Origin of the sequence: Chitinophaga sp. CF118, from assembly GCF_900112615.1 — a bacterium.
Taxonomy (GTDB): domain Bacteria; phylum Bacteroidota; class Bacteroidia; order Chitinophagales; family Chitinophagaceae; genus Chitinophaga.
The window spans coordinates 346,029-461,371 of the sequence record NZ_FOMK01000003.1 but is presented as its reverse complement, the minus strand read 5'-3'; the positions used below and the strand labels follow the sequence as shown (position 1 = coordinate 461,371).

The 115,343-nt window shown below is 41.4% G+C and carries 89 protein-coding genes and 2 tRNA genes (1 of these 91 only partly in view); 37 read left to right on the top strand and 54 right to left on the bottom strand.

What is annotated here, in order from left to right; translation table 11 throughout:
* The 7 genes from BM176_RS14200 to BM176_RS14170 form a co-directional block, all read right to left on the bottom strand.
* Window positions 1–159: the 5' portion of a MarR family winged helix-turn-helix transcriptional regulator gene (locus BM176_RS14200; protein WP_090104060.1), read on the bottom strand. The gene continues 309 nt to the left of window position 1, outside the view; the window shows 159 of its 468 coding nt (coding positions 1–159); it begins with the start codon at window positions 157–159; the stop codon falls past the left edge of the window.
* Between the two features lie 416 nt (window positions 160–575).
* The gene (locus BM176_RS14195) at window positions 576–1,409 is read right to left on the bottom strand and encodes a hypothetical protein (RefSeq protein WP_090104059.1); all 834 of its coding nucleotides are present in this window, start codon (window positions 1,407–1,409) and stop codon (window positions 576–578) included.
* A 176-nt stretch (window positions 1,410–1,585) separates the two neighbouring features.
* Window positions 1,586–2,068 (bottom strand): cupin domain-containing protein, encoded by a 483-nt coding sequence (locus tag BM176_RS14190; RefSeq protein WP_218162208.1) that lies wholly within the window; start codon window positions 2,066–2,068, stop codon window positions 1,586–1,588.
* Between the two features lie 8 nt (window positions 2,069–2,076).
* Window positions 2,077–3,747 (bottom strand): carboxymuconolactone decarboxylase family protein, encoded by a 1,671-nt coding sequence (locus BM176_RS14185; RefSeq protein ID WP_090104057.1) that lies wholly within the window; start codon window positions 3,745–3,747, stop codon window positions 2,077–2,079.
* Between the two features lie 102 nt (window positions 3,748–3,849).
* A complete protein-coding gene (locus BM176_RS14180; RefSeq protein WP_218162207.1) occupies window positions 3,850–4,971 on the bottom strand; it encodes an alpha/beta hydrolase in 1,122 nt (373 codons plus the stop codon).
* A gap of 36 nt (window positions 4,972–5,007) precedes the next feature.
* Window positions 5,008–5,466: a nuclear transport factor 2 family protein gene (locus BM176_RS14175; RefSeq protein WP_090104053.1), complete on the bottom strand. Its 459-nt coding sequence runs from the start codon at window positions 5,464–5,466 to the stop codon at window positions 5,008–5,010.
* Window positions 5,467–5,532: 66 nt separating this feature from the next.
* Window positions 5,533–6,384 (bottom strand): aldo/keto reductase, encoded by an 852-nt coding sequence (locus BM176_RS14170; RefSeq protein WP_090104051.1) that lies wholly within the window; start codon window positions 6,382–6,384, stop codon window positions 5,533–5,535.
* 254 nt (window positions 6,385–6,638) lie between these two features.
* Here BM176_RS14170 and BM176_RS14165 point away from each other — a divergent pair, with 254 nt between their 5' ends.
* Together BM176_RS14165 and BM176_RS14160 are read left to right on the top strand one after the other, a co-directional pair.
* Entirely contained in the window at window positions 6,639–7,535 is an 897-nt protein-coding gene (locus tag BM176_RS14165) for a helix-turn-helix domain-containing protein (protein ID WP_090104048.1), read from the top strand.
* Between the two features lie 186 nt (window positions 7,536–7,721).
* Complete coding sequence (locus BM176_RS14160; protein WP_143097803.1) at window positions 7,722–8,354, top strand: class I SAM-dependent methyltransferase; 633 nt, start codon at window positions 7,722–7,724, stop codon at window positions 8,352–8,354.
* A 135-nt stretch (window positions 8,355–8,489) separates the two neighbouring features.
* Here BM176_RS14160 and BM176_RS14155 read toward each other — a convergent pair whose 3' ends face one another.
* The gene (locus tag BM176_RS14155; RefSeq protein WP_090104044.1) at window positions 8,490–8,831 is read right to left on the bottom strand and encodes a winged helix-turn-helix transcriptional regulator; all 342 of its coding nucleotides are present in this window, start codon (window positions 8,829–8,831) and stop codon (window positions 8,490–8,492) included.
* Window positions 8,832–8,906: 75 nt separating this feature from the next.
* Here BM176_RS14155 and BM176_RS14150 point away from each other — a divergent pair, with 75 nt between their 5' ends.
* On the top strand, window positions 8,907–9,773 hold the full coding sequence (locus BM176_RS14150) for an SDR family NAD(P)-dependent oxidoreductase (RefSeq protein WP_090104043.1): 867 nt from the start codon (window positions 8,907–8,909) through the stop codon (window positions 9,771–9,773).
* Between the two features lie 92 nt (window positions 9,774–9,865).
* Here the strand turns inward: BM176_RS14150 and BM176_RS14145 are convergent.
* Window positions 9,866–9,938 (bottom strand) — tRNA-Lys (locus BM176_RS14145).
* A 219-nt stretch (window positions 9,939–10,157) separates the two neighbouring features.
* On the opposite strand from BM176_RS14145, the gene BM176_RS14140 reads away from it, so the two are divergent.
* The 4 genes from BM176_RS14140 (at window position 10,158) to BM176_RS14125 (ending at window position 15,291) form a co-directional block, all read left to right on the top strand.
* Window positions 10,158–10,355 carry a hypothetical protein gene (locus BM176_RS14140; protein WP_143097802.1) on the top strand — a complete coding sequence of 66 codons (198 nt, stop codon included), beginning with the start codon at window positions 10,158–10,160 and terminating at the stop codon, window positions 10,353–10,355.
* 214 nt (window positions 10,356–10,569) lie between these two features.
* A complete protein-coding gene (locus tag BM176_RS14135; protein ID WP_090104039.1) occupies window positions 10,570–11,397 on the top strand; it encodes an SAM hydrolase/SAM-dependent halogenase family protein in 828 nt (275 codons plus the stop codon).
* Window positions 11,398–11,600: 203 nt separating this feature from the next.
* The gene (locus BM176_RS14130; protein WP_090104037.1) at window positions 11,601–14,804 is read left to right on the top strand and encodes a glycosyltransferase family 117 protein; all 3,204 of its coding nucleotides are present in this window, start codon (window positions 11,601–11,603) and stop codon (window positions 14,802–14,804) included.
* 64 nt (window positions 14,805–14,868) lie between these two features.
* Window positions 14,869–15,291, top strand: a complete 423-nt coding sequence (locus BM176_RS14125) for a hypothetical protein (RefSeq protein WP_090104035.1) — start codon at window positions 14,869–14,871, stop codon at window positions 15,289–15,291.
* A gap of 85 nt (window positions 15,292–15,376) precedes the next feature.
* Here the strand turns inward: BM176_RS14125 and BM176_RS14120 are convergent, their stop codons facing one another.
* Window positions 15,377–16,216, bottom strand: coding sequence for a sugar phosphate isomerase/epimerase family protein (locus BM176_RS14120; protein ID WP_090104033.1), 840 nt, complete (start codon window positions 16,214–16,216; stop codon window positions 15,377–15,379).
* 249 nt (window positions 16,217–16,465) lie between these two features.
* Here BM176_RS14120 and BM176_RS14115 point away from each other — a divergent pair, with 249 nt between their 5' ends.
* The 3 genes from BM176_RS14115 (at window position 16,466) to BM176_RS14105 (ending at window position 20,568) form a co-directional block, all read left to right on the top strand.
* Entirely contained in the window at window positions 16,466–17,560 is a 1,095-nt protein-coding gene (locus tag BM176_RS14115) for a vWA domain-containing protein (protein WP_090104031.1), read from the top strand.
* A gap of 116 nt (window positions 17,561–17,676) precedes the next feature.
* Window positions 17,677–19,173 carry a sigma 54-interacting transcriptional regulator gene (locus BM176_RS14110; RefSeq protein ID WP_090104029.1) on the top strand — a complete coding sequence of 499 codons (1,497 nt, stop codon included), beginning with the start codon at window positions 17,677–17,679 and terminating at the stop codon, window positions 19,171–19,173.
* A 96-nt stretch (window positions 19,174–19,269) separates the two neighbouring features.
* Window positions 19,270–20,568 carry a Gfo/Idh/MocA family protein gene (locus tag BM176_RS14105; RefSeq protein ID WP_090104027.1) on the top strand — a complete coding sequence of 433 codons (1,299 nt, stop codon included), beginning with the start codon at window positions 19,270–19,272 and terminating at the stop codon, window positions 20,566–20,568.
* A 553-nt stretch (window positions 20,569–21,121) separates the two neighbouring features.
* Here BM176_RS14105 and BM176_RS14100 read toward each other — a convergent pair.
* Complete coding sequence (locus BM176_RS14100; protein WP_090104025.1) at window positions 21,122–21,622, bottom strand: GNAT family N-acetyltransferase; 501 nt, start codon at window positions 21,620–21,622, stop codon at window positions 21,122–21,124.
* Between the two features lie 308 nt (window positions 21,623–21,930).
* Here BM176_RS14100 and BM176_RS14095 point away from each other — a divergent pair, with 308 nt between their 5' ends.
* Window positions 21,931–22,926 carry a 2-hydroxyacid dehydrogenase gene (locus BM176_RS14095; RefSeq protein WP_090104911.1) on the top strand — a complete coding sequence of 332 codons (996 nt, stop codon included), beginning with the start codon at window positions 21,931–21,933 and terminating at the stop codon, window positions 22,924–22,926.
* Window positions 22,927–23,015: 89 nt separating this feature from the next.
* On the opposite strand, the gene BM176_RS14090 is transcribed toward BM176_RS14095, so the two are convergent.
* Window positions 23,016–23,086 (bottom strand) — tRNA-Cys (locus BM176_RS14090).
* A gap of 88 nt (window positions 23,087–23,174) precedes the next feature.
* Here BM176_RS14090 and BM176_RS14085 point away from each other — a divergent pair.
* From BM176_RS14085 to BM176_RS14070, 4 genes are all read left to right on the top strand, one after another.
* Entirely contained in the window at window positions 23,175–24,053 is an 879-nt protein-coding gene (locus BM176_RS14085; protein ID WP_090104023.1) for a nucleoside phosphorylase, read from the top strand.
* A gap of 251 nt (window positions 24,054–24,304) precedes the next feature.
* Complete coding sequence (gene dapF / locus BM176_RS14080) at window positions 24,305–25,093, top strand: diaminopimelate epimerase (protein WP_090104021.1); 789 nt, start codon at window positions 24,305–24,307, stop codon at window positions 25,091–25,093.
* A 47-nt stretch (window positions 25,094–25,140) separates the two neighbouring features.
* On the top strand, window positions 25,141–26,079 hold the full coding sequence (locus BM176_RS14075) for a magnesium transporter CorA family protein (protein ID WP_090104019.1): 939 nt from the start codon (window positions 25,141–25,143) through the stop codon (window positions 26,077–26,079).
* 17 nt (window positions 26,080–26,096) lie between these two features.
* Entirely contained in the window at window positions 26,097–26,543 is a 447-nt protein-coding gene (locus BM176_RS14070) for an NUDIX domain-containing protein (RefSeq protein WP_090104017.1), read from the top strand.
* A 49-nt stretch (window positions 26,544–26,592) separates the two neighbouring features.
* Here BM176_RS14070 and BM176_RS14065 read toward each other — a convergent pair whose 3' ends face one another.
* Window positions 26,593–27,375: a queuosine precursor transporter gene (locus tag BM176_RS14065; RefSeq protein WP_090104015.1), complete on the bottom strand. Its 783-nt coding sequence runs from the start codon at window positions 27,373–27,375 to the stop codon at window positions 26,593–26,595.
* 357 nt (window positions 27,376–27,732) lie between these two features.
* Between BM176_RS14065 and BM176_RS14055 the strand changes: the two genes are divergently transcribed.
* Together BM176_RS14055 and BM176_RS14050 are read left to right on the top strand one after the other, a co-directional pair.
* On the top strand, window positions 27,733–28,662 hold the full coding sequence (locus tag BM176_RS14055; RefSeq protein ID WP_090104011.1) for a glycosyltransferase family 2 protein: 930 nt from the start codon (window positions 27,733–27,735) through the stop codon (window positions 28,660–28,662).
* A 58-nt stretch (window positions 28,663–28,720) separates the two neighbouring features.
* Window positions 28,721–31,201: a YfhO family protein gene (locus BM176_RS14050; RefSeq protein WP_090104009.1), complete on the top strand. Its 2,481-nt coding sequence runs from the start codon at window positions 28,721–28,723 to the stop codon at window positions 31,199–31,201.
* A gap of 74 nt (window positions 31,202–31,275) precedes the next feature.
* Here the strand turns inward: BM176_RS14050 and BM176_RS14045 are convergent, their stop codons facing one another.
* Together BM176_RS14045 and BM176_RS14040 are read right to left on the bottom strand one after the other, a co-directional pair.
* A complete protein-coding gene (locus BM176_RS14045; RefSeq protein WP_090104007.1) occupies window positions 31,276–32,280 on the bottom strand; it encodes a glycosyltransferase family 2 protein in 1,005 nt (334 codons plus the stop codon).
* Window positions 32,281–32,291: 11 nt separating this feature from the next.
* Window positions 32,292–33,242, bottom strand: a complete 951-nt coding sequence (locus BM176_RS14040) for a glycosyltransferase family 2 protein (protein ID WP_090104005.1) — start codon at window positions 33,240–33,242, stop codon at window positions 32,292–32,294.
* Window positions 33,243–33,334: 92 nt separating this feature from the next.
* Here BM176_RS14040 and BM176_RS14035 point away from each other — a divergent pair, with 92 nt between their 5' ends.
* On the top strand, window positions 33,335–34,825 hold the full coding sequence (locus BM176_RS14035; RefSeq protein ID WP_090104003.1) for an oligosaccharide flippase family protein: 1,491 nt from the start codon (window positions 33,335–33,337) through the stop codon (window positions 34,823–34,825).
* Here BM176_RS14035 and BM176_RS14030 read toward each other — a convergent pair.
* The 3 genes from BM176_RS14030 to BM176_RS14020 are packed head-to-tail and all read right to left on the bottom strand — an operon-like array spanning window position 34,809 to window position 37,128.
* Window positions 34,809–35,696: a glycosyltransferase gene (locus tag BM176_RS14030; RefSeq protein WP_090104001.1), complete on the bottom strand. Its 888-nt coding sequence runs from the start codon at window positions 35,694–35,696 to the stop codon at window positions 34,809–34,811. The genes BM176_RS14035 and BM176_RS14030 overlap by 17 nt on opposite strands.
* Complete coding sequence (locus BM176_RS14025; protein WP_090104000.1) at window positions 35,693–36,457, bottom strand: FkbM family methyltransferase; 765 nt, start codon at window positions 36,455–36,457, stop codon at window positions 35,693–35,695. The genes BM176_RS14030 and BM176_RS14025 overlap by 4 nt, the downstream gene beginning before the upstream one ends.
* A gap of 47 nt (window positions 36,458–36,504) precedes the next feature.
* A complete protein-coding gene (locus tag BM176_RS14020) occupies window positions 36,505–37,128 on the bottom strand; it encodes a C40 family peptidase (protein ID WP_090103998.1) in 624 nt (207 codons plus the stop codon).
* Between the two features lie 160 nt (window positions 37,129–37,288).
* Here BM176_RS14020 and dnaE point away from each other — a divergent pair, with 160 nt between their 5' ends.
* A complete protein-coding gene (dnaE, locus tag BM176_RS14015; protein WP_090103996.1) occupies window positions 37,289–40,924 on the top strand; it encodes a DNA polymerase III subunit alpha in 3,636 nt (1,211 codons plus the stop codon).
* Between the two features lie 132 nt (window positions 40,925–41,056).
* Window positions 41,057–41,374 (top strand): thioredoxin, encoded by a 318-nt coding sequence (trxA, locus tag BM176_RS14010; protein ID WP_090103994.1) that lies wholly within the window; start codon window positions 41,057–41,059, stop codon window positions 41,372–41,374.
* Window positions 41,375–41,468: 94 nt separating this feature from the next.
* Here trxA and BM176_RS14005 read toward each other — a convergent pair whose 3' ends face one another.
* Window positions 41,469–44,147, bottom strand: a complete 2,679-nt coding sequence (locus tag BM176_RS14005) for a gliding motility-associated C-terminal domain-containing protein (protein ID WP_090103992.1) — start codon at window positions 44,145–44,147, stop codon at window positions 41,469–41,471.
* A gap of 280 nt (window positions 44,148–44,427) precedes the next feature.
* Here BM176_RS14005 and BM176_RS14000 point away from each other — a divergent pair, with 280 nt between their 5' ends.
* The 5 genes from BM176_RS14000 (at window position 44,428) to BM176_RS13980 (ending at window position 50,367) form a co-directional block, all read left to right on the top strand.
* Entirely contained in the window at window positions 44,428–46,566 is a 2,139-nt protein-coding gene (locus BM176_RS14000; protein ID WP_090103990.1) for a M43 family zinc metalloprotease, read from the top strand.
* Window positions 46,563–47,741, top strand: coding sequence for an aminofutalosine synthase MqnE (mqnE, locus tag BM176_RS13995; RefSeq protein WP_090103988.1), 1,179 nt, complete (start codon window positions 46,563–46,565; stop codon window positions 47,739–47,741). The genes BM176_RS14000 and mqnE overlap by 4 nt, the downstream gene beginning before the upstream one ends.
* Window positions 47,742–47,757: 16 nt before the next feature.
* Window positions 47,758–48,294 carry a DUF192 domain-containing protein gene (locus BM176_RS13990; RefSeq protein WP_090103987.1) on the top strand — a complete coding sequence of 179 codons (537 nt, stop codon included), beginning with the start codon at window positions 47,758–47,760 and terminating at the stop codon, window positions 48,292–48,294.
* A gap of 312 nt (window positions 48,295–48,606) precedes the next feature.
* A complete protein-coding gene (locus BM176_RS13985; RefSeq protein WP_090103985.1) occupies window positions 48,607–48,882 on the top strand; it encodes an RNA recognition motif domain-containing protein in 276 nt (91 codons plus the stop codon).
* A 54-nt stretch (window positions 48,883–48,936) separates the two neighbouring features.
* The gene (locus BM176_RS13980; RefSeq protein WP_090103983.1) at window positions 48,937–50,367 is read left to right on the top strand and encodes a sigma-54-dependent transcriptional regulator; all 1,431 of its coding nucleotides are present in this window, start codon (window positions 48,937–48,939) and stop codon (window positions 50,365–50,367) included.
* A gap of 31 nt (window positions 50,368–50,398) precedes the next feature.
* Here the strand turns inward: BM176_RS13980 and BM176_RS13975 are convergent, their stop codons facing one another.
* Window positions 50,399–52,675, bottom strand: a complete 2,277-nt coding sequence (locus BM176_RS13975; RefSeq protein WP_090103981.1) for a DUF7133 domain-containing protein — start codon at window positions 52,673–52,675, stop codon at window positions 50,399–50,401.
* Between the two features lie 132 nt (window positions 52,676–52,807).
* Between BM176_RS13975 and BM176_RS13970 the strand changes: the two genes are divergently transcribed.
* Window positions 52,808–54,070 carry a NupC/NupG family nucleoside CNT transporter gene (locus BM176_RS13970; RefSeq protein WP_090103979.1) on the top strand — a complete coding sequence of 421 codons (1,263 nt, stop codon included), beginning with the start codon at window positions 52,808–52,810 and terminating at the stop codon, window positions 54,068–54,070.
* A gap of 116 nt (window positions 54,071–54,186) precedes the next feature.
* On the opposite strand, the gene BM176_RS13965 is transcribed toward BM176_RS13970, so the two are convergent.
* Together BM176_RS13965 and smc are read right to left on the bottom strand one after the other, a co-directional pair.
* A complete protein-coding gene (locus BM176_RS13965) occupies window positions 54,187–54,582 on the bottom strand; it encodes a DUF4259 domain-containing protein (RefSeq protein WP_090103977.1) in 396 nt (131 codons plus the stop codon).
* 41 nt (window positions 54,583–54,623) lie between these two features.
* On the bottom strand, window positions 54,624–58,154 hold the full coding sequence (gene smc / locus BM176_RS13960; protein ID WP_090103974.1) for a chromosome segregation protein SMC: 3,531 nt from the start codon (window positions 58,152–58,154) through the stop codon (window positions 54,624–54,626).
* A gap of 311 nt (window positions 58,155–58,465) precedes the next feature.
* Here smc and BM176_RS13955 point away from each other — a divergent pair, with 311 nt between their 5' ends.
* A complete protein-coding gene (locus tag BM176_RS13955; protein WP_090103972.1) occupies window positions 58,466–60,694 on the top strand; it encodes an FUSC family protein in 2,229 nt (742 codons plus the stop codon).
* An 839-nt stretch (window positions 60,695–61,533) separates the two neighbouring features.
* Here the strand turns inward: BM176_RS13955 and bshC are convergent.
* From bshC to BM176_RS13930, 5 genes are all read right to left on the bottom strand, one after another.
* A complete protein-coding gene (bshC, locus tag BM176_RS13950) occupies window positions 61,534–63,129 on the bottom strand; it encodes a bacillithiol biosynthesis cysteine-adding enzyme BshC (protein ID WP_090103971.1) in 1,596 nt (531 codons plus the stop codon).
* A gap of 275 nt (window positions 63,130–63,404) precedes the next feature.
* Window positions 63,405–66,908 (bottom strand): hypothetical protein, encoded by a 3,504-nt coding sequence (locus BM176_RS13945; RefSeq protein ID WP_090103969.1) that lies wholly within the window; start codon window positions 66,906–66,908, stop codon window positions 63,405–63,407.
* Between the two features lie 32 nt (window positions 66,909–66,940).
* Window positions 66,941–68,539, bottom strand: coding sequence for a hypothetical protein (locus BM176_RS13940; RefSeq protein ID WP_090103967.1), 1,599 nt, complete (start codon window positions 68,537–68,539; stop codon window positions 66,941–66,943).
* 310 nt (window positions 68,540–68,849) lie between these two features.
* Window positions 68,850–70,121: a glucose-1-phosphate adenylyltransferase gene (locus tag BM176_RS13935; RefSeq protein WP_090103965.1), complete on the bottom strand. Its 1,272-nt coding sequence runs from the start codon at window positions 70,119–70,121 to the stop codon at window positions 68,850–68,852.
* A 27-nt stretch (window positions 70,122–70,148) separates the two neighbouring features.
* Complete coding sequence (locus BM176_RS13930) at window positions 70,149–71,561, bottom strand: glycogen synthase (RefSeq protein ID WP_090103963.1); 1,413 nt, start codon at window positions 71,559–71,561, stop codon at window positions 70,149–70,151.
* A 302-nt stretch (window positions 71,562–71,863) separates the two neighbouring features.
* Here BM176_RS13930 and BM176_RS13925 point away from each other — a divergent pair, with 302 nt between their 5' ends.
* The 4 genes from BM176_RS13925 to BM176_RS13910 all read left to right on the top strand — a co-directional run bounded on the left by BM176_RS13925 (window position 71,864) and on the right by BM176_RS13910 (window position 77,353).
* Window positions 71,864–72,766 carry a DUF72 domain-containing protein gene (locus BM176_RS13925; RefSeq protein ID WP_090103962.1) on the top strand — a complete coding sequence of 301 codons (903 nt, stop codon included), beginning with the start codon at window positions 71,864–71,866 and terminating at the stop codon, window positions 72,764–72,766.
* Between the two features lie 62 nt (window positions 72,767–72,828).
* Window positions 72,829–75,759: an FAD-binding and (Fe-S)-binding domain-containing protein gene (locus BM176_RS13920; protein ID WP_090103960.1), complete on the top strand. Its 2,931-nt coding sequence runs from the start codon at window positions 72,829–72,831 to the stop codon at window positions 75,757–75,759.
* Window positions 75,760–76,046: 287 nt separating this feature from the next.
* Window positions 76,047–76,553: a hypothetical protein gene (locus tag BM176_RS13915; protein WP_090103958.1), complete on the top strand. Its 507-nt coding sequence runs from the start codon at window positions 76,047–76,049 to the stop codon at window positions 76,551–76,553.
* A gap of 272 nt (window positions 76,554–76,825) precedes the next feature.
* A complete protein-coding gene (locus BM176_RS13910; protein ID WP_143097801.1) occupies window positions 76,826–77,353 on the top strand; it encodes a hypothetical protein in 528 nt (175 codons plus the stop codon).
* A 97-nt stretch (window positions 77,354–77,450) separates the two neighbouring features.
* Here the strand turns inward: BM176_RS13910 and BM176_RS13905 are convergent, their stop codons facing one another.
* Window positions 77,451–78,329, bottom strand: coding sequence for an inositol oxygenase family protein (locus tag BM176_RS13905; RefSeq protein WP_090103955.1), 879 nt, complete (start codon window positions 78,327–78,329; stop codon window positions 77,451–77,453).
* An 82-nt stretch (window positions 78,330–78,411) separates the two neighbouring features.
* Window positions 78,412–80,043 carry a sodium/sugar symporter gene (locus tag BM176_RS13900; RefSeq protein WP_090103953.1) on the bottom strand — a complete coding sequence of 544 codons (1,632 nt, stop codon included), beginning with the start codon at window positions 80,041–80,043 and terminating at the stop codon, window positions 78,412–78,414.
* Window positions 80,044–80,160: 117 nt separating this feature from the next.
* Here BM176_RS13900 and BM176_RS13895 point away from each other — a divergent pair, with 117 nt between their 5' ends.
* A complete protein-coding gene (locus BM176_RS13895; RefSeq protein ID WP_090103951.1) occupies window positions 80,161–81,207 on the top strand; it encodes a hypothetical protein in 1,047 nt (348 codons plus the stop codon).
* Between the two features lie 72 nt (window positions 81,208–81,279).
* On the opposite strand, the gene BM176_RS13890 is transcribed toward BM176_RS13895, so the two are convergent.
* Both BM176_RS13890 and idi read right to left on the bottom strand, forming a co-directional pair.
* Window positions 81,280–82,248: a (-)-gamma-cadinene synthase gene (locus BM176_RS13890; RefSeq protein WP_090103949.1), complete on the bottom strand. Its 969-nt coding sequence runs from the start codon at window positions 82,246–82,248 to the stop codon at window positions 81,280–81,282.
* 79 nt (window positions 82,249–82,327) lie between these two features.
* A complete protein-coding gene (gene idi, locus BM176_RS13885; protein WP_090103947.1) occupies window positions 82,328–82,843 on the bottom strand; it encodes an isopentenyl-diphosphate Delta-isomerase in 516 nt (171 codons plus the stop codon).
* A 311-nt stretch (window positions 82,844–83,154) separates the two neighbouring features.
* Here idi and BM176_RS13880 point away from each other — a divergent pair, with 311 nt between their 5' ends.
* The 5 genes from BM176_RS13880 (at window position 83,155) to BM176_RS13860 (ending at window position 87,679) form a co-directional block, all read left to right on the top strand.
* Window positions 83,155–83,634: a GAF domain-containing protein gene (locus BM176_RS13880; protein WP_090103945.1), complete on the top strand. Its 480-nt coding sequence runs from the start codon at window positions 83,155–83,157 to the stop codon at window positions 83,632–83,634.
* 22 nt (window positions 83,635–83,656) lie between these two features.
* Window positions 83,657–84,421 carry a tyrosine-protein phosphatase gene (locus tag BM176_RS13875; RefSeq protein WP_090103943.1) on the top strand — a complete coding sequence of 255 codons (765 nt, stop codon included), beginning with the start codon at window positions 83,657–83,659 and terminating at the stop codon, window positions 84,419–84,421.
* A 31-nt stretch (window positions 84,422–84,452) separates the two neighbouring features.
* Window positions 84,453–85,772 carry a nucleotide sugar dehydrogenase gene (locus BM176_RS13870; RefSeq protein ID WP_090103941.1) on the top strand — a complete coding sequence of 440 codons (1,320 nt, stop codon included), beginning with the start codon at window positions 84,453–84,455 and terminating at the stop codon, window positions 85,770–85,772.
* Window positions 85,773–85,833: 61 nt separating this feature from the next.
* Window positions 85,834–86,679 carry a hypothetical protein gene (locus BM176_RS13865; protein WP_090103932.1) on the top strand — a complete coding sequence of 282 codons (846 nt, stop codon included), beginning with the start codon at window positions 85,834–85,836 and terminating at the stop codon, window positions 86,677–86,679.
* 316 nt (window positions 86,680–86,995) lie between these two features.
* Window positions 86,996–87,679: a response regulator transcription factor gene (locus BM176_RS13860; protein WP_090103930.1), complete on the top strand. Its 684-nt coding sequence runs from the start codon at window positions 86,996–86,998 to the stop codon at window positions 87,677–87,679.
* Between the two features lie 244 nt (window positions 87,680–87,923).
* Here the strand turns inward: BM176_RS13860 and BM176_RS13855 are convergent, their stop codons facing one another.
* The 23 genes from BM176_RS13855 to BM176_RS13745 all read right to left on the bottom strand — a co-directional run bounded on the left by BM176_RS13855 (window position 87,924) and on the right by BM176_RS13745 (window position 114,778).
* On the bottom strand, window positions 87,924–88,628 hold the full coding sequence (locus BM176_RS13855; RefSeq protein ID WP_090103928.1) for an acetyltransferase: 705 nt from the start codon (window positions 88,626–88,628) through the stop codon (window positions 87,924–87,926).
* Between the two features lie 243 nt (window positions 88,629–88,871).
* Complete coding sequence (locus tag BM176_RS13850) at window positions 88,872–90,323, bottom strand: T9SS type B sorting domain-containing protein (RefSeq protein WP_177230401.1); 1,452 nt, start codon at window positions 90,321–90,323, stop codon at window positions 88,872–88,874.
* 350 nt (window positions 90,324–90,673) lie between these two features.
* Window positions 90,674–91,318 (bottom strand): methyltransferase domain-containing protein, encoded by a 645-nt coding sequence (locus BM176_RS13845; RefSeq protein WP_090103923.1) that lies wholly within the window; start codon window positions 91,316–91,318, stop codon window positions 90,674–90,676.
* Window positions 91,319–91,390: 72 nt separating this feature from the next.
* Window positions 91,391–92,518, bottom strand: a complete 1,128-nt coding sequence (locus BM176_RS13840) for a DegT/DnrJ/EryC1/StrS family aminotransferase (RefSeq protein WP_090103921.1) — start codon at window positions 92,516–92,518, stop codon at window positions 91,391–91,393.
* 15 nt (window positions 92,519–92,533) lie between these two features.
* The gene (locus tag BM176_RS13835; RefSeq protein WP_255373511.1) at window positions 92,534–93,133 is read right to left on the bottom strand and encodes an acetyltransferase; all 600 of its coding nucleotides are present in this window, start codon (window positions 93,131–93,133) and stop codon (window positions 92,534–92,536) included.
* A 3-nt stretch (window positions 93,134–93,136) separates the two neighbouring features.
* A complete protein-coding gene (locus BM176_RS13830; RefSeq protein ID WP_090103917.1) occupies window positions 93,137–93,763 on the bottom strand; it encodes a sugar transferase in 627 nt (208 codons plus the stop codon).
* Window positions 93,747–94,952, bottom strand: coding sequence for a glycosyltransferase family 4 protein (locus tag BM176_RS13825; protein ID WP_090103915.1), 1,206 nt, complete (start codon window positions 94,950–94,952; stop codon window positions 93,747–93,749). Before BM176_RS13825 ends, BM176_RS13830 begins: the two co-directional genes overlap by 17 nt.
* 15 nt (window positions 94,953–94,967) lie before the next feature.
* Window positions 94,968–96,809, bottom strand: a complete 1,842-nt coding sequence (locus tag BM176_RS13820; RefSeq protein WP_090103913.1) for a right-handed parallel beta-helix repeat-containing protein — start codon at window positions 96,807–96,809, stop codon at window positions 94,968–94,970.
* Between the two features lie 39 nt (window positions 96,810–96,848).
* Entirely contained in the window at window positions 96,849–98,264 is a 1,416-nt protein-coding gene (locus BM176_RS13815; RefSeq protein ID WP_090103912.1) for a phenylacetate--CoA ligase family protein, read from the bottom strand.
* Complete coding sequence (locus BM176_RS13810) at window positions 98,206–99,519, bottom strand: O-antigen ligase family protein (RefSeq protein ID WP_090103910.1); 1,314 nt, start codon at window positions 99,517–99,519, stop codon at window positions 98,206–98,208. The genes BM176_RS13815 and BM176_RS13810 overlap by 59 nt, the downstream gene beginning before the upstream one ends.
* Before the next feature lie 15 nt (window positions 99,520–99,534).
* Window positions 99,535–100,827 carry a glycosyltransferase family protein gene (locus tag BM176_RS13805; protein WP_090103908.1) on the bottom strand — a complete coding sequence of 431 codons (1,293 nt, stop codon included), beginning with the start codon at window positions 100,825–100,827 and terminating at the stop codon, window positions 99,535–99,537.
* Window positions 100,796–101,422: an acyltransferase gene (locus tag BM176_RS33060; protein WP_090103906.1), complete on the bottom strand. Its 627-nt coding sequence runs from the start codon at window positions 101,420–101,422 to the stop codon at window positions 100,796–100,798. The genes BM176_RS13805 and BM176_RS33060 overlap by 32 nt, the downstream gene beginning before the upstream one ends.
* A gap of 3 nt (window positions 101,423–101,425) precedes the next feature.
* Window positions 101,426–102,493, bottom strand: a complete 1,068-nt coding sequence (wecB, locus tag BM176_RS13795; RefSeq protein ID WP_090103904.1) for a non-hydrolyzing UDP-N-acetylglucosamine 2-epimerase — start codon at window positions 102,491–102,493, stop codon at window positions 101,426–101,428.
* A gap of 44 nt (window positions 102,494–102,537) precedes the next feature.
* Window positions 102,538–103,131: an acyltransferase gene (locus tag BM176_RS13790; protein WP_090103902.1), complete on the bottom strand. Its 594-nt coding sequence runs from the start codon at window positions 103,129–103,131 to the stop codon at window positions 102,538–102,540.
* A 7-nt stretch (window positions 103,132–103,138) separates the two neighbouring features.
* Complete coding sequence (locus BM176_RS13785; protein ID WP_090103900.1) at window positions 103,139–104,506, bottom strand: lipopolysaccharide biosynthesis protein; 1,368 nt, start codon at window positions 104,504–104,506, stop codon at window positions 103,139–103,141.
* On the bottom strand, window positions 104,506–105,537 hold the full coding sequence (locus BM176_RS13780; RefSeq protein WP_177230400.1) for a Gfo/Idh/MocA family protein: 1,032 nt from the start codon (window positions 105,535–105,537) through the stop codon (window positions 104,506–104,508). The genes BM176_RS13785 and BM176_RS13780 overlap by 1 nt, the downstream gene beginning before the upstream one ends.
* Window positions 105,534–106,124, bottom strand: a complete 591-nt coding sequence (locus BM176_RS13775; protein ID WP_090103898.1) for an acyltransferase — start codon at window positions 106,122–106,124, stop codon at window positions 105,534–105,536. The genes BM176_RS13780 and BM176_RS13775 overlap by 4 nt, the downstream gene beginning before the upstream one ends.
* Window positions 106,121–107,251: a DegT/DnrJ/EryC1/StrS family aminotransferase gene (locus BM176_RS13770; protein ID WP_090103896.1), complete on the bottom strand. Its 1,131-nt coding sequence runs from the start codon at window positions 107,249–107,251 to the stop codon at window positions 106,121–106,123. Before BM176_RS13770 ends, BM176_RS13775 begins: the two co-directional genes overlap by 4 nt.
* Complete coding sequence (locus BM176_RS13765) at window positions 107,248–108,234, bottom strand: SDR family oxidoreductase (protein WP_090103894.1); 987 nt, start codon at window positions 108,232–108,234, stop codon at window positions 107,248–107,250. Before BM176_RS13765 ends, BM176_RS13770 begins: the two co-directional genes overlap by 4 nt.
* Before the next feature lie 42 nt (window positions 108,235–108,276).
* The gene (locus BM176_RS13760; RefSeq protein WP_090103892.1) at window positions 108,277–109,569 is read right to left on the bottom strand and encodes a nucleotide sugar dehydrogenase; all 1,293 of its coding nucleotides are present in this window, start codon (window positions 109,567–109,569) and stop codon (window positions 108,277–108,279) included.
* Between the two features lie 8 nt (window positions 109,570–109,577).
* Window positions 109,578–111,992 (bottom strand): GumC family protein, encoded by a 2,415-nt coding sequence (locus BM176_RS13755; RefSeq protein WP_090103890.1) that lies wholly within the window; start codon window positions 111,990–111,992, stop codon window positions 109,578–109,580.
* 15 nt (window positions 111,993–112,007) lie between these two features.
* Window positions 112,008–112,850, bottom strand: a complete 843-nt coding sequence (locus BM176_RS13750) for a polysaccharide biosynthesis/export family protein (protein ID WP_255373510.1) — start codon at window positions 112,848–112,850, stop codon at window positions 112,008–112,010.
* A gap of 65 nt (window positions 112,851–112,915) precedes the next feature.
* Window positions 112,916–114,778, bottom strand: a complete 1,863-nt coding sequence (locus BM176_RS13745; RefSeq protein ID WP_255373509.1) for a polysaccharide biosynthesis protein — start codon at window positions 114,776–114,778, stop codon at window positions 112,916–112,918.
* Window positions 114,779–115,343: the final 565 nt, after the last annotated feature.

Genomic DNA, 115,343 nt, shown 5'->3' with positions numbered 1-115,343 from the left:
TTCTCCTTTCTCAATAAGTAAGCCTAAATACTTGTGATCAGTACCTGAAAGTCCGGCTTTTCTTGCAATTGCTTCATGCATCAGTATTGAACTATCAGAATACTGTTTGCTCGTAGTTCTGAAATTCTGAAGCTGCTGACTGTTTACGGCTTTAGTCATATACCAAATATCTTATTTAATAAATATCTTAGCAACAAAGATATTATAATTTTACAGTTTTCCTAATTAATGATTGCGATTGGCTTTTCATTTTAAATTAACGGAGGAGATACATTGAGTTTTAATCCGGGAGTCATAGATGAGGGTTGTATCTTAATGATTTATCAGTCGGAGTACTATGATAGTACTTGTAAGGGTGGAGATAAGGTGGACTTTTAGCAGATTGGGGTTGGGAAAGTGTTATTTATAATAAAAAGCTTCCTAAAGTCACTTTTTCGAGGGGGGAGATACTGATTACAGGCAGCAACCCGGATTAAAATACGGACAAATGTTGTTATGAGACATAGCAATGCCAGCGGAAGGCAGGTTCCACGGTGTAAGTGTCTTATTTTTTATTGTGGTAAATCTATCTTATGCTATCCTTCCGGCAGCGAGCTGAAGGCAACAGGCAGCATAATACCGGAACACCTGGCAGGTTGGATGTATGATGGAATGATCTTGAGTTTGGGAGCTTTGTTACGGTATTTTATTGCTGTACGCAGTTCCACTGGTGGTAGTACAGCAATAATATCCAGTGCAGATCCTTTTCTGTTCCGGCATAGATGCAGCTGACCATTCACCTCATAACAAGAATGTATTTCCAGCATAATGAGGGTAAGATCTTTTCTATCGGGATTTAATGTAAGCGTAGGTAGGATCTGTTTTTCCCCGCATCTGATCACTACCGTTTCGCTTGCCAGCTGACGGCTTGTTTGCTGTGCGAAATTGACTGACAGTGCTATCGCTTTTATTATGATATGGGTTGCTTTGTTATTGCTGATGACGGTTTCCGGGAATGAAATGCCGATATCTCCATTATTATTATTAATAATAGGGTTGCCTGCTAAAAGGTGCTCAATACCGGTATGACTGTTAAACCGAAACCCACGTAAAGATTGCATATTAGCGGCTACCGGCACACGCAGACCGGCTTTGTGACTGTCATCGGCACGAACTACCTCACCTAATGTTTTATTCAGGCGGTTAGTCAATGAACTATCGTAACAATGCAGCAGGTATTCACTCAGTGCATGGCGAATAAGCTTACCGGCTTTACTGGCGGTTCCAAAATCCCTTGCAGCTCTTTTGGTAGCAGACGTTTGCCTCACGATAGCGGGAGCGCTGCGCAATAAATATTCTTTTTTATTCCGGTAACCGATCACATTTCCCAATTTACCGGTGAATTTGAGCAGGCTTTCCTGTCTGGCCATGATACTATATTTTGAGTAATCTTAAATTACTAAAAATCTGTGATTCTGACAAAATCAGGAGACTAGATCCAGAGCCAAACCATTAAATCCTTACAAATTCAATCTCCAGCAACGAATGATAAAAAGGGAATCTATTATCACCCATTGCCATGATAAAGGTCAGTATTCCGGCAGTTTTAATGGGGTCCATTATTATATTCGGCATCTGTGACAGGTACTAACCATACCACTGAGCCCTTTTCTGTGTTTGGGCCAATAGCGATATGACTAACACCACTATCTGAACTTGCGCCATGCCAGTGAACTGTATTAGGCGAACATGTTATAACATCACCTTTGCGAATTATGCGCTTTGGCTTGTCTTTTTCCTGATAATAGCCTTTACCGCTTGTTATCAGTAATATTTGTCCCCCTGGATGCGAATGCCAATTACTTCTTGCCCCGGGCTGAAAGGTGACATTTCCAATCTGAGTATCATAGATGGTATCAGACTCCACCAGCATTTGTAAATAGGCCGTGCCGGTGAAATATTTACTAATAAGCCTATCTCCTTTCGGAAATATGACCTTAGAATTCTCACCACGTTCACCTTCTAAATTATTGCAAGAATAGAGAGCAGTGGTCATCAGTAAGAATATTGCTCCAATAAGCCGGTTCATGATTACTTCTATTTAAGATATTGTCTAAAGAACTCAGTCATTTTGTTAACCGCTTGAGATACGTATCCAGGTTTGTCGTACATATCAATGTGGGAAGCTCCAACGACCTCAAACAGCTGTTTAGGCTCAGCGGCTCTTGCAAAAGCATCATCACTGAAATAGCGTGAATCAGCTTCTTTACCAACGATCAGCAACAAGGGACGTGGAGAAATTAATTCAACGTGATCAATAGCTGAGAAATTCATGAGCTTGTCGAGGCTGGTAAACACATATTTATTCTGAGAATTAGGGTGCTGTCCCCGCGGAGTCCTGTAGTATTCATAACCCTCCTTATACATACCTGTTGCACCCGCTGGAATTTCCCCGGGCGAATTGAAAACATAATTAGTGTACTTAACCGGTTCTCCATTGGCTTCTTTCGTACGCTGTTTTCCCACCTCATCCAAACGCTGTTGAATTTGCGACTTTAAAACACCTGCAAGACCTTCCCGGCGAAGTTGTCCCAGATCGACCATACTTATAGTTGCCACCGCTTTTAATCGATGTTCTGTCTCTGCCGCTTTGATAGCAAACCCACCGCCTGCACAAATTCCCAGGACACCAATACTATTCTCATCGACTGACGGGTGTGTACTCAAATAGTCAGTTGCTGCGCGAAAGTCTTCCACACGTACCGCCGGATCTTCCAGGAACCTCGGCTCACCACCACTTTCCCCCTGGTAGGAAGCATCAAACGCCAAAGTAATAAATCCCTGTTCGGCAAGTTTCTGCGCATATATACCAGCCGTCTGTTCTTTTACACCACCTGCAGGGTGGCCGATCAGAATAGCAGGATATTTCTTGCCTTTCTCAAAATCCCCGGGAAAAAACAAGTTCCCCACAACAGCTATATTACGATTCGGAAAAGTAACCTTCCTGACAGTAACACCATTTGCTGTTGCTATCGCCCGATTATCTTGCGATTTAAACATATCGTCCAAATATCCCGATACCATATTACCCTGTTGCCAGCCAACTTTTGTTGCGATAATAAAAGCAATAGCCCGTAACTGTAGCTCGCTAAGTCCGACGTTTCTGCCCACGTTCAGGTGTGATCTCAATTGGCCTTCAACACCACTAATACTTGCCAGCGCGGAAATGGTCGCAATCTCACGGTTTTCATAATCCAGAATATCCCTGCTAAACACATCAGCAAAAAGATGTTCCTTCAAAAAAGTATCAATGACCGGAACGAATTTTTGTGCTGAACCCGTTGCCGTTGAGCCTGTTAATTTAGTCTGCACAGCTTTACCATACTCAAACTTTGAAGGTTTAAAACTAGCGGGCGATGATTCTTTTCCATCAGCATCATTTATACCTTTCTCTTTACGCTCTTTAACAACTCCTTCCAGCGTGTTGATAGCATTCAGGCTACGTGGAAATCCGGCATAGGCATATAACTGAATCAGTACCTCTTTAATCTCATTGACGCTCAATCCCGCATCCAGTCCACTAATTAACGCCGTTTTTAAATATGCCTGCTCGCCATTAGCAGTAAATGCCGCAATGGATACAATGCTCTCCTGTTTTGCAGTAAACGCTTTGCCGCTGCTGTCTTGTTGTTGCCCATACGCCATAGCACAAATATTACCAGTAGCAATCAGTAACATCGTAATCAATTTTCTATTGAATAATTTCATCTACAAATCATTTTAGTTCTCAACGATTTTATCACTTCAGTTTCTACTTCAACAGTTCAATCTCCCATTATCACCAATAGCTTGCCGTAGTTTAACAAGTACTTAGTCAAGCCCCTTATCTTTTAAAAACTTCGACAGCAGATCTGCGATTTGAACATTATTCAAATCAGAAAATGGAAAATGAGTGTTGCCGTGTATGCCTATTTCCGGAAGATGAACGAGGATAACATCACCACCATGCCTGTTCACTACATCCCTCCATTTCCTGGCCACTTCCAGAAATGCACGCCATTGCTCCTGACCAGGATTGGTACTTGGGCTGCTGGGTATATTGTCACCATAATATATCGCTATAGGTATCTTTGTGAGTTTTTGAAACTCTGACATTGGAATAGTTGGCGGTTTAATGGTACGCCCTCCCAGCACAATAGAATCTGGTGTTTCCCCTTCAGGGAAAACAAAATCACCCCCCGGCTCATAAGATACTATGGCTTTAATGTTAGCATTCTTTAACGCGGTACGCCAGCCTAAACCTCCGCTTTGGGAGTGGGTAACCAAAATGCCAGGCCCGATCTTATCGAACAGCGCCGATACCGCATTTGTATTCACATCAACATTGTATGGCCCGGTGTTAGGCGCGCCCTGGCGGAAAAACTGATTTAAGGCCTCCGGGTCTTTAGAGAATTGCACACCGGGATAAAAGTCGGGCCATACCCCAAACCGGAAGATGCCAAACCACAACTGATCATCCGGTGCAGGCACCAGATTTACAGGCTCTGTACTCCGGCCACCATGCCCGCGCCGGGGCTGGTCGATCAGGTAAACCGGAAACCTGCGCCGCAGGAATATCGTCTGGAATCCTTCCCGTCCGTCAGGCGTCGTTTCCCAGGTCCTGGTAAACTGTCCGTGACCATGCCAGAATACCAGCGGCAGTTTTCTCGGGTTCACTGGAACCTGATAAAATACATAGGCGTGATCTCCATGTAAAGTCTGTCCCTCTGTAGGTGGATTAACCGGTTGGTAAGCGCCATGTTTAACCGGATCAAAAGTACCCGGTTTGGTGATCACTGTTCCTCCCGCCGCAAAGCTGCCTTGCTGCTGAATCATCAGCGCCCCCCCTCCTGCAATCTGCTTCTGTGTAGCACAGCCGCTAATGATTCCCGAGGCAGCAATCAGCAGCCCGAGAATGTTCATCCTTAGGTTGGTTTTCTCTGTTCTATACATATCTGGCGTTTTAGAGTATTCCTTCCGGTAACAAGGCTATTGACTGAGTAACCGGGTGAAAGAAAGCGATCCTAAGGACCATTTGTCACCTTGCCACACATACACCTCCGTAACCTGGAAAGGGTTGATTACCTCATTACCACCAACAATTGCTGTTAAACGAATTCTGTTCAGCAGGATAGCCGTATTCTCAATGAACCGCACTGAAGTTTCCAGAATTTCCGCATGCTTGTATTGGATGCCCCCACTTTTGATGGTACCCATTTCCTGTTCTTTATTCATGGTCCCGCCCATATGAACAAAGACAGCCTTTTCATTAAAAAGTGCATCAAGAGAATCTGTTTGCCGGTCAGCCATCCATTGCCACTTTGTTTTAGACAGGTCAATGATCTCTTGTTCCGAATGCTGACTGGCAACAGCGGATTTCTTTGTTTGTGCGCTCAACAGCTGAACACTCATGATCAATAAAAACAGTCCGATAATAGGTACTCTCATAATTGTATTTTAGGTTTTTAGCATTTTGAATTCATTTGCTGATCTTAATTGTTCTTATTTACAGGATTAATTCCCAAGCTTTCTTTCACCCAGCCATTTCACCATTGCCGGGTCGCGGTGATCAAAGAAACTGCTCGTTTTTGTATCAAGCGTTTTAATTGCTTCCATATCTTCAGTGGTCAGCTCAAAATCAAAAATGTTAAAGTTCTCTTCCATGCGTTCCATGCGTACCGATTTGGGGATAGCCACCACACCACGTTGCGTAAGCCAGCGAAGGATCACCTGGGCAATAGATTTTTTGTATTTGCTGCCAATAGCGAGCAGTATCTTGTTTAAAAAAATGTCGTTCTTCCCTTCAGCAAATGGCCCCCATGATTCAATCTGCACCTTATTCTCTGACAAGAACTGCTGTGCCTCCAATTGCTGATGGAAGGGATGTGTCTCAATCTGGTTTACAGCCGGAACAATATCATTGTGAATGATCAGGTCAATCAGCCTATCGGGCTGGAAATTGCTTACTCCAATTGCCCTTACTTTCCCTTCCCTATATAGATCTTCCATTGCCCGCCATTCACCATACACGTCACCAAAGGGCTGATGTATGAGGTATAAATCAAGATAATTCAATTGTAGTTTTTTCAATGATGCTTCAAAAGCCGCTTTGGTACCTTCATAACCATTTGACTGTATCCAGAGCTTAGTGGTAATAAACAATTCTTCTCTTGCAATGCCACTGCGTTTAATCGCTTTACCCACCGCTTCCTCATTCATGTAAGAGGCAGCAGTGTCTATCAAACGATAGCCCGTTCCAATTGCATCCAATACACTTCTTTCACAATCTGCCAGATCAGTTACCTGGAACACACCAAATCCCAAAATGGGCATTTCAACTCCGTTGTTTAATTTAACTGTTTGCATATCTCTCTTAACGTTTTAAAAATCCTTGTACTTTCAGCTATCCAGCAAACTGGTTTATCTCTCCCTTTCTCATGCCAGAGCCGAGTCTGCCGTTGGCCAATAACGATGTTTGAGTTATTTTCACAAAAGTAGAACTGCAAATGAGCGCATTGGTAGACAGATTCCTGCTTTTACTACCACTATTACCGAATGATCGGCGAGTTAACCTAAGCGCTACTATTATGCTTAAATTTGAATGAGCAAACGCGATTGTTATGGATAAGGTATATAACTTTAAGTCTATTAATGAATACAATGCATTCAATAACCATGAGACCATGCATCCCCTGGTAAGCGTGATCGATTTTTCGAAGGCAAAGGAAAGAACAGGGGCTAAAATGAACTTTGAGCTTTACTGTATTTTTTTAAAAGATGTAAAGTGTGGCGATTTAAAATATGGCCGTCAGTATTATGACTACCAGGAAGGCACACTGGTTTTTATTTCACCCGGACAGGTAATTGACGTAGAAAATAAGGTGGACTACTACCAACCCTTAGGACATGGTCTGGTATTTCATCCCGATATGCTCCTGGGAACTTCACTCGCAAAGAGTATAGCAGAACACAATTTTTTCAGCTACCATACAAATGAAGCCTTGCACCTCTCTGGCAAAGAGCGTCAACTCGTGCTTGATCTTTTCGAAAAGATTGAAACGGAATTGCAACAATCCGTTGATAAGCACAGTAAGAAGGTGATTGCATCCAGCATCGAGTTACTCTTGAACTACTGCGATCGCTTTTACGACCGTCAATTCATTACCAGAGACACAGTAAATAAAGGTGTATTGGAGAAATTCGAAGAATTATTAAATGGTTACTTTACTTCCGAGAAGCCATATTCTATTGGACTGCCAAGTGTGGCTTATTGTGCCGAGGAACTACATTTTTCAGCAAAATATTTTGGTGATCTGATCAAGAAAGAAACAGGGAAATCTGCTCAGGAATACATTCAGAACAAGATCATTGACGTTGCAAAAAATAAGATTTTTGGCAGCGATAAAACAGTGAATGAAATTGCCTATGAGTTGGGGTTCAAGTATCCTCAGCATTTTACCCGCCTGTTTAAAAAGCGTGTTGGTTATACGCCCAATGAGTTCAGATTGCACAATTAGACAGATCCGTTTGTAAGCTTTATAACAAAAAGACCCTGGTAGTTAACCAAGGTCTTTTTGTTATAAATACAGTTTACATTTTAAAATACAATAACTACCTTTGTATAACTGGTAATGTAATTGGTTTTATGCACGTTGCAATATCCAGATAAAATTAGCATTGAGCAGTTAAAACACTTCATGATTATGGATAAAACAAATGCCTGGAACAGAATTCCATTAGAAGATTATGAGCGACATATGCAACATGAGGGTGTGGCTCAAGCACAGTTGTTGAATCATCTGACCAATAAATACCTACAAAAACATAATCCTGAAAGTCCTTTGTTTTTAGGTGTAAGTGGCGGGAATGGATTGGAGCATATTGATATAAACAAGACGAAAATAGTTTACGGTATAGACGTAAACAAATCCTATCTCGAAGAAGCCCAAAAAAGGTTTGGAGAAAAAATCAAACAGTTGGTGCTTGTAAATGCAGATATTTCAACTTCAAAAGAATCTTTCCTAAAAGCGGATTTTGTTTGGGCTGCTTTGATTTTCGAGTATATTGACATTCAAAAAGGTTTTGAATTCATTGCTAATAACATTGGTGAATCTTCTAAGTTGATAATAACAATACAATCTAACAATGGAAACCAATCTGTAAGTCGAACAGAAGTTGAATCAATTAAATATGTGAAGGAGATTTTTAAAATTGTGGACAAAGATAATTTACAAACCAACGCATCAAAGTTTGGGTTTGAATTGATTGGTTCGGAAGAAAACATACTACCAAATGGTAAATCCTTGCTTACCTATGAATTTGAAAGAAAAAAATAATATGCCGGAAAACTAACAGGTTTGGTATACGTATCGTTTTTTTCACGCAGGATTAACCACAAAAGAAATAGCGGCAGCCGGGAATACATTGTTTTCGCCACTGCATTTATACTACCGGATAGGAATGAACGAGTATTATTTTTCCGAAATTTTCCGACGGTGATTTTGGCCCCATTTGATCATTTCATCAACCAGGGGCTTTAGGCTTTTACAGTAAGGAGACACTGTGTATTCCACTGTTTTCGGCGATGCTTCATAAATCGTCCTTATCACCAGTTTGTTTTGCTCCAGATCTTTTAACTCCCTCGACAATACACGGGTGGTGATAGGTGGCACGCTACGCTGTATGTCCCGGAAGCGGTAACAACCCTGGTTCATCGCGATCAATATCGGCAATTTCCACTTACCGCTAATGACAAACAGCGTATCCTGAACGTATTTTATTTTCTGGTCAATTGTCAGTTCTTTATCCTTCATATTGGTATCCTATAGGTTACTGGTATCAAATGTATCATCAATTAACAAATAACTTTGTAGAAAATTGGATGACATATGAACGATAAAATTGTATTAATTACAGGAGCAACAGGTGGAATTGGCAAGGCGGCGGCCATTGCATTGGCAAAATGGGGGTTTACAGTGGTGATACACGGACGCAACCGGCAAAAAACAGAGCAGGTTTGCGAGGAAATAAAAGCCGCAACGGGTAATAACAAAATAGACATGATTGTGGCCAATCTGTTTTCATTAAAAGACGTGCGGAGCATGGCCAATACCTTTAAACAAAAGTATAAACGCCTGGATGTTCTTATTAACAACGCCGGAGGAATTATGGGAAAAGATAGGGAAATAACGACGGATGGAGTTGAAAAGACAATAGCAATAAATCTATTGGCACCCTTTCTTTTGACAGAGCTGTTATTGGACATACTGAAGAACAGTTCTGATGGCCGCATCATCAATGTTTCATCCAATTCGCACAAGTTGAATGCAAAACCAGACTTTGACGACTTATCATTGAAAAAAGGATATAACCCATTAAGGGCTTACGGAAATTCCAAACTGTTTTTGATATGGATTACCCAACACCTCAGCCAAGTATTAAATCAGCAAGGGATCAAAAACATAACTGTAAACACTCTTCATCCCGGAGCAGTGGCAACAAACTTTGGTGTTGAAAGTAATCTTGGTGCTGTGCTCAATTTTATTGTAAAACTGACAAGGCCATTATTCAAAACGCCGGAGCAAGGCGCGGACACAATTGTTTATTTAGCCACATCGAGCGAAGTAAGCAATTGCAGCGGAAAGTATTTTGTGAACAGAAAGCAGGCAAGCATAGCAGAGAAGTACTATTCTGAAAAAAATGAAAAAGCCGTTTGGGAATATTGTAAGGAAAATACGAAAGCGTTCACAAATTAAATGATTTGGATATCGCAATTATGGGATCAAACATACACAACTACACATAAATGAAAAAAAGCCGCGAGTAATCGCGACTTTTTTGTTTGGTGTGATCCCGCTGGGACTCGGACCCAGGACCCATACATTAAAAGTGTATTGCTCTACCAACTGAGCTACGGAATCATTCGCTTCTCTATCAAAGCGGGTGCAAAAATAGTAATTATTTTATTTACTCCAAGTTTTTAGAAACTTTTTTTCAAACAACTTTATAAATACTTGTATCCCCCTCCCATTTTTGTGATGTTATTCTGCCTCCAGGGTTTCCCAGGAACATTGCTGATTGAGAATTTACATACAGGCATTAACGTAATATGTGTATGTCCGGGTTTCACTACATCCAGTATGCGCAATACAGCTCTCAGCGAGCAGAAAAAACACTGCCGGACGAAAACTATAACACAGGAAATATTGAAAACCATTGTTAAACGGGAACGTATTTTAGTGCTAACAGGCCAGGGTAAGCTGGCTGTGCGGCCTGGGATTACAGATGGTTTAGTCTATAATCCCTTCAAAAAAGAACCGGAATCCCCCCTGAAATAATTCTTATTACCGGACGCAGAATGCTTCATAAAGTGTTCTGCATTCGGGTTTTATACGTAACGTATTAGCCATCAGCTACTTTATAGTTATTCACATCTGAACAATTATTTCCCTGCCAGCACGCGGCAGCATGCAGATTTTATCTTTCTTTGCAATAATATTTAAAGCAAATCCCCAATGGCATTCTTTTTGGGTATTAGGAATTTATCTTTGCATGTCCATTATTACACTAACATCTGACATAGGATTACAGGATTACCTGGTAGGCGCTATCAAAGGGCAGCTGTGGCAACACTGTCCCGGAGCGCAGGTAATGGACATCACCCATCAGATCTCTCCTTTCAACCTGCCACAGGCAACATACATCTGCAAAGGAGCATTTGCATACTTTCCTCCCAAAGCGTTCCATATAGTGCTAATCAATCTCTTTGACCGTAAAGCAGACTATGTGTTGCTTGCAGAACATAATGGGCAATATATTGCCTGTGCTGATAACGGATTGACCACCATGATCGCCGACGGAATGCCTTTAAGGGTGGTAAAGCTGCCATTGGACAAACAATATCCCAAAGATACCTTCAGCATCATTAAACGTTTTGCACAGGCCTATCAGGAGTTGCAAAAGGGGAAAGACCTGGCTGAACTGGGAGCGCCTGCCACTGACTATATCGTTAAAAACAACCTGCAGCCTATGACCGGCCAGGATTATATTGACGGTCAGATCATCCACATAGACAATTTTGAGAACGTAGTAGTAAACATTACCCGGAAACAATTTGACGAACAACGTCAGAACAGGCCATTCTCTATCTACTTCCGCAGGGATGAGGTAATCACCCAGATCGTGGATACCTATGCTGATGTGCCGGAAGGACATAAACTGGCACTGTTTAACGCGGCCGGTTATCTCGAAATAGCCATTAATAAAGGAAATGCGGCCGGCCTTTTTGGTTTGCAGGGCTTTGACCGTGATCAGTTGACCAGCAGTTCTGGCTATCAGCAACTCTCCTTTTACCAGACAGTCCGGGTCATCTTTGGCTAAGAACTTCTACAGATTGCCAAAAAATGGCCTTATACACCCTTATATGATCGACGGAAAGTAAATACAACTGACTGACCTCCAAAGCATTTACAAAATCTCTTAAAAAGAAGAAAAATAACTTATTAAAGAAAAAGTTAAAACTGTTATCCTTAATTATCATAATTTGCCACTTTTTCTATTTTTGTCGGACCTAAAACATCTCTATGAATTTTAAAAGGACCAACAACATTGTGGGTTGGGTTATTTGTATCATCGCCTGCACTGTCTATCTGATGACTATGGAGGCTACCGGCAGCTTGTGGGACTGCGGCGAATTCATTTCCAGTGCCTACAAAGTGCAGGTACCCCACCCACCGGGAGCGCCCTTGTTCGTGCTGTTGGGTAGGTTGTTTACTATGTTCCTTGAGCCATCACAGGCTGCATTAGGCGTTAACGCTATGTCTGCCCTGGCCAGTGGTTTTACTATTCTATTCCTTTTCTGGACCATCACTCACTTTGCCCGTCGCCTGATGGTAAAGAACGGTGAACCCATCTCCGGCGAGAAAATGATCGCTATTATGGGTTCCGGGGTTGTTGGTGCATTGGCTTACACTTTCTCCGATTCATTCTGGTTCTCCGCTGTAGAAGGTGAGGTATACGCTATGTCCTCCTTCTTCACTGCTATTGTGTTCTGGGCCATCCTTAAATGGGAACATGAGGCTGATGAGCCTTATGCAGACCGCTGGATCGTTTTCATCGCATTTATGATGGGACTTTCTATCGGGGTGCACTTACTGAACCTGCTTACCATACCAGCGATGGTAATGGTCTATTATTTCAGACGTTACAAAGTAACTCCAATGGGTACCTTCTGGGCCTTCCTGGTAGGTTGTGGTGTTACAGGAGCGATACAAAAGTTCATTATCCAGGATACTATCAGGTCTTCCGGTTATATGGACGTATTCTTCAAAAATTCCCTGGGCATGCCTTTCTTCACTGGTTTTGCCTTCTACTTTATAGTGCTGGTAGCTCTGCTGCTCTACGGATTGAAAAATCAGAAGTTCAGTATCTATGCTCCTTTGATTCTCGTTGCTTCCGTTATCATTATTCCGGCATTCAATGATGGTGGTGGTGCCGTATTCATGAAATTAATACTGGCCGCTATTGTACTGTTCGTTCCTTACGTATTACGCCTTTTCGGTGTAAAACTAAATACAACCAGTGCCGCCCATTTCACCAAACTTACTATCTACTGCGTACTCTTCCTGTTACTCGGTTACTCAACATACATTACCACCATGGTGAGGTCTACAGCCAATCCTTCCGTGGATATGTACAATGTAGACAACCCGATTTCCCTTGTTGGTTACCTGGGTCGTGAGCAATATGGTGATTTCCCGCTTATTTATGGTCAGGTGTTCACTGCACATCCTACCGAATACAAAGAAGGTGGCAATGTATATGCCCGTGGTAAAGATAAATATGAGGTAGCAGGTAAGAAACAGGAACCAGTATACGCTGCTGAGGATAAAATGTTATTCCCCCGCGTTTGGGATGGTAGTAACGATCAGGGGCATGCCGACTACTACCGTAACTTCCTCGGATTACAACAGGGTGAAAAACCTTCTTTTGTAGATAACATTAAATTCTTTGTAGGGTACCAGGTAAACTTCATGTATTTCCGCTACTTCATGTGGAACTTTTCCGGAAAACAGAATGATACCCAGGGATATGGTAACGTGCGTGATGGTAACTGGATCACTGGTATCAATTTCATTGATAATATCATTTATGGCGACCAGTCAGCAATGCCTGATAGCTTAAAAAATAACAAAGCGCATAACAAACTCTTCCTGCTGCCTTTCATTTTAGGTATCATCGGTTTGTTATACCACTACAAATATCATCGCAGAGATACACTGGTAGCTGGTCTGCTGTTTTTCTTCACTGGTTTTGCCATCGTCCTGTATCTTAACCAGGCAGGTAACCAGCCACGTGAACGTGACTACGCCTATGTAGGTTCCTTCTATGCTTATGCAATATGGATTGGCCTTGGTGTACTGGCAGTATTCGAATTCATCAAAAAGAAAACGAAACTGTCTGTAGCAGCTCCTATAGCAACATTGGTATGTCTGTTAGCCGTACCGGTACTGATGGGCTTCCAGGAATGGGATGACCATGACCGTTCTACCAAAACAGTTGCCCGCGATGTTGCCAGAGATTACCTGGAATCATGTGCGCCGAATGCGATCCTCTTTACTGTAGGTGATAACGATACTTACCCGCTGTGGTATGCGCAGGAAGTGGAAAATATCCGTCCTGATATACGTGTAATCAACCTTAGTTTACTGGGAGTAGACTGGTACATTGATCAGCAACGTCAGATGGTAAACCAGAGTCCTGGCGTGCCTATGAGCTGGACACCCGATAAATACCGTGGTGAAACCCGTAATTACATCCGCTTCTATGATGCAGGAACTTTCCCTCAGGATAAGTTCTATAACCTGAAAGAAGTAATGGATTTCATGGGAACAGACGATCCTCGTGCCAAGCTGACTACTCAGGATGGTGATACACAGAACTATTTGCCAGCGCAGAAACTGTTCATACCTGTTGACATAGCTGAAGTTATTAAGAGTGGCGCGGTGGACATTCACGACAGTGCAAGAATTTTACCACAACTGCCTTTCCAGATCAACAAGCAATACCTGTTAAAGAATGATCTGGCAGTATATGATATCATTACTGCAAACAACTGGAAACGTCCTATCTACTTTACCAGCCCTACAGACCTTGGTATCAACGACTATCTGCGTATGGATGGTCTTACTTACCACCTGGTACCGCTGAAAAAAGAAGAAAGTAACGATCCGATGGGGGCTGAGAAAAATGTGAACGTTCCATTTATGTACCAGAACCTTATGGGTAAGTTTACATTCGGTGGTGCTAACGTAAATGGCACCTACTTTGACGAACCTAACCGTAAGCTGCTGCAATATGTAAGAAACGCTTACACCCGTTTGGGTACCGCACTGGCTATTGATGGCAAGAAAGATTCAGCACTGGCCGTTCTTAATAAAGCGGATAAGAACCTGCTGGAAAACACCTTCCCTTATGCAATGACCACTCCGGGACAAATGTATAACTACAGCTCTATGCAGACTGTATACGCATACTACCTGGCAGGTGATAAGAAAAAGGCTGATGAGATTGCACAAAAAATCATCAAGGATTGTAACCAGCAGTTGATGTACTACCGTCAGCTGCCTTCATCTAAGCTCACCAGCGATCTACAACGCGACGGGCAAACGGCTGAACAGTTCATTTCCTTGCTGGGACGTATGAAAGCTGATTTCAATGATTCAACACATAATGCTATCCAGGATCAGACACCTGTGATTAGTACCGTAGATGATACTACTAAATAAAAAACTACAGTAATACAAAAAGTCCCGGTTATTTAATTAGCCGGGACTTTTTTATATTTATACTATGAAACCTTTTATAATTGCCTGCTTGTTCTTATACGGCTGTTCATCTCCAGAAATTCAGCTATCCCAACAGGAAAAAGCTTTTGCGGATTCACTGAAAGAAGAATATGAATGTGAGGTAGAAATGAAACACGATAATGATGCTATCGGTGGAAATAAAACAAATGGCACTTTATCGCTGACATTGAAAAACATCAAAGGGCTGAATGTTTGTAAAAAAGATAGTGCTGAATTAAAGGAATTTTCCCGGGAAATAGTAGGAACACTGATTCCTGTACTCTCTCACAAATCAAATTACGCTTCCGTTGTACTGGAGTTTTATAAATCTGAGAATCCTGGTAAGAATGAACGGATGATATGCGACAGGTTTATCATTGTCAGTACCAGAGATACCAGTAAGGCTTCGGTGGAGCTTTGGTATTAGCAGGAATTATCAGATTGCATTTATACTATAAGCCATAAAAAAACTCCTGCTTTCGCAGGAGTTTTTTTTATTGAAAATCAAGTTCTTACAATTTATTCACCTGTGCCCACCAGTACTTCACACATTCTTTCACCTCTGGTACGCTATTGTCCCAATGGTACTCATATTCTACGGAGAACATGCCTTTGAACTGCTGTGCTTTTAACTCAGCCAGTACACCTGCCATATTCGATACACCATTTCCCCATACCACATCATGTGCTTCAGGAGATTTTTCATTCAGATCTTTGAAGTGTGAATGTAATACATGGCCTTTCAGCATTTTAATACATTCAACAGGATCCAGTCCTGAGCGAACCCAATGACCTATATCTGCGCAGGAGCCCATTAGTTTACTACGTCCTTTAATAGCTACCAGTACGCTATCCGGATGCCAGTAGTGACTTGGTTTTGGATGATCGTGGATAGCTACCTTGATCTGGTATTTATCGCATAATTTAGATACGATATCCCAATGTTCGCGTTTAGGCTCTGCAGTGATTACCTGGATGCCCATTGCTTTCGCAAATGTGAATACCTCTATCCACTCTTTTTCATCAGCAGGTGATAATACACCATAAGCTACCAGTTGCTTGTTCTTCTGCTTAAAAAGCGCCTTTACCTTTGCCTGCTTTGCAGCATCCATTTTCCATTCAAAAACACCTTCCAGACCACCACCTAATTTCTGGCCATTATAACATTCTACATAATGAACGCCAACGCTATCCATTTTATCCAGTGCTTCAGCCAGTGTGAACCTGTTAAAAGTATATGCCTGTGCTCCCAGTTTCCAGCCCAGCTTGTCTGCTTTTCCCTGTGCAAAACCTAACGTGGAGACCATCATTGTGCCGGCTAACAACAATGCTTTACTCATGTTTTTAATCATCTGCTATAATTTTTTATTGATAATCTGAAAAGACCATTGCGAAAAATAACAGGTTTCCACGAAGAATGCAAATAAGATGTGATAACCGGAAATTATATAGATAATAATGATATAACATCCGGAATAGGGTCATAAAATCTCACTATAACAATAACTATCAATACTTTATATCTACTGGTTATCCGTATAAAACACCATTGATCACGGGCACTAGTGCATCCCAACTAAATTCATTAATTTAGAACTATTATGAGAGGCATACATTTTTCCAAATTTGAACCCGAGGAGCAAGGAAAATCGCCATTTGAGAAGCTACTGGACGTGTTTACTCAATTGCTTACCTACACCAGCGGCGACGTTAGCGAAGCCCTGCAGTGGCTCACCGAACTCGACAAAGAGTACCAACTTACAGATAAAGATTACGGGATCGGGGATTTTATACAGGAACTTAAAGAAAAAGGATATCTCAAGGAAAACGAAGAAAACGGTACTGTCCAGATTACCGGTAAAACAGAACAGGATATCCGCAAAAGAGCACTGGAAGAAATCTTCGGTAAACTTAAAAAGACCAACGTCGGTAATCACAACATCCGTAAATCCGGACAGGGGGATGAATTGAACGCTGATACCCGTCCGTACCAGTTTGGCGACGCACTGGAACAGATAGATATGACGGCATCTATCCGGAATGCGCAGATCAATCACGGTGTGGAAAGCTTTTCGATTAGTCAGGATGACCTGGAGATCCAGGAAACGGACTTTAAAACACAAACGTCCACAGCCCTGATGATTGATATTTCCCACTCTATGATCCTGTATGGTGAAGATAGGATCACGCCTGCCAAAAAAGTGGCTATGGCGCTGAGTGAACTGATTACCACCCGCTATCCCAAGGATACGCTGGACATCATCGTATTTGGTAACGACGCCTGGCAGATAGAAATCAAAGATCTTCCCTATCTGCAGGTAGGACCTTACCACACCAATACCGTAGCGGGACTGGAGCTGGCAATGGATATCCTTCGCCGGCGACGCAATCCCAACAAACAGATCTTTATGATTACAGACGGTAAACCTACCTGCCTGAAAATCGGTAAAGATTATTACAAGAACAGCTTTGGCCTGGATCGCAAGATCCTGAACCGTACACTGAACCTGGCGGCTCAATGCAAAAAGCTGAAAATACCCATCACTACTTTTATGGTAGCTACAGATCCGTGGTTACAGAAGTTTGTAACGGAATTCACAGAAACAAACAACGGAAAAGCGTTCTTTTCCGGTCTTGATAAACTGGGTCAATTCCTCTTCTTCGATTTCGAGAACGGGAAAAGAAAAACAGTGTGACCGTCGGGATGCTATATAACACCATCCGGCTCTGTCTGGAGCCTCATGTTTGTAGCAACATAAAATATCATCAACAAACCGCTCCATCAAAGAGCGCAAATCCTGCTAATTAGAATATGAATAACATAAGAACGTTAGGCGAACTAAAGAAAAGTGGCTACAAACCCAAATCAGTAAAAGAAGAAATCAGGCATAACCTGGTACAAAAACTACAGAAAAAAGAGAATGCTTTTCCTGGGATCATCGGCTATGAAGATACCGTTATTCCCGATACAGAAAGAGCACTCCTCTCCCGTCATAACATTCTGTTCCTTGGGCTTCGCGGACAAGCTAAAACGCGTATGGCCCGCCAGATGATCACTTTACTGGATGAATTTATTCCTATCGTGGAAGGCTCTGAAGTGAATGATAATCCTTTTGCTCCGCTGTCACGTTACGCGCGTGATATCGTGGCTGAAATGGGTGATAAGACTCCCATTGCCTGGATTCCAAGAGAAGCCCGCTACGGAGAGAAACTGGCTACTCCGGATGTATCCGTGGCTGACCTGGTAGGTGATATCGATCCTATCAAAGCGGCGAACCTGAAGCTCAACTACGCTGATGAAAGAGTGATCCACTTTGGTATCATTCCCCGTTCCAACCGCGGTATTTTCGTGATCAACGAATTACCCGATCTACAGGCCCGCATCCAGGTATCCCTCTTCAACATCCTGCAGGAAGGTGATATCCAGATACGTGGTTTCAAAGTGCGGATGCCGCTGGACATCCTGTTTATATTCACCGCTAATCCGGAAGACTATACAAACCGCGGCTCCATCGTAACACCACTTAAAGACCGTATCGAAAGTCAGATCATCACCCACTACCCAAAGAACGTGGAAAACTCCCTGCTCATTACCGAACAGGAAGCAAATGTGCATGCTGAACAACAGCATATCCACATCAGTGATATGATCAAACGCCTCATAGAACAGGTGGCTTTTGAAGCACGCAGCAGTGAGTATGTAGATAAAAAGAGCGGTGTATCTGCCCGTCTCACCATCGCTGCATATGAGAATGCCGTGAGTGCAGGCGAACGCAGAGCTATCATCAACAAAGAAAAAGATACACATGTACGGATTGCCGATCTCCAGGGTATCATTCCTGCTATTACCGGTAAAATAGAACTGGTATACGAAGGAGAACAGGAAGGGCCGCTACAAGTGGCTGTGAATCTGCTGGATAAAGCCGTACGCAGCGTATTCACCCAGTATTTCCCGAATCCGGATTCCTTTAAGAAACGTAAACAGGTTGCCAACACAGAGAATCCATACCGCACCGTTATCCAATGGTTTGATAAAGGAAATGCTGTACAACTATTGCAGGATGTGAGTGATAAACAGTACGAAACTTCACTGAAAAAAGTAGAAGGACTGAAAGATATAGTGAAAGCAAAGTTCCCTGCTGCGGCCAACAAAGAGCAATTACTGCTGATGGAATTTGTGCTGCACGGTCTTGCCTCCTACTCCCTGATCAGCAAGAAAGTAGTGGAAAACGAAACCCGTTTCAGTGACCTGCTGGGTACAATGATAAACTTCGGTACCGGCACAGAAGAAGAAAACGAAGAATTTTAGTATAAAGAGGCCTAACCCGGAAAGTAACATCAGGATCTTATCTAACTGTAGCTTTCCGGGTTTCACCCTTCCACAATCATTGAAAATTACCCACGTATGAACAATTCCAGACGAAATTTTATCCGTTCTGCATCCACTATTATGGCAGGCGCAGGACTGATTTCCGCATTCCCATCTTCTCTTAGGGCTATGGCTGCCAGTGACCGTATAAATGTAGCCGCCATCGGCATCAACGGTATGGGATGGGCAGATCTCAATGCTATTCTAAAAAATCCGTACGCACAGTGTGTAGCGCTTTGCGATGTGGATAAGAATGTATTGGATAAAAAAGTAGCAGAGCTCACCCAGAGAGGCTACAAGGTGAAGGCTTACAGCGATTACCGCAAACTGCTGGAGGATAAGGATATTGATGCTGTGATCATTGGTACACCCGATCATTGGCATTGCCTGCAGATGACCGATGCTGTTGCTGCCGGTAAAGATGTATATGTGGAAAAACCATGTGGTAATTCCATCGCTGAAATAAATGCGATGGTAGCCGCCCAGGAACGCACGAAACGTGTTGTACAGGTAGGCCAGTGGCAACGCAGTCAGCAACACTTTAAGGATGCCGTTGCTTTTGTGCATTCCGGTAAACTTGGGCAGGTACGCCTTGTAAAAGCCTGGGCTTATATGGGCTGGATGCACTCCATTCCCAAACAACCGGATGGTACGCCTCCTCCCGGTGTTGATTACAAATCCTGGCTTGGCCCTTCAGAGACAAGACCCTTTAATCCAAATCGCTTTCACTTCAACTTCCGCTGGTACTGGGATTACGCTGGCGGCCTGATGACCGACTGGGGTGTTCACTTGCTGGACTATGCCCTGTTAGGCATGAAAGCACAGGACCCTAAGTCCGTGATGGCAGCAGGCGGCAAGTTTGCCTTCCCCGATGATGCAGAAGAAACACCTGATACACTAACTACTGTTTATCAATTTGACAATTTTAATATCCAGTGGGAACATGCTATTGGTATTGATGGTGGTCCGTATGGCCGTGATCATGGTATTGCATTTATTGGGAATAATGGTACGCTGGTACTGGACCGTGGAGGATGGGAAGTAATTCCTGAAAAGGGAAAAATGGAGGCTGTCCCCAGACAAAAATCAGTAGATAACGGACTGGATCTGCATGCTGTGAACTTCCTGGAAGTAATCAAATCCCGCAAACTGGAAGATCTGCATACTCCAATTCAGGCAGGTGCACATGTAGCAACAATAGCACAGTTGGGCAACATTGCTTATAAGACAGGTAGAAAGCTAAACTGGGATGCTGAGAAAGGACACTTTGATGATAAGCAAGCAAATAAACTCCTGTCAGCACAATATCATAATGGGTATTCTTTACCTAAATAAAGATGCTATATGTATGTTAAAATGTAATACTAATTTAAGGTAATTGTTATACTATTTGAATAAATGATGTATTTCTGTGAAAGTAAAGCCTAAGTGCTTTGAACACTTAGGCTTGGGTTCTACAGGAACAAATCCCACAGAGCCTTAAGTTTTAGAGCTAAACTTACCAAATCGATAAGACCATCAAGGATTACTTTAAACCTTGATGGTTTTTTCATTTTACTCATTGCCTGATGCCGGCTGTTTTGTCAAACGCTTCCATCCTCGGGATGAGAGGCGTTTTTTTATATTCTATTAGTTTTAAGTGCGTTTATTCATTTCAGGTAGTAGCGGGCATAGCACTTTAATCGCTGCTATTTTGATAAATAAAACAGGCACATAATGTAAAGACTAACGCAGGGATTCGAAAGCAGAAGTAGGAGGTTAAGAAACATGATATTCTTGTCATAGCGGATTTACAAAGGATGTTGGGTCCATCCTACACTACAGAATATCAATATTTGTAAATGCCGTCCGCGGACGACGCTATAACAAAATATTAAATTAACGCTTCTTACAAAGCTGGTTCAGGCTTTTCTTCCTGCAACATCATTGACAGATATACTGCATCGCTGATGGGGTTATTGTAATACGCTGCAATAGGCTGAAATCCTAGTCTTGTATACAAATCGATAGCGGGAGTCATATGAGCCAGTGTATCCAGCAGCATACGTTTATAACCCAGTTCACGGCCTGCTTTAACAGCTCTGGAAGCCAGTGCCCTGCCTACTCCATGTCCTTTAAAGGCATCCTTTACGAATAACCGTTTCATTTCACAGGTAGAATTTTCAAAATGACGAACTGCCACACAACCGGCAGGTAATCCATCTACTCTGGCAAGGAATAATACACCTTCAGGTGCTACATAAGCCGGCTCCGGCAAACTAATTAACTCTTCTTCGAAACCCTGGAAGCTGAGATCTACGCTCAGCCAGTTGGCATACTCACGGAAAAGCGCTTTTACCTGATTTAATGCAGCTACATCACTCTTTGTTACTTCAACAATTTCCAACATACACTTCTTATTTAAGTCTAAAAAATACAAAAGCCTCCTGAGAGCATCAGAAGGCTTAATTCTACTTAACGTTATTGTCCAAAATCACTTACTGTAAACGATATAATTTACTCAATTAATTCATTGTCAGCACCTCATACAAGCACACATACGCCTTACTGCTCACCCTCCTAAGAAAATGGGAGGGTAACAAATATAATGAAATATCTTCAAAAAAGAAAGATCATCTTTATATTATTTCTAATTCTTAACAAGGACATAATAACAGCATGATTATTGTGCCCCTGACGGGATCATATTTTTTTGCAATGAAAGTATTTATTACAAGAGTAATACCCGACGCAGGACTGCAATTACTGCAGAATGCCGGTATCACTGTCACTCAATGGACAGAAAAAAGAGACCTTACGCCAACAGAACTGATCGATGCCTGCAAACAGCATGATGCGCTGCTTAGCTCAGGTGCCAATAACATCGATGCAAATTTTCTAAACGAATGCAAACACCTGAAAGTGATTGCACTGCTTTCCGTAGGGTACGATAATGTAGATGTGAAAGCAGCTACACAACTTAATATCCCCATCGGCAATACACCGGGTGTATTAAGCGGAGCCACAGCAGATACAGCCTTCCTGCTGATGCTTGCAGCTTCAAGAAAAGCTTTTTATGTACATAAGAAGATACTGAAAGGAGAATGGAAATTCTTTGATCCTACTACAGATCTGGGTATTGAACTGAATGGAAAAACACTCGGTATTTTCGGACTGGGAAAGATAGGATTTGAACTGGCAAAGAAATGTATGGGTGCTTATAATATGAAAGTGATTTATCACAATCGCGGTAATAACGAAGAAGCTGAAGAGAAATTAAATGCCATAAAAGTTTCTTTTGATGAACTGCTGCAACAAAGTGATGTTTTGTCAGTACACACCGCTTTAACGCCTGAAACAAAAGGGATCTTTAATACCACTGCTTTCAGTAAAATGAAACCTTCCGCTATTTTCATCAATACTGCTAGAGGATCCATTCACAATGAAGAAGATCTGAAAAAAGCACTAGAAGCAGGAACCATTTGGGGAGCTGGTTTGGATGTAACCAATCCTGAACCAATGGCAAAGGATAATCCACTACTGGACATGCCTAACGTGGCCATTCTTCCGCATATTGGATCTGCTACAGTGGATACAAGAAATGCGATGTCGGTAATTGCTGCAAAGAACACCATTGCAGGATTGGCTGGTTTGAGATTACCGCATATTGTAAATCCGGAAATATACCAGGACTGGTCAAAGATTTCCTGTTAAAAATACTGTATGGTGGAGACAAAACAATGTAAATCAATCGGATTTCTGTAAAATAAAATAAGGATTACAAAATTGTAATCCTTATTCCGAGGTTTCGAGCGGATTCGAACCGCTGTAAAAGGTTTTGCAGACCTCTGCCTAGCCACTCGGCCACGAAACCATTTTTGTTTCCCACCAATTTTGTGGGACTGCAAAAGTAGTAAATTTTCGATATTTGCCAAATCTATTTCATCATTTACTTGTTTACAATGAGTCAACGTATTCCCGAATCCGAAATGATATTGAATAGTCGAGGTGCTGTTTACCATCTCGATGTCAGACCAGAAGAGCTTGCAGACACTATTATTACGGTAGGAGACCCAGACCGTGTACCGGAAGTCAGTAAACATTTTAACCGGCTGGAAAGCACACACCAGCACCGGGAATTTGTAACGCATACTGGGTACATTGGTAAAAAGAGGGTTAGTGTAGTTTCTACCGGTATCGGTACAGACAATATTGATATTGTGCTGAATGAGCTGGATGCTCTAGTAAATATCGATTTTACCAGCCGTACCATTAAACCGGCACTCACCCGGTTACAGATCATCCGCCTGGGCACCTCCGGTGCGCTACAGGAGCATGTACCTGTAGATGGCTTCGTAGTATCCTCTCACGGCCTTGGCCTGGATAACCTGATGCCCTGGTACCTCTTCGAAAACACCTCCGATGAGAAATCACTGCTGGCAGCCTTCCGTGAACAGGTCCGCTTACTACCTGGTACTGCCAGTCCTTCGCTATTCAGTGCTGCACAAAACCTGGCTACACAATTTACCAATGGCTTTCACACAGGCATCACTGTTACCTGCCCGGGATTTTATGCGCCACAGGGCCGTGCGCTGAGAGGGCCACTCTCCCACCCCTTGTTACTGGAACAACTCACTGGATTTCATCACGATACGCACTATATCTCCAATTTTGAAATGGAAACATCCGGTATTTACGGATTAGGCCGTGTTTTAGGACATGAATGCCTGTCAATCAGTGCGATAGTAGCAAACAGAGTACGGCAGGAATTCAGCAAAGATGGGGCAAAAGCAGTAGACAACCTCATCAGGACATCATTGGAAATCATAGAAAAATTATAAACTTATCCTGATTAGAATATCTCGCCCGGGCGGGATATTCTAATCCTTCTCCTGAGATCTACGATTCTACATCAATTCAGTGCATTTATTATTTCCAAGGGATTGAAATCCGATAGAGATTCGTTCATCCTACGTTCATCCTACGTTTAAAAACGAAGGATGAACGTAGGATGAATGAATCTCTATCCTATCTCTACCTTATCTCTACCCTTCCTCCTCTATATATCAATAAATTCTTACTTTTGCGCATTATGTCAGCAATTCACTTTTACAAATACCAGGGTACCGGCAACGATTTTGTGATCATGGACAACCGGAACGGCGCTTATAATAACCTTACGGAAGAGCAGGTACACCACCTGTGCGATCGCCGCTTTGGTATTGGTGCTGATGGATTGATGCTACTGAACAACCAGGAGGGCTACGACTTTGGTATGAAGTACTACAACGCAGACGGACGGGAAAGCAGCATGTGTGGCAATGGTGGCCGCTGCCTGGTAGCTTTTGCCCGCAAAATGGGCCTCAAACAGGAACTCCTCCGCTTCCTGGCCGTTGATGGTCCTCATGAAGCCTCCATGAAAGGCGAAGACTGGGTGAACCTGAAAATGCAGGATGTAGACGGTGTGGAAATAGGCTCTCTTTACTATTATCTCAATACCGGCTCCCCTCACTTCGTGAAATTCACTGATGATGTGCAGGCGCTGGATGTTTATACACAAGGTCGCGAGATCCGCTATAACGATCGTTTTGCTAAAGAAGGTACTAATGTGAACTTTGTCCAGAACATGGATAAAGGCATTTTCGTACGGACTTATGAGCGTGGTGTGGAAGATGAAACTTACTCCTGCGGTACCGGCGTTACAGCTGCTGCATTAATGACAGCCCAGGAAGAAAAAGAATATGTAGTGCCCGTACAAACCCTGGGAGGCTCGCTGGAAGTACGTTTTACAAAAACCGGTGAACGATCTTACAGCAACATTTGGCTCTGCGGCCCTGCTACCCTGGTCTATGAAGGAGATATCAATGCGGCTGTTAAATAAAGATTAATAGCCGGCTTCGATCATTAATTATTCTACCTTTGCGGCCGATGATTCAATATTTCAAAAACATAGACGCACGTACAGTAGAAATTACAAGCCCTGAAAATGGCGCCTGGGTGAATATTACCCCTCCGCTGAAACAATCAGAGTTCGAACAACTGTCTGAAGAACTGGAAATCCCGCTGGACTTCCTGACGGACTCTATGGATATTGATGAGAAATCACGTTATGAGCTGGAAGATAATGTCAAGCTCATCGTCATCAAAACACCCACAGAAAATAATTCTATCAACGAAAGCGATGCGTATTACATTACCATCCCTATCGTTATCATCCTCACACATAATCAGATTTTAACAGTCAACTCGTTTGATAATGCGGCTATCAACCGTTTCCTGAATACCTTCCATAACCGCCATCCCGAAAAGCGGAATATGATGGTATTGAAGATTTTCGAGAAGGTAACCATGAACTTCCTGGATTATCTGAAAGAAATCAACCAGCGCAGGAATATGCTGGAACAAAAACTATATGCCAGCAACAGGAATGAAGAACTCCTGTATATTATGCGGATCCAGAAAAGCCTGGTGTATTTCCTTACTGCCCTCCGCAGTAATGAACTATTGCTGATGAAGCTCGAACGTACTAATTTCCTGGGACTGAATGAAGATGAGAAAGAGTTTCTGCATGACCTGATCGTTGATACATCGCAGGCATTGGAAATGGCCAATATTTATACAAACATCCTCAGCAGTACCATGGATGCCTTTGCCAGCATCATTTCCAATAACCTGAACCTGGTGATGAAACGCCTCACCTCCATTACCATAGTACTTACCTTTCCTGTACTGGTGGCCAGTGTATACGGGATGAACGTAGAAATTCCCTTTGCCCATTCTGCGCATGCCTTTTATATACCGGTGATCCTCTCCATCGTTATTTCTGTGATTATGAGCTGGTACTTCATGAAAAAGAAATGGTTCTAACGTTCAAATTGTAATGTATGTTTAATGTTCGCGTGTATGGTATAATGATGAATGAGCAGAAACAAGTGCTTGTAAGTGATGAATACATCCGTGGAGGATATTATACCAAATTTCCCGGCGGTGGGCTGGAATTCGGGGAAGGTACACTGGAATGCGTGATACGGGAATGGCAGGAAGAACTAAACCAGCAAATAGAAGTAGTAGAACATCTTTATACAACCGATTTCTTCCAGATCTCTGCTTTCGACAATCATACACAGATCATCTCAATCTATTACCTGGTAAAACCGGTTTCGCCTTTTACCGCACCAATACTCGCGGCACCATTTGACTTCACCATTCCTGAAGGGGTTACTGAAGTAGAAGGAGTACGCTGGATTAGTTGGGAAGACTTTTCCTCAGCTACTGTTACTTTACCAATAGATAAAGTAGTGGCCGATCTGGTGAAAGTAAAATATGTATAGGTCAGATGCCTCTGATTCTTCGAAGCATCTGACTATAGAAAATAAAATATCATTCCAATTCCTTACCCATTGCTGCCGCCTTCATCTTCGCAGTTGTCTCTGCCCCCAGGTAACGTTCTATGCGATGTTCAATAAAATAGATCAACGGTGTTAATAATATGGCTACAGTAAATTTGTATATATAGTTCACCAGGCAAATTGCCAGAACCAGTTGCCAGCTCCAGTCTTTCCCTATCTTAAATGCTATAAACAATACGATAAAGCTGTCTACCAGTTGAGATACAATTGTAGATCCTGTAGCACGCAGCCATACATATTTTTCTCCGGTAACTTTCTTGATCCGGTGAAATATTGTCACATCCACGATCTGACTCACCAGGAAGGCTGTAATACTACCAATGATGATCCACATTCCCTGTCCGAAAATACCATTGAACGCACTCTGCATATCTGGCACTCCATCCTGAACACCAGTGCCTAACCAGAACTCAGCTGCCGGTACATGGATAGATACATAAAACATCACAAAAGCATAGGCGATAAGGCTGACAGCGATATAAGAAATACGCCTTACTGCCTTTGGGCCATAATATTCATTCACAATGTCTGTCAATACAAATTCCAGCGGCCATAACAGCACTCCACAGGTGAGGCTAAAGGATAACCCACTCTGTCCGAAGAAGGTAAATGTGTGTACCGGCAGGCCCAGGAGCTTCTCAAGTGAAAAGATTTTCCCACCAATGCATTCAGCTATTAATGCATTGGCTACAAAGAAGCTGCAGAAAAAAAGAAATAATTTGGTTGGGCGGTCTTTAAGTATATTGTTGATCATCAGAATAGAAAGAAAAATTGTGACAGTAAGATAATAAGATTTATTATAAATAAATACGGGGGCAGTTCCTTCCAGATCTTTTTTTGCCGGATCAGCATGACAGTGGCTATTATAAGCGTTATTATATTCAAAGGAAAGGCAACCATCATCCCCAGCGGAATAATGCTTTTTATGATCGATTCAAACCCCTTGCTCATATTTATGTAACGGGAGAACTGCACCAGCAAAAAACACAGGTTGCAGATAAAAGCCAGCTTTAAAAGGAATCGTAACCTGCCCATATTGAAATTTCGGATAAATTACAGTTATTTTGCTTTCCTTGATCAGAATCACAAATAAAAATACCCGGAGAGACACATGCAGATAGTTATATCAATCGTCATTTGTTCATATAACAGGGAGGCCTATATTATACAGGCAATAGATAGCCTGTACAAACAGGATGTTGACAAACAGCGGTATGAAGTGATCGTCGTGGATAATAATAGTCAGGATGATACTGCTTCCAAAGTGAAGGATTACATTGCTTCCCATCCGGATATGCAGCTGTATTACCACCTGGAAAAACGTCAGGGGGCTTCCTATGCACGTAATACAGGTGCGGATTTGTCCCACGGACAACTGATCTGTTGTATGGACGATGATGCGGTAGCAATGCCCGGATACCTGACCAATATTATCAGTTTTTTTGAACAGCACCCGGATGCGACTGGCCTCGGTGGCAGGATCATTCCCCGTTATATTCCGTCAGAACCCAAGTGGATGTCGCACTACGTGTCTTCCCTGGTGGGCAATTTCGATTACAGTCCGGTTACAAAACCATTCGACAACGGTCGTTATCCGTTGGAATCCAATATGATAGTGCGCAGGGAAAACTTCTTTGCAGTAGGAGGATTCAATACCAGCCTGCCCGGAGTAAAAGGTACCCTTCGTATTGGTGGAGAAGGAAAAGAATTCTTTTACAAGCTGATCTCCAAAGGAGGAATCATCTATTATGATCCCGAAGTGATTGTACATCACGTTGTGGAAGTAAAGAAACTGACATCCGAATATATGTACAGAGTAGCTTCTGGTATAGGCAGAGGGGAAAAAGTACGGATGCAGACAGCAGGCCCCGGAGCAGTGTATAAGAAGGGATTGGAATATCTTTTTAAGCTGGGCGCTTCTGTGCTGATAGGCAGCTGGTATCTCTTACAGGGTAAACCGGCTAAATCATGGCCTGTGATCCAATTCCGTATAGATGTACTGAAAGGATTTATGGAGCCGGTGCATCTGCCATCAAACTGATAATATATAGGGTATAATATATTATCTTTATTCACTTATTAACTCAAGCGTCACGCATATGAAACCTGATTGGTTTAAAAAACTGCTGCCTCACATAATAGCAATAGGCGTTCTGCTTTTGCTGGCGGTACTCTATTGCAAGCCTGTACTGGATGGTAAAGTGCTTAGTCAAAACGATAACATTCAGTGGCAGGCAATGGCCAAACAATCGCTTGACTATAAGGCCACTCATGGGCACACTCCATTATGGACTAACAGAATGTTTGGCGGGATGCCGGCTTACCAGATAGCACTGGAATCCAATGCTCCTTTTAACATTGCCACTTTTAACAGTCTTTTCACACTCTGGTTGCCTAAGCCGATCCACTTCCTGTTCCTGGCCGCTCTGGGCTTCTACTTCCTGAGCTATGTACTTAGAGTGCGTTCCTGGATTGGGGTATTGGGTGCCATCGCTTACGCATATTCTACTTACGATCCGGTGATCATAGGTGCAGGACATGATACCAAAATGATGGCCATAGCATATCTGCCGGCTGTACTGGCGGGCATCCTGTTACTGGTGCAAAAGAAATACCTGCAGGGCCTTGCTGTGACCACCCTTTTTATGTCACTGCTTATTGCCATGAACCACCTCCAGGTAACTTATTACTTCTTTTTACTGCTGGCGATTCTGGGAATTGTGTTTGCGGTTGTCTCCATTCGTAGTAAAGATTTCAAACACCTTATACTCACAGGCGCGCTGGTGGTAGTCGCGCTGATGATCAGTGTTGGGGTAAATACCATGAACCTCTGGACTACCTACGAATATTCCAAGGAAACAATCCGTGGTGGTAAATCTGAACTGACACAGAATGCAGCCGCTACCAAGGGCAGCGGATTGGATAAAGAATATGCTTTCCGCTGGAGCTATGGGGTCTTTGAATCTTTCACCTTTATGGTACCTAACCTGTATGGTGGTAGCTCTCAGGGGCCACTGACAGAAGGTTCTGAAACATATAAAACGCTGAAAGGATTACAGGTACCAGATCAACAGGCAGCACAAATGATAAAAGCCTGGCCACTCTACTGGGGCGATCAGCCCGGTACTTCCGGACCGGTATACCTTGGTATCATCACCTGTTTGCTGGCAATACTGGGATTTCTACTCATTGAATCATGGCATAAATGGTGGCTGCTGGCTATTACCATATTGGCGCTCCTGATGTCATGGGGTAGCAATCTTTCCTGGTTTAACTATACCCTGTTCGATTATCTTCCTTTCTATAATAAGTTCAGGGCTCCTTCCATGATCCTGATTATTCCTCAGCTCACGTTTGCCATTTTCGCGGTATTGGCATTACAAAAGCTGGTAGAAAATAATAATAATAAACAGGCCCTCTATAAACCGCTGAAACAGGCGGGTATGATCACTGGTGGTATCCTGGTGCTATTGCTGCTGCTGTCTGCCACACTCTCCTATTCCAATGCAGGAGATGCAGCCATGCAATCCCAGTTTGCGCAGATGGCTGGCGGAAATACTACCGTGGCAGATTCTCTGATGCATGCGCTGCATGCCGACCGGGCTTCCATTTACCGTAACGATGTGCTCCGTGCTATTGCGCTGGCAGCAATCGCCTACTTCCTGATGTTCTATTACCTGAAGGGTAAAATAAAGATGCAATGGCTGGCCGGTGCGATTGTGGTATTAATGCTATTCGACCTGCTACAGGTAGATACACGTTACCTGAACAGCGACAGCTATGTGGAACAACTGAAATATAACCAGGAATTTTCACCGTCTGCCGTAGATCAGCAGATCATGCAGGATAAGGATCCTTACTTCAGGGTATTTAATCTTACCCGTCAGGATCCATTCAGTGATGCAATGACATCCTACTACCATAATTCCGTAGGAGGATATCATGCTGCAAAACTCACGCTATATCAGGATATCATCGAACATCAGCTGAGCCGTAATAATCTCCATGTACTGAACATGCTGAACGCACGGTATGTAATAGTTCCGGGACAGCAGGGACAGCCTGTTGTACAGCGTAATCCTGAGGCACTCGGTAATGCCTGGTTTGTTAAAAATATCCAGTGGGTACCAAATGCTGATGCTGAAATGAAAGCACTGGACGAATTAAATACACGCGATACAGTAGTGATAGACCAGCGTTATAAATCTTTAGTGAAAGGCGAACCTGTATTTGACAGTGCAGCTTCTATAAAACTGTTGAAGAATGATGTGGATGTAATATCCTATACATCTTTGTCTAAAACACCACAGTTTGCCGTATTCTCTGAAGTATACTATAAAGAAGGCTGGAAAGCATACATTGACGGTCAGCCAGCAGATTATTCCCGTGTGAATTATGTACTCCGTGGGATGTCCGTTCCTGCCGGCAATCATACGATTGAATTCAGATTTGAACCTAAATCTTATTTCCTGGGTGAGAAGATCTCATTCGGAAGTACATTACTGGTATTAGTATTACTCATTCTTTCTGCTGTAACAGCATTCTTAAATAGCAGGAAAAAAGAACCGGTTAAAGCGTAAGTTCTTCTAAAAACATAAAATAAAAACCCGGCTCTGAAATCGAGAGCCGGGTTTTTATTTTATGTTTTTAGAAACTATAGTACTTTATAAAAATGTGGTTTGTTCCGTATTATGGTAGGCGTTAACCACCATAACATTGCAACGTTCTTTGCCAGTACGCCAACCTTTTGAATATGTCTGAAAGGATTGCGCAATCGTATCAGACCTTCAATGATACTCCCAAAGAAAAATACTGGTACAGCGAAAGTATAATTCAGCAAAAGCACAAAATACCATCCTACTCCAAACTGCTTACGTACACGTAAATGATTCGATAACATCATCTGTAACCCTTTGCGGTCGAACAATCCGTAGTATCCTTTTTCTGCTGAATCAAATGCCTCCCCGGTTGTTTCTCCCTGAAGGTGAATCACGTTGATATCCCCGTAAATAGCGAGTATTCCCAGTTTTTTAATCCGGCTGCACCACTCCACCTCTTCTGCAAACAGGAAAAAATCTTCATCCATATAACCAGCCTTTTCAAGTGTACTGCGTTTCACCATCAGGAAAGCGCCGCTGATCCAGTCTACTTCATGTACAGCCTTCGCTTCCTGCACGTTGGGCACCTTTGTATTCAGGCGATAGCCTACCCAGCGTAATAATCCACCCCAGTAAGGTAATGGCAGCAGGTGATTGAGTCCTCCTTTCATGAAATAGTTGCCGGAGATCTGCGGAGTAAGGTCTGGATTCAGCAGCTGTACGCCGCAAGCAACATGTCCGCTGGCAGCAAACCGCTGTACAGAGCGGTCAAGAGCCCTGTCAAGGATCAGGGTATCGGGGTTCAGTAATAACAACAGATCGCCTTTAGCAAGACGCATACCCGCATTATTAGCGCGGGAAAAACCGCTGTTATAGCCCATATCCAGCGCCGTGATAGAGGGATGTGCCTGTACAATCTGTTGCAGGCTGCCGGCCGCAGACTGATTATCTACTACAATGATTTCATAGCTGATGTCCTTAGTTTCCCTTAAAACGGAATCAATGCAATCTATGATAAGCTGATGGCTGTTATAGTTGACGATGATAATGGATAATTGCATAGTTTACCTGGTTATGACTGTTTGCTGGCAAACAGGAAAGAGATAGTCATCAATAATTTAGAGAAGGCACCTATCCGCAACAAACCCGCAGGGAATAACTGTTGCCATCTGATCACATAAGCCGTAACAGCGGGTACTGTACCATTAAAGCCAGCCTCCCGGATATCAGATAACTTCGTGATTTGCATGTTGCGCAGCAGTCGCCAGAAAAAATCATATACGAAGATGCTGTTGAAATGACCGCCGCCTGTTTTTTCCAGCAGATAAAAGTATTCCGGGATATATACTTCCCGTTTATTATGTACTTCTTCTGTGATTTGTTCTTTACCCATCCCCACATAACACAATGGTTCATTTATATAAGTGAAGCCGGGATGTGCCTTTAGCAGGCGGATATAAAAGTCTACATCAACGGTCCATCTCACTTTCTCATCGTACCGGTAAGCGGGTTTATTCCGATGAATTACCACACTTGGTGGCCCTACGAGGTTATCCTGCAATACATTCACCGGATTTTTGCCAAAAGCCTTTCGGAACCAGGAGGGGGAAGTCATCAGCCTGGTTTCTCCTGAACTGATGTAATAATTATAATAGGCTGAATATGCAAAATCATGCAATGGATGCTCGTCCAGTGCCTGGCATAACCGGGCCAGTGAATCGGGCTGTGCGAACCAGTCATCATCATGCATAATCTTTATATATTCCCCTTTTGCAAGGTCCAGCGCAGTATTCCAGTTGCCCGGCATTCCCCTGGCAGGCACATTCCTGTAATATCGTATGGGCAGTTTTGTGGTATATTGCTGTACTAGGGCCTCTACGCTGTTATCCGGACTATCATCAGTAATTACGATTTCAAAAGCGGTAAAAGTTTGTATCACCAGCGAGTCCAGCAGGCGTTGCAGGTAATCTACCTGCTTATAGGCAGGTATGCATACGGAAACTTTGATATTCTCCTGGTTCATAGTTTTACTTCACATTTAACAGCAGAGCGCAAGATAAAATAATCCGAAAATATGAATACCTTTAATTTTTAAACCCAGCGGCGGCTATAGATATGAGTTCCATCAGGAAAAAAGGTATTATCACAACGATCATCATTTACTTCGGGTTTCTGTTAGGAGCGATAAATATCTTTCTTTATTTCAAATTCTTCCGGACAGATTACGTAGGTCTTACACGTGTGCTGATTGATATTGCAATGTTGTTAAGTAGCTTCACAATGCTGGGTACCAATTTTGTTGTAACAAAATTCTACCCTTACTATCGCCACTTCCATAAAGAGAACAAAAGTGACCTGCTTACAATTGCGTTTTTCTTCTCCGGCCTTGCCTGTTTGCTGCTATTGGCAGTATCCCCTTTAATAGAGCCGCTGATTGTCAGGAAATTTATAGTGAAAGCGCCTTTATTGATTAATTACTTTTACCTGGTTTACCCCCTCACCTTTTTCCTTGTATTTTTCCAGATACTGGAAGCGCATGCATGGAATTTAAATAAAGCAGTACTGCCCAACTTTCTGAAAGAGGTATTGTTCCGTTTTTTCAATACGATACTTATTATCCTTTTTATAACAAAACTCGTTTCTTTCCATACGTATGCCGTGCTCTTTAGCTGGCAGTATGCAGGCATATTCGCCGTTCTGCTGGTGTACCTGCTGTATGTTAAGCAACTCAATATGTCCTTTAACATCAGCACTCTCACGAGAAGGCTATGGAATAAGATGTTACCTTATACTCTTTTCATCCTAGCCGGTAGTGTGATTACTATACTCAGTACCACCATTGATGGTATTATCATATCCAGTTTTAGCGGACTGGATTATGCAGCGGTATTCATGATTGCTCAATATATAGCTTCTATTATTGTGGTTCCATACCGCACAGCAGCAAGTATATCCAGCCCTGTTATTGCCCAGGCATGGAAAGTCAAGGATATGGCGAAACTGGATAGTGTATACCGGAAAACCTCACTGAATCTGTTGATAGCCGGGGCTTTTATCTTTACAGCCATCTGGATCAATTACGATGATGTATTCAAACTGATAAAGCCGGACCCTATCTATTACTTAGGGAAGCCGGTTGTTTTTGCTCTGGGCATTTATCAGGTTATTGAATTGGGAACAGGCATGAACAGTGCCATTATCATCAATTCACGCAGATGGAAATTTGAGTTGTATTCCAATATGGTTCTGCTCATATGTACATTGCCCATCACCTATTTCCTGATTAAATATTTCGGTATGATTGGCGCAGCATATGCCACCCTTTTATCCCGTACCATCTTTAACGGTTTACGTTATGCCTTCCTCTGGAAAGTATATAACCTGCAGCCTTTTACGTGGAAAACCCTGGTGGCAATAGTGATCCCAGTAGTTGTTTATTTCCTGGTCTATTATACCATCAACTTATCAAACCCGCTATTGAACATCGTGGTGCGCAGCATATTTTTCGTAGTATTATATGCTTTCCTGTTATTACAATTAAAGGTTTCTGAAGATGTACGGCAGGTATATGGCACTATCGTAAAAAGAGTTAAGAACCTTTTATAGCGCGACGTAACCTTACTTTCAACCGTTTGTAGAAGTTAAAATAAAATGGGAGGATCTCTTTTAAACCGGATGCACCGGCAGCACGGCACCACAGTTTCTTGTTTTTAAAGGAAATCTTTTCAATGCTTAAGCGACGCAACCAGGCACGAATCACAGCTGATTCCCATTGCGGAGATATAACGCCGTCTACACTACAGGGTAGTGTTACCTTATTTACATTTTCGTGGAAATTGATAGCACCCAGCACCCACTCATCACCAAAATTACCTTTCGAAAAATGCGATACATCCACATCGTATACCACTGATACTTTGTAGAAAGATGAAACCCGCAGACTGATATCCAGATCATAAAAATGGAATCCATTCAACCTTTCACTGTTAAAGGGATGTTTTTGCCATACCTGTTTTCGCATGCATAACCATACACCATCCAACGTTTTTACCTGTACGGATTTCCCTTCCATTCCTTCCGGGCGCATATAAAACTGTCTGTCTTTTCCATTCTTTTTACGCTGATAAATATTACAGCAGTCAGCCTCCTGCAGCCCCGTATACCAGCCGGAAAGTGTTTTACTTTTATAACGGCTGCCGGCCAGGCCAATCAATGCCAGTTGCTCATCTTCATTAAAATGAGCGATTACCCGTGTGCCCCAGTCGTTCGTAAGGAAGGCCACATCATCATGTACAAAGCAGCAAATATCATATACGGCTCTTTGCGCCCCTGCATTATTTCCCGCACACATTCCGCCCAGTGCTTTCGCATTATCTATTACGATTAGTTCATGTGGCACCCCAATGGTGGCAGTGATATTCCGGGTTACATCTGCAGCACGGGCAGCATTTGCAGAGCAGATAATAACAGATATCATAATGAGGTATCTGCTTTTTTACAGAAAATATTCAGCTGAACTTCCCATGTATTTTCCATTTTCATGTGCATGAAAGGTAGAGGAGCCCAATCATTTGCCGGTTTAATATAATAATCCAGTTTGCAATCACGGAAAATGGATAATAAGGTTTGTAGTTTTTCAGGATCATTTGCCCGTCCGTGAAATTCCACGAACATATTTTTCACATTGTGAAGACGGTCTTTACAATCCAGCAGTACATCAATCTCCGCTCCTTCGATATCCATTTTCAGCATATCTACAGGTTGATCGAGATAATCGTATAAACGCGCACTAGGCGTTTTTACAGCAGTAGTTACACTTTCATTGATATGGCTGGACATATCTCCAGTTTGCTCAAAGCTGACACCGTTATTATGGATCCAAACAGCTTTCTGTACAAGAGTAATGTCTTTAAACTGGCTGGCATTCTCCTTTAACAGGTCAAAACTCTCCTGATCCGGTTCAAAGGCAACAATCCGGCTGGATGGGAATAATTGTTTAAAAAAAATAACACTCATTCCTATATGTGCTCCACAATCTAAAATAAGTGGTGTTGCAGAAGATGAAGGAAAGGTGTAGATCCCATCCCTGTATATTTCCCGATATGCATGTAATACTTCTTCCCCTTTCCTGAATGTTACAGTACTGTTATGCAGTTTTACACGTTTGATTTTCAGTTGATCTCCACTCCGGTTGATGAGTTTCAGCTTCCAGAAAAGCAATTTATTTTTCAATGACATGATAATAATTATCTGATTTATAGCGCGCTAATGTACAAACTTCAGGCCTATTCTACTCTACCTCCCCCGGCATAATACTTTTTCCAGTAAGGTTCATTCAGATCGCTGATCATTACACCTGAACTGGTAGAAGCATGTACAAACCTGTCATTGGTAAGGTAAACGCCAACATGGGATACGTTATTCTGATTAATTTTGAAGAAAACGAGATCCCCTTCCCTCATCTGGTAGTCGTTGAGTTTCTTAGCCTTTTGATATAATTGGGAGGAAGTTCCCGAAGAAGAAGCCCTGAATACGGTAGTAAGTAATGTATTACTGAAAGCAGAACAGTCTATACCGTCTTTGTTTTTTCCACCAAGCCGGTAAGGTGTACCGTACCAGTCTTCAATAAAACCATACAATTGCATGTTCGTTACCTTTTCTACAGGTACATCCAGCAGCTGTGCATATTTGAATTGCCACAATTGTGCGCTTTCGACTGTAGTACCGGTTGATGTAACTTTCAGTTTCACAGTGGGAGCTTTGAAAGCTGTGGAAGTGGTGAAACCTTCCAGGAACTGCCCCTGACTGTTGCTACGAGCAGTATTGCTGGTTTTTTTAAGAGAAGAACAAGCACTTGCCATAAGCCCACACATGATTATCATCAGCCATAAATGTTCTTTTCTTGCCATAATCCCTGCTTGTTAAAAAAATTTGAGCCAAGGTACTAAAAATAATCGTTTTTCTTAATATCAGGATTACATCTCAGGGTTACCCTACGTTTTGCACTATTGTGGATAATTTACAATCCTTCGATTTTTATCCTTGCTCTAAATATCGGACTTTTGCGAAATGGTATTCTCTCACTTACACGTTCATACTCAATACTCCCTGCTGGATGGTGCGGCAGACATTAAATCCCTGTACAAGAAAGCGATGTCCAGCAATCAGCCGGCTCTTGCTATCACAGATCACGGAAACATGTTCGGCGTATTCCAGTTTGTGGCAGAAGCCTACAATAATAAATTGAACCCGGAAGATCCCAAGGATAAGCGATTGAAAGTGAAGCCGATTGTAGGCTGTGAATTCTATGTGGTAGAGAACCGTTTTAAACGTGCCTTTACACGTGAAGAAAAGGATATCCGTAATCACCAGGTATTGCTGGCAAAGAACGACAAAGGATATCGTAATCTTATCAAATTATGTTCCCTGGGTTATATGGAAGGGCTGTATGGTAAATATCCCCGTATTGATAAAGAACTGATTGTTCAATATCATGAAGGGCTGATAGCTACTACGTGCTGCCTGGGAGCCTCTGTGCCGAGAACTATCCTGAAAAAAGGAGAAGAGGCCGGTGAAGAAGAGTTCAAATGGTGGCTGGATATTTTTGGAGAGGATTACTACGTTGAAATGCAGCGTCACGGAATTCCCGAACAGGAAAAAGTAAATGAATCACTGCTGAAATTTGCCACCAAACATAATGTGAAAATCATCGCCTCCAACGACTCCCATTATGTTGATCAGGCTGATGCCAATGCGCACGATATTCTTCTTTGTATTAATACCGGTGAGAAAAAGAGCACTCCTACCAACAAGGATTTTTCTGACGATGATGTGGCTGTGAAAAACAGACGTTTTGCCTTCTATAACGACCAGTTCTATTTCAAGACAACGGAAGAGATGAGCAAACTGTTCAGTGACCTGCCACAGGCCATTGATAATACCAATGAGATCGTGGATAAGGTGGAACTGCTGGATCTCAAAAGAGACATTCTGCTGCCCAACTTCCCGATTCCTGCAGGTTTCTTCACACAGGATCAGTATCTGCGTCACATCACCATGGAAGGTGCCCGTAAACGTTACGATCCATTAACACCGGAAGCAGAGGAAAGAATAAACTTCGAACTGGACGTTATCGAAAAGATGGGATTTGCCGGTTACTTCCTCATTGTATCAGACTTTATCAAGGCAGGGCGTGACCTCGGCGTATTCATAGGTCCTGGCCGTGGATCTGCAGCAGGTTCTGCTGTGGCCTACTGTATCGGTATCACCAATATAGATCCTATTAAATACAACCTGCTGTTTGAGCGTTTCCTGAATCCGGAACGTAAAAGTATGCCGGATATAGATACAGACTTTGATGATGAAGGCCGGCAGAAAGTAATTGACTACGTTGTACAGAAATATGGCAAGAACCAGGTAGCACAGATCATTACCTATGGTACCATGGCGGCCAAAATGAGTATCAAGGATGTGGCCCGTGTAATGGACCTGCCATTGATAGAATCCAATATCCTCGCCAAGATGGTACCGGACAAACCGGGTATCCAGCTTGCCCGCCTCTTCAACGCACCGTTGGATGGTGATAAAAGCCTTGTGGAAAAAGAAGGTTTGGGGCCGGAAGATATGGAGAATGTGAAAAAGCTAAGGGAACTGATCAAGGGAGATGATCTCCAGGCAGAAGTACTGCGTGAAGCCTGTGTATTGGAAGGTTCTGTGCGTAATACCGGGATCCACGCGGCGGGAATTATCATTGCGCCGCAGGATCTCTACGACCTGATTCCTGTATCCACCGCCAAAGATTCCGACCTTCTGGTTACCCAGTTTGAAGGAAGTATCATTGAAAGTGCCGGCGTTATCAAAATGGACTTCCTGGGTCTTAAGACCCTCACCATTATCAAAGGAGCGCTGGAACTGATAAAAATGAATCACGGGATAGAAATCGTGATTGATGATATCCCACTGGATGATGCTAAAACATATGAATTGTATCAGAAAGGCGAAACGAACGCTACGTTCCAGTTCGAGTCGCCCGGAATGCAGAAATACCTGCGTGAACTGAAACCGGACAGGTTCGATGACCTCATCGCCATGAACGCCTTGTACCGCCCGGGTCCGATAGAGTACATACCACTGTTTATCAAACGTAAACTCGGACTGGAAGAAACAGTGTACGACCTGCCGGAATTGGAGGAATACCTCAACGATACCTACGGGATTACTGTATATCAGGAACAGCTGATGTTGCTGAGTCAGAAACTCGCCAACTTCTCCAAAGGAGATGCCGACGTACTGCGTAAAGCGATGGGTAAGAAACAGAAGGCGGTGATGGATAAAATGAAGAAACAATTCATGGAAGGTTGTGCCGCCAATGGGCATGACCTGAAAATCTGTGATAAGATCTGGACCGACTGGGAGGCATTCGCATCCTATGCCTTCAACAAATCCCACTCCACCTGTTATGCATTCGTAGCATACCAGACCGGTTATCTGAAAGCCCACTACCCTGCAGAATATATGGCGTCAGTACTGAACTGCGCCAGCAATATAGAAAAAATCACCTTCTTCATGGAGGAAGCTAAAAGGATGGGAATCGACGTATTACCACCTGATGTAAACGAGTCTTTCAAAGGCTTTGCGGTGAATAAACAAGGACAGATCCGTTTTGGTATGGCCGGTTTAAAAGGTGTGGGTGAAAACGCGGTAGATAACATCCTGGAAGAAAGAAAGAACGGCCCTTACCAGAACATCTTTGAGATGATCAAAAGGGTAAATCAACGTGCTGTTAATAAGAAATCGCTGGAGGCCCTGGCTATGTCAGGAGCATTTGACTGCTTCCCGGCTCTTCACCGTGCCCAATACTTCTACAAACCGGAAAATGATGTGACCACCGGCCTGGACAAGATCGTAAAATTTGGTAACCAGGTATCTGCAGGCTCCAGTTCAGTAGGCAGCCTGTTTGGCGCAGATGATTTACCGGATGTGGAACCACCTAAGATCCCACCTTGTGATCCGTGGCCGCTGATCCTGAAGCTGAACAATGAAAGAGAGGTGACCGGGATTTACATTTCGGGACATCCACTGGATGATTACCGTTTTGAGAGCCGGTTCTATAATATGAATACCGTGCAGGACCTGGTGGAATACAATGCCGACTTGTCAACTCCAGGTAATGCCCGTGCGGGAAGAGAAAGGAATTTCCGGTTGGCTGTATACGTTACCGGTGCCCAGGAAAGGATATCCCGGAACAACCGCCAATTTGGCATTATGACCATTGAGGATTACAGCGGTAAATTCGAATTTGCCCTGTGGAGTGAGGACTTTATTCGCTTTGCCCCCTACCTCAAAACAGGGCTTTGCCTGTTTATAAATGGTGGATTTAAGGCCAAACGTTTCAATGACGCCGAATATGAGTTCAAAGTAGGCAGCATCCAGCTGTTGCAGGAAGTAAAGAAAACGCATACCAAGAAGATAGGGTTGGTAACTATGCCTAAGTTCATTACCCGTGAGTTTGTAGATTTTATCTGCGATAACATTGCCAAGTATCCAGGAGCCAGCGAGTTATATCTTCAGTTGATAGACAGGGACAAAGATATGGCCGTAAAACTGCACACATTCAATAAGCATATTGAGATGAATGATGAGCTGGCGCACTATCTGACCCAACAGCGGGATATCGATATTTATATAGAAACTATCAATAAGTAGGGGATCAAAAAAGCGCTACCTTGCAGGCTGTATCTGATTAAAATGGCTCTGTCAAAAGAGCAGTAAATATATTCGGTTTAATTCTTGAAGTATTAAACGAAACATGTAACAATAATCATAAATTAAAATATCATGGCATTAGAATTCACAGATTCGAACTTCCAGACGGAAGTGTTAAGCTCAGATAAATTGAGCGTGATAGATTTCTGGGCAGAGTGGTGTGGTCCTTGTCGCGCTATTGGTCCGGTTATCGAAGAACTGTCTAAAGATTACGCAGGTAAAGTAAATGTAGGTAAAGTAAACGTGGATCAGAATCCGCAGCTCTCTATCAACTATGGTATCACCAGCATTCCTGCTATCCTTTTTATTAAAGATGGCCAGGTAGTTGACAAACAGGTTGGTGCTGCTCCAAGATCAGTTTTGGAAAAGAAAATACAGACTAATCTTTAATAAGGAAACACATCATAAAATAAAAGCCGTCTCAAATGGGACGGCTTTTATTTTATGGATAACTGGCGACCAGATCTCTCTGGTGCTTTCCTTACTATCTGATTAATGTAAACGTTCCTTTCTGCGTTAACATATTCGATTCCTGTCCATAGAAAGCATATTGCACTGCATATACATATGCTCCTACTGGTTGTAGTTCGTGCTGATAAAAACCATTCCAACCAGTATTCATATCATTGGTTTTGTAAATTAGTTGTCCCCAGCGGTTGTATATAGTTAAATTGTAGATCGCTACTCCCCTTCCCTTTACACGAAATACATCATTCTGACCATCTCCATTTGGAGAAAAAGCATTTGGTGCATAGAGTGAACGATAATAAGTTAATTTGATACTAATTGTATCTGATGGTATACAATTCAATCCTGTTACAGTCTTTACAATATAGGTAACAGGCTTTAATGGTTTTGCAAAAGGTGAAGAACAATCAGTACAACTAAGTCCGTCTACTGGTGTCCATTCATAATCTATTGCATTCACTGCATTCAATTGTACAACATCACCAATGTTGATAGTAGTATCATGATTCATGATGTGAACAGGCGGAATGATCACGTTATAGATGTTAATAGTGGTATCTACACCGCAACTGTTGGCATCCCGCACACTTAATGCATAACTCCCCTGTGAAAGGCCAGACACATTTGATGTTTTCAACAGCACATTATCCCAGTAGAAACTATAAGGAGTAGTACCGCCAGCAGCAGAGACAGCTACACTTCCGTTCATCCGCTCACAGATTTCATTGATCGCATTTACGCCAATTTTAAAAGCTGCCGGTGCTATCAACTGAACATCCACACTATCAATACAAACAGCATTACGTATATAGATCCTGTAAGTTCCTTGTCCCAGGCCCGGAAACGAAGAAGTTGTCTGGAAAGGCTGTCCTTTAATCGCATATTCAAAAGGAGGTATTCCTTTCTGTACTTGTATAACAATACTTCCGTCCGTTTTACCATAACAGCTGGGCGCAGTTCCTGTACCCGTAGCTCTGATTATACCAGCAGTATTTTCGTAAACAGAAAGTGTCATTGAAACCTCACAGTTTGTTGAATCAACCACTCTCACAGTATAACTGCCAACTGTGAGATTACTGTAAACAGAATCCTGATTACGGTTTGTACCATTCACATAGTAAGTATAAGGCCGGGTACCGCCTGTTGGATGTACTTCAATTTTCCCGTATGGTATTCCACAATCAATAGTGGTCACTACAGGTGTATTCAGACTCATTGGGGAGGATACCGTAATCTTAATGGTATCCTTTCCTGTACAGCTACCACCATTATTCACTATCACACTATAAGTACCGGATGATGAAGCTATAATTTTTTGTGTGGTAGCACCGGTATTCCACAAATAATGCAGACCTCCTGCACCAGCATCTAATTGCAATGACATACCATTGCAGATCGTAGTATCATTTCCCAACTTCGGCGTGACAACTGGCATTACTACTATATTTTTACAGAAAGTACTTTGTGTAGGTAATGACTCATTCGTAAGCAGGTTCACTGTATAAGTACCCACCTGGTTATAAGTAACAGGTGGTGCGGTGATGAGTGTAGAAGAAGCAATACTTGAATTATTACAACTGTTAAATTCCAGCCTCGAAAGCGTGTTATTATCTACATTAGTGATAAGCGCATATAAACTGTTTCCCTCTCTGAATATAGTAGAAATAGAAACAGGAAAACTCAGGTTCCCCCCATTTCCCAACGAAACACCAGTAGCAGAGGTGGTGGTAATATCTCCGTTAAAATCCAGCCTTACAAGATCATTGGAAAAGTGATTAATAGCTAAAGCAAAGATGCCTCCGCAATCGTGTATTATACAAAGATCTCTCGGACCATTCAGCACATTACCCGGATTACCAAGACTACTGGTGGTAGGTGTATTTGCCAAAGAGCTTCCGAAATCATACCTTATCAGTTCGTTTGACGACTCATTTGTAATAAACACATACCAGTTGCCATTTTCCTGTATAGCAAAAATACCTGTCGGATCACTCGGATTACCCAGGGATCCAAAGTTTGTAGCTACTGGCGGGTTACTGAAATCTGTTCCAAATGAAAAACGGGTGACCGAATTACTGAACTTATTGACAGTTAATCCATACCAGTTATTATTCTCTTTAACGATATACAAGTCCTGAGGATAAAAAAGGGTTCCTCCAATATTACCCCAATCAGTGATCACCGGATTAGTATTGGCGAGAGAGGAGCCGAAATCAATCTTAACAATTTTTGAACTAGCTGAAGTTGATCCACCTACTACAATAACATGCCATCCATTTACATCCTGTACTACCTGAACGCCCTCCGTATAAAGAGGTATAACTCCCCCAAAAGTACCCAGATTAGTAGCAACAGGTGTATTCAGCAGACTGGTACCATATGCTAATTTGACTACAGTTCCACCACCGAAATTGACAACAAAAGCATAATAATTATTCCCCTCTTTTGCAGTAGCCAGGAATGAAGGCATATTTAATTGCCCTCCTACATTACCAAGATTTGTGATTTTGGGTGTACCGTACAGACTGCCAGAACAGAAATTCCAGAAGTACGTAGATGCACCAACAGAAGTATTCTGAATATTTACAGGGCTATTAACGCACACAGTATCAGGGGCAGTAAAACTAGCCTGGGAAAAAGAACGAATAAACAGGAGCAGTGAAAAACAAACTGTTAACAGTAAAAGTCTAAACATAAAGTGATGGTAACTAAGGGATAATGCTTTTGAAAGGGTATACTGAATAATTGTCCTTAAATACAAACAGGGGCAAAATTACTAATTGCGGTTGATAATACGAAAATTTGCAATATTGCGTTTAACCAGGTACATTACAATATTCCATATTGTTTTAATGCAATTTGGCTGTCGGAATAATCCTTTTCGCAGATTCGGTATATAGGATCTGCTAAAGAGATTGTAACTTTCTCTGAAAGTTTACGGATAAGCTGCTAATTTTAACATACAAACTTGAACATTGCGCAATTTTACCCTCTTTATCCTGACTATTTTCTATGCATTCCCCGTTTTTGCCCAACGTAATTGTGGTACAGAAACTGCTGTCCTGCAAAAGATCCAGGATAATCCTGCCTTATTACAGGTACGTCAGCAATTGGAAACCCGTCTCAGAGAAGCTACCTTACGAATCAAGCAAAACAAAGCATTGCTGAAAACTACTTACAGTACCATTACTATCCCCGTAGTCGTGCACATTGTGCTGAAAAACCCTGCAGTTGTGACGGATGCACAGATACTTTCCCAGATAGACGTCCTGAACAAAGACTATATCGCAGCCAATACAGACATCTCAGCCCTGCCGGCTGCATGGCAGCCCCTGGTAGGTAATTCCGGGATTCAGTTCTGTATGGCACAACGTACCCCTGATGGTAGTCCGACCAACGGTATCGAAAGGGTTACTACTACTAAAACTAACTTCAGCATCAATAATGCTGGACAGGCGGTTAAATCTACCACCACCGGCGGTGCTGATATATGGGATAGCCAGCGTTACCTGAATATTTGGGTATGTGATCTCGCTAATAACTATCTGGGCGTAGCTACCATACCCGGCTTATATAGTGCTGACCAGGAAGGTGTTGTTGTAGATTATACAGCCTTTGGCAACACAGGTACTGCAGCTGCTCCTTATAATAAAGGACGTACCGCAGTGCATGAAATAGGCCATTATTTTTCCTTACGCCATATATGGGGAGATGAATCTGCCTGTGCACAGGACGATGGTATTGATGATACTCCTTTACAGGGTGACAATACTTACGGCTGCCCCGTTTTCCCGAAAGTGGACAGCTGCTCTAAAACTTCTCCGGGGGTCATGTTCAACAACTACATGGATTACTCAGATGATGTTTGTATGCTTTTGTTCACCTCCGATCAGGTAGACCGTATGCGTGTTTCCCTGAATGACGATCATCCCGGCCTACTTACCTCAGATGGCTGTGTGCCATTAAACCTGCTGTCGAACGATGCGATGATTCAGAAGGTAATTACTCCCACAGGGCAAATCTGCGAAAACAGTATTACGCCACTTGTCATATTGAAAAATCAGGGTTTAACTACTCTGACCTCCGTAAAGATCAGCTACCAGACAGATAATAATACCGAACAGTCGTATAACTGGACAGGTAGCCTGGCTGCGCTTAAAACAGATACTGTTTACCTGCCGGACAGCGCTCCCGGAGAAGGACCTAACCTGCTGAAGGCTTACACCTCTCAGCCCAATGGCATTGAAGACGAAGATCCTTCTAATGATACCGCTTCGCTCGCCTTTCAGTACTATGCAGATGGGGCTCTCCCCCTCTCAGAAGGTTTTGAAGGCACCACCTTTCCACCAACAGGCTGGGAAATAAAGAATTATGATAACAGCTATACCTGGGAAGTGACCACCGATGCAGCCAAATCCGGTAGCAAATCTATTGTGATGCACAACCTGGCGTATGATGTAAATGATGAGATAGATGATATCTTCTCTCCACAGATCGATCCTACAGGTAAAGATTCGATATTCCTGTTCTTTGATGTAGCAGCAGCGTCTTACTCCGGAGCAAACAGTAATAATAATCTGCTGTGGGACAGTCTCCTGGTGCTCACTACTTCTGACTGTGGTATAACATTCGACAGTGCATATAAAAAGGGCGGTCCTAATTTTCTAACACATAAACAAGCGGTTGAGACAGAATACATTCCTACAGCTTCCGAATGGCGCAAAGACTCTGTGAACCTGACTCCCATCATCAAAAAGGGCAAGTTCCGCGTGGTTTTCCGGAATATCAGCAATGCAGAGAACAATATCTACCTGGATAATATCAATCTGGTAACTAAAAACACCCTGCCTTACCTGAAAGAACATGGATATACAGTTGGTCCTGTGCCTGTTAGCGATCAGCTGTTCATTACCTTCCTTGAGGCCCCCGCCAACCTGGATTATATAGCCATCTATAATAGTTCAGGACAACAAATCGCAAAACAGCGTGGGGCGTCCGTTAATAGCAGCAACCGTTTCATCTTTGATTTGGTAAATGAGCCAAATGGTATTTATTTTGTAAAATTAATCTACAGGAATTCGGTTAAGACTATTAAAATAACAAAAGTGCGATGACGACTACAAATGATTTTCCTGCTGTAGACACATTACTGCAGGATGCCAGACTGGATAAAGAATTGAAGATCATAGGTGAAAAGGTATTAGCATCAGAAAGATTGACACCGGAAGATGGTTTGTTGTTATTCGAAAAAGGAGAACTCGGCTTACTTGGAGCACTGGCAAACATGGTGCGGGTACGCAAACATGGTGATAAAACCTTCTTCAACCGCAATTTTCATATAGAACCTACTAACGTATGCGTTTTTACATGTAAGTTCTGCTCCTACTCACGTCTTTACAAGAATCGTGAAGATGGTTGGGAATTAAGTATCGAAGAGATGCTGGACATTGTAAAAAAGTATGATAATCAACCGGTAACAGAAGTCCACATTGTGGGTGGTGTTCATCCTAAAATGAATATGGATTACTTCTGCGAACTGATTGAAAAGATAAAGAAACATCGTCCGAACCTTCATCTGAAAGGATTCACAGCGGTGGAACTGGATTACATGTTCCGCAAAGCTAAACTGACAGTTGAAGAAGGTATGCGGAGGCTGAATCAAGCCGGTTTACAGTCATTACCAGGTGGTGGTGCTGAAATCTTTCATCCCGATATCCGTGCACAGATTGCACATGATAAAGTAGATGCAGACGGATGGCTGGCTATTCACAAAGCAGCCCACCAGCTGAATATGCATACCAATGCCACAATGCTGTATGGTCACATTGAAAAATATGAGCATCGCATAGATCATATGGAACGTCTTCGCTCCCTGCAGGACGAAACGCATGGTTTCCAGACTTTTATCCCACTCAAATTCCGTAACAAAGACAATGAAATGTCTCATGTACCGGAAGCATCAATTATAGAAGACCTGAAACTGTATTCAGTTGCCAGATTGTACATGGATAACTTCCCTCACCTGAAGGCTTACTGGCCGATGCTGGGAAGAAATACAGCGCAGCTCACCCTTTCTTTTGGTGTAAATGACCTTGACGGTACTATTGACGATACCACCAAAATCTACTCAATGGCAGGATCCGAAGAACAGACACCTGCTATGAACACGGCGCAACTCGCTATGCTCATTAAGCAGGCCGGCAGAAGACCTGTAGAAAGAGATACCTTATATAATGAGATCAGGGATTATACGGATGTAGAATTTACAGAGGAAGAACTAGCCAGTTGATCATAACAACAGCAATATGATGTCTTCTAAATGGTTATTTCAATTAGGACTTTGCCTTTACATTGGCGGATGTCAGAACAATGCTAATCGGGCTGGTCAACACTCCCAACAGAGCACTGTTGCAACCATGACAGAAAGTGGGCCTAAGTTCACTAAGGAGGGAGAATTGTATTTTCTCAGCAAGGTCAACAATGATACCCTCCGTAAAATTGATATTGAACTTGCTACGAGTGCCCAGGAAAGAGCGCAGGGGCTGATGGATAGAAAGTCAATGACAGATGATCAGGGGATGTTGTTTATTTTTCCGGCTGCTGAACAACAGGCGTTCTGGATGAAAAACACCTATATTTCGCTGGACATTATTTACCTCGATGATCACAAAGAAATAGTATCTGTACAAAAATATACCACTCCTCTTTCTGAAGAAAGTCTGCCATCGTTTATGAAAGCACAGTATGTGCTGGAAGTAAATGCTGGTTTTTGTGATAAATACCATATTGCATATGGCGATAAGATAACGTTTGTTGAAAAAAAGCCAGGGGCCGTTTTATAGCAAATAAGAGTATAGGGTACCCTTACCGGTTTTATTTTTGATTTTATCCTCCTAATGATTTATCTGGCGTTATTTTCGATACCTTTACGCTGTTATAGAAATACTAAGTTCTCTTACATTCCTGCTATTAGTCGCGCGTTGCTTCTTGCAGCCATATTATTGAATTTGCTCGTTTTTATCTCCCAATCAGTCCTCTAACGAGATCAGTCCGTATTAAAAACTATGTAACGATGATTATAGTCATTCTTTCATTGGTAATCGGTTCCTGGCATTACGTTTCCTACTCGAATCTTCTCACTTAAAATAAATATCATGACAATTTATGTTTCAAACCTCATGTCTCAGATCAATGAGGAAGAATTGAAGAAAGCATTTTCCGTTTATGGAACTGTTGCTTCTTGTAAAATCATTGGGGACAAATTTACCGGCGTATCCCGTGGATTTGGCTTTATAGAAATGTCAAAGGATGAAGAAGGTAATAAAGCAATAAAAGAACTGGATGGAACAAATATGGGTGGTAGAAATATCTCCGTCGCTGTTGCCAAAGAACGCGTTGACCGCTCCTTTCCTTCCGGTAGAAGCTACTAGTAAGACTCTCCATAAAAGACATCCTGATAAAATTTCCCCCAATAACTTGAATCTATGAAAAACATACTCATAATCGATGATGAGATCCACACATGTACATTACTGCGTAAGATCCTGATCAAAGAAGGTTTTGACGTAGATGTGACCATGTCTGGAAGTACAGCCCTTAAAATGGTAAAAGAGAAACACTATCAGGTTGTCTTTTGTGATTATCGTCTTAAAGACAAAGAAAAAGACGGGGCAACACTTTCCCGCGAAATTAATCTACTCAATCCTCACACCGCCATCATCATTATGACAGGCTATCCTGATGTAAGGATCGCGATCCAGTTCATCAGGAACGGGGTGTATGATTATATTACAAAACCCCTGAATGCAGAGCAGATCGTATTGCTGGCCAACAAAGCATACCTTCATGTTAATAATATCCGGGACAATAATGATCCGATAGCTACTACTGTTGTTACCATATCAACAGTAGTAAATGCACAGGGAAAACTTCATGAATCAGAACACGTATTTGGTAATAGCAGTGCTTCCAAAGAACTGCATCAGCAGATCAATCTGATCGCTCCTACAAATTACAGTGTGATCATTTTCGGAGAAACCGGTACAGGTAAAGAATCTGTTGCCCGTTTGATCCACAGCCGCAGTAAACGAAGTACAATGCCTTTCGTTGCACTGGATTGCGGAAGCCTGACAAACGAACTCGCCGCAAGTGAATTATTCGGTCATCAGAAAGGGGCATTCACAGGTGCTATCAATGCAAATACCGGAGCATTTCAGCAAGCAAATGGTGGTACGCTTTTCCTTGACGAAGTAGCCAATCTTTCTTATAACATCCAGGTAGCTTTATTACGGGTGATGCAGGAAAGAGTAGTGCGCCCCGTTGGTAGTTCTATTGAAATACCGGTAGATATCAGGATCATTGTTGCATCAAATGAAAACCTCCCACAAGCTATCTCCCAGGGCAAATTCAGAGAAGATCTGTTTTACAGGCTGAATGAATTCACATTGACGGTCCCCCCTTTACGCAACAGACTGGAAGACCTCCCCCTGTTTGTTGAAACATTTGTAAAAGAAACAGAAAATGAACTGCAGCGTAAATCCGGTCCACTCTCTCCGGAACTACTGGCGTACTTCAACACTTATAGCTGGCCCGGAAATATCCGCGAATTAAAGAATGTAATCCGGAGAGCCTGTCTGTTAACACCAGCCAATGATACAATAGACCTGCAGGTTCTACCGGAGGAAATGATAGATCTGCATAAGCCTGTACAAAAGAAAGTCGAAAAAGTGAACCCGCCGGTGCAGGATAACAATCTTAATCTGAAGGCAATTGCCAAACAGGCAGAACACGAAAAGATTATGACTGTACTGCGCGAAGTGAAATTTAATAAAACAAAGGCGGCAAGACTGATGAATATTGACCGCAAAACACTGTATAATAAACTCCAGTTACTGGATATAAAATTTAAAATATAATTACACGCAACACAATGCTGGCAAGAACATTTTATTTACCCAACTCTTCTATAGTAAAAGATTTTTGCCGGCCTTTATATTGTTTTCTTACATCCTGAATATCTTTTTCTGTGACTACAGAAGACTGGTTATTCCAGCAGTTACGAATAAAATTCAATACCTCAGCAATATCCTTATCAGAAAACTCATCATTACTACCAATACCCGGCATATCGCCACTTATTTCAGGAGCTTTATACAGTTTTCCTCCCACTTCTACCGGTCCGGTAAGGCCATACAACACAATAGAGATTAAACGGTGCTTATCTCCAGTAACAACGCCAGACTGATTCAATGGAGGTGCCAGGGATTGAATCCCGTTACCATCAGCTCCGTGACAGGTTTGACAAACGGTTTTGAACAATATCGTACCACGCGGGTAGTGCTTTTGGAGCCCGGCAGTCATCTTTTCATTCCGATGACTCTCAATATCTTTCAGCACCAGGGCCAGTCGTTTTGAAATCACCTGCGAAGTATCAGGATTCCAGGTTTTTATTAATTGTTGCAAAACACCTTCTTTACCAGCGGCATTGCTGATAATAGCATCTGCCACATACCGGTCATTCGCATAACGTTTTATCAATTCCAGCTGCATAGAAGCTGCCTCTTGAGCAGGTAATACCGGCAATAGCAAAGCGATATAAGGTGCCAGGAATACATTCTGTCCCAGTCCGGTCAGCGCCGACGAGATCTGCTTCCCGTTAGTTTCTGCAATCACGGAAGGTAAGGCCGCCAATGCCTGTGCCTGTAAATAAGGATTCTTCTGCTGTAATAATAATTGAAGATCTGTGAAATCCAATACTCCTAACCCTTCCAGGGTCCACAATGCATGCATCAGTCCATTCACAGCATCTGTTCTGTGAAGCCGTTCCCTGAGAGCTGGTATTAATGCAGTATAATGATGATCGACGATCATCTGCTGAGCCTTGTCCCTAATCCAGCCATTGGGATGATCAAGGGATGCCAGTAGTTTTGCCGGATCGTTCTCCACTATTACAGGAGACACTTTTGTATGAGCCGGTACTACTCTGTAGATACGACCACAATTCAGGGGGTTCGTGAGGTTGCGGCTCTTAATTTCATTTTTTAGATATGGTGTAAGATATGTTTTATGCTGAATGATTCCCCTATACATATCCACGACGTACAAAGCTCCATCCGGAGCATCATACAGGCTTACCGGACGAAATCGCTCATCATCACTGGCCAGGAACTCCCGTTTATGATCTGCCTGTTGACCTTTCACAATGTAACCACTATCCTGGATGATATTCCGCTTCACCAGATTGCCGGATGGTTCAGCTACGAACACATTATTATCATATGTTTTGCCCAGGAGCTGCCCTCTGTATACCAGCGGACTACAAGCTGCTGTCATTTCACGCAGTCGCAGGCTATCATCCAATATGCCCTTCATATATCCCCGGTTTACGCCAGTAGTTGCCCTGATGGGATACACATGATTGTCCGGCACGATCTTCTCGTTATATCCCGCTACATTCCTCTGCTGCGGATTATGTGCCCCCAACCCCGGCGGGAAATAATCTCCAAGCAGATTCTCTGAATTATTGTTATAAAACAGGCGGCCATAATTATCCTGTGAAAGCCCCCACTGACCCCGAAAATGAGTGTCCTCCTTCAGCCATTTATTCCCCACCTTCCTGTATCGCTTGTCCGACTTTGCATTATAGATCCAGTTGTCCATTGCCCTTAATAAGCCATTGGGCTGATGCTCTACATTTCCTCCCTCCGTATATTTATCATCAACGAGTGTACGTTTACCCGGTTTATCATCATTGATCTCCACAAACCATAACCTGGGCGGTTCTGCCAACAACAGGCCATTCTCTACTAAACAGACAGCCCTGGGTAACACCAGCGAATCCAGGAACACTTTACGTGAATCTGCCACTCCATCTTTATCGGTATCTTCCAGGATCACCACTTTCCCGTTAGGAATATCTTCACCTGTACCACTGGTATCCGGCATATAGCCGGTCATTTCCACCACCCACATACGTCCTTTTTCATCAAATGTCATGGCCACTGGAACGGTTACCAGCGGCTCTGCGGCCACCAGTTGCACTTCCAGTCCTTTTTCCACTTCCATATGCCCGATAGCTGTTTTGGCATCCAAAACAGGTGACTCTGCATATTTTTCTCTGATAGCCAGTGAATCTGCTATATGCTTATTCTGCTTTTTTGTACCATTGCAGGCACTCATAAATAAGACGGCTCCCAATCCCAGTATATAGATTCCGTATTTCATCTTTTAAATCGATTGTAATCTCAAAATATAAATTAATCACGAATTATAAATTGAGTAGTTATGAATGGTAACTATTGACATTTTAGAATTAGTTTTTTTTATCTTCGCTCATTACCATTATCTAACTCGCTTATGGAACGTTTTCAGGGTATTTTCGGTATTATTCTCATCCTGGGACTCGCTTATCTATGCTCAAACAACAGGAAAAAGATCAATTTCCGGCTGGTGGTCAGCGGAATCTCTTTACAAATATTAATAGCCCTGCTCATTTTTAAAGTAGGACCCGTATTCTGGTTTTTCCAGCAATTAGGCAAGGCTATGGGTAAACTGGAACAGTTTGCCCGTGAAGGAGCCGCTTTCGTATATGGAGGGATTGCAGTGGAACAGGCACCCGGTACTATAGGAAACTTTGTAAGCGGAGGTTTTGTATTTGCATTTAATATTACTGCTGCCATCATCCTGGTATGCTCACTGGTGGCAATTCTCTACCATTTCGGTATCATGCAGAAGATAGTAGCAGTCATTGCACGTGCCATGAACGTAATCATGCGGGTGAGTGGTGCAGAAGCCCTCAGCAATGTGGCCAGTGCCTTTGTTGGACAAATTGAAGCCCAGGTAATGATTCGTCCTTATCTGGACACCATGACTAAAAGTGAACTACTGGCTTCTATGAGTGGTAGTCTGGCATGTATTGCGGGCGGAATCCTGGTGGTATATTCCAACATGGGCGCCGCAGCAGGTATGGAACTGGCTCCAAAACTGATCACGGCCAGCCTGATGGCAGCACCTGGTGCACTGGTCATCGCTAAGATCGTTTTCCCCGAAACAGAGAAGAGCCAGACAATGGACAGGGTGAAACTGGAAGTGAAAAGTCAGTATGTGAACGTGATAGATGCCATCACTCATGGTGCCGGCGACGGATTTAAAATAGCCATGAACGTAATAGCCATGATTATTGGCTTTATTGCTCTCATAGCTTTTCTCGATTGGGGGCTGCTCAAAATCGGGCATCTCTGCCACCTGGGTTTTGATCTGAGCCTTAACTGGATTTTCGGGAAGCTCTTCTACCCTATTGCCTGGGCAATGGGAGTACCCAACCAGGATGTAAACAGCGTAGCTACCCTCCTGGGACAGAAACTCACTATCAACGAATTTGTTGCATTCAAACACCTTACAGATAAGACGGTTCCTATCCTAACAGAAAAGGGATTGCTGATTGTAAGTATCGCTATCTGCGGGTTTGCGAATTTCAGTAGCGTAGGGATGCAGATAGGTGGTATTGGCGTACTAGCACCAAAAAGACGTGCAGATCTGGCCAGCCTGGGCTTAAAAGCCTTGTTCTGCGGTACGCTTGCATCCTACCTGTCAGCCACTATTGCAGGAATATTAATCTGATGAAATCTATATTAATAAACCCCGGCTCCTGAAGGAACCGGGGAATAAAATATTCAAATCTGCTATAAACAGCAGACTCCTTCCGGAGCCTTCATAGCGATTGTATTCTAATTTAATTATCCTAATCTTTTCTGCAGATCTTCCAGCACAGCTACCCATGCTTCCAGGTCACCGGCTTCAGTCCACTGTTCCTTCAGTTCTGACTCATTCTTAACTCTTTCTACTGCCTGAATAGCCAGTTTCTTCAGCGCAGGAGCTGCCAGCAATTGCAGGTTATCCAGGTTATCGAGTGGATCTTCAGGAAAATCTTCGCTCGCCTTACCTGCCAATGCAGCTACTACTTCAGCCGCCGCCAGTGCTTCTTCACATTCAGAAGCAGCCACTACGCCTTCCTTATTAACAGTAAACTGCAACGTGTCGGCAACCAGGCCGCCATCGTTATTTTCCATCATTTCAAATATCCAATCTTGTGAACCGTCATTTTCAAAGTTCCTGGTGCCCCATGTGCCCATGATATTAATTTTTTGTTTGGTTTCTTAATTAATTAATTCGGTTAGTTCAGACTTCTAAAATCCACCGGTACCAGTTTGCTTACACCAGCTTCCTGCATGGTAACACCATAGATCACATCTACAGCCGCCATCGTCTGTTTATTATGTGTTACTATGATGAATTGAGAGTTGTCTGAGAACTTACGTATCATATTGGTAAACTTACCCACATTCGCATCATCCAACGGCGCGTCCACCTCATCCAGGATACAGAATGGTGCCGGCTTAATCAGATAAATTGCAAACAGCAATGCTGTTGCTGTGAGTGTTTTCTCACCACCGCTCAGCTGTGTAATAGCTGCCGGACGTTTACCTTTTGGTTTGGCGATGATTTCAATGCCTGTATCTGCCAGATTTCCCGGATCGTTCAGAATCATGTCACACTCATCCTCCTCAGTAAACAATGCCTTGAATACACGGGCAAAGTTTTCTTTCACCTGGTTGAATGTATCCAGGAATTTCTGGTTAGCAGTCGATTCCACTTCCTGGATCGTAGCCATCAGGGATTCCTTTGCACTTACCAGGTCATTCTTTTGTTCCAGAATGAACTCATAACGCTTCTTCATTTCCTGGTAGGCCTCAATAGCCGTAGGGTTGATTTCTCCCATGTTTTCCAGGCGCTTTTTCAGTCTCTCCGCACTACCCTGAAGTTCATCCACTGGCAAGGTAGAATTTCGCTGTTCGTCCAGGATCTCATCCAGGTTCACTTTAAACTCCACACTCAGTCTTTCTTTCATAGAAGAAAGCTGCAATTTAAGATCGTTCACTTTATCTTTGATCACAGTGAGTGCTTGTTCCAACTGATCTTTTGCACGCTGTTTGGCACGCAATGTCGTTTCTTTTTCCTGTAACTGGTTACGAAAGTTGTAGTATTCCTGGTCTTTCTCATTCAGGTCTTTCTCCTCTTCTTCTTTTTTACGGAACAGGTCTATCAGCCCATCTTCCGCATCTCCCAGTTTATCCTGTGCAGCAGCGATATTAGCTACCGCATCTTCCAGTTGTGATTTGTTGCTTGTGATCTGTACATGCAGATCTGCCAGTTGCTTGCGCTTGAATTCAAGTTCCTGCCTTAACGCCTGCACCTTACTCTGCTGGCGGGTATGTTGCAGGTTCTGGTTATTGAACTGCACATTGGCCTGATTAAACTGCTGTTCTGCATCAGATGCCTCTCTTTCAACGGCAGTAATATTATCATGCAGTGCATGTACTTTTTCATTCAGGTCGTCCAGCTCTTCCTTTACACCGGAAATGCTTTCCTGGTTGGTTTCCAGCGACAGCTGCATTTCCGCCAGACGCTTATCGCCGGTTTCTATCAGGTGACGGAAGTTCTCAATACGATTCTGTAACCCAAATACCTGGTTATTCAGCTGGTTGATCTTTTCACGTGCCTGGTTGATCTTATTTTCATTCAGCTGACTGTTATACCCCAGTACCTGGTTGTGTTTATCCTGGATTTGTTCACGCAGGCTGGCTACGATTGTTTCCAGCGATTTAATCTCTTCATCCAGTTTTTCCAGGTTCTTGGCACGGCCCAGTTTCTTACCTTCAAATAATCCTACAGATCCACCGCTGAAGCTATATTTGCCGCGATGCATCCGTCCGCTCTTCTCAATGATCAGTACATCCTGGTCTGCCAGTTTATCAAATTCCAGCGCACTAACATCTTCGGAAATGAACACCTTACCCAGGAGGTAGTTGCCCAATCCTTTATACTTCTCATCTATCTCTACCACATCAAGTGCAGAAATGGCACCCGGAGGAGTGAACAGCGCACCACTCTGGTGGTTGAACTGATCCAGTATGAAGAAGTTAGCCTTTCCTTTTTTATTCTCATCCAGCAGGCGGATGGCTTGTATAGCCTCTGCTGCATTATTTACTACGTAATAGTTCAGATAAGGCTCAAGCAGATTTTCCACGCAGGTACGATAATCTTCTTTACAGAAGAAAATATCACTGAGGATAGGTGCTTTATTATTCCAGTCGGTGTTCTTTTTAAGGAACTTAATACTTTCCGGGTAACCTTCCAGGCTATCTACGAGCGACTTTAACAGGTCGTACTCATTCTTTTTCTGATCCAGTGTACGGTTCTCATTCACCAGTTTATCCCGCAACCCTTCGATTTCTCCCTGGGTAGCCAGGATCTTGGCTTTGGTTTCTTCCTGGAACTGTACCATATCATCCAGATCTGCTTTACTGTCCTGTACAGTATCCTGCAGGCTCAGTTTTTCTTCTTCCAGCTGGGAGATCTGTAACTGACGGTTTGCTTTCTCCTCCTGTAACTGTTGAATACCACGTTGCAGGTTCTGTACAGAAGTATCCGCTACAGCGACTTTCTTTTCCGCTTCAAACTGCTGGCGTTGCCATTGCTGCTGATCACGGCGCAGATTTTCGAGAGAGAGTTTTTTCTGATGAAACAGGTCTTTCTTCTCATCCACCATTTCGTGCAATCCTTCCAGTTGATCCTGTAAAGATTCAAACACTTCCTGTTCCTCTTCTACCTGTTTATCTGTAAAGGCAATAGAATCACTCAGGCCCTGCAATTGTCCTTCAGCATTAGTTAGGAACTGGCTGATACTCCTTTCTCTTTCTTTTAAATATGTTAATTGTTGAGTAGCCAGGTTTTTATCATTCTCTTTGGTACGGATAGTGGATACCAGTTCATTAAATGATTTTTGTAATACCTGCAGTTCTCTTTCTTTGGCAACAAAATGCAGCTTATCTTCTTCCACACTCGCTTCATCTGTTGCGATCTCAGCTTCCAGTGCTGTTTTGCGGTCGCTCTCCTGCTGTTGCTGATCTGTCAGCTCTTTAAAGTTGATATTAAACCCTTCCAGCGCAGCTTTCGCCAGCTCTATGCTGATTTCACGGTATTCTTTCTTTATTTCAAAAAAGCGTTCTGCTTTACGGGCCTGACTTTCTACTGTTTTCAGGTTGTTATTGATCTCGAATAACAGGTCTTCAATACGGTTCAGATCACCTTCCGTAGCATCCAGCTTGGATTTAGCTTCTTTTTTACGTGTTTTATAGATAGAGATCCCGGCAGCCTGTTCCAACATGCGGCGACGGCTGTTCTCTTTATCTTTAATAATATCATCCACCATTCCAAGCTCAATGATAGCATAGGAATCCGTACTTACCCCTGTATCCATAAAGAGGTTATGGATATCTTTCAGACGGCAGGCCACATCATTCAGGCGATATTCACTATCGCCGTTTTTATAAAATTTCCGGGTGATGGTAACGGTGGTAAATTCTGTAGGCAGTACATTGCGGGTGTTCTCAAACGTCAGGCTCACTTCCGCCATACCACTGGCAGAGCGACTTTTCGAGCCATTGAACACCAGCCCCGACTGATTCTCAGAACGCAGGTTACTGATCTTATGCTCTCCTATCACCCAGCGGATGGAGTCAATAATATTACTTTTGCCGCAACCGTTTGGTCCTATTACACCCGTAACACCTTCGTCAAAATGCAGGACGGTTTTGTCAGCAAAACTTTTGAAGCCTTTAATTTCTAATGTTTTTAAACGCACAATCGCTTCGCTTTGTTTTTTAAGCCGTCAAAGATAACTATGATTTCTTTGATTTAAGACCCGGATTTCCCGGCATTCATCATGTCAACGGCCTGGTAATGAAAAATGTTTCTGATTATCAGTGTCTTAAAACTATTTATTACTAATTATTTTTCCAAAGAAAACAGTATTTTATCAGAGAATTAAATATTTATTTTAATTTAATTATACACATCTGTGTATAAATTCCACGAAAAGTGATGTAGAATGATGAGTAATAATGACTAATTCTACTTTGTAATTGAATTAACTTTGCATATATTTTTCTATACATGCGGCATTGGATCCAGGAAGTCAGGAATTTCATTTACAGCTACCATTTCAGCACGGGATTGCGTACGACCATCAGCGTAGTAGTGCCTTCTGTGGTATTTTCCCTGATGGACAACCTTCCAATGGGCATCGTGGTATCTTTGGGCGCACTTGCAACGGCTTTGTCTGATGTACCGGGAACAGCCCTTCACAAACGTAATGGCATCCTTACCGCTATTGGGTTCATTTTCTTCACTGCACTGGGTACAAGCCTGATAGCCCCCTATCATCTGCTCATGATGGGCTGGATATTAGCCTGCTGCTTCGCTAATGGCATGCTGCTGGTATATGGAAACAGAGGCGGTAACATTGGCATTGCCTGTATGCTGGTGATGGTATCCATTCTGGGAGAAGATCCGCTGCCACCCTCACAAGCGCTGATTCATAGTCTGATAATCACCAGCGGAGGCATATGGTACGGTTTCCTGGCCCTAATTCTATGGCGGATCCGCCCCTACCTTAGCGTACAGCAGATGCTCTCTGAATGTATCACCGAAACAGCAAAATACCTGGAGGTACGGGCCGGTTTCTATGAAAAGAATACAAACCTGGAAGATACTTATAAGTCAGTCCTTGCTCAACAAGTGATTGTAAGCGAAAAACAGGAAGCCGTGAGAGAACTCCTGTTAAAACATCGTTCCGCACAACAAGGTTCCACCAGCATCAACAAAAGCATGGTGCTCATCTTCCTGGATATCGTAGATCTCCAGGAGCAGATTATGGCCTCACAAACAGACTATCAGGCGCTACAGGAATCGTTCAAAGATCTTGACATACTGGATAAATTTCATACCCTGATCCTGAAATTCGTGCAGGATCTGCAACTGATAGGCGAAGCTGTAGCAGCAGGACAACGTTCCTTACCAAAAAATAACCTCCGTTACGAAATAGAAAAAGTACAACGGATAGTGACCGAAATCCGTCAAACACTGCCTACCGTAAAAGAACGTACCCGCCTGATCGTCCTGAATAATATCCTGCACAACCTGCAGGACATGGCACAACGTATATACAACCTTCACCGTCTTACAAGACTGGAAAGGGTAAAAAATGAGAAGATTGATCCACGGCTCGAACTGGCCAGCTTCACAACCCGCAACCGTTATGACTTTGAACCACTTCAGAACAATCTCACATTCGAGTCACATATTTTCAGGCATGCCATCCGACTGAGCCTTGCGGCCCTTTCCGGTTATGTACTGGGACAAGCCCTTCACCTCAATCGCGTGTACTGGATCCTGCTTACAACCATTGTTATCCTGAAGCCCGGCTTCGGGATCAGCAAAACCCGCAGCATCCAGCGACTGATGGGCACTATTCTGGGAGCACTCTTTGCCGCCGGCATCCTCTACCTGACCACAAACGACACCATCATCTTCGTGATCATGCTTGTATGTATCCTGGGTAGTTATAGTTTCATGACACAACAGTATACACTCAGCGTTTTCTTCCTCACGCCGTTTATTATTTTCCTGCTACATTTCCTGCACCCTGCACACCTGCAGTATGTATGGCTGCGGGTAATGGATACCTTCATTGGCGGAGGAATTGCATTCCTCGCAAACATGCTGTTATGGCCCAGCTGGGAGCATAACTATCTTCCTGGTCACATGATCAAAATGGTGAATGATAACAGCGCATATTTTAACCAGGTGATGCGCCTGTTCACAGAGCAGGAATTTATCTTAAATGATTATAAGCTGGCCAGAAAAGAAACAAATGTGAGTGCTGCCAATCTGATGTCGGCCTTCCAGCGGATGCTGTCAGAACCCAAAAGCAAACAGATAAATGCTTCACAGATATATCACTTCGTGGTACTGAACCATTCACTCATGTCACACACCGCTGCACTGGCTAACTATGGCTTGTTGCATGGGGTACATTATCCACGTCCTGAATACAAACTCATTACCAACAACCTGCTGCAGTATTTTTCATGCATCGTACAAATGTTGGAAAAACCAGGTTCAAAACCGGAAACACTACCTGCTGCAATAGAAGCATTTGAAACACTCGACGTTGTACTTGAAAGTCTTTACCAGCGCAGGCAGGAAGAAACCAATCTAGGAAAAGGGAATACGCCTTTGAGAGATGAAATGCTGGAAACAAAACAACTAAGAGATCAGCTGAATGCAATCTTATCCTTACTGAAGGATATGAAGAAAACACTGGATTCCTTAGAGAGGTAATCTTCAAACTCACTCAAATCCTTAAAGTAATTATTCACAATTTGCAGTTCGGTAAGTTTTATTTACCGAACTAAAAATACTGACCACTTCTACCCACATAACTCAAATCTTCTGTCCCGGTAATCCGGAAGATTGCGGAGGCATTAATGTCTTTATTTCTAATTGGTAGTGACTTCGGAGCGACCTCGGGGAGACTTCGGAGCAAGTTGCTAGTGTCTTGCAGGTTTAGTAGGTGGTTAATCGGTGGTTGATCGGTGATTGTTCGATCGTGACCGACCAATCACCGATCAACCACCGATCAACCACCGATCAATCACCTACCAAAGGTGCTACTTACTAGCAAGTTTCCTGGGAGACACTCCCAAGACTCTCCGAACTTAATAACACAACGCTATAAACTCTCAATAACTACTATCCGGTTTCAATAAGAAATTATATTACTAATTGTTGTTTACTATAAAGATTTAGATTCCTGGCTGTTGTTTACGATGATATGACAAGATTCTACTACCCGTTTACGCATATGCATACAAACCTTCTTTCCCGGTTTTTGGGAATCATACTTATTTCAGTTTTGAAAGACTTTCTTGTATAAACTCAATTCAGGAATGAACAAGGCAATATGGAGTTAACGCCTTTTGTCCATCATGATAACCTAAGAACATAAGTTCTTAGCTGCTTGCATTTTTGCAAACTAAGTTCTGGAGTTGGTTTGTAGAAAAATAAGATAGTTATATCACAAATGCTTAATCACAGGAGCATTAGCTGCCTGATTTTTTACTGTAGTATTGATATTAAAAGCATAGAGAATTATCGCAACGACCCTTGCTTTTTATTCTTTACTTCGTATAAATTATTCCAAACTGGTCCGACAACGGATCCAGATGTTCAAGTATCATATCAAAGAAAGCAGGCCCCTGATGAATATACCATGGCATGAAATTCTCTTTCCGTTCCTGTAAAGAATTAGCCGGAAATAACTTCCCTTTCAATGTACGGATCTGCTCCGTTTGCCATGCAAATTTCTTCTTTTCAGCCTTAAGGAATTTATGTTCTAATTTACCGATAGATTTCACCGCTTTATTACGCTCAGAACCTACAGTCGCTTCCAGTGTAACGTCTATATTACGGGCTTTTATCACCAGGTCATCAAATAATTTTTCTATAGCAGCATATTCATCTTTCAACACTAATGAAGCATTTGTATGCTTTTGTACAAAACTGTTCACCAGCGTTTCCACATCACCAAAAAGATCTGTAATATCTAATCCCAGTTTTTGCAAACGCTGTTGGGATTGACTGTCTACCATAAGGAAAGAATTACGCAACACTAATACCGGGAATGGCACCTTATAATGAGCAAATAATTCCTGTAACTCAATCCAGTAAGCGATCTCCCCTCCACCACCAATAAAGGCGATATTAGGCAGGATAGTTTCCTGGAACAACCCACGCAAAATCACATTCGGACTAAATCTTTCGGGATGATTCTGCAACTCCTGTTCCAGTGTAGCTGCTGTAAACTCCAGCGGCATATGCAGTACTTTCCAGTTATCCCCCATTTTCACAATGCGCTCACGTCCTGTTTCCGTAAGATAAAACAGGTTGATCTCCCTTGGATTTGCCTGTACTTTATAATGTTGTGATAAACGTTCTGTTGTGTCATTCACAATCCTGTGCGAATGCTGGTGCAGCAGTTCATCCCGCATAACAGGTACAAACAGCTTCTTAAGCATCGGATTATCAGGAACAAGGGTTACCAGTCCGTAACGACCAAATAACTCATTCACAAGGAATAAAGTAGCATCCTGGATATTCTCCCGTTCAAGGTAAGCTGTACGTAATAATGTGATCAGCTCTTCTGAATAAGCACCATAACCCAATGTGTTTTTTATCGTCTCAATCAGCTCTTCAAAACCTTCCGGCCGCATCCGGCCTACGGCTCCTTGTTGGGAAGTAGGCCAAACTATGTTCTTGCCATCGATGTATACATGTCCCAGTTCATCCAGGTCAGCATCTTCACTGCCCATGTAATAAACAGGTACAAAATTATATTGAGAATACTGCGCTTTCAGTTGATCTGCCAACTTGATAGTTTGCAGGATCTTATATGCAAAGTAGAGATAACCGGTAAAGATATTAGGTTGGTGCGCAGTACAGACGGTAAAAGTATTGGGATCCGCCAGACTGCTGATGTTTGCTTTTACAGCAGCGGAGGTTTCAAGTCCCTGGTATTGCTGTTCCAGTGCCGCTACCAGCGTTTCCCGGTGATGAGGATGAGCCTTTTTAGCTTTGATCACCTCTTCAAACGGTGGTTTGACAGGAGAATATTTATAATAAGGACGAATATGCGGATGTTCTGCCAGGAAATCTACTACCAATTGATTAAAATACCCGGTTTCGCCATACGGGATACTACTTACAGGTTGTTCCATACACTCTCGCTGTTCTTTTGAATGCACGAAGGTAGGGAATGAATTACGAATGATCAATACGAATTAAAGGAAGGTATTATCTGTGGAGCCACTGCGCCATAGATTAAATATAAAAAATTGATATTAAACAACTTGTGACGATAAAATCCACTTCATAAATAGGCATTGTAAGGATGAACGGCACTTAAGGAACTATAAAGCCAAACAATATGATGGTGGAATTTTTTAAATGAGAAAGCCCCGGATCCGGGGCTTTCTCATTTAAAAAAAGATTACTATGCAAGAAGCTTATCCTGTTCGCCAGCAGTTCCGGGATACGCGGACGAAGAAGCGGAGTAATTCAGCAGTGCCTGCACCAGCATCATTTCACCATAAAAACCAACAAGTAGCAGGATGCCAACCATTACATAACCTTCATCGCTCACTGGTGTTAAAATCCCTCCTACATTAAAGGAAGTATTACCCAGGAATCCTGCTACCGTACCAGCATCCTGACTATTTGCTATGAACCCTATGGTAGGCACTTCCCATATAACATTGATGACCAGTTCTACATAAGGTGAAGCCTTTGCCCACTTAGTCAGGGCTTCACTAGCTTCCGGGTCATTTTTATCATATTTATACAGGGTAATGTCTGAAAAAGTTTTAATCACGCTGATAACGGTAATTATCTCATCCATAACTACATACCATGCCTGGGTACTCGGTTTGGTAATAGAAATGTTGGGAGCAATATAAGGCAGATAAGCCAGCGCATAAACCGTACAAACTGCCGCGCTTTGCGGATACGCATCTTTGACGGCAGTCATTATGATCATTGCTATTGATCCAAAATAACCAGCGATACCAAGCGTTAGTGTGATGATCTGCACCGGAGTTGCCCCACCATCATCAGCCACGGCAAGATTACTATTACCTGAATAGAGGTTTTGAATAGTCGTATAATCTGTAGCATCTATAAGCGATTGAGTGAAACTATCATCCGGAAAAGGAGTTTCCTCTGCCACCAGTTTATAAATAATGGTTACAGGAATTGCAACAATCAGGCATGTAAGGTCCAGCAGGGTAAGATCGCTGCCGGAAAATTTCTTGTAGATGGATGAAATCACAGGGATATCGAGTGGCGTTGTCAAAGCAGCAACCACTCCATCCACAAGCGTGGCAATGATATCCATCACGGTTCCTATGATATTACCAACAGTATTTATCACTAAATTCCCAATGATGCTTATCAGATTTTTAATCAGATCACTTGCCGATAATGTGCCGATCTGGTCAATCACGTCTGTCTTTAAAGCTGCCAATACATCCTTAAAATCCTTTTCTTCTTCCTTCAGCGCGTTATAGAGGTCTATAATTACCGCTGATATTGTATCTCCCTTGAAGGTAGCGTCAAAAGTTGTGGAAGCTCCTGCCACATTACCTTTGGTATGGTATAATGCCCAGTGTGATTGCGGACTGTCCTTTCCCGGCATCGGGGGAGAGGAAGCACTATTCCCTGCTATGGTACCCGAAACAGCAGGTATATCAGCCCATTGGTCTATCTCTTGATTAATAGTACTAAGGGTATCGAGCAGGGTTTGTTTATAAGATGAGATATTGTCTACACAATACTGCGAATATTGCGTAAAAATATTTTTCAGTACATTATGTGTACGAACAATATCGTTCCAGGAAAAAATAAATCCAACCCACTGCACCAGTTTTTCAAATCCCGCTTCGATCTTGTTAAGAATAAACTGGATACCATGTACCACATCATTGATACACTGCATGATAAAGTGATATACTGCATCCCCTATCTCTATAAAAAAATGGGTAACACCATCGATCACCTTTACGATGAACTGTGCTACATCATCAATGGCATTCTCCAGCCATTTAAAAATATCTCCTGCAAAAGCTTCAATGGCATTTCCTGTATCACCGAACACTATACCTCCTTCATAAAAGGAAAAAACACCGTTCTCCGGGATAATACCTGCGGCGGCATACTGAGAACTGCCTTCAAAATACTGTATACTATTATTCGCAAAGGAAAGCCCCCATACCAGACCGTCTGATGCTGCTAAAGATCCCGTGGAGGGAGGTTGCAGGGAACCATCCTGCGGAAGCGTTTGGGCGGTGGTAACAAATTGTGCAATCCCCTTTGCAACGGCATCCGATTGATCGGCCGGAACAGAAGACGGCACCAGAGGTGTAGTATTACCGTATTCGTCGGTAACATTTACCGCTGTAAGATCAGTTCCCTGCGTGATGCCACTCATGCTCTGAACAATATTATTCATCGGGTTCACATTCAGCCAGGTGCTATCGTCCTGCTGGAAATTATAACAAACAGCCCCCAGTGTTTGTGTTTCCTGCACAAAAGTGATCATACCACTGCTGTCGGTAGTAACAGCCAATGGCACACCGGGCAAAAGCGTGACATACAGATTATCCATGTATAATGAACAGGGGCTGGTAGCTGTCATTTGTACCATTTGCCCGCTGATGGGCAGATCATTATCATCCGTTACTTTAAGCGCAGTTGTAAATGCATAATACTCATAAATATCACTTGCACTCAACATAGGTAGTAAGATAGACTGAGTGCTCCATTGAGTCGTTACTGCATCTTGTATCAACCTCACTATCGACTGCCCTGTGGTGTGTGCATACAGCACGCTGGATTGCGTCTGGATATCCAGGAGGGTGGCCAGTTGCTCCACTCCCACCAACAATGGCAACGGGCAGGACCATGAATCAGGATCTGTTTGGCTATCAACGTCACAGCGGCTATAAAAGACGGTCCCTTCATTGTCCTTTCCCCAAAGCGTCACCTGGTTTCCGGACTGATGCACTTTGAGATATTCAACACCCACAATAAGATCGTTGGTGATAACAGCAGTGCCGGTTGCAAAATTTAATTGCTGATCTGGTGTAAACAGGTAAATCGCCCCTGTACCTGCCACGTACAGATTCGTATTGTTTGAACTGTCCGGCGGCATGGTAGCGATAGCAGAAGCCCCGTCCGGGGGCGTCAGCTTGATAATATCAGGAGGGCCGAAAGGAGAATATAAAGGTGTAAAAGTTAAGGATGTACCATCGTTAAGTGAATATAATTCATATAAACCTGCATACATCGCTGCTGAGGCTTTACCAATCTCCATTCCATAGAGCTGGTCATAATTCTCAGCTGTTTCATACTCCGTCCATATTTCCGTAGTAGCTGATGCGTTAATACTGACTACATAATTCTGAATAAATGTAGTAGCCTGGTCCTGCAAACCAACAATCACATAAGGAGCCTGTGTTGGGTCCTGGTTCAGTGCAATATTAATATACGCAATGTCCGCGTTACTCACCGGGTCGGCAGTATCATCGTAAAGGCGGGCAGTCCAGCTTCTGTTATCAGAAGAAGTTAGCCATATAGCATCGGGCGCATCGGAAAGGCCGGATAGCATATACAGGTAATCAGCATTGTCTTCTGCCACATGGATAGCCTGCAGGATCAGGATATCTCCTGTTGTAGCATCCTGGGATACCGCAAAAGTTTTGGCTGTTACTGTTTTACCGGTATAACCGGCAGCCAGTTCTGTGGTAAGATCAATAGGCGTCCAGCCTGTAGATACATTATCCTGTTCTGCACTCAGATAAAGAATAGCATCATCCCCTATAGAAAAAAACAGGGATTGCCCCTGTGAATTCTGCAACACTGAAAATAAGGACTGATCAGAAAGTAATTGTGCTGCTTTCTGATTTTTCATCAACGCTGTTGATGTATTCAGATTATACATGTTAACCGGATTTTAATAGATGAAGAAATAAATCAGGGGGCCAGGAAAGTGATATTCGATACAAGATCGCAGGTAGCACTGAATTGTGGGTTTGAAAACACAAAAGTATTGCCTGCAGGAAACACAAAGTGGTTGGCCGACTGGATAGCAATAGTGAGGCTGGGTTGTATATTATCAACAATAGTGGTCTGGGTGGTTGTCCGCAGATCACTGAGATTCGAAGCGAATTCCTGGAAAGCACCCGCCACTGAACCCCAGAATTTATTCCAGGCAGATTGATCTTGTTGCTGTACTACGGGCTCACTATTAAAATTCTCATTCTGTAATACAAGGTCTAACTGGCCATTATTGGTGAGGTCCATCTGTAAAGCAAGATCTACACTCCAGTTATAAGTTGTTGGCGGCATGGAAAGGTCCAGCAGGCCACCATTCTGATCTGACTGTTGTGAATCGGCCGAAATAGTGATTGCACCTGAAAGCGTAGCTGCAGTGCCATTGAATGCCAGCGAACAGTTCATAGTGTAGGTAAGCGTTCCACCCAGATCACCTCCGAAACATGTTTTTGTGACATTGGCAGTAGGCGAAGTATAAGTATATTGTGCAACGACATTATTATTACTTGCTGATGGAGTAACCATTGTAAAAGCACCCGGCGATCCGGCATTAAGCTGCATAATCTGGTCATCAATAGCAACATCGCAACTAAGACTAACATAAGCCACCGGAGAAAGATCTGATAGTATAGAATTCAACTCTGACGCAAGGAAATTGGCATAAAGGTCCTGCCTAATGGCCATTGCTCCCTGCACAGTATTATCATCCACAAAATTAAATCCCAATGTAACAGGAGCAGTTGCAGGTAACGGATTCCCATTAAACATCGCCAGGTAAGTAAGTGTATCCAGACCCGGATTAGAATAATTACCGTTAGCATCTGTATAGGGCATTACACAAAATTCCAGCGAGGTAGGCATGAAAGTAGGTGTGTTGTCCATCGTAGCAACCTGCCGAACAGTATATCCAAAAATAATTCCTCCCGATTGCTGGAGTGACGCCAGGTATACCTTCATGATTCCTGCCAGAATATTTTCAGCAGAACCGGTCAATCCTTCAATTCCTAAATAGGTATCGTAGTTGGCGGTATTGAGGTCTATATAAAGCTGTTGAATGGAATAAGAAAAATTATTCAACTTGCTAACGGCTGATTGTACAGCGGCCGGTGCGTCAGGAGCATTCACTGTGGCAGTTGCCAGGTTCACCGCAAACTGGATTACCCAGAACGGTCCATCAGTAGGTTGGGAGATACTGAACCCAGGAGCAACAGAGGATGAAAAAGTGGCATTACTGAAGACTATATTGTACAATATGGTCTGGTTCCCTTTGTCTGTATATAACTGCACCAGCGGACTACCATTACTACCCATTGGATAATCCAGCGTACCGGTAAAGGTATAATTGGCCGTAGATGGATCAGGGGCAGGGATGTAATTACCGTTATCATCAACATTGAAATAGAGTGCAACTGTTTTATCCAATCCATACAGATATTCGGCCAACGATTCATTCAGGCCATTTTGTGTAACAGCAACAACCATATCATAATTAGTAAGACTAATCTGACTGAGTCCCATAAGATTAAATTTTAAATGAAGAAATAGAGGATTTATAATGATATATTATTGGCGAGGTAAACATTTTCATAGGGTTAATGCATCTACGTTCACGAAAAATTTGAAAAGGTATTACCTGGATAACTCAGATAAATTTACAGATTCTTTTGATAAAATACGTAACTGTGTAAATAAATAATGGGCCTTAGGATCTCACATTCTCCATCACATACTTTTGAACATTCTTATAAGAGTGTATACTTGTCAGTTATCTCAAAAAAAAGGCCGTTCCAGGAATCTGAAACAGCCTCAATATTTATATTTGTCATGCTTAGATCACGTATCCATCGGGGATTACAGCCCCGTTCTTTAACACCACAATACCATCTTTCACTGCGTACAGTTCATGGTCACCATCCGGCAAACGTTCTCCCACATTGATCTCTACATCATTACCAATGCTGCAGTTTTTGTCGACGATCGTGTTATTGATCCGGCAGTTATTACCGATGCCAATAGGAGGATGTCCTTTTGCTTTCGCCCTTGCAAGATCTTCCAGTGTCTGGTAAAAATCACTGCCCATCACATAACTGTTGGTAATGGTAGATCCTCCTCCTATACGGGTACGGAGCCCCACTACACACCGTTCCAGATAACTGTCTGAAATAATACTGCCATCAGCGATGATTGTATTTTTCATGGTACCGGAAATCTTTGCCGGTGGTAGCATACGTGCACGTGTATAGATGGTCTTGGATTCATCAAAGAGATTGAATTTAGGAATCTCGTCTGTGAGGCTGAGATTGGCTTCCCAGAAAGAACTGATATTTCCGATATCTGTCCAGTAGCCGGTATACTGATAGCTAACAACTTTCATATCTGCATGAATCGCGTACGGAATAATTTCCTTTCCGAAGTCAGTGGATGCCACCTGATCATTCAGCAGGTCGTACAACGTTTGTCGACTGAAAATATAGATCCCCATACTGGCCAGGTAATGCCGACCCTCCTCCTGCATTTCTTCGCTTACGGGCGAAGCCCAGGGACCTAAAACATCCTGTTTCGGTTTTTCCGTAAAGGAGGTGATCATACCTTTGTCATCCGTTTTCAGGATGCCAAAGTCTGATGCATCCTTAGCATTCACCGGGATGGTAGCAATAGATACTTCTGCCTGTGATTCGATATGATTCTGCAGCATTTCGCGGAAGTCCATCTGGTAGAGCTGGTCGCCCGAAAGGATCAGGACATATTCATACTCAAAGTTTTCGATATGATGCAGACACTGACGCACCGCATCTGCTGTTCCCTGATACCATGTGGGGTTATCTGGTGTTTGTTCTGCTGCCAGGATATCTACAAAGGCCTTACTGAAATGGCTGAATGAATATGTGTTTTTTATATGCTTATTCAGCGATGCAGAATTAAACTGAGTAAGCACAAATATGCGGTTCATTTCTGCATTCAGGCAGTTCGAAACGGGAATATCCACCAGCCGGTATTTACCAGCTACTGGCACAGCCGGTTTGGAGCGACGGCGTGTTAAGGGGTAGAGACGGGTTCCTGACCCGCCGCCTAAGATAAGGGAGATAACTGCGTTAGACATATTTTGATTCTTTTATTTCAATTGTTCTTAAAGACTATTGTATAATTTCAGATATTCGGATGCTGCACTGTCCCAGGAATGATCCAGTTGCATGCAATATTCCCTGATTTCCTGGAAGAGAGACGCATTATTATACAGCACCAGTGAGCGCCCTACAGCATTACAGGCATCCCATGTGGCGGGCTGTATAAAACGAATTCCAAACCCACCCGGGTCACCAAAATCTATAACCGTGTCTTTTAATCCGCCAGTGCTGCGAACAATGGGCACAGTACCATAACGCAATGCATACATTTGATTAAGACCACAAGGCTCCACACGGGAAGGCATCAGAAGAAAATCACTTCCTGCATAAATACGGTGGGCTAATGCCTCATTATACCCAAACTGTACATTAAAATTCTTTCCTGTATATATCCTTGTTTGTTGTAGCGACCATTCTACGTGAGGATCGCCGCTGCCCAACACTAAAAAATTAAGTTGTTGGTGTTGCTCAAAAAGAGAACGTCCTATAATCTCGGGTAACAGATCTCCACCTTTATCTCCTACCAACCGTCCGATAAATGAGATGAGCGGTAATTTAGGGTCAAGATCAAACTCCTCACATAATAGCTTTTTTATGTCCTCTTTTGCTTTTATAAAAGTAAATTCATTGTAATTAATGGGTAACATCGGATCCGTTGCCGGATCCCATACTACAGAATCAATGCCATTCAGAATTCCAACTCCTTTATTCTGTTCGCTGCTCAGCAGGCTTTCCAGCCCGTTTGCATTGGAATACAGTTCTTCCAGGTAAGTAGGCGATACTGTAGTAAAACGCCAGGCACATTTGATAGCTGATGCCAGTGGGTTAATAGCACCATCCCATCCCAGCAGTCCGGCTTTCCAAAGATCAAATCCCGGCAGTCGGTATAGCTCATCCCAGCCAAACTGGCCCTGGTACTGTGCATTATGAATCGTTAATACAGTGGCAATATTCCTTAAACGTTCGTATTTGTAGGCATAGCTGACCATAAAAGGGATTAACCCTGTATGGTGATCGTGACAATGAATAACATCCGGGTGATGTGTCCATTCATTTAGCCAGTCCAGCACTCCTACCTGGAATGCAAGGAAACGTTCTGTATCATTCCAGTGTCCGTACACCCCCTCTTTATCCAGCAGGCCCGGAATATCCAGGAGATAAAGATCAAAACCAAGGATGTTGTGTTCCTCCTTCCATACATTCACATGGTACCAGTCGTGTCCTAACCAGGTACCACCCTGATGTACCAATTCAAATTCCTGAGTTGCAAAGAACCGGGTTTTATAAGCCGGCATCACTACTTTCGCTACACAGCCCGCCTGGGTCTGGTATTTGGGTAGTGCGCCCACTACATCTGCTAGTCCTCCAACCTTTGCTATCGGATAACATTCCGCGCTAACGTGTAAAATCTCCATGCTTAACTGTTATGTCTGTTTCATTAAATTACCTTGGAAAAAGGATATTACAAAGAAATGTCCAACTTTTATTTACATAGCCCCACAGCCTTTTCTATGACTGATTTAAGTAAGAGAGGCCTGCAATAATCCAGTAGTGTGGCGCACTCCCTCACATGCAGATTATTCATCTATATTCGTATATCCTTATCTGTTCTATTGTTAGCCAATGCAGAAAACATTACAACTATGTGCATTTATACCACAACTGGGGCAGAGAAACCACGGAACGCGGAAAGTTTACAATTTCTTATCTTCGGAATATGGATTTTGGTCGCGTTGATCCGGCCCTGCTGGACGAAATAGATTTTAAGCTGCCGGCAGAACCGGCTCTCAATAAAACAGTACTGAAGGGTACTCCATTGAAAAAACCGCACGTTTACCTAGGCTGTGCCAAATGGGGCCGCAGGGAATGGGTGGGCAAGATCTATCCCAAAGGTACCAGGGAAAGCGACTGGCCCGATGAATACATGCATCACTATAACAGCATTGAATTAAATGCCACCCATTACAGGATTTATGGGGCAGATGTGCTGGAGAAATGGGATGCCAGAGCCAAAGGAAAACATTTTAAGTTCTGCCCTAAAGTGCCCCAGTCCATCAGCCATTACAGTACCCTGATCAATGCCGCAGATCAGACCACCGCTTTCCTGGAAGGCATTCTGGCTTTCAAAGACCACCTGGGGCCTATCTTTTTACAGCTGAGCGACAGGTTCTCTCCCAACAGAAGAGATAACCTTTTCAAATATCTGGAAAGCCTTCCCACTGACCTGCAATTTTTCCTGGAAGTCCGTAATCCGGACTGGTTCAGTGATCAGAATGTACGCAACGAACTCTTCAACACCCTGCACCGGCTAAAAGTAGGTGCCGTAATCACGGATACCGCCGGCCGCCGGGATTGTGCCCATATGTATATGCCCATTGCCAAAGCATTTATCCGCTATGTAGGTAATGGGGCACATCCTACTGATTATACCCGTATTGATGACTGGGTGAATAGGATCCACTACTGGCTTCTGCATGGCTTAAAAGAGCTGTACTTTTTTATGCACGACCAGGCAAACTCTCCAGAACTCACTGTATATGTGGCAGATAAGATAAAACAGGTATGCGGAATTGAATTGCCCAGACCCAGGTTCGTAAGTCAACAGAATACCCTCTTCTGACAATCATTGTTTCCCATCATTCTAAATATTACTTTTATACCCTGAAAAGGGAAGATTTATATATGCGGAACAAGCTCAGTGAACTGGCCCAGGATTTAGAGGGCATACTATACGATGATGAAACCATGCGGACATTGTATGCTACAGACGCATCGGCTTACCGGGAAATGCCATTAGCAGTAGCTATTCCGGCAAATGAGAAAGATCTTAAGACATTAATCGCCTTCGCGCGTGCAAATAAAACCTCACTCATACCCCGGACTGCAGGGACTTCCCTGGCCGGACAAGTAGTAGGTAACGGGATTATCGTTGATGTTTCCCGATCCTTCACTAAAATACTGGAAATCAATACAGAAGAACATTGGGTAAGCGTACAACCCGGTGTAATCCGCGATGAACTGAATATGTTCCTGAAGCCTTACGGCTTTTATTTCGGACCGGAAACATCTACTGCTAACCGTGCTATGATTGGTGGTATGGTGGGCAATAACTCCTGCGGCTCCAACTCAGTAGTATATGGCAGCACAAGGGAACACCTGCTGGAAGTAAAGGCCCTGCTGAGCGATGGCTCGGAAGCTATATTTCACCAGATGACCATAGATGAATTTCATGCCCGCTGTGAAAAGAACGATGGCACTTTGGAAACCACCGTTTACCGTCAGCTCCGTACCATGCTGAGCAATCATGCTAACCAGGAAGAGATTCGTAAAGAGTTTCCAAAACCTAGTATTACCCGCCGTAATACTGGTTACGCAGTAGATCTGTTGCTCGAAACAGCACCCTTTACTGCCGGGGCCGAAGATTTTAACTTCTGTAAGCTCATTGCCGGCTCTGAAGGTACGCTGGCTTTCATCACCGAAATAAAACTGCATTTCTCTCCCCTGCCTCCTAAAGAGACAGGGTTGTTATGTGTGCATTTTAATAATATAGATGAGTCGCTGAGGGCCAACATTATTGCCATGCAATATAAACCCAGTGCCAGTGAGCTGATTGATCACTACATTCTTGAATGTACAAAAGATAATATAGAGCAAAGCAAGAATCGCTTCTTTGTGCAGGGCGATCCCGGTGCCATTCTCGTAGTGGAATTCTGTCGTGATAACAGGGAGGCCATCACAGAAATAAGTAACCGACTGATAGCGGAATTACAGGCCGCCGGACTGGGATACCACTTCCCGCTTGTCTTTGGAGACGACACTAAAAAGATCTGGACGTTGCGTAAAGCAGGACTAGGCCTTCTCAGTAATCTTCCTGGTGATGAAAAGGCTGTGCCCGTGATTGAAGATACTGCTATCGACATTCACGATCTGCCCGGCTATATCAGGGACTTCAATGAAATTCTGAAAAAGCATAACCTTTATTGCGTACACTACGCACATGCTGGCAGTGGGGAAATTCACCTGCGCCCCATCATCAACCTGAAAACAGAAGAAGGAAATCAGCTGTTTCGAACTATAGCAGCTGAAATTGCAACGCTCGTTAAAAAATACAGAGGTTCCCTGAGTGGTGAACATGGCGACGGCCGGTTGCGTGGTGAATTCATTAAGCAGATGATCGGTGACAAAAACTACGAACTGCTTCGCCAACTGAAATATACCTGGGATCCTGAGAATATCTTCAATCCCCATAAAATCGTTGATACGCCCAGCATGAACAGTATGCTGCGATATGAACCGGGACAAAAAACACCACCTTTAAAAACAGTGTTTCACTTCCCGGAACAAACCATGCTGCAACATGCAGAACAGTGCAACGGCTCCGGCGACTGCCGCAAAACGGAACTGAGTGGTGGTACCATGTGCCCCAGCTATATGGCTACCCGCAATGAAAAGGATACTACCCGTGCAAGGGCTAATATCCTGCGCGAATTCCTTACGCATTCCAACAAAGAAAACCGCTTTGATCATAAAGAAATTTATGACGTACTGGATCTTTGCCTGGCTTGTAAAGGTTGTAAGTCAGAATGTCCATCTAATGTAGACATGGCTAAACTGAAAATGGAATTCCTCCAACATTATTATGATGCTAACGGTGTTCCTTTCAGGGCTAAACTGATCAGCAACTATACGCGGCTAAACGGACTGGCAACTATTGCTCCCGGCGTGTATAACTGGATGATCAATACTCCGCTCACAAGTAATCTGATTAAAAAGACCTCCGGCTTTGCTCTGAAACGCTCCCTTCCGGGCTTAGAGTCGACTACCCTGAGAAGCTGGTTCCGTAAACAATGGCCGCGAGAGAAAGCAAAGCTGCCTCTTGCCGGAAAACAGGTATACCTTTTCTGTGATGAGTTTACCAACTACAATGATACGCATATAGGCATCAAAGCTATACAACTGCTGCATCGCCTGGGATATGATGTTCAGATGATCAGTCATCCGGAAAGTGCCCGTGCATGGATGTCGAAAGGTCTGCTACGTAAAGCACGTAACTTCGCAGAAGAAAACGTACGTATATTCAGCGCCGTTATCAACGATAACATTCCTTTGCTGGGTATAGAACCTTCTGCCATCCTGAGCTTCCGTGATGAATATCCGGACCTGGTACAGGAAGAACTGAGAACTGCTGCGAAAGAATTATCCAAAAATGTATTCCTGATAGATGAGTTTCTAAGTATGGAAGCAAAAAAAGGAAACATTCCTGTATCACTTTTTACAACTGAAAAAAGAAATATCAAATTGCATGGACATTGTCAGCAAAAGGCATTGTCTTCTGCATTGCATAGTAAAAATATTTTATCGTTACCTCAGAATTACACAGTGGAGGTAATCCCTTCGGGTTGTTGTGGGATGGCAGGCTCTTTCGGATATGAAAAAGAACATTACGACCTGTCTATGCAGATAGGAGAAATGGTGTTGTTCCCGGCAGTACGCAGTGCTTCCACCGATACGCTGATTGCCGCACCTGGTACCAGTTGCCGGCATCAGGTAAAAGATGGTACGGGACGTAAAGCATTACATCCCATTGAAATTTTGTGTGATGCACTGATTTAAATAATGTTATTCTGATGCTATAAACAAAGAGCCAACGAAGCTTTTTGTTTATAGCATTATTTTTTTATCTAATGCCCCTCCTATTTCACGACTCTCCTATCTGATAATCACAAACACATATTATTTTTTTAATATAACAATAAAAGTACTATATTTGCAACGGACAAGCATGATTTTGTAGCAGACCCGTATAATCAAAGTAACTTTATTCACCTATGACAAAATCCTTCGCTGCAATCAGCGATTCGTAAACCTATAACCTTTAGAAATCAAACAATAACTTCAAGATGAAGAAATTAGCATTCAGCGTACTCGCAGCAGTACTTTTTATCAGCGCGTGTAAAAAAGATGACAACGATTCTACTTCAGACAACTCATTCACATTTAACAACACTACCGTTGTTACCACCTACGGATATAGGTTTGACTGGGACACAGATGGTGGTCAGGTATTATTTGCAGACGTTAATGTAACAGATACCTTTGAAGGCAAAATGAGTGCATTCAGCATTAGCATTGATACCTTGATAGACGGTCAGACTTACACTCTTTTATCCAAAGATTCTGTGGCTTTCAACAAGAGCAAAAACTTTGATGATGCTTTAGGATATTACAAAGCTGATTTTATAGACGGAGAAATTAATGATACAACGAGCACCCCTATGAGGGCGCCTAAATCAGGTACCGTAACCGTTAAAAAGAGTGGAGATAATTATTCAATTGGATATACTATTCAGTTCCCAACAACTACAGTTACCGGTAAGTTCAACGGGAAACTGGCATTGCAGAACTAAACATACCGGAACTTTGACTATCCTTTTATAAAAAAGGAAAAATAATCCATTACGGGTGCCGCCACCTGTAATGGATTATTCATTTATAGCCGGATCGTTTCAGGAAGAATAATTTCCACTATGCATTGTTATACAACATATTTAAAAGATATAATATTTCGTAATATTAAAATAATTAATATCTTTACAAGGCGAACATGGTTTGTGGCAGTCCCGAATTAAGTCATCATATAACCTATGACCTGATTATACAACCTATAACATACAACTTCATGAAAAAATTAACCTTTGCCGTACTTGCGACAGTACTGTTCTTTGCTGCATGTAAAAAAGACGACGACAAATCAACGCCTGCTGTAACAACAGGAGGTTCCTTTTCATTTAATGACACTACGGCAGTAGTCAATAACGGTTACCTGTATACTTACGGTGTGAATGAAGGAATATCATTAGCATTCACAGATTCAGTATTAACAGATACTTTGAAAGGTAAGGTGTGTGCTGTGAATATTGATCTTGATACACTGATATCCGGTAAGACTTATACTTACTTATCCGATGATTCTCTTGCATATGATAAAACGAAAAACTTCGATGATGCTACTGTCTTTTACAAATATCAATGGGAAGATACAGATCTGGATGAAGCATCCGGTCGCTTCTTTGATGGTATCACATCTGGTACGCTAACCTGTACTAAGAATGGAGACAATTATTCCATTACCTATACTTTGATCTTCCCTACCGGTAAAGTAACCGGTACGTACAATGGCAAATTAGAATTACGTAACCAACAATAAAAAAGCTGAAAGTTATACTTTCAGCTCCTTGACTCTCCTTTTAAAAAAGGAAAAATAATCCATTGCGGGTGCCGCCACCTTCAATGGATTATTACTTTTATAACCTGATTGTTTCAGGCAGATACTTTGCGATCAATGCTTCGTAATATGGTTTCAGTTCCGATACTACGGGCGGTTTCGGGCTTTTTGAATAGAGATCATAAGGATTGAATTTCTTTACCCACTCAAACATCTCTCTGTCATGATCATTCATCAGGTGATCATAAGAATGCTCCCTGTGCTGTGCATAAAAAGAGTGATAGCGGATCATATATAAAGCCGGTTCCGGCAGATAATCTTTCATGATCTGATACAGATACTCATCATGCCCCCAGGACAGGTCCACATTCTCTAATCCGCAGTTTGGTGAGTACACACCGTATTTTGTATTGTAACGCTCATCCGTTGCATCCGGATTATCTGCGAAGTATTCAGGGTATACGATCTTATCTGAAAAACCACAACCTACAGGGAAGGTATCCCCTACCACTGCCCATTGCGGTTCATCAAACAAACACAATACTTTTCCCATATCATGGAGAAAACCGGTAAGCACAAACCAATCCGGATGACCATCTGCCCGGATAGCCTCTGCGGTTTGCAACAGGTGTTGCAACTGGTCCAGTTCAATATCGGGATCGGAATCATCTACCAATGTATTCAGAAACTCCATCGCTTTCCATACGGGCATTTCCTTACGATTGAACTGCAGGAACTCTTTCTTTTTTTCCTGCACAAAATCGTACGTCTGATATTTATGATTAAGACGATAAAATTCCCGCACAGTATCCCTTACAGGACTATCATAATTGCGGTACTCTTCTTTGCTCTTTGCTGGCTGGTCGGCTTCTGGATAGCGGAGTACGACATCATCCTCCCAATCTTCAATACTCTGTAGTGGGCGTATTTCCTCCCCCGAAAAGTTATTTGCATTCATTCTGCGTGGATTTTATTACTTGAATTTACAAATTTCAATCGATTCCAACAAGTAGAATTTATGGCCAAAGAATAGACCGCTACTACCAGAAAACAGTATATAGTGCTGTCAGTATCCCTATAATAAGTATACTTGCGGCAATAAATCCCGCTGATGGCTTGAACATACTGTTATCAATCTGAATCACCCTTTCCTGGTATTTACTCTTTTTATCCAATAGTGTAACAATAGCCATCAGGAGTATCAGGAATACAAATACGATCGACATACGGTTCAGGAATGCAAAATCCGGGAATAGTCCGCCAGTCCATACCGGCAGGAATTTCAGGACGGTCGACAGCGGTATAGTAAGTACAGCCCCCAGCAATGCAGCCGTAGAAGTAGTCCGTTTCCAGCAGAAACCCATTAAGAAAATGGCCAGCACGCCTGGAGCAATGAAACCCACATATTCCTGGATGAACTGATATGCCTGATCGAGGTTACGAAGCGCCGGGGCTACGAAACTGGCTATCACCATAGACAGGATCACTGCGATTCGGCCCGTACGTACCAGGGTCTTTTCAGAAGCCCCCTTATTGAAATAACGGTGATAGATATCCAGGGAGAAAATGGTGGAAATACTGTTGGCCTTTCCCGCCAGTGAAGCCACCACAGCTGCAGTGAGGGCAGCAAAGGCCATTCCTTTTAAACCAGGAGGTAACAGGTTCAGCAAGGTAGGGTAAGCATGATCCGGTTTTACAATTCCCGCAGCATCCTTCATTTCAAAACTGAAAACGCCCTGCTGGTATAATACATAAGCCGTTATACCTGGCAATACTGCAATAACAGGGATCAGCAGCTTCAGGAAAGCTGCAAACAAAATACCGCTTCTGGCCGTTTTGAGATCGGCCCCAAGAGCACGCTGAGTAATGTATTGATTACATCCCCAGTAACTTAAGTTATTCACCCACATGCCTCCAATTAATACAGACAAGCCGGGCAGGTCTTTATAATACTGGTGAGACGGAGGAAAGATCATATGGAAATGGGTGTCTGCCTTTTCCCGGATCAGTGCTAATCCTTTCCATACATTATCACCATAGCCAAAATGATTGGATACCAGGTTCAGAGCCAGATAGGTGGTAACCAATCCGCCGATGATCAGCACAAATACCTGGATCACGTCCGTATAACCAATCACCTTCATCCCTCCCAGCGTTACAATAACGGCAAAGAGTGCCAGTCCGAAAACACACCAGCCAAAATCAATCCCGGAAACGGACGATATAGCCAGTGCTCCCAGATAGATAATGGAGGTGAGATTCACAAAAACGTATACTAACAACCAGAATACCGCCATAATGGTACTCACAGTAGTATTATATCTTTGCAGCAGGAACTGCGGCATGGTATAGATCTTGTTCTTCAGATATACCGGTATAAAAAACAAAGCCACGATTATAAGCGTAGCTGCAGACATCCATTCGTAAGTAGAAATGGCAAGTCCCAGGGCAAAGCCTGATCCCGACATCCCGATAAAATGTTCTGCTGATATATTTGAAGCGATCAGTGATGCCCCGATAGCCCACCAGGTAAGAGAGCCTTCCGCAAGAAAGAAATCTTTTGAACTGGTATTCACCGCTCTTTTTCGCTGATAGATATAGTACCCATACGATGCGACAATCACGAAATAAATGAAAAAAACTACATAATCTAATGCCTGCAAATGATTCATATCGGGAATAAAGTTAGTACGTGGAATTGTGAATCTTTAAATTAATTAAATAATTCCATGATTTATATACGTGCCGGACTATAGACTTTCAACTTTTCTTTTATATTTACCACAGATATGTTAGAAGTAGACAAAAAGGAAGCGCATTTATTGCAGAAAGCAATTGCTGAATGGGAGGAAGATGCACTCATCACCCCTCAGCAGGCAAATGATCTGCAAAAAACCTGGCGGATCCGGGAAGCAGACTGGCAGGCTATTACGCTCTATATTTTTATTGCTGCAGTTTCCTGTGCGCTAATGGCCTTTGGCTCTTTAGTGCTGGATGAAAAGTGGATCGAAGTACTCCGGCTCAAGTTCTCCCTGCCGGATGGTATTATAGCGGCACTCTTTGCCGGTTTAACCATTTTTCTTTGTCTGCATGGCTACCGCCGGCAGCACCGGCATCCCGCTTATTCATTAAACCGGGAACTTTTCTGGCTGCTGCCAGTACTCAGCATAGGCGTAAGCGTAGTGTATCTGGGAAAAAGCCTGCAATACATGAATGGTAACTATGGAATTTTCTGGCTGCTGGCCACTGCCTGTTACGGAATCCTGGGTATTATCCTGTCCTCCAGATTACTATGGTCTGCCACACTATTATGCCTGATCCCTGCTTATATAAAACTCACTTATTTTATAACGACTGATAAACCTTATTTCTGGGGTATGAACCTTCCCTGCCGCATGTTCCTGCTGGCGATGATCATGCTCGGGCTGGATTTTCTTTTTCGCAACAACAGGAAATACAAACGGGTGGAAGATATCAGTTGGGCAGGCGGCTGGTTGCTACTATTATTATCCGGCTGGCTCATTTCCATTTTTGGCAACAGTGCATCCTGGGAAGAATGGCAGCATGTAAGACAAATACAACTACTCTGGTGGGTAGCATTATTCACCCTGCTTTGCGGCATCACTATCCTGATAGGCATTAAAACAAATGACAGTATGGTAAGAGATGCTGGTGTACTCTTTCTCTTGCTGGATATGTATACCCGCTACTTTGAATACCTCTGGGATCGTACACATAAAGGATTATTCTTTGCCATTCTCGCGGTTTCATTCTGGTGGATAGGGAAACTGCTGGAACGCAGAATGAGAAAAGGAAAACAAAAAACAGCACCATAATAAATAAAGGCATTAAGAAGCAAGCTAAATTAAAAGCCTGTATCATAATTATAATACAGGCTTTTAATAAAGTTACAAACGGGAACTCACCACTTCTACCTCCTGCACCTGATATCTCTTTGTATCATGGAAGCTCCAATCGTAATTAGCCGTAATCCATGAGCGTAACACGGCAATAAAACGTTCCAGTTCTTTATCTGCTTCAGCACCGAAAGACGGTAACAGTTTTTCGAGTGCGGTAAACAGTTTCACCTCTTCATCATGCATACGGGCAGTTTCATTCACAGCATCCTGTAAGGCAAGTTTCCGCTCATGTTCCAGAACAAGTACAAGGTTATGTACGTCGCCTTGTTTTGCTTCTTTTGCACAGGAAAAAATATCATTGCTCCAGCAAACGATATTATTACAAGCCAGAACCAACCGCTGTACAATAAAATGCTGTAATACATGTGCCGGCAGGTATACCTTTTCTATAATCTCGATGGCTTCTACATCGGCAAACAATGCACCGGTGTAAGGGCGCATGGTTACATATTCAGCCACGGTGGGCGTTGCGCCTACAGCACGATTACCGGCTTCCCAATGGCAGGAAGTAAAGTATTCTTCCATGCTGCGGATAAAACGCTGCTGCCATGCAGAACTGCCTAACTGCTGCATACGGCGCCAGATATCAGACAAGCTGTTGCCCAATACACTGTCTATCTGTTTATTGTGTTTCAGGATATCCATAAAACCATCTGTGATACTTTCCAGGTAAACAGTCTTTTTACCTAACTGTGCCTCATCGCACTGATCGTCCAGCATAAAAAGCCAGGTATTGAAATTTGCGATGATGCATAACTCATGTAGTTCCGCATGAGGAAATGCACGGGCCGCCAGCCAGGCAAAGCGGGATCTGTTAAAGCGGGTTAACGCTTCTGTAGTGTTCATGAATCCGGAAGCCTGTACCCATTGGAGATTTTGTTCGTGGGCGGCTTCTACATGCTGGTTAATAAGAGATGGGAACGGATAATTTATCCGAGGCAGAATGATCGTTGGCATAAGTGAAAATTGTGGGTTACATGTTGATTATCCGAGCGTTTGAATGTTTGTGTTTATTCAACCATCAGATTTTCAAAACTCAAACCTTCAGGCGCTCAATTACTTTTGGAAAAGCCAGTGTGAACCAGCTCGTGAACTGTGTGGGTTGCGTAGCTAACAGCTGGGTAATTGCTGTAATACTCATGTACCGGTATTCGTTTACTTCATTAGGATCTGGGTTAATCACACCATTATAGGTTCCTGACAATACATGATCATATTCATGCTCAATAAGACCATTACCGAATGCTGTACGATAAGTGAACTGGAATAGTCCGGTAAGCGGGCAGTCAAACCCCATTTCTTCAAACAGTCGTCTATGCGCAGCCGCTTCAACTGTTTCTCCGGGTAAGGGATGACTGCAACAGGTATTTGTCCATAATCCTCCTGAATGATACTTATCCAGTGCCCGCTGCTGCAGCAGCATTTCACCGGCATCATTCATTATAAACACCGAAAAAGCCCTGTGTAACAGCCCTTTACGATGTGCTTCCATTTTTTCCATTACGCCTGTAGCTTCATCCTGTTCATTAACCAAAATAACCTGTGCTTCCATACTATACAAATATATAGTTGATAATTTAAGTAAACGAATTCGGGCAGGCATAGCCCCCCATTAATAGCAACTAAACCGTTGCCGGTGGAGAATGAATTGTGATCATAAGTTTTCTTTTATAGTTAACAGAGATAAGGAATTTCAATATTGGCACAAACAGAAATCATCGTTACTACTGGATGCAGTCTTAGATAGGGTTAAAATGAGATGGCCTTAAATTACGAATTAATTTGTTCATTTTATCTTTTTGAACCATCTATTCCTGGCAGTGATTCTTTCCCACTTTCAACTTTAATGTATATTTGTACTCTATGGCAGAAGATCTGAGCATTATTCACGGCGATAAAATTGCAGCATATCAGTCTATAATTCCTCAAATAAAGGCAATTGTAGATGGAGAACCTGATCAGGTAGCAAACCTGGCCAATACAGTAGCTGCATTAAAAGAACAGTTTGGATGGTTTTGGGTAGGTTTTTATCTTGTAAAAGGAGACGAACTGGTGCTGGCTCCCTTTCAGGGACCAGTAGCCTGTACTCGTATAAAAAAAGGGCGCGGTGTATGTGGCAGCAGTTGGGCAGAGGCCCGAACTCTTATCGTCCCTGATGTAGAAGCCTTTCCCGGACATATTGCCTGTAGCAGCCTCTCGAAATCAGAAATTGTAGTCCCTGTTATACGCAATGGAGAGGTAATAGGAGTGCTGGATGTAGATAGTGAATACCTGAATCATTTTGACGAAACAGACCAACAATTCCTGGAAGAACTGATTGCAGGCCTGAAGTTTGCAGTATAATTGAATTTCCAATTAACCAATTATGTTCTTTTTCCGTAAAAAATCTGATAATAACAATGCTGTTGTCCCTTTCCTTGCCGGCATAGAAACAGACATGCATTCTCACCTGGTACCGGGTGTTGATGATGGTGTACAGAACCTTGAAACAGCTATGCATTTTCTCGAAACCCTTCATTCACTGGGTATCAGAAAGGTGATTACCACTCCTCATATTATGATGGATCGTTACCCTAATTCCGCAGAAACCCTCCATGCCCCTTTCACACAGGTACAGGAGGCATTGCGTGAAAAGGGACTGGATCTCAGCTACCATCATGCTGCAGAATATTATATGGATGAATATTTTGAAGAGTTGATGAAAAAGCCGCTACTAACCCTTACGGAAGAACTCTTGCTGGTAGAAATATCATTTATGAGTCCACCTCCACAGTTACACCAATGGCTTTTTGACCTGGCTACCCAGGGCTACAGACCGGTGCTGGCCCATCCCGAACGGTACAACTATTATCACAATCAGACCGAAGAATATAAAACATTTAAACAACGTGGCTGCTACCTGCAGGTAAACCTGTTGTCCCTTACAGGCTACTATGGCAAACATATTCAAAAGTCGGCAGAGTGGCTGATAGAGAACAAACTAATTGATTTTATAGGTACAGACCTGCACCATGAAAAACATCTGCAGGCCATCCTGTCCATAGGAAAAGACAAGAAACTAATTAAGCTACTGGAAGAATATCCCTTTAGAAATAATACATTGACACATTCCCCACAGGCAATAAAGTAAAAAATTGCTTTTAAAATTCTATTTTTACAAAATGAGTACCATTGTTCCGCAAAAAGGGCTTGAAAATAGCCATATAGCTGTTATAGGATTAGGATATGTTGGTTTACCTCTTGCCATTGAATTCGCCAAAAAGTATAATGTACTTGGCTTTGACATCAATGAGGATCGTGTAAAAGAACTAAGTAAAGGACAAGACAGGACAAAAGAAGCTAATATTGAAGACCTTAATAAAGTCATCAGTATCAGAAAAGAGCAAGGCGCTGACAAAGGCCTTCTGTTTTCCTCAGACAAAGCCTCCCTGAAAGATTACAATATCTTTATTGTTACAGTCCCTACCCCTATCAACGAGTATAAATCCCCGGATCTGAGGCCGTTAATCAACGCTTCTACTATGTTGGGCAGTATCCTGAAAGCAGGAGACATTGTGATATACGAATCTACAGTATACCCCGGTTGTACTGAAGAAGACTGTGTACCTGTACTTGAAAAGGTATCCGGCCTGAAATTCAATAAGGACTTCTTTGCCGGTTATTCTCCTGAACGTATCAATCCGGGAGATAAAGTAAACACCCTTACAAAAATCAGGAAGGTAACCAGCGGATCCACTCCGGAAATTGCTACCAAAGTAGATGCATTATACAGCTCCATTATAGAAGCCGGTACACACAAAGCCGTTAGTATAAAGGTAGCAGAAGCATCCAAAGCGATTGAAAATGCCCAGCGCGATATCAATATCTCCTTTGTAAATGAACTGGCACTTATATTCGACCGTATTGGTATTGATACAAACGATGTGATAGAAGCGGCGGGAACAAAGTGGAACTTTCTGAAGTACAAACCAGGATTAGTTGGCGGTCATTGCATAGGCGTTGATCCTTATTATCTTGCTCATAAAGCAGAATCCCTTGGCTATCATCCACAGGTAATCCTTTCCGGAAGAAGGGTGAATGACCATATGGGAAATTTTGTTGCCAATAAGATCGTAAAACTCATGATTGAAAAGGACCACAAGATCAAAGGGTCTAAAATACTCATCATGGGAATTACCTTTAAAGAAAACTGTCCGGATGTACGTAATACAAGGGTGGTAGATATCTACCATGAATTAAAACAGTTCGGTACAGATATCACAATCTATGATCCCTGGGCAGATCCTAAGGAAGTGGCCCATGAATATGGCTTGCAGATTGTAACCAAACTGAGGGAGGACGAAATTTATGATGGTATCATTATCGCGGTAGCACATAAAGAATTCCTCACTTTTGATTATAAGAAGTATAAACGCAACAATGGTGTCATATTCGATACCAAAGCCTGTATAGACAGGAATATTGTAGATTGTCGTTTATAATGGACGAGCACTCTTTATAAATTATAAATATAATGTATATTTGTCAGGCATATTTATCCTTATGCCTGACATTTTTATGAAACAACCTTTTATTTGTTTAGTCGCACTGTCTTTGTTTTTTGCTGCCTGCAAAAAGGATGAAACTTCTACTACTCCTGTTACCGAACCTGTTACCAAGTATGTTCAAAGTATAATTTCCGATGCCGGAGATAGTACCGCTTTGGAATATAATATGGATAAATCGTTGTACCGGTACATCACATACGGCACTTCTGAGGAAATTACAGCTGCAATACCATCCTATGATGCAGGAAATGTGGTAAAGATTGAGAAAGCAACGGGGGCCAATCTAAACGAAATCTTTACACGTCAGATCATAAGTTACAATACCCTGGTACAGGTAACCAAGATCAAATTTTATAATTATGATGGCTCATTCAGCCATTCAGATTCACTGTATTATGGTACTGGTAAGCTGGATACTATCTACCAGTATGAATATAACACGGAGCTGGAGGAGAAATTGGTAATAAAATATGCTTATACCTGGGATGCTAAAGGAAATATCATAAAACTTGAAAAGATTTATCTTAATAACCAGGGCGAAAATGGTACGACTGTTACCACTTATACTTATGATGATAAACAGAACCCGGCACTGCAAATAAAAGGTTATTATGTTATTAATTTTGATGAAGATGAGGTGCCCGGCCTGCTCTCTGCCAACAACATTATATCCTCTTCCTCTCTTAATACTACAAATGGTTATACAGCTTCAACCCGGAATACTTATGGGTATGATGAAGATAAATATCCAGCCACAATGACCTTAAGATCAATGAGTCAATATACCGGACAAGAGCTTCTTTCCGATTCTGTTACATTAAAAATCAATTACGGTAAATAGATGTTCCTACTCAACATATTATAAAGAAGAACCGGTACTATTACCGGTTCTTCCTATTTTAACAACATTTTCCTTTATAGAGATTTATCATAACCCGGAATAATTTAATAACTTTACTTCAGCATATGCGATAAAAAACCCCATATCTTTCTACAAAAGCCTCCCTTAGATTGTTATTATTCCGTGTCTACCTTATAAAATGAGGCGTTATAAATATGCCTAATATAAACCATTATTAAGATTATAACTTTGTAAAGTATTCCTGTAAAGCTGCTTATAAACATAGGCCGGTTTTACATGAAAAAACCATGTACCGATGAACACACCTTACAATGATGTTTTAAGGATTACTGAGTCCGCCCAACTCAAAATTTTGCTGCTGACTGGTGATACGGGAATGTTGCGCAAATTCCGTCAGTTATTAACCCCACAGTATAGCCTATTGGTTGCCAATACAGTTGCAGAAGGCATTGCATATGGGTATAATAATCAACCGGATATGGTTTTATGTGACTCATTGATGAATGACACTACCGGCTACCAGTTCCTTATTACCCTGAGGAATGATCCGGTGTTAAAACATATTCCTTTTATTCTTTTCAGCAGACCAAACGGCCCGGCAAACATGCGTAAAGGAATGAACCTGGGTGCAGACGATTTCCTGGTAGCACCTTTTAGCGGGGAAGAACTACTGAAAAGTATCCAGTCAAGGCTTAGCAGGTATTATCACATAAGGGATACCTATGCCGGAACAACAAGGGAATTTGTGGCAGGAGAAATAAACACCCTGATAGTCAATGACAGACTAAGTAAAACGGAAGCCAAAATACTGGAAATGATTGCAAAGGGCATGAGCAGCAGAGACATTGCATCTTATAAATGCATCAGCGTGAGAACCGTAGATAATCACAGGCATAATATTACAAAAAAACTACAGCTTTCCGGGCCAAATGCACTAGTAAAATTTGCTATAGGGTATGCAGGGGCAATGGGCAGATAAATGAATTCAAAAGAAACGCCGGCCAGTATTGCTACAGGCCGGCGTTTTTATATAAATCGTTCAATTATGTGCAAAAAAAAACGGCGAACCATGAATGGAAAGCCGGTCTTTCATCCATTGTTTGTTAACCCCAGCTGCTGATCTTTATTCGGACTGAGCAGCTGGGGCTACCCTTACAATGTTTCTTAATGCAATATTAATACATAGATATGTATTAAGATGTTAACCCTTGGTTAATGATGATTTATTGTTGCGTTATTGTGTTTTTACTCTCCACTTTATTCCCAGCAGGCACGGTATTATGGAACTTTACTGGTTGTGCAGGCATGCCGACAGCTGTGCATCCCTCAGGTAAACTTTTAGTAACAACAGCCCCCATACCGATCACGGTTCCCGCTCCCACTGTTGCCTGATTAATAATTTTTGCGCCTGTACCGCAGTATACACCTTCATAAATAGTTACCTCACCGGAAATATTAATTGCCGGCATAAATGAACAGTAATCACCAATGATAGTATCATGGCCTATAGTACAGCCCAGATTCAGGATCACATGCTTCCCGATGCTGATGTTCACTGTAATAATGCAACCCGCACAAATAATTGTTCCTTCTCCTATTTTTACTTCATCTGTACCAATCTGCACATTCGGGTGGATCAGCACAGGATAAGAAATATTATTATTGCTGATTTTTTCAATAATGCTCTTTTTCACTTTAGGATTACCGATAGCTACCAGCAATGCCATTGGCTCTTCAATACTATTCAAATCTTCTGCACCTCCCAACACAGGAAATCCATTAACCATTCTTCCTTTTTCCATCCCATCATCGTAGTATCCTTTGAAATCCCATTGAGAATATTTAGATTTTGTTTCATTGATCTGGTCGATCAACATTTTCACTTCCCGGCCAAAGCCGCCGGCTCCATAGATTGCAATTTTTTTCATGCTTGTTGATTGAATTTAAAAAAGATAAGGTATAATCTTATATGATATAGAACATAACAAGAACAAAGCGGTTAACATTACAACTGCTAAGCAGCAGTGATCTGACAGAATTATACATAACTAGAATTTTAGGGGTAGAACTTATATCGAAAACTGTTGCGTCGAGGAAGGTAACAAAGTATGAGATAAAAAACGTTAATGGATTGTTAATTAGAGTCAATTATTTCATATGCCTGCTGATCACTATCGAATCAATAATAATGTCCCTTGTTCTTTTCTTGCCTGGGCTTTGCCATCTGTGAAAGTGATCACATATAAATAACTACCTGTTGGCTGATCAATCCCTTTCTGCTTACCATCCCATCCCCTGTTTGGATCGAGAGTTTCAAAAATTAGCTGTCCCCAGCGTCCGTATACCGCCATCCTGAAATCACTTACCCCGTCATTTATCTTAGCACGGAAAACATCATTCACACCATCCCCGTTTGGACTGAAAGCATTTGGAACAAATATGGCGCACTCACGCCATTCTTTCATTACTGTTACATCTCCATCTATATTGCAATCCTGACTGTCAGTTATTCGATAATGATATTGTCTTGCATCTAACTGACGAAAAATACTGTCTGACTGAGATTTATATCCGGGAATACTATAAGTATAAGGAGGGGTTCCCCCACTAGCTGATAAAATGATCTTCCCATTAGCAACATCTGCACAACTCACACTACTAACCAGAACTTGATTTAATCTTATTGGATCCGGATCAGTCAATACTATATTTTCTACTTTATTGGTACAACCTGCAAGATCTTTGATCATCAAACTATAATTACCCGCTGCAAGGTTATCGAAAACAGCTACAGAACGACCATTTCTATCGTCATTCAGATAATATAAATAGGGAGACATTCCCCCGGATGCGTTTGCTATAATTCCATTTGTATTATCACCATTACATCTGGAAGATAAAATATCAACCTTCAGATCAAGATCAGAAACAGGCACTGTTATTTCGGCACTATCAGTAAGTCCCTCGGCACTTTTTACAACCAGCTTATATGCCCCTGCAGCCAGGTTTGCAACCTGTTTAGAAGAATCATTTCCTGGTTTCCACCGGTACTTATATCTGCCGGAAAGGCCGGCAATATTTGCAATGACCTTTCCCGTATGCGAGTTAGGACAAGTAGGAAAAGCTTTTAGTGTTATATGGAGTCCTTCTATTATCGAAGAGGAAAAATTATCCAGCAGGATGGCGACCCCACCGTCACTCATTGCGCTATCATAATTGGCCCAGAAAGAAATGTAACTATAATTTTTTGAGGGGGTAAAAACAGCCGTATTTCTTTTCCACCCAGTATATGTAAATCGTCCAGACTCCCATAACAATTCGGCCTTATCACTTACTGAATTACCGCCATAAATCGCCATAGAACCATAGCTTTCATCTAATTCCCCATAAACAGCTGTAAAGGCAAGATCAAAGGATATTGAATAATATTTCCCTTTCTTTAATTCAGCTGATAAAAGCTGTGCGATCCCTTCCTCCCATGTAGCAGTACTTTGCAATCCCACATAAGTATTCCCGGCTGAAGCTGGCATATAAATATTAAAGTAACCAGGTAAAACATCAGGCGTTTTACTTGCTTTCAGCCATTCATCTGGTACTTTTTCTGTACCAGCGATTCCTTCCAAAGATGAATTTCTAATTCTTATTGATTGTGCATCAACAGTTTGTGTATTTACCCCAAAAGAGACTAACAGTAAGAGCCCAGTATTTGCAAACCACAGCTTACACAATAATTCAACACATTTCAGACAACAGGATTCTAACCTATTGCATAGTATAGGCAATAGTTTCATAGGATAGGAAGCATTTGGTTTATAGCATAGGATCTACTCAGTCATATATAAATAAGTGTTAAAGTAAATATATGTATTAAATTTATTATAATACATATATATTTACATTATTTCTATTTAAACAGACATTCCTTCCCTGCTTTAAACCATTAGGTACCTAATCAGATCTTATGATACGGGATTTAATTTTGAGGTTTTCTAACTTTTACTACTAAGAAATCATTCAGGGAAATAGGCATTAATGATGATGGAATCCTGAATCCTAAACCAGTATTTACATCCAGTGAGTACCATCTGTCGACGTTGAACCCTACTCTACTTAAATATTTGCTTAACCTGGCCTTATTAAAATCAATAACATGAGCCGCCTCCCAATGCCCATCTATTAATATACCGGTTCCTCCCAGGGGCTTACCACAGTCGCCTGATGCTGCCATAAGGGGAACCTTACCCAACAACCATTTCAATCTGTTTCGCAATGAAACGGCATTAGGGACAGTAACAAAAAATTCTCCATTGGGTTGTAAACAACGATATATTTCCTTCAACAATGGAGTTCCCATTCGTAAATGCTCCAGCACTTCTGTACATATTACATACTCAATTGAGTTGTCTTCAAATGGTAACCGTGATGTTCTGCCATCCAGATCCACCATCACATCAGGATCTCCATACTTGTCAAGGATCAGCCATGAATCATGAGGAACATATTTTTTGAAAGTTGCATCAACTCCTCCGATTTCAATAAAATTGCGTGCGGTGGTATTCCCGCTAACTACTTTACAGGAAGCTTTAAATCTGTAAAGTTGTTCAATTTGATTTTCCATTACCTTATTGTATTAATTTTCTAATTAATTGCTACAATCAAGACATAATGAGTTCAACAGACTGATTTTCCGTTACCACACAGACTGAATAATATTTACAACCCGCTGCAAATCTGCTTCCAATAAATTTGATCCACTGGGTAAACATAACCCTGTATTGAATAACTTCTCGGATACTCCATTAGTATAAGCCGGTGCATCTGAAAAAACAGGTTGCATATGCATTGGCTTCCATAATGGCCTGGATTCAATATTATCCCCCTCTAACGCAATACGTACATCCTCTCTGGTAATTCCACCACTGGTTTCTGGATTTATTAATACCGTTGTTAACCAACGATTACTGAAACTTCCTTCCGGTTCTACAACGAAAGAAATACCTTTTAATGCAGAAAGTTCCTGCATATAATAATCATAATTAGCACGACGGCGCTCTACCCATTCATCCAGCACCTGAATCTGCCCTCTTCCAATTCCGGCACATATATTACTCATCCTGTAATTATACCCTATTTCACTGTGCTGGTAATGAGGTGCTGCATCTCTGGCCTGCGTAGCCAGAAACCTGGCTTTGGAAATATAAGCCACGTCATTACCAATCAACGCCCCTCCACCACTTGTAGTGATGATCTTATTCCCGTTGAAACTTAAAATTCCCAAAGTGCCAAAAGTACCGCATGCTTTCCCTTTATAAGTAGCTCCCAGTGCTTCAGCGGCATCTTCAATAATGGGAATCTCATATTCACTGGCGATTGCCAGAATTTTATCCATTTGTGCAGGCATACCATATAAATGCACCGGAATGATTGCTTTGGGCTTCCTCCCCTTTGCAATACGGTCTTTAATGGCAACGTCCAACAATGAAGGATCCATGTTCCAGGTTTCCTCTTCACTGTCAACAAATACTGGTATGGCTCCCTGGTAAGCAATAGGATTCGCAGATGCAGAAAAAGTCATACTCTGGCAAATAACTTCATCTCCACTTTTTACTCCTGCCAGTATTAATCCTAAATGCAATGCAGCTGTTCCTGATGACAAAGCAGCTACATGACCAATGCTAAGATATGTTGCCAGATCATCTTCAAATCCGTCAACATTCGGTCCCAGCGGCGCAATCCAGTTTGCATCAAATGCATCATGAATAAACCCTAATTCTTTATTTCCCATGTGGGGAGATGATAACCAAATCTTCTTCTTCATCCTTTTATATCTCTTTTATAAACCAGAAATTCTTTTAGCCGGATTTCCAACCATAGTGATTCCTCCCGGAACATCTTTAGTCACAACCGCTCCTGCACCTATTACTGCCCAATTCCCGATATTAACTCCGGGAATGACTATAGCCCCTGCTCCTATGTGCACACCTTCTCCAACTGTAATATTTCCACATAACACCGCATTTGGGGAGATATGCACGTAATCTCCCAATACACAATCATGATCTACAGAAGCATTTGAATTAATAATGCAATGTTTTCCAATCCGGGCATCCGCATTAATAGTAACACCTCCCATTACAACGGAGCCTTCCTTTATCACAGCTCTTCCCGAAATATTTGCTTTAGGATGTATCGCTGTACCAAATCTCCCGTTAAGCGATAGCGAGAGTTCTTTCCGGATTTTGTTATTACCAATTGAAATGATCAACTCATTATTCTCCCTCTCAAAATTATCCGGGAAAAGGGTTACGCTATACTTTAACAATTCCGTCACAGTTGAATTATCGTCAAATAAACCGGCTACCGGAATTCCCATCATTTCCAGGATCTCTATAATTACTTTAGCATGGCCGCTGGCTCCATATAAATACATCATACTCTAATTATTAATAGTAGAAGTTCCTCTAAATTTTTCCATAGTTGTAGATGGCGCGGCATTAATACCTTCAGACTTTGTTACTTTAAATATCGTCATCCAGATGATCTTTATATCAAGTAAGAAACTTACATGGTCAACATACCATACATCATATTCGAATTTCTGCTCCCAACTGATTGCATTTCGCCCATTTACCTGAGCCCAACCGGTAATACCAGGTTGTACATCATGCCTTCTCTGCTGAGAACTATTGTACAAAGGCAGATATTCTACCAGTAAAGGCCTGGGACCGATTATGCTCATATCTCCCATTATCACATTTAAAAGCTGAGGAATCTCATCCAAAGATGTTTTACGGATAAATTTGCCAATTGATGTAAGCCTCTCAACATCCGGTAATAAGTTGCCTTCAGCATCTCTCCGGTCATTCATCGTCTTAAACTTAATAATACTGAAGATCTTACCATTTTTCCCCGGACGGTATTGTCTGAAAAAAGGGTTTTTATTATAGCTGATATAAAGGATAATCCATACGACGATTAACACGGGTAAAGCAATTACCAGTGCAATAAATGATACTATTATATCAATTACTCTTTTAAAAAAAACTTTATAAAATCCTTTCATTAATAAATTGTCGCTTGCCTTTTTTCCCAAGTAATAATCTGTATTCATTTAATAATTCTTCCCAGATATTTTCCCTGCTATAGTTCGCAGTAATTTTTTCTCTTGCTACAACAGAACATGCTAACCTAAACTCTTCATCAGTAATCATTCGCTCCATAGCAACGCGAAGACTGTTTTCATCTTTGGAAGGAATTACCAGTCCATTGATACCATCTTCAATAATTTCATTACAGCCATTTATATCTGTTACAATGCAGGGTAGATTCAAACAAGCGCACTGCATTGGTACATTCGGAAATCCTTCACGATATGATGGAAATACCAATACATCTGAAGCCGCAACATATGGACGTACATCATCTTTGTAACCAACATGTATAACTGCACTATGCTTTTCAATAATTTTTTTTACTTCTTTGTCAACAGGATTCAATTCATCTTCAAAAGGTCCTACCAGTAATAATCTGATATGACTATGCTTATCAGTAAGCGTTTTAAATACAGATATCAATTCATTAATCCCTTTATCCCTTACTACACGGCCAATGAAAATAAAAACAAGATCCGTCTTTCCGATACCGTGTTCCACACGTAACGCAGCAGCTTTTGAAATAAGATCATCTGTAAGATTGAAATAATCAGTATTGATTCCATTTGAACTACCACGCCCAATTACCTTCGCTTTTTTTTCATCTGTATATCCATGTTTAATTAAGTAATCTTTAAGACGGAATGAGTTCGGATAAATAAACGTAGCACAATCGTAAGTCAACTTTTCTACAAATACCAACAAAGCTTTTTTCATTCCTTTTGCTTCTATTAAAGGAAGTCCGGCTACAGTATGCATACGAATAGAAGTACGGGTCAGGAGGGCCCCCAGCATACCTATTATTCCTGCTTTAGCGGTATGTGTATGAATGATATCGGGTTTAATCCTCTTTATAAGCTTTATCATTTTATACAAACTGATGAAATCTCTCCAAGGGCTGATGGTACGTGTCATGGGAACTACATAATGGGGACACCCCTCTCTTTTAACAAGCTTATCCACATTATTGCCATTCTCACTCACCATATAAACTTCAAATCCATTTTCAGACATAAAACGCATCTGGCCTTCCAACAATTTATCCAGTGATAAAGGAATTGTTGTTATCCGCATTAATCGTGGAGTTTTAATTTCTTTCATAATTTGCAACAAAAATTATAAACTAAAATAAGTAGAATTAACGCTTGCAATATTATACACTGAACTACTATTTCCCTTTATAGAAAATATCAGCTTATTATCTTTAAGGATACACGAGGTACCCAGATTGTATTTGTCTATTCCAGCGTTCATTAATACAGCCCCCTCCCTTTCTTTATCAATCTTATATCCACCTTGTTTGTAATCAAATTTCAGCTTCACAAAAAACTTAATCCGGCCTGCACCATTCTGCTGTTGATCCTTAATTAATATGTCTCCTGTCAGAAAAAAATCCTTTTTAGGATTACCTCCTGCATTTAACAATTTTCCCAGATCAACAATGTTTCCTTGTGAATTTGCAAGAGGCTGCAAATAATAACTGGTATTTCTAACTCCCGACAGAACAGGATTCTTTGATATCCTGACAAGGAAATCTTCAGGTGCAGTATTACGCTGCATATTTGATCCGGTCGCTAACAATACTTTCTTACTTATTAGTACATTTAGCGGGGTAACAGCTCCTTTAGCATTATTGCCGACAATTGCACAGTCAACTATCTTATATTCTTCCTTTACACTTGAAAACCTGACGCCCTCTTTAGCATTCTCAATAAAGTTATTCCTGATGGTATCTTTTGAAATACTACTACTTGCCTGCAGATGAATGCCTATATTAACCTTATCAGTTAACAGGTGGTTACTAACAATTGTCAAATTATTAATACCCGAAAACTTACCAATATATTCCTGATTAGGGCTAATTGCAATGAGTAGATTATCTCTTATCATTATATCTGAAATTTGCCTGGCCCCTACAGTTGCCATATAAAAACAGGCTCCGCCATTTTGCTTTATAATATTATTAGAGACAGTGATGTCATTAACAGTATACGCAGCATATATCGTTGGATTCCGTGGAACCAGCACATTATTAATCATATTGTTATAAAACACTACCTGCTTACTTCTTGTGAAATTGATAGACCCATTCTGCTGATAATTTAATTCAATCACATAATTCTTTCCAGGATTATTTTCATTCCAGCCGCAAGTAGTTATTGCGCCACATCTTTTAGTATATACAAAAAAGTTACCTCCTATATAAACGTTTTCAATAATTCCGCTAGATGGCTCAGAATGTATACAATCGTCATCCATGTCTTCAAAATAACAACCAATAATAGATACATTCCGATATCCACTTCCCAGGCCAATTCCTTCTCTCTGACATTTCATGAAAGAATTATCGAAAATGAGTATACTATCTGGTGCTCTGCTTGAACCTCTGATTGTTATCCCATCTCCGCAGGCATTCAAAAAAGAACAATTTCTAATTACCACATTTGAGGTCCCATCAAGAAATAATAACCCATTCTGCTCAAAAGGCAATGGCTTATTCTGGGGATTAGGTGGTTTCATATTATTAAGGTAATTGCCATCCAGAGAAATATTATCAATAGTAATATCCCTTACCGCGTTATCTATTGCTTGAAACATTCGTGCAAAATTCTCCTGATTGGCTTGCAGTCTAATAATTGATTGCGCTCCCGCTCCGGCAATATGATTATTACCTTCCAGCAATAAACAAAATGGTTTTCCCTTGAAATTTGTTTTGCTTACTATGTAAACACCAGCCGGAATGAACAATATGGTATTATGAAGTCTTGCAAAATTAATCCCCTCTTGCAGTGCTTTGCTATCATCCGTAATACCATCGCCTTTTGCCCCGAATCTTTTAACATTAGTTGTATCTGAGCCAACCTTATAAGATACACCACATACCCCTATAGACGGAATCATCAGTAAATTTGACAAACAAAGCAATAAGGAAACCAATAAACATGAATTATTTTTCATAATACAAAATTTCAGTGCTTAAGCAGACATCACAAATAATTAATTAAGTTTGAATAATCTTACAACGGCACGAAACTTTCCGTTGGAACTCAGGGGAATGTCTTCTACCGTTTCCATTTTGATAGTAATATCATTCCCTAACCTTTCCCGAAGGTTTTTATCAAATTTCTTCTTAACTACTACATTGTAATCGGCATTAATTACCATTTTTACAACAAATTCATTTTCTGAAATCTGTAAAATCTGGGATTTCTCGATGCCCTCTAAACCTTTATATGCCGTATCCATTCTTCCTATCATCCCCTTTTCCCTGGTAAATAATAAATCATCTTCCCGTCCTATTACACCTCTGATATAAGGGAAGTTACTACCGCAATTACACCCGGTCTCCGGCCCATCTGCAGATAGCTGGACTAAATCTCCTATCTTATACCTGATCAGGGGTGTTTTTAAATTACGGAAACTAGTCACCGTCATTTCCGCAATATCCCATCCTGAATCATCTTTCCCTTTATGTGCAAACTCAAAAAATCCAGTATCAATGTTAAGATGAAGATGACCACATGTACATTCTGTTATTAAAGGAGAGCCCTCTGATGAAGCATACTGATTATAGACTTTGCAGCCAAAGAATGATTCTATTACCTCTCTTTGCTCTTCATATAATGTTTCCGCAGTAGTCGATATTGCCATGGGTTTAAACGACAATTTAAAATTATTTTTTTGCCCATATTTAGCAATAATAAAAATAGCAGAAGGATAACCTTCTATCATATGTGGCTTATATTCATTTATCTTTTCAAGATAATGCATCATATATTCAGCCTTCAGATGATAGGAAGAAAGAAACAGTCGCCTGTTACTATAATCCTCTACCCAAAAAGGAGGAGTTACAGCATGAGGATTTACGATAATTTTCCCTGAGAACCTAATTGTTTTAAAGCGGTCTGGAAGTCCTATAAAATCATAAAACCGTCTCCATGTAGAAAATGATTTTATAAGTGATGCTTTGTCAAAAGGGCTGGTCATGGGACTGCCCGTTGTACCACTTGTCTTATTATAGAATACTGTCTTTCTCCGGGGGTTATTATTTACGAATTTATTAAGTTCCGTTCTGAATGTTTTTTTTTCGATAACAGGCAATTGATAATAAAATGCCATCAATTGTTCATCAGATGAAAAATCGTAATTCTTACTAAGAGGATAAAATTGTTTATAAAAATCAACAAACTGAAGTGATTCCTCCAACAGCTTTCTTAATTGGATTAACTGAATTAATTCCAATTCCTGTTGTATTTTTTTGCCATTCTTTCTATAAAAAATGAGGTCATCATCATAATCTTTGCCTTTCCATTTTGAAGAAGCGTATAACTGATGAAGTGTAACCAGAATATTTTTAATTACTGATGGACTCCGGTAATAAATACTTTCCAGCATCTTTCTTACTGTATTCATAAAACTTTGCATATAAATTACATAAAATAACTATTGTGCATAAAATCCAGAATTCCCGTTTTCTCAGGTGGTAGGTATATGTCCAGCTAATAAAACACCCTAATATAAAAGGCCACATATTTTTAAGATAATCAGCAAAAGGATTAAGTATCTTCCCACCGTAAGTAGGGTATTTCTTAAATGATCTCAGCTGTCCGATAAAAAAATATATAAATACGCAATACCCAATAATACCGATGATTCCTGTTTCCCCCAGCATTTTAAAGTATGTACTATGAACCTCATATCTTTTATAGTTCCCTGCGAATGCACCTAATCCGGTTCCCGTGTAAGGATTTATTTTGAACGCAGACATTGCCATTCCATAATTATCTGCCAGAAAGCCTTCTTTGGTAGGATCTTTTTCACCATTAATATTTTCAGTAACACGCGTTCTTACTTTTTCCTTTACTCTGTTATTTAATGCAGTTGAAAAAGATTCAAGATTATCATAAACAAAGTAACCGACTACCCCAAACACCAATGTAAAAATTAACGGCAATACCCTTCTTCTAAAAATATTGAAGAATAAAAAACCGAATACTACGCCAATATAAGCTGCAATTTTTGCAGTGGATAGCAGAAAAAGTCCTCCAACTATTATACCGATGGTTATTAGTCGCTTTTGTCGGGGAGTGAATAAGTTTGAAATATCCGAAAATACAACAGGGATGAGAATGGTCAAACAAACCAAAATATAAGCTCCTGCCTGCCCGGCATTTCTGAACCCCGAAACAACTTCCCCATCAGCTCTTCCTGAAAAGATACGTGGTAAACCAAAGCCTCCGCCAAAAAAATCAAGCAGTCCTATAACCGATGCAATAATAGTAACAGTTGCGACATCCTGTATAAGAAGACAGATATTATTCCTATATGCATTATACATCAGAACTACAGAAAGGAGCAGAAAAAAATGTATCAATACTTCAAACAGGGTTGCATAAGCAGATAAACTATAAAATGCTCCTGCAAGAAAAGCAAAAATCATAATAATAGCTGCTGTTATCCGAGGTAGTGTGAACTTCTTCCCGATGAGTATTATCAACCCAATTGTTGCAATAAAATCAGGAAATGTGAAACGTCCTGTAAATCCTACACCAGCTTCACCATATGTTTTTGTGATAAAGGAAGTAAGGACATAAAATCTAGCCCAAAAAACAACTATTCCTTTTGGAATATGTTTTACTAACTGGCTATATATATTTACACTCAGCATTATATTTATCTATTCTTACAACTTATTCAATAATTCAGAAAACTGAAAAGCCTGATATTTCCTTTTATATTTCTTAATTGCCTCATCATTCCCCGAATGATGTCCATTATTCAACGAGCCATTCCTAAATTCCTTATAAACATCCCAAAGCTTCTCTGCATTAGCTCTGAAGACTATGTCATTTTCATCACTTGAAAAAGCACTACCACAATTCAATTCTGAAAAAATACGCGATGCCTCAGAATGTTCGGGTGCAAATAATAAAACATGTCTATTGGCGGCCATATATTCAAATCCCTTAACAGGGAAACCCATATAATGGCTTTTTCTGTTACCAACTATCAGCCAGAGAGCATCAGCATTAGCCATATGCTTTAATACATCCTTTCGGGGAATCTGACCTAAATAGGTTAACATCTGGGGAGGGACACATTCCTTCATCCGATCCAGTAAATCCTTTGATATATTACCAGCAATTACAACTTCAATATCATCAGCCGCAACTCTGGCATCATTTACCAATAATGACAATGATTTCAAAAGAGGAAACGGGCTACGTATTCCATTATAAAAAGTACCCGCATAGAAAATAGTAAATTTTTTATTGGGTGTTTCCCGGTATTCTCCTCCTGCAAATTCGTTATCATCAAAACCATTAAAAATCACCGAACTATCTCTGATACCTGGATAAGTTTTAAGGTATTCACTTCTCATATCATTTCCTATAAATACAAGATGATCAGCAGCAGCAACTATTTTTCTTTCAATATGCCTGTCTATTAACTTCCGGAAAAGATATCTTTCCTCTTCTATATCATTGAGATAGTAAAAATCCCGAAAATCAGCGATCCATTTTATTCCTGTTTTCTTTACAACATAATAGGCGATAAGATGATTCACCAATGATGGTGATGTAGAAAAGATAAACTTGATGTCCGGATGGTCTCTCAATATTTCTTTTGCTTTTCTCAAAGCCTTAAAAAACCATAGTATCCCTTTATCCGGTATTAGGATTTCCCTTCCTATAGATTTCAGCAATGATCTTTTCAATCCCTTACCTGATTTCTTTTTCTGTTGTCCCTGGATACCCGGTTCATTAGTACCCTTATCAGTATAAACAATATTCAGATTACTCAAATCAGCCCAATCGCTTTGCCCCAATGAACTCATCGCATTCCGGGAGGTAAGTACTATATTATCTACCGTACCACTTTCCTGCAGATATTTAGCCATAAAATATGGCCGTTGCGCTGCGGGTACATTATCCGGGGGAAAACTATAAGAAACAATCAGCAATTTTGCCTTCATTATTATTAACATTTATTAATTTAATATTCATGGGATTCCCAAAAGCCAGGCTCATTGAAGGAACCGGTCTATTTACAACACATCCTGCCCCTATTATCGCGCCACGACCTATTGTAACTCCTGGTAGTATTATCACATTTGCACCTATCCAAACGTCATCTGCTATAATCACGGGTAACGCTGCGCCATTCGTGTTAATTCTTTTTGAAGGATCATTCCAGCACATATCATGTCCATTACTATCAATAATATTTGTATTTGCCGCGATTAAAACATTATTGCCGATTTCAATTCTCTCTCTCGCATGAATACAAGTTCCATGAATACGGCAATTACTTCCTATCCTGATCAGTGCGTCTTCTCCATCCGCTAATAATTTGACAGCACTAAACATATTCATGTGGTAACCATAATTACTTGAATTAAGTACCGTATTATTCCCAATAATTATTCTGGAACGACCGCGTATATCAACGTGGGCTATTCCCCTTACGTTAACATTTACTCCCAGCTTCAGTCCTTTTACCAGATACAATAGCAATCTTCCCAGACCAGAAGCAAGAACAAATTGTGTCTTATATATTAAATGCAGCATAGATTAAGATCTGTTAAAGCCATGAAGAGTTTCCGCAATAAATTCAGCAGCTTTACCATCACCATAAAGCTGTGTAGCAAAATCCATTTTAGTATTTAACATCTTATCTACTTTAGTTAGAATATCTGCTTTATCAGTATTTGCAAGAATATTTACACCAGTATTCACAAGTTCAATCCATTCCGTCTGATCTCTTACGGTGACACATGGCTTTCTAAAAAAATATGCTTCCTTTTGCAAGCCACCACTATCAGTTACTACTAATGAAGTACACTGCAGCAGATATAACATTTCCATATATCCTACAGGCTCTACTATCTGAAATGTAGTTTCAATCCGCTCTTTTTCAATAAGCTTAGCCGTTCTTGGATGTATCGGCATCAATACCGGAATCTCCTTATTCAGTTGATTCAATGCCGCTATGATTTCCTTCAGTTTGCTCACATCATCAGTATTTTCAGCCCGGTGCATTGTTACCAGGATAAATTCCGGAGGAACACTAAATGCTGGTGCTTTGGCATACCCGGCAAAAAGGAGGCTGGAATCCAGCATTACGTCACCTGTTAAAATAGTTTTCACTCCTTTTCTTGAAAACACGCCCTCATTCTTTAAATTTTCAATCGCCTGTGCTGTAGGGCAAAATAATATATCACTTACATGATCGGTCAGTACACGATTTATTTCTTCAGGCATCTGTCTGTTAAAAGACCTTAGTCCCGCTTCTATATGTATAACAGGTACATGCAGTTTAACGGCGGCTAATGCACCTGCTAAAGTAGAATTGGTATCCCCATATACAACCAGCATGTCGGGCCTGTCAGCAATAATGATCTTTTCAATTTCTTCAGTCATACGTCCGGTCATAGCTCCATGGTTCAGATTTCCCACGGATAAATGATACTGGGGTTTGGGAATATTCATTTGCTGAAAAAAAACAGCACTCATATTATCATCATAATGCTGTCCTGTATGAATGGTTGCAACATCAAAACATTTCTGTAATGCAAGTTCTACAACTGAATGCTTGATAAACTGTGGCCGGGCTCCTACTATTGCAAGTACTTTCTTCATATATCTTTTCAAGCTTTATTAATTAGTCCGAATAATAAACGTATTTAGTTCTGACAATCATTGCAATATTCATCACCATAAACTATTTTCTCCAAACACTTCTTACATCTGCTGGCAATAGCCTTAGCCGGTACTCCTGCGATAATTGTATGCGACGAAAACGATTTCGATACAACAGATCCGGCGCCTACTACACAATAATCATTAATATTTACTCCTGGCAAAACAACACAATTGGAGGCTATCCATACGGAATTGCCAATCCTTATAGGAGGCCCTGGCAAATTAACCTTCAGATTCCGGTATGAATGATTCGAGCTGATGAACTGACATCCGTATGCCCATATGGTACCTTCCCCTATTTCAATACCATTTATTGCCTGATAATAACATCCTCCGGAAGCAACAAAACTTTTATAAACAGAATATGTTTCCTCTGACCCGGTAATTTTAATATTTTTTGGTGTATTAACTCTTGATGTAAAATTGAAAAGAATATCTGCGCCTGTATTTATACGCAGAATGTTTTTAAAAAAAGTATTCACTACTAAAATCCCCATTCCGGTAGCATAATATTGCCGTTTATATATTCTATTCAAAAAGGGTATAAAACTTAAAAGGCGTAATATCTTTTTCATTTATGAATTATATAAAATAAAAGAAAAGAATACAGATTATTAAGACTAAAACAACCTTATCCAAAATTATTTCCCTGACCCATCCACCTAGTAATTTTTCATGCCACAATTGCAATGTTGCAGTTACAGCGGTCGCCAATACTGCTCCATAAGCAATCCCGTACAAGCCTATAATCCTGTATAATAAAAAGGACAATGATACATTCATCGCTAATGATATAGCACTATATAAAGTAATCCATTTTGTTTTGCCGGAAGCTGATATCAATCCTCCATAATATCCATTCCTCCAGAATCCCAGCAATAAAAAAGTTTTAAATATATGAACCCCTGCAAGATACTTATCCGTAAAAATTAAGACTATCAGTGGCTTAGCAAAAATCATTAATAGCAGAAGAATAGGATAAGTAATATAAGTTACCCGCAAAGTGGTTTTAAGCCACAATTCACGTGCTTCATTAATAGTTTGCTGCTTATATAGCTTTACCAGTTCCGGATAAATGGATTGAGACACCGATGCACTTATCATACTGAAAAAAGGAATTTCAAATGCACCAACTGAATAAATTGCAAACTGGCTAACGTTTGTTAAAGAGCTCACTAATGCCTTGTCCAGATTGCTGCCTATTATACTAATGAAAGCAGCAACATATAACGGAAAACCTATTTTTAAGTAATCAAGATATCTGCCTTCAACATGTTGCTTTTTTGCAAGAGCAATCTCTTTCCCATGCTTAAACAGATAGGTAAAAGTAGGTATCGAAAAAAGCGCAATAAACATCAGAGACAATGAGATCCACAGTAATGTTCCGGTTATATATTTAAAGATCATTACATTCAGAAGAATCAACAGGCTTCCTACTATCAGCACGGCAACCGCACTTCTGAGTAATATCTCTGTTTGCTTATTATTGATCATCAGGTTCCTGAATATCTGATTGCAAGACATCACTATGTACAACAGTGGTATCATATATCGAAAATTCACCAGGCTGTCATTGTTCAATATTTTTGCAAGCAAATTGATACCTCCTAATGGAAAGAAGATAGAAACGAAAATAAACACTCCTGCTACTAACTTCAATACTCTGAAAAGATGGCTTTTGCTTTCCTCCGGCTTCAGTGCTGCATAATATTTAAATCCTTCCGGTATTCCCAGAGACATTAATGGAATCACCAGGTTTATTAATAATCCTAACTGCTTCCATGTTCCAAACATTTCAACAGAAAAGACTCTTGCGAATACAACATCTGCAAGCACTAAAACTACCATCACTGCACTCTGGGAAAATAAAATATTGAAAGACGGTAATTTTATCGCCTGTTTAGCTAGTTCAAATATATTTACAAGGCCTTTCCTGGCAATAGAGATCATTACGCTTTAGTATTTATACCTTTATATATCCGGTCTATAATATCAACTACTTTTAATCCCTCCAAAGCATTCGTCGTAATCGAAGAATTCTCTTTCAATACATCTATCACGTTCTGGATCACATAATGATGATTTTGTGCAGACCCTTTATAAGCACCATAATCATTTCCCGGATTCGTAGCTTCCAATTGAGGCATCACATAATCTTTGATATGGCAATACTCTACCTTATCCATGTATTGTCCTCCTATCTTAACACTTCCATTCTCAGCAATAATGGTCATACTACTTTCGAGATTCTGATTCCATACAGAGGTAGAGAAATTAATGGACCCCAACCCTCCGTTAAGAAATTCGAAAGTAGCAATCCCGGAATCCTCAAACTCGGTCAATCCACTATGGTTAAAGTCAGCAAAACTTGATCTTATATTATCGATATCACCAAAGAGCCAATATAGAATATCTATAAAATGCGAGAACTGGGTAAACAATGTTCCTCCATCCAGATTCTTTTTTCCATGCCAGCTATCGGCAACATAATAACGTCCATCTCTGTTCCAGTAACAGTTCAATTGTACAAGGAAAATTCTACCTAGTTTACCTGATTCAACCAGATTTTTAATCCATACAGATGGTGGTGAATAACGATTCTGCATCACTGCAAAAACATATTTATGTACATGTAATGCCTTGAAAATAACCTTTTCCGCATCCTGCCGCGACAAGGCCATAGGTTTTTCAATAACCACATGTTTCTTTGCATCAAGACATTGCATAGCCTGTTCTGCATGGTAGCCGTTAGGTGTTGCTATATTAATTACATCAACATCTATTCCTGACCCCAGGAAATCATTCAGAGAATTAAAAAAAGGTACTTCTTTATCATACAACTTCAAATCCGCTTTGGGCTTTGCATCCACAAGGGCTACCAATTCTGACTCAGAATTTCTGGAGATCATTTCAGCATGCCGCTTGCCTATATGCCCGCAGCCAATTACGCCGAATTTTACTTTTCTATCCTTGATACTCATATTAATTTAACTTTAGTAACCTCGTTACCTGTAAGTATATATGTTTCGCCACTTTCCGGGCAAACCGCTTTACCATCTTCATTAAATTCAAGACGATGCCCAAATTCACTCATCCAGCCCATCTGCTTTGCAGGATTACCCACCAGCAGAGCATATGCAGGCACTGTCTTTGTCACCACTGCTCCCGCTCCTATAAATGCATAGTCACCGATATCGTGTCCGCAAACAATAGTGGCATTCGCCCCTATTGTTGCGCCATTTCCCACACAGGTTCTGGCATACTGCGATTTCCGGTTTACTGCACTGCGGGGATTAATAACATTCGTAAAAACACAGGATGGTCCCAGGAATACGTCGTTTCCGCAAGTAACTCCTGTATATAGAGAAACATTATTCTGCACCTTAACATTATTCCCTAATACAACGTCTGGAGAGATCACTACATTCTGACCTATATTACAGCCATTGCCTATTTTAGCGCCTGTCATAATATGACTAAAGTGCCAGACCTTTGTACCTTCTCCTATTTCGCATCCCTCATCAATAATTGCTGTTTCATGCGAAAAGAAACTTTTATATGCACTCATTTACTATAAAATTGCTTGATGTTTGATACTATGAAATTCAATTCCTGCTCAGACATTTCCGTATGCATCGGTAATGATAATACCTCTGTACAAAGAACCTCTGCCACAGGAAAACTACCTGGCTGATAATTATCTGACTGATATGCTTTCTGAAAATGCAATGGCAGTGGATAATATATCATCGTAGGAATCCCATTCTTCTGCAGATATTCTTTCAACTGATCACGTTTACCATTTTTAACTTTAAGCGTATACTGATGAAATACGTGCGTCGAATTGGATACTCTTTGAGGAATTATCATTTCCTCTTCTAAAACCGACAATGCATTATCATAAAATGCTGCGGCTTCATTACGGGAGATAGCATACCTGTCAAGGTGCTGAAGCTTTACCCTTAAAACAGCAGCCTGCAATGTGTCAAGCCTGCTATTAATGCCAACTACATCATGGTAATACTTACGCTCCTGACCATGATTAGCAATCATCTTTATACGCCTGGCATATTCATCATTTGAGGTAAAAATGGCACCGCCATCACCAAAGCAACCAAGATTCTTTGAAGGAAAAAAAGAAGTACATCCAATATCTCCCATAACACCCGCCTTACCTCTATACCCGTCAGAGAAGGTATAAGTAGCTCCTATAGCCTGTGCAGTATCTTCTATAATAAAAAGTTGATGTGCTTTAGCCAAACTGATCAAAGATTCCATATCAGCACACTGTCCAAATAAATGAACAGGAACAATTGCTTTGGTCCTATCCGTAATCTTCGCAGTCACATCATTTACATCCAGCATAAACGTACCGGGATGTACATCTACCAGCACAGGCACTAATCCAAGTAAGGCAATCACTTCGGCAGTGGCTACATATGTAAAAGCAGGTACAATTATTTCATCGCCCTGTTGAAGGCCTAATGCCATCATAGCTATCTGTAAAGCATCCGTACCATTAGCACAGGGTATTACATGCCGGCAGTCAATATATCTTGCAAGATCAGATACAAATTCATTAACAGAGGGGCCATTTATAAATGCGGCAGAATCTATACAATTTAATACTGCCTCATCAACTTCATCTTTAATTTTAAGATACTGTGATCTTAAATCCACCATCTGGATATTCATTTCTTCTTATTTTTATACCAGGAATAAGTTAATACCAGACCATCTTTTACTTTTACAGACGGAACATATCCTAATAACCCGTTTACCTTGCTGATGTCTGCCAGGCTGTGCTTTACATCTCCTTCACGTTCTGGCTGATAATGTGGTTGAATATCTACATCTTCAACACTACTGATTACCTTCCATAACTGATTCAATGTTGTGCTTTCGCCACAAGCAATATTTACCACCTGATGTTCATGCAGATCATTGAAAAATAATGCTCTTATATTTGCCTGTACAGCATTCTCAACAAATGTGAAATCCCTGCTTGTTTTACCATCTCCGTTTATAAAAGGCGCTTCTGCAGATAATGCTGCTTTAATAAATAATGGAATAACAGCCGCATATGCTCCATCAGGATCTTGTTTGGGACCAAATACATTAAAATACCTTAATCCTATTGTATGAAAATTATATACTTTAGAAAATGTGCCGGCATATAATTCATTCACATATTTGGTGATTGCATAAGGTGAAAGTGGGTTCCCAATTTTATCTTCCACTTTAGGCAGATCCGGATGATCTCCATAAGTACTCGAACTGGCTGCATAAATCATTCTCTTTATATTGGCATCTCGTGCTGCTACCAGCATATTAAGGAACCCGGAAATATTCACCTCATTCGTTGTTATAGGATCATTAATCGAACGGGGTACCGACCCAAGAGCAGCCTGATGTGAAATGTAATCCATTCCTTCTACTGCTCTACGACATGCTTCAATATCCCTGATATCACCCTCATATAATTCAAAAGCCGGATTATCCAGAAATGGTTTGATATTTTCCCTGCTGCCTGTTGAGAAATCATCCAGTATCCTTACTTTTCCTGCGCCATACTTAAGCAGATATTCAGTCAGATTTGAGCCTATAAAACCCGCACCACCTGTTATTAAAAATTTATATTGGCCAAGGTTTATATTATGATAGGAAGTTTCGTACATAAGAGTTAAAAAATATAATGAATAAGGAGATAAATTGATTATCTATAAACGTGCATCTACATGTTCTTTTGGTAAAATGCCTTTTACATCATAAACAATACACTTCTCTTTACCCATTGATCTGATATCCAGTGTTGCAAACTCTTTATGTGAAACAGCCATAATCACTGCATCATATGTTTCTTTGCTTGTAAGCTCTTTAACAGAATTCCAGCCATATTCCCTTTTTACTTCTGCCGGTTCTGCCCAGGGGTCCAATATAGTGATATGGGTATCGTAATCTTTAAGTGTGCGCAGAATATCCACAACCCTGGTATTACGTACATCCGGGCAATTTTCTTTAAAGGTGATACCCAGTACCAATATGTTTGCATTCTTAATCGGAATTTCCTTCTTGGCCATCAACTTTATTACTTCATGGGCTATGTATTCACCCATTCCATCATTCAACCTGCGGCCTGCAAGAATAATTTCCGGATGATATCCTACTTCCTGCGCCTTCTGCGCAAGATAATATGGATCAACGCCTATACAGTGTCCTCCAACAAGACCCGGCTTGAATTTCAGGAAGTTCCATTTGGTACCTGCTGCCTGTAATACTTCATCCGTGTCAATATCAAGACGGTTGAATATTTTTGCCAGTTCATTTACAAAAGCAATATTGATATCACGCTGTGCATTCTCAATTACTTTTGCTGCTTCTGCCACTTTTATGCAGGTAGCTTTGTGCGTACCTGCAGTTATAACTGATCTGTAAAGGGCATCTACTTTGTCTGCTGCTTCCGGGGTCGAACCTGAGGTAATCTTAAGAATCTGGGCAACAGTATGTTCCTTATCACCCGGATTAATACGTTCCGGAGAATAACCGGCAAAAAAATCCAGATTAAACTTTAAGCCGGAAAATTTTTCCAATACGGGCACACATTCATCTTCTGTTACACCCGGATATACTGTTGACTCATATATAACAATATCTCCCTTTCCCATCACCTTTCCTACTGTTTCACTGGCTTTATAAAGCGGAGTAAGATCAGGCCTGTTATGTTTATCTACCGGGGTAGGAACGGTAACGATATAGTAATTACAATCCTTTAGTTCCTCCAGCTTATTGGTACAATAAAGCCCCTTATCTGCAATAGATCCATTTGAAGTAATTACACTTTTAAGTTTATCAGTTGTTATTTCTAAAGTATGATCAATACCCTGATTCAGTAATGCGATCCTGTCAATATTAATATCAAAACCAACAACTCTAAATTTACTTGCAAATTCAACAGCAAGTGGCAATCCTACATATCCTAAACCTATTATTGCAATTTTTGTATCCTCCGCCATAAATGCTATTATTTTTTTACTTTCTGATTATTATTTAACCTGAACCTTTTCTTTTTAGGTTCTTCTCCATAAGCACCATAACCGTACCCGTACCCGTAACCATAGCCATATCCATAACCATAGCCATAGCCGTAGCCCTGTCCATAGTCCATTCTAACATCATTCACTACTATGTTCAACTTCGGTAGTTTATGTTGCTGATATAACTCCTTGGTTAATCTCATCTGCTCTTTAAAAGTGAAATTCTGTCTAACCATATATATAGTTGCATCTGCATAACGGGCAAGTAATTGAGCATCCGTTACCAATCCGATTGGAGCAGTATCAATGATTATATAATCAAACTGCCTGCGCAGCTGAGCAAACAGTTCTTCTGTTTTTGGCAGCATTAATACTTCTGTTGGATTAGGGGGTACTGGGCCTGAATTAATAATTGAGAAATTAACATGTAACCCCGATTCTGAAACAAGGTCGTCCAACGTAGTTTTCCCAATGACATATGTACTATACCCAACATTATTCTTTAATCCGAGTTTTTCAGAGATCTTCGGTTTACGTAAGTCCATTTCGAGCAACACCACTTTTTTATTGGAAAGAGCCAACACCATTGCTAGGTTGGTAGCTACAAAAGATTTCCCTTCTCCACTCATGCTGGAAGTAAACAGGAGCACTTTTTCATCTTTACCGGGTAATACAAACTGCAAGTTTGTACGAAACGCACGGAACTGTTCTGAGATAGGAGTTCTGCTATCCTGACCAGCTACAATGATTTCTTCACTACTATTATGGCCTATTTCCGCCAGGATGGGAACGGGTGTATTATTTGTAATATCATCTTTTTGTATGATACGCCTGTTAAGTGCATTTTTCAAATAGAGGCCGATTGCCGGAAGTCCCAAGCCAAGTAGAATACATAACATGTAAATGACAGGTGGCTTAGGTTTATATGGCGATGCCTCGCTTTTGGCCGCATCAATTACTTTAGCGATTGGAATATTTGAAGATTTGGATATCGCAGATTCTTCACGCTTTTTCAGTAAGAACAGATATAACTCCTGCTTTACTGCCTGCTGCCTGGAATAATCAAGAAATATTCTTTCCTTTCCCGGCACCTGCCTTATTTTCTGTGTATACATGTCAGCATTACGCTGCAATTCATTTATACTCACCTGAATTCCCTGCTTCAATGAAGTAAGGTTATTTTGCAGATCTGCTCTTAGCCCTATTAATTGTTCATCAAGATTACGGACTACGGGATTAGAAGTTGTACCGAACATCAATTGCCGCTCTCTTTCCAACTGCACAGAATTGTATTTCTCAACTAATGCAATAAATGTAGGATCCTGCACAATGAGAGTAGAAGGTACAACGCGTTTATTATTCTGATTATCCTTCACATATTGTTCCAGGGAGGTAACCACATTCAACTGAACCTGCTTTTCCGTTAATGTTTTAACCAGATCTCCCATTCCAGATACTAATGCTCTGGATTGCTGATCCAGATCCGCTAATTCATTCGTCTGCTTGAATTCCTGGATATCCTTCTCTACTCCGGACAATTCTACACTTACTATTCCGAGACGATTATCTACAAAAGTAATTGTACTGTCTGCCACACGGTTTTTATCATCAACACTCGCCTTCAGATAATCATCAATTAATTTATTAATTATACGCTCTCCTTTAACAGGTGTTTTTGTTGTAATTGTAAGATCAATGGTACTTACCTGTTTATTAGGAGCAGCAATTGTAATGGTCTTTTGAAAGTTTGCAACTGTCTTATCTATTGATAAAACATTCACTACATATCTCTTATCTCCCAATGGAATAATGGCATTTCGCCTTACCTGTAATACGCCTTCAGGAAAATGAAGTGTATCATTCCAGCTTACCTGTCTTTTAATACCGCTCCGCTCTATTGTAACTGTACCTTTATCAGATGTTTTTACAATGTAATTAATCGACGTCAGGGTATCCTTCAAAGATAGAAAGTGTATGCTGAATGGTAAATTCTCAAATAATTCAGTCTGCTTTACCCATCCTTCCCCATAATAGCTGATGTTTAACTCAAGATCGCGTACAACTTTCTCCATAAGCGTACGTGATTCCAGCATTTCAACTTCATTATCAACGCTGCTTTTTGCATTGAACAATTCCAACTCCTGAAATACTCCCTGGCCGCCAAGATCACCACCTTTCTTATCATCTTCTACCAGGATTTTTGCGTTTACTTTATAATCTGGTGTAGTATATCTTAAATAAAGCCAACTCGCAGTTACTGTAATAATAACGCCTATTAAAAACCAATACCAGTTCCTTAATACGGTGTGTAATACCTTTTTTACATCTGGTCCACTATTCTGTGAAATCTCTGGAAAAAAAGATCCATTTGATGTACCATTTTGGTGTATATCTACATTCATAAAATTCAATTAAGACTAAAAACGAACGCGCGTTGCCAATATTAATGCGAGTGATAAAATAGATGCTATAATTGTCACATTTTTGACTCTTACCATATCGGAAGAAGCTACCTTGGATTTGTTAGGCTCCACATAAACAACATCACCCTGTTGTAAATAATAATATGGAGATTTAAACAAATCGCTGCTGTTAAGGTTCAATCTCACTAATTCTTTTTTATTATCCTTTTCCCTGATCAGCATTACATTTTCCCGTTTTCCATAAATGGTAAGGTCACCGGCAGCTCCTAAAGCATCCAGTAATGTTACTTTCTCATTTGGCATAATATAGGTTGAGGGTCTGGTTACCTCCCCCAATACTGTAATCTTGAAATTGGCAAAACGAACATTTACCACCGGATCTTTGAAGTATTCTGACACCTTCTTACGAATGTCTTCCCGCACAAGATCAGTTGTTTTCCCTTTTACTAACACATTCCCTACTAAAGGCAATGCAACATATCCTTCCCTATCCACCAGATAACCATTTATTCCTCCGGATTCACCTGACACACTGGATGCTATCTGCCAACTTGCAGCATTCTGTGGGTTAAAAGATGCCGTAGAAGTCTGATCAATTGTTTGAATAGTCACCTGCAAAATATCATCCGTCTGTATCAGAGGAGTATAATAATTAGCCTGTTCTATTATTTTAACTTTTGTACTGTCAGGAACATCTCTGAAATAAGTAACTTTCTTTAATGTTGTGCAGGAAAATAAAACCATGACAGTAGCACCCACTTGTAATAATTTCAAAGCAGAAGTTCGCCGGTAATAGGTGCTCCCCTTTTTAATAATCTTCTTTTTAATAATCTTCATTATATAAATAACTGTTTAAATGCCCTGCACGTAATAATGCAAAGCCAAAAGAAATGTTATGTTTTCTACAATTTTATTTTATCCTTGTCTAATTGTTCGTAGGCTGAATTTTTACTTATAAATTCAGGAACTAATTGCTTCATCATAGCAACTGTGGGGGTTAGATAATGTTGATGGGCGGATAAAATAAGCTGGTCAATACCATCGTTCACTTCTACGAAATCATATTCACGGACCTTGGCAATCATGATCTTCTCATGATATGTGCTCATCGTATTCTCTGCATTATTCAACAGTTCTTCATATAATTTTTCTCCAGGACGCAAACCTGTATATACTACGTGGATATCTTTTCCAGGTTCTCTTCCACTCATCCGGATCATCTTCTTTGCCAGTTCAGCAATCTTTACCGGTTGCCCCATATCAAACACAAAGATCTCCCCTCCCTGTCCCATTGCACCAGCTTCCAGTACCAACTGGCAAGCTTCCGGAATAGTCATGAAATAACGGGTAATGTCCGGGTGAGTAACAGTTAATGGGCCACCTTTTTCAATTTGCTTTTTAAATCTTGGTATTACAGAACCATTAGACCCTAATACATTACCGAAACGGGTAGTGATAAAACGGGTTGGAGGAATACCATAAACAGGGCCTGTTTTTTTATATTGCTTATTAACGTGATTACTATAAGACTGCGTAAATATTTCTGCAATACGTTTTGAAGCACCCATTACATTCGTTGGGTTAACTGCTTTATCCGTAGATACCATCACAAATTTCTCTACTCCATATTCTACAGATAGTTCCGCCAGAATTTTTGTTCCCAAAACATTATTGAGTACCGCAATGGAAGGATTCTTCTCCATCATAGGTACATGTTTATAAGCAGCGGCATGATAAACAATGGCTGGCTCGTATACTTCAAACAATTGTTGCATACGCACCCTGTCACAAATATTTGAAATGAAAGATACTACTTTGACACCGCCAGCCATATCTCCCATTTCCAGCTCCAGTTCGTGCAAAGGGGACTCCGCTTTATCACATAGTACTATTACAGAAGGAGCAGACTTTACGAGCTGTCTAACCAATTCACTTCCTATAGAACCGGCAGCACCTGTCACTAAAATAGCTTTATCCTTTGTCTCCCGACTTACCTGCTCATTATTATTAATATTGATAACAGAACGATCGAGTAAATCTTCAATCTTTATATCCTGCAACTTCGATGGACTCCAGCCTGTGCTTATCCATTTATTTACAGGCAATACTTTTTGTACTTTGATATTAAGTGTTATACAATTATCAACCAGGTCATTTAATATATGCGGTTCCATTGACTCTTCCGCCAATATTACCAACTCAATCTTATCAATCCTCACCAGTTTTTCAAGAGAAGTTTTACTAATATCATAAATGGGTAACCCTTCTAAACGTTTGCCACTGCGGGTTAGTTTATCATCCAGAAAACCTACAATACGTATATTACCAGAAACATCCTCACTGATAACTTTACGCACTGTTAAACCGGAATGCCCTGCACTATATATCACCGCCTTCGTTTTGTTAATCGAACCATAACGACCATAATAACGGAAAGCCCATTTTACAAACAGACGATAGGATAATAAGACAAAAGTATTTATGAAAAAGTTGATCACAATTACAGACAATGGAAACATACTAGCTGCATGGTAATGCTGGGCTGTTATACCTACATAATAGTATATAGCCGCACTAAGTAATCCCAGGTAGGAAATACGACTTATATCCGCCATACTGGTGTATCTCACAATACCTGTATAAGTGCGGAAAATTAATGAAAGCAATAGATTTACACTCACTACAACCGTAACAATGTCTTGTATGGGGTAGAGGTTAAAATCTTCAAGGTTAAAATTAAGTCTAAGCAAAAAAGCCAGACTCATTCCGACAATAGAACAGGCTAAGTCTAACAATAATATTAGCCAGGACGGGGTAATCCAAGATCTCTTAGTCATCAGTTAATTAGATAAGGTTAAAACTGTATCAGTGTTTCAAAACATCAGTTTTTCTAACGTGCTATCTCTCTTTAAAAAGAATGTTTTGTATTCTAACCTGGGTGCAAAATAAATACATATTGTCAACTTTTGAGTTAAGAATAAATAAATAGAATTAAATGTTTTTAACTCTAATATCATTTTACAATAATATTATCAAAATGAATCGTTAGTATAACTTTTACTACTTGTACCTATCATGCATTGCAACACTAATAACATTCACGTGTCCTCTTAGAAACTACTTTTAATTAAATATCAATTCACGTATTTATACGCATGACAAAGCTCTTACTAAAACAGAAATTACACATATCCTGCTGCAAACAGGAATCATTCACGTGCCTTTGAGAGGCTTACAATTACAAGATCTGGTTGTATTTATTACTATCGGTTTTGTACAACTCCGACAGTTGAACACATTGGAATTAACTCTAAGGTGCGACTACTATTT

Coding starts and splice junctions, on each gene's coding strand:
- BM176_RS33060 (WP_090103906.1), bottom strand. CDS start 101,422: ATGCTGCATTTAATATATAAGACACAATTTGTTCTTGCTTCTGGTCTG.
- trxA (WP_090103994.1), top strand. CDS start 41,057: ATGGCATTAGAATTCACAGATTCGAACTTCCAGACGGAAGTGTTAAGC.
- BM176_RS13835 (WP_255373511.1), bottom strand. CDS start 93,133: ATGATGTATTTATATGGAGCCAGCGGCCATGCTAAAGTAATTATAGAG.
- BM176_RS13830 (WP_090103917.1), bottom strand. CDS start 93,763: ATGAAAGGATTTTATAAAGTTTTTTTTAAAAGAGTAATTGATATAATA.
- BM176_RS13870 (WP_090103941.1), top strand. CDS start 84,453: ATGAGTACCATTGTTCCGCAAAAAGGGCTTGAAAATAGCCATATAGCT.
- BM176_RS13865 (WP_090103932.1), top strand. CDS start 85,834: ATGCCTGACATTTTTATGAAACAACCTTTTATTTGTTTAGTCGCACTG.
- BM176_RS13900 (WP_090103953.1), bottom strand. CDS start 80,043: ATGAATCATTTGCAGGCATTAGATTATGTAGTTTTTTTCATTTATTTC.
- BM176_RS13940 (WP_090103967.1), bottom strand. CDS start 68,539: ATGGGACTCAGTCAGATTAGTCTTACTAATTATGATATGGTTGTTGCT.
- BM176_RS13820 (WP_090103913.1), bottom strand. CDS start 96,809: ATGAAAAATAATTCATGTTTATTGGTTTCCTTATTGCTTTGTTTGTCA.
- BM176_RS13785 (WP_090103900.1), bottom strand. CDS start 104,506: ATGATCTCTATTGCCAGGAAAGGCCTTGTAAATATATTTGAACTAGCT.
- BM176_RS13910 (WP_143097801.1), top strand. CDS start 76,826: ATGAAAAAATTAACCTTTGCCGTACTTGCGACAGTACTGTTCTTTGCT.
- BM176_RS14035 (WP_090104003.1), top strand. CDS start 33,335: ATGAGTTCCATCAGGAAAAAAGGTATTATCACAACGATCATCATTTAC.
- BM176_RS14140 (WP_143097802.1), top strand. CDS start 10,158: ATGCGCAATACAGCTCTCAGCGAGCAGAAAAAACACTGCCGGACGAAA.
- BM176_RS14040 (WP_090104005.1), bottom strand. CDS start 33,242: ATGAACCAGGAGAATATCAAAGTTTCCGTATGCATACCTGCCTATAAG.
- bshC (WP_090103971.1), bottom strand. CDS start 63,129: ATGGAACAACCTGTAAGTAGTATCCCGTATGGCGAAACCGGGTATTTT.
- BM176_RS14175 (WP_090104053.1), bottom strand. CDS start 5,466: ATGAGAGTACCTATTATCGGACTGTTTTTATTGATCATGAGTGTTCAG.
- BM176_RS14155 (WP_090104044.1), bottom strand. CDS start 8,831: ATGAAGGATAAAGAACTGACAATTGACCAGAAAATAAAATACGTTCAG.
- BM176_RS14025 (WP_090104000.1), bottom strand. CDS start 36,457: ATGTCATTGAAAAATAAATTGCTTTTCTGGAAGCTGAAACTCATCAAC.
- idi (WP_090103947.1), bottom strand. CDS start 82,843: ATGGAAGCACAGGTTATTTTGGTTAATGAACAGGATGAAGCTACAGGC.
- dapF (WP_090104021.1), top strand. CDS start 24,305: ATGTCAGCAATTCACTTTTACAAATACCAGGGTACCGGCAACGATTTT.
- BM176_RS13840 (WP_090103921.1), bottom strand. CDS start 92,518: ATGAAGAAGAAGATTTGGTTATCATCTCCCCACATGGGAAATAAAGAA.
- BM176_RS14120 (WP_090104033.1), bottom strand. CDS start 16,216: ATGATTAAAAACATGAGTAAAGCATTGTTGTTAGCCGGCACAATGATG.
- BM176_RS13930 (WP_090103963.1), bottom strand. CDS start 71,561: ATGGAGATTTTACACGTTAGCGCGGAATGTTATCCGATAGCAAAGGTT.
- BM176_RS13975 (WP_090103981.1), bottom strand. CDS start 52,675: ATGAAATACGGAATCTATATACTGGGATTGGGAGCCGTCTTATTTATG.
- BM176_RS14170 (WP_090104051.1), bottom strand. CDS start 6,384: ATGCAAACAGTTAAATTAAACAACGGAGTTGAAATGCCCATTTTGGGA.
- BM176_RS14105 (WP_090104027.1), top strand. CDS start 19,270: ATGAACAATTCCAGACGAAATTTTATCCGTTCTGCATCCACTATTATG.
- BM176_RS14050 (WP_090104009.1), top strand. CDS start 28,721: ATGAAACCTGATTGGTTTAAAAAACTGCTGCCTCACATAATAGCAATA.
- dnaE (WP_090103996.1), top strand. CDS start 37,289: ATGGTATTCTCTCACTTACACGTTCATACTCAATACTCCCTGCTGGAT.
- BM176_RS13765 (WP_090103894.1), bottom strand. CDS start 108,234: ATGTACGAAACTTCCTATCATAATATAAACCTTGGCCAATATAAATTT.
- BM176_RS13770 (WP_090103896.1), bottom strand. CDS start 107,251: ATGAATATCCAGATGGTGGATTTAAGATCACAGTATCTTAAAATTAAA.
- BM176_RS14125 (WP_090104035.1), top strand. CDS start 14,869: ATGAAACCTTTTATAATTGCCTGCTTGTTCTTATACGGCTGTTCATCT.
- BM176_RS14130 (WP_090104037.1), top strand. CDS start 11,601: ATGAATTTTAAAAGGACCAACAACATTGTGGGTTGGGTTATTTGTATC.
- BM176_RS13970 (WP_090103979.1), top strand. CDS start 52,808: ATGGAACGTTTTCAGGGTATTTTCGGTATTATTCTCATCCTGGGACTC.
- BM176_RS14070 (WP_090104017.1), top strand. CDS start 26,097: ATGTTTAATGTTCGCGTGTATGGTATAATGATGAATGAGCAGAAACAA.
- BM176_RS13810 (WP_090103910.1), bottom strand. CDS start 99,519: ATGCTGAGTGTAAATATATATAGCCAGTTAGTAAAACATATTCCAAAA.
- BM176_RS13745 (WP_255373509.1), bottom strand. CDS start 114,778: ATGAGTCTGGCTTTTTTGCTTAGACTTAATTTTAACCTTGAAGATTTT.
- BM176_RS13815 (WP_090103912.1), bottom strand. CDS start 98,264: ATGAATACAGTAAGAAAGATGCTGGAAAGTATTTATTACCGGAGTCCA.
- BM176_RS13875 (WP_090103943.1), top strand. CDS start 83,657: ATGTTCTTTTTCCGTAAAAAATCTGATAATAACAATGCTGTTGTCCCT.
- BM176_RS14095 (WP_090104911.1), top strand. CDS start 21,931: ATGAAAGTATTTATTACAAGAGTAATACCCGACGCAGGACTGCAATTA.
- BM176_RS13955 (WP_090103972.1), top strand. CDS start 58,466: ATGCGGCATTGGATCCAGGAAGTCAGGAATTTCATTTACAGCTACCAT.
- BM176_RS13855 (WP_090103928.1), bottom strand. CDS start 88,628: ATGAAAAAAATTGCAATCTATGGAGCCGGCGGCTTTGGCCGGGAAGTG.
- BM176_RS13925 (WP_090103962.1), top strand. CDS start 71,864: ATGGATTTTGGTCGCGTTGATCCGGCCCTGCTGGACGAAATAGATTTT.
- BM176_RS13990 (WP_090103987.1), top strand. CDS start 47,758: ATGATGTCTTCTAAATGGTTATTTCAATTAGGACTTTGCCTTTACATT.
- BM176_RS14075 (WP_090104019.1), top strand. CDS start 25,141: ATGATTCAATATTTCAAAAACATAGACGCACGTACAGTAGAAATTACA.
- BM176_RS13895 (WP_090103951.1), top strand. CDS start 80,161: ATGTTAGAAGTAGACAAAAAGGAAGCGCATTTATTGCAGAAAGCAATT.
- BM176_RS14150 (WP_090104043.1), top strand. CDS start 8,907: ATGAACGATAAAATTGTATTAATTACAGGAGCAACAGGTGGAATTGGC.
- BM176_RS13980 (WP_090103983.1), top strand. CDS start 48,937: ATGAAAAACATACTCATAATCGATGATGAGATCCACACATGTACATTA.
- BM176_RS13775 (WP_090103898.1), bottom strand. CDS start 106,124: ATGAGTGCATATAAAAGTTTCTTTTCGCATGAAACAGCAATTATTGAT.
- BM176_RS13790 (WP_090103902.1), bottom strand. CDS start 103,131: ATGAAAAAGATATTACGCCTTTTAAGTTTTATACCCTTTTTGAATAGA.
- BM176_RS13905 (WP_090103955.1), bottom strand. CDS start 78,329: ATGAATGCAAATAACTTTTCGGGGGAGGAAATACGCCCACTACAGAGT.
- BM176_RS13755 (WP_090103890.1), bottom strand. CDS start 111,992: ATGAATGTAGATATACACCAAAATGGTACATCAAATGGATCTTTTTTT.
- BM176_RS14190 (WP_218162208.1), bottom strand. CDS start 2,068: ATGAACCGGCTTATTGGAGCAATATTCTTACTGATGACCACTGCTCTC.
- BM176_RS14100 (WP_090104025.1), bottom strand. CDS start 21,622: ATGTTGGAAATTGTTGAAGTAACAAAGAGTGATGTAGCTGCATTAAAT.
- BM176_RS14020 (WP_090103998.1), bottom strand. CDS start 37,128: ATGGCAAGAAAAGAACATTTATGGCTGATGATAATCATGTGTGGGCTT.
- BM176_RS14180 (WP_218162207.1), bottom strand. CDS start 4,971: ATGTATAGAACAGAGAAAACCAACCTAAGGATGAACATTCTCGGGCTG.
- BM176_RS13750 (WP_255373510.1), bottom strand. CDS start 112,850: ATGAAGATTATTAAAAAGAAGATTATTAAAAAGGGGAGCACCTATTAC.
- BM176_RS14085 (WP_090104023.1), top strand. CDS start 23,175: ATGAGTCAACGTATTCCCGAATCCGAAATGATATTGAATAGTCGAGGT.
- BM176_RS14195 (WP_090104059.1), bottom strand. CDS start 1,409: ATGGCCAGACAGGAAAGCCTGCTCAAATTCACCGGTAAATTGGGAAAT.
- BM176_RS14030 (WP_090104001.1), bottom strand. CDS start 35,696: ATGATATCTGTTATTATCTGCTCTGCAAATGCTGCCCGTGCTGCAGAT.
- BM176_RS14005 (WP_090103992.1), bottom strand. CDS start 44,147: ATGTTTAGACTTTTACTGTTAACAGTTTGTTTTTCACTGCTCCTGTTT.
- BM176_RS14065 (WP_090104015.1), bottom strand. CDS start 27,375: ATGATCAACAATATACTTAAAGACCGCCCAACCAAATTATTTCTTTTT.
- BM176_RS13985 (WP_090103985.1), top strand. CDS start 48,607: ATGACAATTTATGTTTCAAACCTCATGTCTCAGATCAATGAGGAAGAA.
- BM176_RS13965 (WP_090103977.1), bottom strand. CDS start 54,582: ATGGGCACATGGGGCACCAGGAACTTTGAAAATGACGGTTCACAAGAT.
- mqnE (WP_090103988.1), top strand. CDS start 46,563: ATGACGACTACAAATGATTTTCCTGCTGTAGACACATTACTGCAGGAT.
- BM176_RS13805 (WP_090103908.1), bottom strand. CDS start 100,827: ATGAAGGCAAAATTGCTGATTGTTTCTTATAGTTTTCCCCCGGATAAT.
- BM176_RS13945 (WP_090103969.1), bottom strand. CDS start 66,908: ATGTATAATCTGAATACATCAACAGCGTTGATGAAAAATCAGAAAGCA.
- BM176_RS14055 (WP_090104011.1), top strand. CDS start 27,733: ATGCAGATAGTTATATCAATCGTCATTTGTTCATATAACAGGGAGGCC.
- wecB (WP_090103904.1), bottom strand. CDS start 102,493: ATGAAGAAAGTACTTGCAATAGTAGGAGCCCGGCCACAGTTTATCAAG.
- BM176_RS13860 (WP_090103930.1), top strand. CDS start 86,996: ATGAACACACCTTACAATGATGTTTTAAGGATTACTGAGTCCGCCCAA.
- BM176_RS13825 (WP_090103915.1), bottom strand. CDS start 94,952: ATGAAAGAAATTAAAACTCCACGATTAATGCGGATAACAACAATTCCT.
- BM176_RS13760 (WP_090103892.1), bottom strand. CDS start 109,569: ATGGCGGAGGATACAAAAATTGCAATAATAGGTTTAGGATATGTAGGA.
- BM176_RS14045 (WP_090104007.1), bottom strand. CDS start 32,280: ATGCAATTATCCATTATCATCGTCAACTATAACAGCCATCAGCTTATC.
- BM176_RS14160 (WP_143097803.1), top strand. CDS start 7,722: ATGGATAAAACAAATGCCTGGAACAGAATTCCATTAGAAGATTATGAG.
- BM176_RS13880 (WP_090103945.1), top strand. CDS start 83,155: ATGGCAGAAGATCTGAGCATTATTCACGGCGATAAAATTGCAGCATAT.
- BM176_RS13780 (WP_177230400.1), bottom strand. CDS start 105,537: ATGAGTATCAAGGATAGAAAAGTAAAATTCGGCGTAATTGGCTGCGGG.
- BM176_RS14115 (WP_090104031.1), top strand. CDS start 16,466: ATGAGAGGCATACATTTTTCCAAATTTGAACCCGAGGAGCAAGGAAAA.
- BM176_RS13935 (WP_090103965.1), bottom strand. CDS start 70,121: ATGTCTAACGCAGTTATCTCCCTTATCTTAGGCGGCGGGTCAGGAACC.
- BM176_RS14110 (WP_090104029.1), top strand. CDS start 17,677: ATGAATAACATAAGAACGTTAGGCGAACTAAAGAAAAGTGGCTACAAA.
- BM176_RS14185 (WP_090104057.1), bottom strand. CDS start 3,747: ATGAAATTATTCAATAGAAAATTGATTACGATGTTACTGATTGCTACT.
- BM176_RS13845 (WP_090103923.1), bottom strand. CDS start 91,318: ATGGAAAATCAAATTGAACAACTTTACAGATTTAAAGCTTCCTGTAAA.
- BM176_RS13915 (WP_090103958.1), top strand. CDS start 76,047: ATGAAGAAATTAGCATTCAGCGTACTCGCAGCAGTACTTTTTATCAGC.
- BM176_RS14165 (WP_090104048.1), top strand. CDS start 6,639: ATGGATAAGGTATATAACTTTAAGTCTATTAATGAATACAATGCATTC.
- BM176_RS14135 (WP_090104039.1), top strand. CDS start 10,570: ATGTCCATTATTACACTAACATCTGACATAGGATTACAGGATTACCTG.
- BM176_RS13920 (WP_090103960.1), top strand. CDS start 72,829: ATGCGGAACAAGCTCAGTGAACTGGCCCAGGATTTAGAGGGCATACTA.
- BM176_RS13890 (WP_090103949.1), bottom strand. CDS start 82,248: ATGCCAACGATCATTCTGCCTCGGATAAATTATCCGTTCCCATCTCTT.